Source organism: Selenomonas bovis DSM 23594 (genome assembly GCF_000381005.1).
Classification (GTDB): domain Bacteria; phylum Bacillota; class Negativicutes; order Selenomonadales; family Selenomonadaceae; genus Selenomonas_C; species Selenomonas_C bovis.
Map to the genome: position 1 here is coordinate 1 of NZ_KB908387.1, position 85,045 is coordinate 85,045.

General features: G+C 61.8%; 79 protein-coding genes, 4 tRNA genes, 1 other RNA gene and 1 pseudogene. 16 read left to right on the forward strand and 69 right to left on the reverse strand.

The window, feature by feature from the left end; genetic code table 11:
* Positions 1-152: IS3 family transposase (locus F599_RS15100; protein ID WP_156021943.1), on the forward strand; the 152-nt coding region annotated here is incomplete at its 5' end.
* Between the two features lie 87 nt (positions 153-239).
* Here the strand turns inward: F599_RS15100 and F599_RS0105695 are convergent.
* Both F599_RS0105695 and F599_RS13705 read right to left on the reverse strand, forming a co-directional pair.
* The gene (locus F599_RS0105695; RefSeq protein WP_020700513.1) at positions 240-1,181 is read right to left on the reverse strand and encodes a hypothetical protein; all 942 of its coding nucleotides are present in this window, start codon (positions 1,179-1,181) and stop codon (positions 240-242) included.
* Between the two features lie 219 nt (positions 1,182-1,400).
* Complete coding sequence (locus F599_RS13705; protein ID WP_019542564.1) at positions 1,401-1,781, reverse strand: hypothetical protein; 381 nt, start codon at positions 1,779-1,781, stop codon at positions 1,401-1,403.
* Positions 1,782-2,065: 284 nt separating this feature from the next.
* On the opposite strand from F599_RS13705, the gene F599_RS13710 reads away from it, so the two are divergent.
* Entirely contained in the window at positions 2,066-2,521 is a 456-nt protein-coding gene (locus tag F599_RS13710) for an AbrB family transcriptional regulator (protein ID WP_020700514.1), read from the forward strand.
* Between the two features lie 89 nt (positions 2,522-2,610).
* On the opposite strand, the gene F599_RS0105710 is transcribed toward F599_RS13710, so the two are convergent.
* The 36 genes from F599_RS0105710 to F599_RS0105885 form a co-directional block, all read right to left on the reverse strand.
* The gene (locus F599_RS0105710) at positions 2,611-3,042 is read right to left on the reverse strand and encodes a F0F1 ATP synthase subunit epsilon (RefSeq protein ID WP_019542566.1); all 432 of its coding nucleotides are present in this window, start codon (positions 3,040-3,042) and stop codon (positions 2,611-2,613) included.
* A 3-nt stretch (positions 3,043-3,045) separates the two neighbouring features.
* Positions 3,046-4,464, reverse strand: a complete 1,419-nt coding sequence (gene atpD / locus F599_RS0105715; RefSeq protein WP_019542567.1) for a F0F1 ATP synthase subunit beta — start codon at positions 4,462-4,464, stop codon at positions 3,046-3,048.
* 22 nt (positions 4,465-4,486) lie between these two features.
* Entirely contained in the window at positions 4,487-5,341 is an 855-nt protein-coding gene (gene atpG / locus F599_RS0105720; RefSeq protein WP_019542568.1) for an ATP synthase F1 subunit gamma, read from the reverse strand.
* Positions 5,342-5,356: 15 nt separating this feature from the next.
* Entirely contained in the window at positions 5,357-6,874 is a 1,518-nt protein-coding gene (atpA, locus tag F599_RS0105725) for a F0F1 ATP synthase subunit alpha (RefSeq protein WP_019542569.1), read from the reverse strand.
* 19 nt (positions 6,875-6,893) lie between these two features.
* Positions 6,894-7,436: an ATP synthase F1 subunit delta gene (gene atpH, locus F599_RS0105730; protein ID WP_019542570.1), complete on the reverse strand. Its 543-nt coding sequence runs from the start codon at positions 7,434-7,436 to the stop codon at positions 6,894-6,896.
* Complete coding sequence (gene atpF, locus F599_RS0105735; RefSeq protein ID WP_019542571.1) at positions 7,430-7,933, reverse strand: F0F1 ATP synthase subunit B; 504 nt, start codon at positions 7,931-7,933, stop codon at positions 7,430-7,432. Before atpF ends, atpH begins: the two co-directional genes overlap by 7 nt.
* Positions 7,934-7,966: 33 nt before the next feature.
* Positions 7,967-8,218, reverse strand: coding sequence for a F0F1 ATP synthase subunit C (gene atpE, locus F599_RS0105740; protein WP_019542572.1), 252 nt, complete (start codon positions 8,216-8,218; stop codon positions 7,967-7,969).
* Positions 8,219-8,250: 32 nt separating this feature from the next.
* Positions 8,251-8,925 (reverse strand): F0F1 ATP synthase subunit A, encoded by a 675-nt coding sequence (gene atpB / locus F599_RS0105745; protein ID WP_019542573.1) that lies wholly within the window; start codon positions 8,923-8,925, stop codon positions 8,251-8,253.
* 33 nt (positions 8,926-8,958) lie between these two features.
* Positions 8,959-9,330 (reverse strand): hypothetical protein, encoded by a 372-nt coding sequence (locus F599_RS0105750; RefSeq protein ID WP_019542574.1) that lies wholly within the window; start codon positions 9,328-9,330, stop codon positions 8,959-8,961.
* Positions 9,331-9,469: 139 nt separating this feature from the next.
* Positions 9,470-9,700: an AtpZ/AtpI family protein gene (locus F599_RS0105755; RefSeq protein WP_019542575.1), complete on the reverse strand. Its 231-nt coding sequence runs from the start codon at positions 9,698-9,700 to the stop codon at positions 9,470-9,472.
* 116 nt (positions 9,701-9,816) lie between these two features.
* Positions 9,817-10,980, reverse strand: a complete 1,164-nt coding sequence (gene wecB / locus F599_RS0105760) for a non-hydrolyzing UDP-N-acetylglucosamine 2-epimerase (RefSeq protein ID WP_019542576.1) — start codon at positions 10,978-10,980, stop codon at positions 9,817-9,819.
* A gap of 174 nt (positions 10,981-11,154) precedes the next feature.
* The gene (locus tag F599_RS0105765) at positions 11,155-12,207 is read right to left on the reverse strand and encodes a glycosyltransferase family 4 protein (RefSeq protein ID WP_019542577.1); all 1,053 of its coding nucleotides are present in this window, start codon (positions 12,205-12,207) and stop codon (positions 11,155-11,157) included.
* 252 nt (positions 12,208-12,459) lie between these two features.
* Positions 12,460-12,921, reverse strand: coding sequence for a deoxycytidylate deaminase (locus F599_RS0105770; protein WP_019542578.1), 462 nt, complete (start codon positions 12,919-12,921; stop codon positions 12,460-12,462).
* A complete protein-coding gene (locus tag F599_RS0105775; protein ID WP_019542579.1) occupies positions 12,918-13,376 on the reverse strand; it encodes a RuvC family protein in 459 nt (152 codons plus the stop codon). The genes F599_RS0105770 and F599_RS0105775 overlap by 4 nt, the downstream gene beginning before the upstream one ends.
* Positions 13,373-14,641 (reverse strand): DUF3084 domain-containing protein, encoded by a 1,269-nt coding sequence (locus F599_RS0105780; protein WP_019542580.1) that lies wholly within the window; start codon positions 14,639-14,641, stop codon positions 13,373-13,375. Before F599_RS0105780 ends, F599_RS0105775 begins: the two co-directional genes overlap by 4 nt.
* Positions 14,642-14,675: 34 nt before the next feature.
* Complete coding sequence (locus F599_RS0105785; RefSeq protein WP_026327848.1) at positions 14,676-15,770, reverse strand: LptF/LptG family permease; 1,095 nt, start codon at positions 15,768-15,770, stop codon at positions 14,676-14,678.
* Positions 15,771-15,784: 14 nt separating this feature from the next.
* Positions 15,785-16,504, reverse strand: coding sequence for an LPS export ABC transporter ATP-binding protein (gene lptB, locus F599_RS0105790; RefSeq protein WP_019542582.1), 720 nt, complete (start codon positions 16,502-16,504; stop codon positions 15,785-15,787).
* Positions 16,505-16,604: 100 nt separating this feature from the next.
* Positions 16,605-17,294: an LptA/OstA family protein gene (locus F599_RS0105795; protein ID WP_019542583.1), complete on the reverse strand. Its 690-nt coding sequence runs from the start codon at positions 17,292-17,294 to the stop codon at positions 16,605-16,607.
* A 1-nt stretch (position 17,295) separates the two neighbouring features.
* Positions 17,296-17,841, reverse strand: a complete 546-nt coding sequence (lptC, locus tag F599_RS0105800; protein ID WP_019542584.1) for an LPS export ABC transporter periplasmic protein LptC — start codon at positions 17,839-17,841, stop codon at positions 17,296-17,298.
* Complete coding sequence (locus F599_RS0105805) at positions 17,838-18,764, reverse strand: lysophospholipid acyltransferase family protein (RefSeq protein ID WP_019542585.1); 927 nt, start codon at positions 18,762-18,764, stop codon at positions 17,838-17,840. Before F599_RS0105805 ends, lptC begins: the two co-directional genes overlap by 4 nt.
* Positions 18,765-18,779: 15 nt before the next feature.
* Positions 18,780-19,367: a KdsC family phosphatase gene (locus F599_RS13715; RefSeq protein ID WP_019542586.1), complete on the reverse strand. Its 588-nt coding sequence runs from the start codon at positions 19,365-19,367 to the stop codon at positions 18,780-18,782.
* A 279-nt stretch (positions 19,368-19,646) separates the two neighbouring features.
* Positions 19,647-20,477 (reverse strand): 3-deoxy-8-phosphooctulonate synthase, encoded by an 831-nt coding sequence (kdsA, locus tag F599_RS0105815; protein WP_019542587.1) that lies wholly within the window; start codon positions 20,475-20,477, stop codon positions 19,647-19,649.
* Positions 20,478-20,500: 23 nt separating this feature from the next.
* Complete coding sequence (kdsB, locus tag F599_RS0105820) at positions 20,501-21,247, reverse strand: 3-deoxy-manno-octulosonate cytidylyltransferase (protein WP_020700515.1); 747 nt, start codon at positions 21,245-21,247, stop codon at positions 20,501-20,503.
* Positions 21,248-21,249: 2 nt separating this feature from the next.
* A complete protein-coding gene (lpxK, locus tag F599_RS0105825) occupies positions 21,250-23,769 on the reverse strand; it encodes a tetraacyldisaccharide 4'-kinase (protein ID WP_019542589.1) in 2,520 nt (839 codons plus the stop codon).
* Between the two features lie 17 nt (positions 23,770-23,786).
* A complete protein-coding gene (locus F599_RS0105830) occupies positions 23,787-25,517 on the reverse strand; it encodes an ABC transporter ATP-binding protein (RefSeq protein ID WP_019542590.1) in 1,731 nt (576 codons plus the stop codon).
* Entirely contained in the window at positions 25,514-26,668 is a 1,155-nt protein-coding gene (gene lpxB / locus F599_RS0105835; protein ID WP_026327849.1) for a lipid-A-disaccharide synthase, read from the reverse strand. Before lpxB ends, F599_RS0105830 begins: the two co-directional genes overlap by 4 nt.
* A 224-nt stretch (positions 26,669-26,892) precedes the next feature.
* The gene (locus F599_RS0105840) at positions 26,893-27,699 is read right to left on the reverse strand and encodes an LpxI family protein (protein ID WP_019542592.1); all 807 of its coding nucleotides are present in this window, start codon (positions 27,697-27,699) and stop codon (positions 26,893-26,895) included.
* 19 nt (positions 27,700-27,718) lie between these two features.
* Positions 27,719-28,528, reverse strand: a complete 810-nt coding sequence (gene lpxA, locus F599_RS0105845) for an acyl-ACP--UDP-N-acetylglucosamine O-acyltransferase (RefSeq protein WP_019542593.1) — start codon at positions 28,526-28,528, stop codon at positions 27,719-27,721.
* Positions 28,529-28,701: 173 nt separating this feature from the next.
* Positions 28,702-29,142, reverse strand: coding sequence for a 3-hydroxyacyl-ACP dehydratase FabZ (fabZ, locus tag F599_RS0105850; RefSeq protein WP_019542594.1), 441 nt, complete (start codon positions 29,140-29,142; stop codon positions 28,702-28,704).
* A 43-nt stretch (positions 29,143-29,185) separates the two neighbouring features.
* Complete coding sequence (gene lpxC, locus F599_RS0105855) at positions 29,186-30,016, reverse strand: UDP-3-O-acyl-N-acetylglucosamine deacetylase (protein ID WP_019542595.1); 831 nt, start codon at positions 30,014-30,016, stop codon at positions 29,186-29,188.
* Positions 30,017-30,319: 303 nt separating this feature from the next.
* Positions 30,320-30,973 carry a CBS domain-containing protein gene (locus F599_RS0105860; RefSeq protein ID WP_019542596.1) on the reverse strand — a complete coding sequence of 218 codons (654 nt, stop codon included), beginning with the start codon at positions 30,971-30,973 and terminating at the stop codon, positions 30,320-30,322.
* A gap of 111 nt (positions 30,974-31,084) precedes the next feature.
* Entirely contained in the window at positions 31,085-31,801 is a 717-nt protein-coding gene (locus F599_RS0105865) for an ABC transporter ATP-binding protein (protein WP_020700517.1), read from the reverse strand.
* Positions 31,802-31,806: 5 nt separating this feature from the next.
* Positions 31,807-32,577 (reverse strand): ABC transporter ATP-binding protein, encoded by a 771-nt coding sequence (locus tag F599_RS0105870; RefSeq protein WP_019542598.1) that lies wholly within the window; start codon positions 32,575-32,577, stop codon positions 31,807-31,809.
* Positions 32,570-33,526 carry a branched-chain amino acid ABC transporter permease gene (locus tag F599_RS0105875; RefSeq protein ID WP_019542599.1) on the reverse strand — a complete coding sequence of 319 codons (957 nt, stop codon included), beginning with the start codon at positions 33,524-33,526 and terminating at the stop codon, positions 32,570-32,572. The genes F599_RS0105870 and F599_RS0105875 overlap by 8 nt, the downstream gene beginning before the upstream one ends.
* 12 nt (positions 33,527-33,538) lie before the next feature.
* Positions 33,539-34,426 (reverse strand): branched-chain amino acid ABC transporter permease, encoded by an 888-nt coding sequence (locus tag F599_RS0105880; protein ID WP_019542600.1) that lies wholly within the window; start codon positions 34,424-34,426, stop codon positions 33,539-33,541.
* A 232-nt stretch (positions 34,427-34,658) separates the two neighbouring features.
* Positions 34,659-35,831 carry an ABC transporter substrate-binding protein gene (locus F599_RS0105885; RefSeq protein WP_019542601.1) on the reverse strand — a complete coding sequence of 391 codons (1,173 nt, stop codon included), beginning with the start codon at positions 35,829-35,831 and terminating at the stop codon, positions 34,659-34,661.
* A gap of 463 nt (positions 35,832-36,294) precedes the next feature.
* Between F599_RS0105885 and F599_RS0105895 the strand changes: the two genes are divergently transcribed.
* Together F599_RS0105895 and F599_RS13720 are read left to right on the forward strand one after the other, a co-directional pair.
* Positions 36,295-37,833 carry a tetratricopeptide repeat protein gene (locus F599_RS0105895; protein ID WP_026327850.1) on the forward strand — a complete coding sequence of 513 codons (1,539 nt, stop codon included), beginning with the start codon at positions 36,295-36,297 and terminating at the stop codon, positions 37,831-37,833.
* 42 nt (positions 37,834-37,875) lie between these two features.
* Positions 37,876-38,769 carry a PRC-barrel domain-containing protein gene (locus F599_RS13720; RefSeq protein WP_019542603.1) on the forward strand — a complete coding sequence of 298 codons (894 nt, stop codon included), beginning with the start codon at positions 37,876-37,878 and terminating at the stop codon, positions 38,767-38,769.
* 76 nt (positions 38,770-38,845) lie between these two features.
* Here F599_RS13720 and F599_RS0105910 read toward each other — a convergent pair whose 3' ends face one another.
* The 4 genes from F599_RS0105910 to F599_RS0105925 form a co-directional block, all read right to left on the reverse strand.
* Positions 38,846-39,250 (reverse strand): hypothetical protein, encoded by a 405-nt coding sequence (locus F599_RS0105910; RefSeq protein WP_019542604.1) that lies wholly within the window; start codon positions 39,248-39,250, stop codon positions 38,846-38,848.
* Positions 39,251-39,356: 106 nt separating this feature from the next.
* On the reverse strand, positions 39,357-40,355 hold the full coding sequence (gene nirJ2, locus F599_RS0105915) for a putative heme d1 biosynthesis radical SAM protein NirJ2 (protein WP_019542605.1): 999 nt from the start codon (positions 40,353-40,355) through the stop codon (positions 39,357-39,359).
* Entirely contained in the window at positions 40,352-41,527 is a 1,176-nt protein-coding gene (gene nirJ1, locus F599_RS0105920) for a putative heme d1 biosynthesis radical SAM protein NirJ1 (protein ID WP_019542606.1), read from the reverse strand. The genes nirJ2 and nirJ1 overlap by 4 nt, the downstream gene beginning before the upstream one ends.
* A gap of 23 nt (positions 41,528-41,550) precedes the next feature.
* Entirely contained in the window at positions 41,551-42,180 is a 630-nt protein-coding gene (locus F599_RS0105925; protein ID WP_026327851.1) for a TetR/AcrR family transcriptional regulator, read from the reverse strand.
* 169 nt (positions 42,181-42,349) lie between these two features.
* On the opposite strand from F599_RS0105925, the gene F599_RS0105930 reads away from it, so the two are divergent.
* Positions 42,350-42,427, forward strand: a tRNA-Arg gene (locus F599_RS0105930).
* A gap of 310 nt (positions 42,428-42,737) precedes the next feature.
* Here the strand turns inward: F599_RS0105930 and phnD are convergent.
* The 20 genes and pseudogenes from phnD to F599_RS0106030 form a co-directional block, all read right to left on the reverse strand.
* On the reverse strand, positions 42,738-44,678 hold the full coding sequence (gene phnD, locus F599_RS0105935; protein ID WP_019542608.1) for a phosphate/phosphite/phosphonate ABC transporter substrate-binding protein: 1,941 nt from the start codon (positions 44,676-44,678) through the stop codon (positions 42,738-42,740).
* Positions 44,679-44,894: 216 nt separating this feature from the next.
* Positions 44,895-44,999, reverse strand: a pseudogene (locus F599_RS16310) (SEC-C metal-binding domain-containing protein); the annotation flags it as partial.
* A gap of 1,172 nt (positions 45,000-46,171) precedes the next feature.
* Complete coding sequence (locus tag F599_RS0105945) at positions 46,172-47,518, reverse strand: N-acetylmuramoyl-L-alanine amidase (protein WP_019542610.1); 1,347 nt, start codon at positions 47,516-47,518, stop codon at positions 46,172-46,174.
* 233 nt (positions 47,519-47,751) lie between these two features.
* A tRNA-Ser gene (locus F599_RS0105950) sits at positions 47,752-47,840 on the reverse strand.
* Between the two features lie 87 nt (positions 47,841-47,927).
* Entirely contained in the window at positions 47,928-49,613 is a 1,686-nt protein-coding gene (locus F599_RS0105955; RefSeq protein WP_019542611.1) for a carbon starvation CstA family protein, read from the reverse strand.
* 325 nt (positions 49,614-49,938) lie between these two features.
* On the reverse strand, positions 49,939-51,042 hold the full coding sequence (locus F599_RS0105960) for an NADH:flavin oxidoreductase (protein WP_019542612.1): 1,104 nt from the start codon (positions 51,040-51,042) through the stop codon (positions 49,939-49,941).
* A gap of 212 nt (positions 51,043-51,254) precedes the next feature.
* A complete protein-coding gene (murA, locus tag F599_RS0105965) occupies positions 51,255-52,520 on the reverse strand; it encodes a UDP-N-acetylglucosamine 1-carboxyvinyltransferase (protein ID WP_019542613.1) in 1,266 nt (421 codons plus the stop codon).
* 225 nt (positions 52,521-52,745) lie between these two features.
* Entirely contained in the window at positions 52,746-54,881 is a 2,136-nt protein-coding gene (locus tag F599_RS0105970) for a SpoIVB peptidase S55 domain-containing protein (protein ID WP_019542614.1), read from the reverse strand.
* 142 nt (positions 54,882-55,023) lie between these two features.
* A complete protein-coding gene (locus F599_RS0105975; protein ID WP_026327852.1) occupies positions 55,024-56,565 on the reverse strand; it encodes a phosphodiester glycosidase family protein in 1,542 nt (513 codons plus the stop codon).
* A 195-nt stretch (positions 56,566-56,760) separates the two neighbouring features.
* Positions 56,761-57,204: a rod-binding protein gene (locus tag F599_RS0105980; protein WP_033369155.1), complete on the reverse strand. Its 444-nt coding sequence runs from the start codon at positions 57,202-57,204 to the stop codon at positions 56,761-56,763.
* Between the two features lie 32 nt (positions 57,205-57,236).
* Positions 57,237-58,358: a flagellar basal body P-ring protein FlgI gene (locus F599_RS0105985; protein WP_019542617.1), complete on the reverse strand. Its 1,122-nt coding sequence runs from the start codon at positions 58,356-58,358 to the stop codon at positions 57,237-57,239.
* Positions 58,359-58,398: 40 nt separating this feature from the next.
* Positions 58,399-58,989 (reverse strand): flagellar basal body L-ring protein FlgH, encoded by a 591-nt coding sequence (locus F599_RS0105990; RefSeq protein ID WP_026327854.1) that lies wholly within the window; start codon positions 58,987-58,989, stop codon positions 58,399-58,401.
* 76 nt (positions 58,990-59,065) lie between these two features.
* A complete protein-coding gene (flgA, locus tag F599_RS0105995) occupies positions 59,066-59,773 on the reverse strand; it encodes a flagellar basal body P-ring formation chaperone FlgA (protein WP_019542619.1) in 708 nt (235 codons plus the stop codon).
* Between the two features lie 69 nt (positions 59,774-59,842).
* Positions 59,843-60,634, reverse strand: coding sequence for a flagellar basal-body rod protein FlgG (gene flgG, locus F599_RS0106000; protein ID WP_019542620.1), 792 nt, complete (start codon positions 60,632-60,634; stop codon positions 59,843-59,845).
* Positions 60,635-60,756: 122 nt separating this feature from the next.
* Entirely contained in the window at positions 60,757-61,566 is an 810-nt protein-coding gene (locus F599_RS0106005; RefSeq protein WP_019542621.1) for a flagellar hook-basal body protein, read from the reverse strand.
* A 144-nt stretch (positions 61,567-61,710) separates the two neighbouring features.
* Positions 61,711-62,733 carry a rod shape-determining protein gene (gene mreB / locus F599_RS0106010; protein ID WP_019542622.1) on the reverse strand — a complete coding sequence of 341 codons (1,023 nt, stop codon included), beginning with the start codon at positions 62,731-62,733 and terminating at the stop codon, positions 61,711-61,713.
* Positions 62,734-63,149: 416 nt separating this feature from the next.
* On the reverse strand, positions 63,150-64,448 hold the full coding sequence (locus F599_RS0106015) for a fused HPr family phosphocarrier protein/2-hydroxyacid dehydrogenase (protein ID WP_019542623.1): 1,299 nt from the start codon (positions 64,446-64,448) through the stop codon (positions 63,150-63,152).
* A 269-nt stretch (positions 64,449-64,717) separates the two neighbouring features.
* Positions 64,718-64,794: transfer RNA gene (locus F599_RS0106020), tRNA-Arg, on the reverse strand.
* A 64-nt stretch (positions 64,795-64,858) separates the two neighbouring features.
* The gene (locus tag F599_RS0106025) at positions 64,859-66,193 is read right to left on the reverse strand and encodes an NCS2 family permease (RefSeq protein WP_019542624.1); all 1,335 of its coding nucleotides are present in this window, start codon (positions 66,191-66,193) and stop codon (positions 64,859-64,861) included.
* Between the two features lie 162 nt (positions 66,194-66,355).
* On the reverse strand, positions 66,356-67,015 hold the full coding sequence (locus F599_RS0106030) for a 3'-5' exonuclease (protein WP_019542625.1): 660 nt from the start codon (positions 67,013-67,015) through the stop codon (positions 66,356-66,358).
* Positions 67,016-67,528: 513 nt separating this feature from the next.
* Between F599_RS0106030 and F599_RS0106035 the strand changes: the two genes are divergently transcribed.
* A complete protein-coding gene (locus F599_RS0106035) occupies positions 67,529-68,170 on the forward strand; it encodes an HAD family hydrolase (RefSeq protein ID WP_019542626.1) in 642 nt (213 codons plus the stop codon).
* Between the two features lie 159 nt (positions 68,171-68,329).
* Here the strand turns inward: F599_RS0106035 and F599_RS0106040 are convergent, their stop codons facing one another.
* Positions 68,330-68,542, reverse strand: a complete 213-nt coding sequence (locus F599_RS0106040; protein ID WP_197018218.1) for a DUF951 domain-containing protein — start codon at positions 68,540-68,542, stop codon at positions 68,330-68,332.
* Between the two features lie 67 nt (positions 68,543-68,609).
* Positions 68,610-69,716 carry a redox-regulated ATPase YchF gene (ychF, locus tag F599_RS0106045; RefSeq protein WP_020700519.1) on the reverse strand — a complete coding sequence of 369 codons (1,107 nt, stop codon included), beginning with the start codon at positions 69,714-69,716 and terminating at the stop codon, positions 68,610-68,612.
* A gap of 295 nt (positions 69,717-70,011) precedes the next feature.
* On the opposite strand from ychF, the gene F599_RS0106050 reads away from it, so the two are divergent.
* From F599_RS0106050 to F599_RS0106095, 10 genes are all read left to right on the forward strand, one after another.
* Entirely contained in the window at positions 70,012-70,392 is a 381-nt protein-coding gene (locus F599_RS0106050; protein WP_019542628.1) for a response regulator, read from the forward strand.
* Positions 70,389-71,036 (forward strand): hypothetical protein, encoded by a 648-nt coding sequence (locus F599_RS0106055; RefSeq protein ID WP_019542629.1) that lies wholly within the window; start codon positions 70,389-70,391, stop codon positions 71,034-71,036. Before F599_RS0106050 ends, F599_RS0106055 begins: the two co-directional genes overlap by 4 nt.
* A 216-nt stretch (positions 71,037-71,252) precedes the next feature.
* Positions 71,253-71,344 (forward strand) — tRNA-Ser (locus F599_RS0106060).
* Between the two features lie 199 nt (positions 71,345-71,543).
* Positions 71,544-72,917, forward strand: a complete 1,374-nt coding sequence (locus tag F599_RS13725) for an MFS transporter (protein ID WP_019542630.1) — start codon at positions 71,544-71,546, stop codon at positions 72,915-72,917.
* Positions 72,918-73,077: 160 nt separating this feature from the next.
* Positions 73,078-73,177, forward strand: an RNA gene (gene ffs, locus F599_RS15105) — signal recognition particle sRNA small type.
* Positions 73,178-73,501: 324 nt separating this feature from the next.
* Entirely contained in the window at positions 73,502-75,415 is a 1,914-nt protein-coding gene (dnaX, locus tag F599_RS0106075; RefSeq protein WP_019542631.1) for a DNA polymerase III subunit gamma/tau, read from the forward strand.
* A 158-nt stretch (positions 75,416-75,573) separates the two neighbouring features.
* Positions 75,574-75,909, forward strand: a complete 336-nt coding sequence (locus F599_RS0106080) for a YbaB/EbfC family nucleoid-associated protein (protein WP_026327856.1) — start codon at positions 75,574-75,576, stop codon at positions 75,907-75,909.
* Positions 75,909-76,505, forward strand: a complete 597-nt coding sequence (recR, locus tag F599_RS0106085; protein ID WP_019542633.1) for a recombination mediator RecR — start codon at positions 75,909-75,911, stop codon at positions 76,503-76,505. Before F599_RS0106080 ends, recR begins: the two co-directional genes overlap by 1 nt.
* A complete protein-coding gene (locus F599_RS0106090) occupies positions 76,505-76,747 on the forward strand; it encodes a pro-sigmaK processing inhibitor BofA family protein (protein ID WP_019542634.1) in 243 nt (80 codons plus the stop codon). The genes recR and F599_RS0106090 overlap by 1 nt, the downstream gene beginning before the upstream one ends.
* A gap of 113 nt (positions 76,748-76,860) precedes the next feature.
* The gene (locus F599_RS0106095) at positions 76,861-78,198 is read left to right on the forward strand and encodes a glucosaminidase domain-containing protein (RefSeq protein WP_019542635.1); all 1,338 of its coding nucleotides are present in this window, start codon (positions 76,861-76,863) and stop codon (positions 78,196-78,198) included.
* Between the two features lie 103 nt (positions 78,199-78,301).
* Here the strand turns inward: F599_RS0106095 and F599_RS0106100 are convergent, their stop codons facing one another.
* From F599_RS0106100 to F599_RS15110, 5 genes are all read right to left on the reverse strand, one after another.
* Complete coding sequence (locus F599_RS0106100; protein WP_019542636.1) at positions 78,302-79,204, reverse strand: hypothetical protein; 903 nt, start codon at positions 79,202-79,204, stop codon at positions 78,302-78,304.
* Positions 79,205-79,218: 14 nt separating this feature from the next.
* Entirely contained in the window at positions 79,219-80,025 is an 807-nt protein-coding gene (locus F599_RS0106105) for a tetratricopeptide repeat protein (RefSeq protein WP_156021947.1), read from the reverse strand.
* Between the two features lie 20 nt (positions 80,026-80,045).
* Entirely contained in the window at positions 80,046-81,755 is a 1,710-nt protein-coding gene (locus F599_RS0106110; protein WP_081626341.1) for a M48 family metallopeptidase, read from the reverse strand.
* Between the two features lie 215 nt (positions 81,756-81,970).
* Positions 81,971-84,637 (reverse strand): calcium-binding protein, encoded by a 2,667-nt coding sequence (locus F599_RS0106115; RefSeq protein ID WP_156021948.1) that lies wholly within the window; start codon positions 84,635-84,637, stop codon positions 81,971-81,973.
* 259 nt (positions 84,638-84,896) lie between these two features.
* The coding region (locus F599_RS15110; RefSeq protein ID WP_156021949.1) for an IS3 family transposase at positions 84,897-85,045 on the reverse strand (149 nt) is incomplete at its 5' end.

Below are 85,045 nucleotides of genomic sequence, written 5' to 3' on the forward strand. Positions count from 1 at the left end.
AATGGTTAGATGGTCAGCATTTCAGGACGCGTTCTGAGGCAAAGTCTGCAATTTTCGAGTATATCTGGATTTTCTACAATCGCCAGCGAATCCATTCGGCTAATGGCTACCGTACACCAGAGGCATACTACAATGAACACCGAGTCGCCTAGAACATCTTCTCAAGGAGATTAGCCGTTATCTAGTCGCTACAGTTGCAACCCATAAGGATCCGGAAAGGTATGTAAAACCAAGCAATTTTAAGATTTAAAGAGCTTCCTTTCGTTTAAAGATTCTAATCGTCGGGGGACAGGCCAGAGCGCCACAGGAGCGGGCCTTTCCGCTCCCGCCTCGGGTGGTGCCTCAAAGAGGGAAAACTCCTCGACCTGCGCGTAGGGCTTGCCGAGCGGCACGGTATCCTTGAGACCGTCCATCTGCCAGACGTTCCAGACGATCCGCTCGATGACGGCCGCGAGGAGCTCGATCTCCGGCGCCTGTCCCCAGCGCTCCTGATGGTAGTCGCAGAACGTCAAGAGCAGATTCACACGCGCGATGAGGAGGCTGTCGCCTTGGTATTCGTAGCCGTAGCAGGCCTCATAGGCGCGGAGTGCCCATTTCGCCCATTCTCCGCGATTGGCAGCGTTCTCACTGACGATGCGGAGCTTGCGGTCGAGGAGGCCGATGCGCTTTTTGAGCGGCAGGATGCGCACACCGGTCGCGCTATCGTAGCGCGAGACGAGGTAGGGAGCTTCGCCGCAGGTGATCTCGAGGCGGCGCGAGTCGATATAGCGCTGCCAGAGCGGCATCTTGCGCCCCGACTGCGGCGGGAAGGCAACAGGTTCCTCGCTAACGCTCCAGGTATGATCCGCGTTTCCCGTATTGAATACGCCCTCCCTGCCGAACCACTCGCGGTCGAGATGGTTGTTCATCTCGTTGCAGAGCCAGGCGGGGGTGAATACCTCTGCCTTTTTCCGTGTGCGCGCAGCCTGATCCTCTTGCGTTTTCTCGATGCGCGGCCGGATGCATCCGGCATGGCGCAGGAGGGCGGCGCTCTTCATCTCATCGGTATCGAGGAAGCCGGGGCCGCAGTCCGCATAGGTGTCAGTCGCCCAGATGATGTTCCTTTTCGTCGTCATGTCCCTGAGCAGCCGATCGAGGAAGGAACTCACAGGGGACGCCTCGATATCAATCAAATCTTCCACTGGTTCGCTTTCCCTTCTGTTGTTTTCTCTTTTCCATGAACTATTCTGCCATCCTTACACGGTATATATTCGTACATCTTTTTTATTTTCGACAAGACCAAACTCTCATCCTGCTTTCAAGAATGAAATTTACGCTTACACAAGCCAGCCAAAAATCCCCGGCAACGGAAAACGCATTTGCTGTCGGGGAATGGCATCATAGTTCACAGTTTTTTCTTTTCAAAGCGCCGCGAGCTTGCGGAAATGTTCTTCGGACATACCTGCTTTCTTCGCGGCTTCCTTGAGCGTAAGCACACCCTCACGGACCAACTCCGCAAGTGTGGTCCAACGACCTTCCTTACGGCCTTTTTCCATACCTTTTTCCATACCTTTTTCCATACCGCGTTCTTCGCTTCTGCGCAGTTCCATGTAGTAGGTCATATACTCCACCTTCATTTCCTTATTTTCTTTCGCCACTTCCACGGCATCGGCAATGGTTTCCGTGAAGTTTCCTTTCGGCGCTTTCCCCTCGATATAGTCGAGAAAGGCGGCGAGGTCTCTGTCGATGCCTTCACGCCTTCCCTTGCTGTTCAGGAAGATTTTCGTCGTTTCGTCGCCCATCTCCAGCGTCGCGTCCTCCGCGCAGGTCTCGTGGAAAGTGTACTGGCTGAGATTCCTGTCGAAGGGGTCATTTCAATTATACGCTGACGAGAACATCGCTGACAAGGGATTTACAAAGGAACCACGGATGAATCTGCACGAGTGACACACGATATGCAAAATCAGATGTTTTCCCGGATTTTTCAGGGAATCGCGACCTTTCCGCCATTGCCCCCTAGTGTAGAATAATACAGGAAAGATCACTGGCTTATGTCTCATCCATTTCCCTTTTGCAAGGTATCCCCATGAACTATCTTCTGACGCTCCTCGTCGCCATCGTCGGCGGCATCGTCATGTCCCTCATCCACGCGCCGCTGCCCTGGACGCTCGGGCCCATCACGGCCGTCTCTCTTTGCTCCCTGCTACTGCGGCGCCGGTTCCGCTGGCCGCTCGGCGTGCGCAATACCGCGCTCATCCTGCTCGGCTACGCGATGGGACGGCCGTTTAACGCTGAGACGGGGCACGCCATCCTCACGCAGCTCCCCATCATGCTCACGGCCGTCACCATCATGCAGACGCTGCGCATGCTCTCCGTCGTGTTCTGCATCCCGTTCCTCGCGACGCATGTGCTGCCGAGCGAGGCGGGCACGCATGGCGCGGCGGCAGCTGCCGCTGCCTCCCCGGAGACCATCCTGCTCTTCATCATGCTTGCCTTCCCCTGCATCGCGAAATGGATCGTGCGCCGCAACCGTCGCGCGTGAAGGAAGAGTCGCTTCTATGATATCTTCCGCTGAAAAAGCGCTTGCCGCTGCAATGGTTCCACTGCAGCGGCAAGCGCTTTTTCTTTTTATCAGAGCTCAAAGTCCGTCTTTGTTGCCCGCAGGCGCGCAATGGCGCGGTGCAGGGCGAGCTCGGCACGTTTGAAGTCGATGTCGTCGGAGGCCGGCGGTCCCTGATGGAACTTCGCGATGCGCTCCTTGGCGCGGGCGTAGGCCTGCTTCGCGCGGTTGATGTCGATGTCAATCGGCTGCTCGGCGGCGCTCGCGAGGACGGTGATCTTCTCGGGCGTGACTTCCATGAAGCCGCCCGCGACGGCGATGAGCTGCTCGTCGCCGTCGCCGAGCTTCACGCGCATCGCGTGCGGCACGAGGCCGGTGACGAGCGGCGCGTGATGCGGCAGGATGCCGAGCTCGCCGCCCGTCGAGCGGACGATGAGCATCGCGATGTCCTGCGTGTAGACCACCTTGTCGGGTGAGACAATCTCCAGCTTGATGCTTGCCATGGATTATCCCTCCTCGGCTTTGATTTTCTTTGCTTTCTCCACTGCCTCGTCGATGGTGCCGACCATGTAGAAGGCGTTCTCGGGCAGGTCGTCGTATTTGCCTTCAAGGATCTCCTTGAAGCCGCGGATGGTTTCCTTGAGCGGCACGTACTTGCCGGGCGAGCCCGTGAAGACTTCGGCGACGAAGAACGGCTGCGAGAGGAAACGCTGGATCTTGCGCGCGCGGGAGACCGTGAGCTTGTCCTCGTCGGAGAGTTCCTCCATGCCGAGGATGGCGATGATGTCCTGCAGGTCCTTGTATTTCTGCAGGACGGCCTGCACGCCGCGCGCGACCTTGTAATGCTCCTCGCCGATGATGTGCGGGTCGAGGATGCGGCTCGTGGAGTCGAGCGGGTCGACGGCGGGATAGATGCCGAGCTCGGCGATCTGACGGGAGAGGACGGTCGTCGCATCGAGATGCGTGAACGTGCCCGCAGGCGCCGGGTCGGTGAGGTCATCCGCCGGGACGTAGACAGCCTGGACGGAGGTGATGGAGCCGTCCTTCGTCGAGGTGATGCGCTCCTGGAGCGCGCCGATGTCCGTGGAGAGCGTCGGCTGGTAGCCGACGGCCGACGGCATGCGGCCGAGCAGAGCCGAGACCTCGGAGCCCGCCTGGATGAAGCGGAAGATGTTATCGATGAAGAGCAGCACGTCCTGATGCTGGACATCGCGGAAATACTCCGCCATCGTGAGGCCCGTGAGCGCGACGCGCATACGGGCTCCTGGCGGCTCGTTCATCTGGCCGTAGACGAGCGCCGTCTTGTCGATGACGCCGGACTCGGTCATCTCGCCCCAGAGGTCGTTGCCCTCACGCGTACGCTCGCCGACGCCGGCGAATACGGAGTAGCCGCCGTGCTCGGTCGCGATGTTGTGGATGAGCTCCATGATGAGGACCGTCTTGCCGACGCCGGCGCCGCCGAAGAGGCCCGTCTTGCCGCCGCGGGAGTACGGGGCGATGAGGTCGACGACCTTGATGCCCGTCTCGAGGATGCTCGTCGACGTCTCCTGCTCGTCGAACTTCGGCGCGGGGCGGTGAATCGGCCAGAACTCCTTGTTGCCGACCGGCGCGGGGTTGTGGTCGACCGTCTGGCCGAGCACGTTGAACACGCGGCCGAGGCACTCGGTGCCGACCGGCACCATGATGGGATGACCCGTGTCCTCCGCCTCCATGCCGCGCGTGAGGCCGTCGGTGGAGCTCATGGCGATGCAGCGCGTGACGCTGTCGCCGAGATGCTGCATGACCTCGACGACGAGGTCGATCTTGATGTCCTCGCCTACCGTCCCCTTGATGGTGACGGCGTTGAGGATGGACGGCAGTTCGCCGGCCGGGAATTCAATATCTACGACAGGTCCGATGACCTGTACAATCTTACCTTTTGCCAATGGGAAACCTCCTAACCGTATACTACTTCAGGCCCTCGGCACCGGCGACGATCTCGTTGAGCTCCGTCGTGATACCGGCCTGACGTACCTTGTTGTAGTGCAGGTTGAGCTTCGCTATGAGGTCCTCGGCGTTGTCCGTCGCATTGCTCATCGCGTTCATGCGGGAACTCAGCTCACTCGCTGCGGACTGCAGGAGCGCCGCGTAGACCGTCGTGCAGAGGTACTGCGGCAGCAGGAACCCGAGCACCGTCGCCGCGTCCGGCTCATAGATGTACTCGGCGTGCGGCGCGCTTTCCTCGCTTTGCTCAACGGTGAGCGGCAGGAGTTTCCCTGCCTGCGGCTCGCAGCTGATGGCCGAAAGGAACTTCGTGTAGACCATCTGGATCTCGCTGTACTTCCCCGTGCGATAGAGGCGGATGAGCTCCGTGACAATGGTGCGGGCATGCTCGAACGCGGGGCGCTCGCTGATGCCCGTATAGCTCTTCACGATGCTGAAGCCGCGGTTCTTGAAATACGCCTCGCCCTTGCGGCCGACGACGAAGTAGTCCGTAGGCTTCCCGTCGTCAGCGAGCGCATGCGCCGCCTTGCAGGCATTCGAGGAATACGCGCCCGCGAGTCCCTTGTCCGCCGTGACGACGAACACGAGGCGGCCGCCGTCCGGATGACGCTCGAGCAGCGGATGCGAGAAATCAGCGCCCGCGTTCGCCGCGACCTCGCCGATGACCTCGGCGACCTTGCGCGCGTATGGCGCGTTGGCGTTCGCGGCTTCCTTGGCGTGACGCAGGCGGCTCGTCGCGACCATGTTCATAGCGCTCGTGATCTGCTTGGTGCTCGTGACGCTCTTGATGCGATGGCGGATGTCCTGTAAACTAGCCAAAAAGAATCACCTCGCTCATGCCATCTTGTACGGAACGGTTTCCTTGAACTCCTTGATGGCTGCCTGGATCTCGCCCTCGAGCGCATCGTCGAGCTTTTTCTGCTCGATGATCTTCTTGCTGACCTCCGGATGCGCCGTGCGCATGAACTTGAGGAAGCTCTCCTGGAACTCGACGACCTTGTCCACGGGGATGTCCGCGAGGAAGCCGTGCACGGCCGTGTAGAGCACGAGCACCTGCTCCTCGACGAGCAGCGGGCTGTACTGCGGCTGCTTGAGCGTCTCGACGACGCGTTCGCCGCGGTCGAGCTGGGCCTTCGTCGCCTTGTCGAGGTCGGAAGCGAACTGCGAGAACGCCGCGAGCTCGCGGTACTGGGCGAGGTCGAGGCGCATCGTGCCCGCGACCTGCTTCATCGCCTTGATCTGCGCCGAGCCGCCGACACGCGAGACGGAGAGGCCGACGTTGATGGCCGGGCGGATACCGGAGTTGAAGGCATCTGTCTCGAGCATGATCTGGCCATCGGTGATGGAGATGACGTTCGTCGGGATGTAGGCGGAGAGGTCGCCGGCCTGCGTCTCGATGATCGGCAGCGCCGTGATGGAGCCGCCGCCGAGCTCGTCGTTGAGCTTGGCCGCGCGCTCGAGCAGGCGGGAGTGCAGATAGAAGACATCGCCCGGATACGCCTCACGTCCTGGCGGGCGGCGCAGCAGCAGCGACATCGCGCGGTAGGCGGCGGCGTGCTTCGTGAGGTCATCGTAGACGCAGAGGCAGGCCTTGCCCTGGTACATGAAATGCTCCGCCATCGCGACGCCCGCGTACGGCGCGAGGTACTGCAGCGGCGCGCTGTCAGCAGCCGTCGCGGCGACGACGATGGTGTAGTCCATCGCGCCGTGCTCCTCGAACGTCTTGACGACGCGCGCGACCGTCGATGCCTTCTGGCCGATGGCGACGTAGACGCAGATGCAGTTCTGCCCCTTCTGGTTGAGGATCGTGTCGACGGCGATGGCCGTCTTGCCGATGCCGCGGTCGCCGATGATGAGCTCGCGCTGGCCGCGGCCGATCGGCACGAGCGCGTCGATGGCCTTGATGCCCGTCTGCAGCGGCTCCTTGACCGGCTTGCGGTCCGCGATGCCCGGCGCGTGGTACTCGACAGGACGCGTCTCCGTCGTCTTGATGGCACCCTTGCCGTCGATGGGACGGCCGAGCGCGTCGACGACGCGTCCGATCATGGCCTCGCCGACCGGCACCTGCATGATCTTGCCCGTGCGCTTTACCTCGTCGCCCTCTTTGATTTCCGTATCGCCGCCGAGGATAACAGCGCCGACATTGTCCTGCTCAAGGTTCAGGACCAGACCGTAAATATCATGACCGAAATCGAGCAGCTCGCCGCTCATGGCCTTCTCGAGGCCGTGAATATGTGCGATGCCGTCGCCGATTTCGATGACCGTTCCGACATCATCCACATTGAGGTCCACATCGTAGTTCTTGATCTGGTCCTTGATGATGGCGGTTATTTCTTCCGGATTCATTTTCATACCTTGCAGTCACCCCTCATCATTTGTATGCCATCAGCTCGTCCGCGAGCGCGGAGAGCTTGCCGGTGACGCTGCCGTCGATCCGCTTGTCGCCGATCCTGACGATGACGCCGCCGATGATTTTCGGGTCCTCGTGGAGCCTGAGCTTCACGGTCTTCCCCGTCACGGCTTCGAGCTTGTTCCCGAGCTTCTCCCGCTGTGCCTCGCTCATGCCGTGTGCTGTCGTCACATCGGCGATCACGATGCCGCGCGCCTCGTTCGAGAGCTTCTCGAAGTCCTCCACGATGGCTGGATAGAGTGCCATGCGCCGCTTGTCCGCGAGGAGCAGCAGGAAATGGTAGACGTTCACCGAAAGCTCTCCTTCAAAGAGCTGTTTCAAGAGCGCTTTCTTGTCACTGCGCTGGATCAGCGGGTTCGCGAAATAGCCCCAGATGCCAGGGACCGTCGAGAGATCATCGAGGACGCGGCGCAGCTGCTCCCCGTAGGGGACGAGCTGCTGCTCCTCCTGCGCGAGCTCGAAGATGGCACTCGAATACTTGCGTGCAAGCTGTAGATTTAGCATGACAGATCACCAATCTTGTCTTTGTCGAGCTTGTCGATGAAGTCGCCGACGAGCGCCTCGTTCTCCGAGGCCTCCATGTTCTTCTCGACGACCTTGCCGGCAGCGAGCAGTGAGAGCGCAACAATCTCCTTCTTGAGCTGGTCTGCCGCACGCTCGCGATCGCGCTGGATCTCGGCCTGAGCAGCCTTTTTCATCTGCTCGATTTCGCGCTTCGTATCCTGCAGGCTCGTCTCGCGGTTGGACGCGGCGACTTTCTCCGCCTTGTCCACGATGGCCTGCGCTTTCTCGCGCGCCTCGGCGAGCTGCGCCTGATAGTCCTTCTTGAGCGACTCGGCCTCAGCGACGTCCGAGTCCGCCTTCGCGAGGCTCTCGGCGATCTTGTCCTCGCGCGCCTTGATCATGCGCACGACCGGCTTGTAGCAGAGGGCGCGCAGGATAGCGACGAGGATCAGGAAGTTCAGAATCTGCGCGAAAAATGTCGCGTTAAGATCGATCAATTCCTATGCCTCCCTTCAAAGCACCAAATGAAATTATTTGATGAGCGGGTTCGCATAGAGCATGATGAACGCAACGACGATGGCGATGATAGCCATTGCCTCGATGAGGCCGACGGAAATCAGCGTGTTCGTGAAGAGCGTGCTCTTCGCCTCCGGCTGACGCGTGATGCCCTCGATGAAACGGCTCGTGACAAGACCGTCGCCGAGACCTGCGCCGACTGCGGCAAGACCTGCCGTGATTCCTGCACCAATGAGGGCTGCGGCTACCATAATTGCGTTTTCCATGAAAAATCCTCCTTAAAAATCAATACGAAAACTTATGATTCTTCTTCCTCTTTGACGGCATTGGCAAGGTATGCCATCGAGAGCATCGTAAAGATGACGGCCTGGACACCGCCGATGAAGATGCTGAAGGCCAGCCAGCAGACGGCCGGGATCGGCATCCAGATCGGCATGAGCTTCAAGAGAACGATGATCAGGATCTCACCTGCCAGGATATTGCCGAAAAGACGGCAGGAGAGCGTGATTGGTTTGGCGATCTCCTCGATGACATTGATGACCACGAAGACCGGGGTCGGCTGGAAGAAATGCGCGACATAGTGCATTCCCTTCTTGTAGAGCCCCAGGAAGTGGACCATGACAATGACGATGAGGGCGAGCGCCAGCGTGGTGTTCAAGTCGTTCGTCGGCGAAGACAACGTGGGAATGAGTCCGAGCCAGTTCGAGACCAGCAGGAACATGAAGAGCGAGACGATGAAGGGCGCCAGGAACCTGCCGCTCTTCCCCATCATCGCGTCGATCTGCCCGTGCAGCCAGTTCACGATGAGCTCCACCACCATCTGCCATCCCGACGGCACGAGCTTCAGGCTGCGTGTCGCGAGGAAGGCGATGAGGATGACGACGGCCATCGTGAGCCAGGTCATGCAGAGGGTCTCCCAGTTGAAGGTAAAGCCGGCAAACTGCACTGTTTCGCGAACACCGATTTCATGCATATACCTCAACCTCCTCCCAGTGATACATCTGGGCTATTTCCCACCAATATTCAACACGATGAGGTGGACGAGCGCGAGTCCGTAGCAGAGCACGAAGCCAAACGCCGCCATGAGGAAGACCTCGGAGGATACCGAGGCGGCGGCGAGCAGCACGAGTGCGAGTACGGCAAGGCGCAGCGCCATGCCCCAAAGCATCTGTCTGCGGGCGGTCCCAGGCGCGGCGGCAAGATGCCAGAGGCGCCAGGCCATGTTCCAGACAAAGACCAGCGCCGCCGCGAAGCCGAGCAGGAGCGCGAACGTGAGGCCGCCCTCTCCCCTTGCCAGGAGGAGCGTCCCCACGCCGAGCGCCGCGAGCAGGAGGCTCAGGGCGAGACGCCGGAGGAATACCGATAAGAGTTCTTTCATGCAACTTCCCAATCTTTATGTTTCGACAAGGATAGGGAAAAAACCTTTTCGCCCTACCTTTCTTTTTCTTGATGTTTGCATAAATATAACTTATGGGCAGAGCGCGTGCCGACGGCTAGAACACACCGCCATGCAACGGCTAGACGAGGCCGCCGCGCTTCAGCTGCCGGTAGAGCGTGTACATCGCCCCCGGGAAGCCGACGAGAATGCCAACGAGCCGCCCCGCGTGGCCGAGGCCGAACGCTTTGTCCGCCTCGTAGCCGAGGAAGACGCAGATGCCGACGAAGACGACGAAGTAGATACCGACGCCGCCGAGCATGGAAAAGGCTTTAAGCGCCTGCCTGAGCCCATCGTCGCGATCCTTATCCATAGCGTCTCCCTCCCTCATCTCCGCGCGTCAAGTCTCACGCGCGACTGTCACACACGATCAGCCTGCCACTGCGCGGCCGTCCCGGCGGTCAGCCGCACGCCAGCAGCGCGCGGCAGTCATTTTGCGACGAAGCGGTCCGGCCGCGCGTCCGCGAGCCCGTAGTGATAGAGGATCGCCTGGATGATGCGCCGCGAGGCCTCGCCGTCTCCGTACGGGTTGCAGCTCTCCGCCATGCGGCGGTACTCCGCCTCGTCTGTGAGCAGGCGGCGCGCCTCGCTGTAGACGCGCTCGCGGTCGGTGCCGATGAGCTTTACCGTGCCGGCCGCGACGGCCTCGGGGCGCTCCGTCGTATCGCGCAGCACGAGGACGGGCTTGCCGAGCGCCGGCGCCTCCTCCTGCACGCCGCCCGAATCCGTGAGGATGAGGTAGGCGCGATGCATGAGGTTCGCGAACGGCTCGTAGTCGAGCGGCTCGATGAGATGCACCTGCGCGAGTCCGCCGAGCTCCTGCCGCACGACCTCGCGCACCTTCGGGTTCTTGTGCACGGGGAAGACGATCTCCACGTCGGGGAACTCCTCCGTGAGCTGCTTGAGCGCCTTGTAGACATGGCGCATGGGCTCGCCGAGATTCTCGCGGCGATGCGTCGTCACGAGGATCACGCGTTTCTTCGCGAAGTCGATGCGCTCGAGCAGGGCGTCCTCGAAATGGAAATCATCCTGCACCGTATGATGCAGCGCGTCGATGACCGTGTTGCCCGTGACGAAGATGGAGTCCTCCGGCACATTCTCTTCGCGCAGATTCTGCTCGGAAGTCGCCGTCGGCGCAAAATTGAGATCCGCGATGCAGCCCGTAAGCCGGCGGTTCATCTCCTCCGGGAACGGCGAGTACTTGTTGTGCGTGCGCAGCCCTGCCTCGACATGTCCGACCGTCGTCTGGTGGTAGTAGGCGGCAAGCGCGCCCGCGAACGTCGTCGTCGTATCACCGTGCACGAGGACGATGTCGGGCTGCTCCTTCGTGAGCACGCCGTCGAGCCCGTTCATGGCGCGCGTCGTGATATCGAAGAGCGTCTGCCCCTTCGCCATGAGATTGAGGTCGTAGTCCGGCGCGATATGGAAGAGGTGCAGGACCTGGTCGAGCATCTCGCGATGCTGCGCCGTGACCGCGACGACCGGCGTGATGGTATCCGGGTGTTTCTGGAGCTCGAGCACGATGGGCGCCATCTTGATGGCCTCCGGCCGCGTGCCGAAGACCGTCATCACTTTGATTTTTTTCTTTTCCATGGAAAATCTCCTTCTGCGGAACTACGGGTGCCGCGCGGGGCGCGCAAACTTTCGCGCGCGGGCCGCGCCGCAGCCGCGGGAACCGCTACGCGCGGCACGGCGGCACAAGACGTGCGCAACGCGCCGCAGCAGCGTTCCCTATGAAAAAGAGCAGGCGATGCCTGCTCAGATCAATCAATGTTCATGTACGGAATCTTTCATATGGAAGATACCGATTTTTTTCGCGCCGAGGAGCACGACAGCGACCACCACGCAGACGATGAGGATGGCGAACTGTCCGCTGACCTCCGTGAGTGCGACGGCCGAGAGGCCGAGCAGCGCACTGATGACGTACATGAGGAGCACTGCCTGACGCTGCGTGAACCCGAGGTCGAGCAAGCGGTGGTGCAGATGCCCCTTGTCCGGCTTGAAAATCGGTACGCCGCCGCGATAGCGACGCACGATGGCGAACGTCGTATCGAGGATGGGCAGGCCGAGCGCGAGGATGGGCACGATGAGCGCGATTGTCGCGGCGGACTTCACCGCACCGATGACGCTGATGCCCGCGAGCATGTAGCCGAGGAACATGCTGCCGGAGTCGCCCATGAAGATGCGGGCGGGGTTGAAGTTGTAGTAGAGGAACCCAAGCGCCGCGCCCGCGATGGCCGCCGTGAAGACGGCGACGAACATGATGCCCTGCTGGAGCGCGACGAGGAAGATCGTGACCGAGGCGATTGTCGCGACGCCGGCCGCGAGACCGTCGAGCCCGTCGATGAGATTCACGGTATTCGTGAGCCCGACGATCCAGAAGAGCGTCGCCGGAATCGCGAGCCACTCGAGGAACAGATAGTCGCCGAACGGATCCGTGATGAAATCGATGCGCACGTCGAAGCCGATGACGAGCACCGCCGCCGCGACGATCTGCCCGACGAGTTTGACCTTCGCGGGCAGGTTCGTGTAGTCATCGACGAGGCCGAGCGCCACGATGAGCGTGCCGCCCACCATGAGGCCCTCGAGCTCGAAGGAAACCTCCGGGTCGATGGGCACATAGCTCAGCACCACGAGCATCGACGCGAGAAACGCGAGGTAGATGCCCAACCCGCCGATGCGCGGCACCGGCCGCTTGTGAACCTTACGTGCATCCGGCGCGTCCATCGCGCCCGTCTTTTTCGCTAAAAAAATAACGCCTGGTGTCACGAGCAGCGCCACTCCGGCGGCTATGACAAACGCCAAAACGTAATCCGGCATAAATTCGTCGCACCCCTTCAGAAACCGGGACCATAGGACACGCCTTCAAACGGTGTCCCCTCAGGAATTGCCCTTTGCCCCCCTGCTTGCCGACCTCTCATTGTCGGCAAGCAGGCAGGACAACACGCCGCTGCCCCCGCAGTCGGCCGCGAAAGCGCGCTGCCGCACGAAGCCGCAGCGCGCCCTGGAAACAGCGATTCCTCATTTCCCTATAAACATGCATGTTCATTTTACAACAGCCGCCAACACGTGTCAATCATGGATGTCCGCAGGCGCGCAAGTCACGACGCTGCCGTCCGTCTCATAGTAGACGACGCGCGCGAGCTTCGCGTTGCGCAGCATGCGGCGGCAGAGCAGGCAGGGCTTGCCGCTCGCGAGCGTGCCGTCCGCGTTGATGCCGACGATGTAGATCGTCGCGCCCTCCATCTGCGCGGGATCCGCGTTGAGCATGGCGTTCTGCTCGGCGTGCACCGCCACGCAGAGCTCGTAGTTCTGCCCCTTCGGCACATGCAGTCGCTCGCGCTCGCAGATGCCCGTGTCGATGCAGTTCGCCTCGCCGCGCGGCGCGCCGTTGTAGCCCGTGCTGACGATGATATGATCCTTCACGATGATGGCGCCGTAGCGGCGGCGCAGACAGGTCGCCCGCCGCCCGACAGCGCGCGCGATATCCAGGAAATACGTCGTCCAGTCCGGACGCTGCTGTCTCTCTCTCATAGCTTCGTTCCCCTCTCCTCCTGCGCTTCCCGCGCGAGGAAGCGCGTGCCGAGTATCACGGCGACAAAATCATCGACGGGCACCGGCGGCACCTGCATCGACGTCGGCAGCAGGCGGCGCAGCCCGCGCGGCGGATGCGCGCGCCAGTATTCCCAGCGCGCGAGATCCGTCGTGCGATACTCGTCGACGACCGCGACAGGGAGCGCCGGAAAGGCGCGCGCAAGGCGCGCGCGCGCCTCCTTGCTCGTCGTGCCGTTGCCCATAACAAGCAGCGCTGGTGAAAGCGCTGTGAACGCCTCTTTGACCTCCCGCTCGAGTGCGCGCGTCTCGATGACGCGCTGCAAGAGCACGCGCGGCGCGCCGCCCGCCGCCCGCTCGAGCACGGCAAAGCCGCATTTCTCTCGTCCTGGATCGAGCGCGGCAATCCTGCGCCTATCCTTTTCTCCCTGCATCATGGCGTCTCTGCGTCCTCCTGGAGTTTCTCGACTTTCACGACGAGGCGCAGCGGACCGAGCGCGTCCGTCGCCTCCTTGGCGTAGGCGGAGAGCACTGCCTTGCCGCGGATCGGCAGCAGGCGGTTCACGACATCATAGAACTCATCGGCGCTGATGACGCCGACGGTCCCACGGATGGGATCCTGTAGCACGCCCTTCATCGTCGCCGCCTCATTGACCTCCTGCAGGAACGACATGAGCGTCTGCTCCGCCGCGCCCTTCTGCGAGCCGTCGAGCGTATAGGCACGCGCGATGATGAACTCCTTCGGCTGGTAGATGACGCTGTTCTTGTAGAGCTCGAGCGACGCGCGGATCTCCTCGCCGCGGATCTGGTTGCCCGAGGCGACGACGCGCACGACCATGTCCTGCTTTGCCGCCGCGATGGTCTTGACCGCGGCATCGAACTCTGGACGATAGATCCAGATGTCCTGCTCCTCCTTGTTCTCGCCGAGTCGCACCGTGACGTTGCGACTCGCGAGCTGGGCAAGCGTCGTGAGATCCGTGCGCACCTCGCTTTCGGGGCGGCTGCCGCGGATGACGCCGCTCGCGATGACCTCGCCCGCGCGGAACACGATATCGCCCTCGCGAATGGAGATGAGGCCCTTCCTGAGTGCTTCCGTCTGCGACTCAAGCGCCTTCTTCTCTCCCGTGAGCTGCGTGTTCGTCTGCGTGAGCTTGTCGTTGTCGCCGAGCAAGAGGTTGTTCCTCGCCGTGATGGCCTGGTTCTCGCCGAGCAAAGATGCGTTCGTCTGCGCGAGGTCATCGTTCCTCGCCATGAGCGCGGCCTTCGCCTGCTCAAGGAGCAGGTTGCCCTGCTGCAGGCGCGCCTGCTCCGCCTCGAGCTCCGACTGGCGCGACTCGAGCCGTTCTACTTCCTGCTGTGAGTCGACGAGCGCCGCGTCTGCGTCCGCCTTCTGCTGCTGCGCGCTCAGAAGATCGTCCTGCGTTTCGCTGAGTCTCGCGCGCGTCTCCTGCATCGTGCGGTTGAGCCTCTCCATACCGAAGAGGGCCGTGCGCACATCCTTCGAGACGGCGGCCATGACGCCGAGCGTCGTCGTCGTGATGAGGATGCCTGTGACGATCGTGACGATGATGGAGGTATGTCGGGGGCGCAATCCGAAGAGCGAGAGTTTCTTCTTGCCGACCTTCGAGCCGAGACGGTCGCCGATAAAGGCAATCGCGCCCCCCGTGATGACGAGGACGAGGATGAGCAGCACTCCGTACATTTCTATGCCTCCAATCAATCACAACAACAGATGGCTATCGCGAGGCCTTGCGGATGAGGAACAGCCCCGCGATGAGGCCGACGATATTCGGTATCCAGACCGCAAGCATCGGGGAAAGCGCGCCGCTCCTGCCGATGGCATTGGCCATCGTCATGAGGGCATAGTAGAAAAAGATGATGATGACGCTCATCGCAAAGCCCGCCGACGAGCTGTTGCGCGTCGGCTGCAGGCCGAGCGGCACGCCGATGAGCGCGAAGATGAGGCTCGCCATCGGCACTGTGATGCGCTGGTAGAGCTCCGTCTCGAGTTTGTTCGTATCGACGTACTGCGTCTTCATGATGCGGATCTGCGCCTTGAGCTCCTTCATCGTGAGTTCTTCGGGATTCTTCTGCTCGCGCACGATCTGGCGCGGGCTCGCGCTGATTGGGAGCACCTGCGTGTTGAAACGCAGCGTATGCTCGCTCTCACCGTCGGAGATATCGTAGAGCATGCCGTTGTGCATGATCCATTCCTTCCCCTCATATTCCGCGTACTCCGCATTCTCGACGTGGCTGACCTTGCCCGCGTCGTTGAATTCCTGCAGCGTGACATTCTGCAGGCTCTGGCTGTCCGCATCGTAGCGGCGCGCGTAGAGCAGGCGTTGGATTTGGCCGTCCTTGATGTCCTTGAGGACGATGTGGTCCTGCGACTTCGCGCCCGTATTGCCCTGGATCTCATAATAGACGACATTGCGGTAGGCGGTGTTCGCCCACGGCACGACATGCTCATTGAAGAGGATCGCCGCGATGCTCACGAAGAAGCCGAGGATGATGGCCGGCGTCGCGATGCGGAAGAAGCCGATGCCGCACGACTTCATCGCCGTGATCTCGCTCGAGCTCGACAGGCGTCCGAACGTCAGGAGCGTCGCGAGCAGCATCGACATTGGGAACGTCCACATGATGACGTTCGGCAGGCCGAAAATGAATACCTTGATGACGGCGCTCAGCGAGGCACCGTAGTCCGTGATGTACTTGGCGATCTTAAAGAGCGTCCCCGAGCCGATGAAGACGGCAGAAAACGCGCAGATGCCGAAGAGGAACGCCTTGCATACCTCGCGAAAAATATACTTGTCCAATATCCTTAAATGCATCGTCCTGCTCCCCGTTACAGCGTAAAGTTATCGCCGAGATAGAATTTCCTCGCCACCGGACTTTCCGCAATCGTCTCGCTGTCGCCCTCGAGAAGGATCTTCCCCTCGTTGAGGATGTAGGCGCGGTCGACGATGTGCAGCGTCTCGCGCACATTGTGGTCCGTGATGAGGATGCCCATGCCGCGCTCCCTGAGATACTGCACGATCTCCTGGATGTCTGCGACGGCGAGCGGGTCGACGCCCGCGAACGGCTCGTCGAGCAGGATGAACTGCGGCTCGAGCGCGAGGCAGCGCGCGATTTCCACGCGCCGCCGCTCGCCGCCGGAGAGCTCCGTGCCCTTGCGCTCGCGCACATGCGCGATGTGGAACTCATCGAGGAGTTCCTCGTATTTGTCCTTCTGCTCCGCCTTGGAGAGGTGCGTCGTCTCGAGAATGGCCATGATGTTCTCTTCGACCGTGAGCTTGCGGAAGATGGACGCTTCCTGCGTGAGGTAGCTGATGCCGAGCGCCGCGCGCTTGTGCATCGGCATCTGGCTGATGTTCACATCCGAGAGGTACACCTCGCCGGACGTCGGGCGCTCGAGGCCCACGATCATGTAGAACGTCGTCGTCTTGCCCGCACCGTTCGGCCCGAGCAGCCCGACGATCTCCCCCTTCTCCACGCGCAGGGAGACGCGGTTCACGACCGTGCGCTTCTTGAATGTCTTCACAAGATTTTTCGCTTCGATATGCAACGCAATCCTCCATCCCGACAGGAAGCTCTCCCGCCGCCCCTAGGCGGCAGGAACGCTACCAAGACGCGCACCGCCGCCGCGCGGCGATGCCTACATTCCGTTATTGTACCGTAGCCTGGCCGTCCTTGGCAAGATAAATCGTGATGCGGTTCGAGCGCATCGTGTTGTTGTCCTGCACAGCCCAGGCGTTGCCCTCCGCGACGACGCGGCCCTGGTCCTGGCCGAAATACTCCATGCGGTCACCGCCCGCCTCCATATTGCGCGCGGGACTCACGAGATGGGCGCTGCCCGTGCCGAGGTAATGATCGTCCTTCAGCCAGCCCTCCATGCGCGCTGCCGTGAATGTGCCGTCCTGGTTCGAGACGATGCCTCCCTGCTCCATGAGTACATAGTCATTCTGCTGCGGGAAATAATCGACCTGCTCGCCCGTGAAGCTCCGGTCATTCTCCGTGCCGTGTACACCGCCGATGGCCTTCATGTGCTCAGGGCCGTCGGAGATGACCTCCTGGCAGGTCATGCGCATCGCGCCGCGCACTGCGATGACGCCGCCCGTGACCGTGCCCTGCTTCGTCTTGGCGTTGTAGACGGCCTTCTGTCCCGCGATGCGCGTGTCTCCCTGCCGCATCAGAACGTTGTCCGTTGCCTGGATCACGCCCGTCTTCATATCATACTCGACCGTATCCGCGTCGAGCTCCGTCGGCTCATTTCCCGCGCCGGCCGCGAGCGCGTGGCCCGCCAGCAGCAGCGTGCAGCCGAGGGCCGCCGCAAGGGCGATCTGCTTTTTCCTCATATCACTTGGCTCCTTTCACGATGTGCGCCTTGCCGATGGCCTTGAAATGGCTGAACCCATTCGTGCTCTCGATGCGGTCGGCGCGCGCCTGCATGTCGTCCTGCTTGATATAGGCATCCTCTGCCGCCGTGAGCTTGCCCTCGGCCTCTGTCCAGAGGAGCTTGCCGCAGGTGAGCGCCGCGCCGTCCGTCGTCTCGATCGTGACATCGCCGTCCACCTGGATGTCCTTCGTCTTGTTGTCATAGGTGCCGTGCGCCGCCGTGACGCTCACGACGCGGCCGTCCTCCTCGTAGAACTTGCCGGAAAGACCCGTGAGCTCGACGTTCTTCGTATCGACATCGACCGTCATCGACTCGCTTGTAAGCTCCCAGATTTTCTTGCCGTCCTTCTCTTCGCTGATGGTATTGTTGTCGTACGTCATGACCTTCGGGCCATCCTCCACCGGCGCCTTCTGCGGCGGCTGCGGCGCCGTGCGCACCGCCCAAATGACGACGCAGACGAAAAGGAGGACGCCAAGCGCCGCCCATAGTTTCCCTTTTCTGCTCATGGTTCCTCCTCTTTCCTGCCGTGCGCCTCGGCCGCCGTGTGGTGCTTGTTCTTCTTCGCCTGCTCCGGCGGCGTATTCCAGCGCTTCTGGAACCAGAGCCACTGCGTCGGATTCTCGCGGATGATGCGATCGACGATGCGCGTCATGCGCACGGTGAACGCGCGCAGGTCGGCATCGGAATTGCCGGTGTCCTCATAGCGCAGCGCCTCGCCGATGACGACCTTGTGGCGGCCGTCCGGCTGGCGCAGGATGAACGCGGGCACGACAGGCGCGTGGAACTTGCGCGAGAAGACCGCGGGGCCCATCGGCGTCGAAGCCGTGCGCCCGAGGAACTCCGTGAAGCAGCCGCCCGGGCCCGCGTCCTGGTCGGCGAGAAAGCCGAGGATCTTGCCGCTCTTGAGCGCGCGCGCCGCCGCGAGCAGCTCGCTCGTGCCGCGCGAGAAGATCTCGACGTGGATCGTCGCGCGCAGATCGTCGAGCACGCGCGTGTACTGGATGTTCGGCTGCGGCTTCGCGATGGCCGTGACGGGCAGGCCGTTGAGCGTGAACGCGGCGGAGAGCCATTCCCAGGTGCCGATGTGCCCCGTGAGCACGACGACACCCCTCTTCTCCGCAAGCGCTGCCTGCATGCGCTCGAGGTGCTCGACCTCGATGTACTCGCGGAAGTTCCGTTCATTGAGATGCGGCATGTAGAGAATCTCGAGCACGTTCTTCGCGAGATTGACGAACGAGGCCCGCACGGTCCGCCGCGCCTCCGCCTCGGGCAGCTCGAGCGAACGCATCATCTGCGAGACGGCGCGCTCCCGCTCCTTCTTGACGAGCAGATAGTAAAGGTTGCCGAGCACATGCCCGATGGCCATGAGCAGGCGATAAGGCGTATGGCAGACGAGCCAGCTCAATGCCATCAGCGAACGATAAATCATGGATGTCCCTCCTGATCACTGCCCCAGGCGCGCGGTATCCTGAGGCGATGCGATTTCATAGAATGGTGCGATGCACTCCTCCCAGCGCCCCTGCGCCTTGAGGATGAATTCGAGGATGTCGCGCACGGCACCGTGCCCGCCGGCAAAGCGCGAAACGTAGGCCGCGGCCGCGCGCACCTCGCTGACGGCATCCGCGACGGCGGCGGGGAACCCCACCTGTAGCAGCAGCGGCAGATCGATGAGATCGTCACCGACGTAGGCGATCTCATCATCTCCGAGCGATAGCTTCTCCTTGAGCTCGCGGTACGCGACGCGCTTATCGAGCTTGCCCTGGAACACCTCTCCGATATGGAGCTCCGCCGCGCGGCGCGTGACCTGCTCCGAGGCACGGCCCGTGATGATTGCCGTCTGGAGCCCCGCGCGGTGCGCGAGCGTGATGCCCATGCCGTCGCGCACATGGAACGGCTTGAAGAGCTCGCCGCGCTGCCCCACATAGATGCCTCCGTCCGTAAGCACGCCATCCACATCGAAGATGACGAGCTTCACGCGTGCGGCGCGCTCCCTAGGCGCGGGGCCGTTCGTCTGGCTCGCAAAGGAAATCATCTTGCTCCCCCTCCTCCGGGCTGTTGTTCACAAAATTTTCTCAAAGAATCGCTGATAAAATGAAGTGCTCCGGATTTACGTGGATGCGCTGCACTCTTCGGAGACAAACCGCAGGCGTAGCGGCAGAACGCTCCATCGCGTTTTGCGCTGAGGATTGTCGAGAGCGAGAGAACCGTGCCGACGCGCGAAGACAGAGTGCTGAATCATCAGTGATATTCCTGAAAACGGCTCGTGCACCGTCTCGCAAGCTCGCGAACAGACACACTGCACAGCGGTTCCTCAGACCGGATGATGCTGCTGCACGATCTCGTGGATGGCCAGCGCTTCCTTGAGCAGATCCTCGAGCTTGTCGAGATAGACCATGTTCGCGCCGTCTGAGAGCGCCTCCTCCGGGTTGTCGTGCACCTCGAGGAAGAGCGCGTCGATGCCGACGCCGACAGCTGCGCGCACGAGATACTCCACATACTCGCGGTTGCCCGAGGACGACGTGCCATTGCCGCCTGGCAGCTGCACGCTGTGCGTGCCATCGAAGACGACCGGATAGCCGAAACTGCGCATGATGGGCAGGCTCCGCATGTCGACGACGAGGTTGTGGTAGCCGAACGAGGCGCCGCGTTCCGTCAGCATGAGCTGGTCGCAGCCGCTCTCGTGCAGCTTGTCGACGACGTTGCGCATATCATCCGGCGCGAGGAACTGGCCTTTCTTCACGTTGACGACGCGCCCCGTCTGCGCCGCCGCGTGCAGGAGGTCCGTCTGGCGGCAGAGGAACGCCGGAATCTGCAGGATATCCGCGACCTCCGCAGCCGGCGCCGCCTGGTAGCTCTCGTGGATGTCTGTCACGATGGGCACGCCAAGCTCCTCCTTGATGGTCTTGAGCCAGGCGATGCCCTTCGTAAGTCCTGGGCCGCGGAAGCTGTGGAACGAGGAGCGGTTCGCCTTGTCAAAGGACGCCTTGAATACATAGTTGATGCCAAGGCGGCCGCAGATCTCCTTGACGGTGCGGCCGATGAGCAGCGAGCGCTCCAGGCTCTCGAGCACGCACGGCCCGGCGAGCAGAGCGAGCGGCGCCGCGCCGCCGATAGTGAAATTCCCAACCTTTACCTGATTCATGTCAGATGCTCCCTTCTTTCTGTTCAGACGTTCTCCTGCGCGCGACGATAGATTTCATTCACGCGCGCGAGATCCTCCTCCGTATCGACGCCGACGAACGTGCGGTCCGTCTCGATGACCTTGATGCGGTAGCCGTTCTCGAGCGCGCGCAGCTGCTCGAGGCTCTCCGCGCGCTCGAGCGGCGTCGGCGCGAGCTTGGCGAACTTCAGCAGGAAGTCGCGCCGGTAAGCGTAGATGCCGATGTGCTTGTAAACGGGAATGCCGAGATGATGGCGCGGATACGGCAGCAGCGAGCGCGAGAAATAGAGCGCGTAGCCATCCTGATCCGTGACGACCTTGACGTTGTTCGGATTTTGCTGCTCCGCCTCGTCGTCGATGCGCGTCTTCACCGTCGCCATCGCGAGCGTCTCATCGCCGTCGAACGCGGCGACGAGCGCGTCAATGAGCGCGGGGTCGATGAGCGGCTCATCGCCCTGCACGTTGACGATGATGCCGTAGTCCGGCATGGCCGCCGCAACCTCGGCGAGGCGGTCCGTCCCCGTCGGATGGTCGCGGCGCGTCATGATGGCCTGGCCGCCGTGCGCGAGGACGACGGTCTCGATGCGCTTATCGTCCGTCGCGACGATCGTCGCCGCCGTGCGCTGGGCTTTTTTCGCGCGGTCGTAGACGCGGCAGATCATCGGCTGCCCGGCGATGTCCTTGAGCGGCTTGCCGGGCAGGCGCGTCGAGGCGTAGCGCGCCGGTATGACACAAAGGGCTTTCTCTTCCATGTTCATCCTTCTTTCTCAGCGCGCGCCGTGGAGAGCTTCCCCCCGCGGGCCGCTGCCAGCTTCTTTTCGAGCAGCGCGTGGAACGCCGCGTGACCAGACTGGAACGTGACCTCCACGCAGATGACGTAGACGGGAATCGGCCATTTCGCCCGCACGACGGCAGGCGGGATCTTCACGGCGTCCTTCTCGGTGATGACGATGGCCTCCGCTCCCTTTGCCTCCGCCTGCTCGAGCACATCGCTCATCTCGCGCTCCGCGTAGTCGTGATGGTCCGGGTAACGCAGGCTCTCGATGATGACGGCCCCGAGATCGGAGAGCGTCTGCTCGAAGGATGCGGGATTGCCGATGGCCGAGACGGCGACGACGCGCTTGCCCCCCATCTCGCGGACATCGATGCCCTCGCTGCCGATATTCTCATACCACTCGTCGAGCGGGATGAAGCAGCGCGGCTGGTGGATGCTCTCGATGATGAGCGCATGGTCGTTGTACTTCCGCACGGTCTCGCGGATATAGTCACGAGAGCCGGCCGCCGCCTGGTCGACCTTCGTGAGCAGACAGACATCGGCGCGCCTCACGTGCGAGATGGGCTCGCGCAGCGTGCCGCGCGGCAGGATATAGCCGTTGCCGAACACGTTGACCGCGTCGACGAGCAGGATATCCATATCGCGCGCGAGCTGCCAGTGCTGGTAGCCGTCATCGAGGATGGCTACCTCCGCACCGAAATGGTCGATAGCATACTGCCCCGTGATCGCGCGCTCCGCACCGATGAGCACAGGCACGTTCGGCAGATGCTTCGCAAGCATGTATGCCTCGTCGCCGGCCTCCGCGGCGTCCATGTGGAGGCGCTTGCCGTCTGAGACGACACCGACGTCGCCATGCCATTTCGCGCGGTAGCCGCGGTTGAGGATCACGACGCGGTAGCCCATATCGCGGATGTCGCGGGCAAGGCGCTGCGCCGTCGGCGTCTTGCCCGTGCCGCCGACCGTCACGTTGCCGAGGCTGATGACGAAGCAGTCGAGCTTCTTGCGCCGGAAAATCCCCAGCTCATAGCCCGCGAGCTTGCAGTTGACGAGCTGGCGATAGATGAGGGAAAAGACGTAGAGCACCGCGAGCAGCAGGTGCAGGAATACACCGTGCACCTCTTTGCTGTGCACGAGGTCGATGAAGTACGTCTGGAGATTCGCGATTTTCTGCGTCGAGCGCACGTGCGGCAGATTCTCTGCCGCGCTCTCGTACTTGTCGAGCATCTCGTGCAGCAGCACGGCCGACTTGCGCGAGGCCCCCTTGTTCTCCTGCACGATGGCGAGCGTCTCCTGCTCCATGCGGCGGCGGTGCGCGGGATCGTCAAAGAGGCGCACAACGGCCTCCGCGAGCTCTTTGCCGCTTTTCACCGTGATGCAGGCGTCCCGGTTCTTGAAAAGAGCGTAAGTGTCCTTGAAATTGAACATGTGGTGGCCGACGATGATGGCCTTGCCATGCGCCGCTGGTTCGAGGATGTTGTGCCCGCCGTGCGGCACGAGACTGCCGCCCACATAGACGACATCGCCGATGCTGTACACACGGCCGAGCTCGCCGATCGTATCGAGGATGACGATGTCGACATCTTGCTGCGGCGTCTTCTGCAGCCCCGTGCGCGTCGCGACCGTAAATCCCGCCTTCCTGCAGATGTGCGTGACCTCCATCGTGCGCAGCAGTTCGCGCGGCGCGATGACGAGCTTCGCGTCCGGATGGCGCTCGCGTACGGCGGCGAACGCCCGTAGTACGGGCTCCTCCTCGCCGCGATGTGTCGAGCCCGCGAGGAAGATGCCCTCATTCTTTGTCAGGCACATCTCACGCAGGATCTGCTGTTTCTCCTCCGCGCTCACGTCCGTATACGTCTGGTCGAACTTCGTGTTGCCCGTCACGGTCACGAGCTCCGGCGGCGCGCCGAGACGCTTGATATAGTCCGCATCGATGGGCGACTGCATCGCGAATTTCTTCACCGTACCGATCATGTCGCGCAGGATGCTGTGCAGATGCTTGTAGCGCTTGACACTCTTGTCGCTGATACGTCCGTTGACCATCATGACCGGCACATGCAGCTCCCGCGCCGTCTTGAGGAAGTTCGGCCAGAGCTCCGTCTCGACGGGCAGGTAGACACGCGGCCGGATACGGCGCAGCACATGACCCGCGAGCCAAGGCAGGTCGAGCGGGAAATAAATGATGGCATCGGCGTCCTTGATGATGCGGTTCGCCATCTCATAGCCGCTCGTCGTCACGACGGAGACGAGGATAGGGCTTTTCGGGAATTCCTTGCGGAACTCCTTGATGAGCGGGCTCGTCGCGACGATCTCGCCGACGGATGCCGCGTGCACCCAAATGCAGTCCTTCTTTTCCACCTTGTCGAGCGCATGCTTCGGGAAAAAGCCGAGACTCTGCCGGATGCGTTCCACAAATCCCTTTTCCCGCACCGCGCGCACCATGAACACCGGGATGATGAGTACACCGATGAGGATGGCCGCGATATTGTAGAGTAATTGCATTTCCTTTCCCCTTCCGCCTACGCCTGCGCGTTCTTGAACTGGATACTGTAGAGATAGCTGTATAGCCCGCCCTTTTTGAGGAGCTCCTCATGCGTGCCGCGTTCCTTCACCTGGCCGCCGTCGATGACGAAGATCTGATCGGCGTCGAAGATTGTCGAGAGGCGGTGCGCGATGACGAACGAGGTGCGCCCCTCCATGAGCTTGTCGAGCGCCGCCTGGACGATTTTCTCACTCTCCGTATCGAGGGCGCTCGTCGCCTCGTCGAGGATGAGGATACGCGGATTTTTGAGGATGGCACGTGCGATGGAAATGCGCTGGCGCTGTCCGCCGGAGAGGTTGAGTCCGCGCTCGCCGACTGCTGTCTCATACCCCTGCGGCAGCGCGCGGATGAAAGCATCCGCGTTCGCGGCGCGCGCTGCGGCCTCGACCTCTTCGTCCGTCGCGTCAAGCCTGCCATAGCGGATATTCTCGCGCACCGTCGCGGAAAAGAGCATCGTCTCCTGCGGCACGATGCCGATCTGGCCGCGCAGGGAGGCGATGGTCACATCGCGGATGTCGTGCCCGTCGATGAGGATCGCGCCTTCCGTCACGTCGTAGAAGCGCGGGATGAGGTTCGCAATCGTCGACTTGCCAGCGCCGGACGGACCGACGAACGCGACCATCTGTCCGGGCTTCGCCTCGAGCGACACATCGACGAGTGCCGGCACGCCCTTCTTGTACTCGAACGAGACATGGCGCAGCTCCACATGGCCGTCTGTTGCGGGGAGTGCCGCAGCCTCTGGTCTGTCCTTGATGGTCTCCGGCAGGTCGAGCACATGGAACACGCGGTCGACCGCGGCCATCGCGCGCTGCAGGCTGCCGTAGACACGAGAGAGGCGCTTCACGGGGTTCGCGAGATTCACGGCGTAGGTGAGGAACGCCACGAGCGAGCCAGCCGTGAGCACGCCGTTGACGACCTCGTAACCGCCGAACCAGACGATGAACGTCACGGAGAGCGCCGCGAGGAACTCGACCGTCGGCGTCAGGAGGCTCGTGAGGCGCACATTCTGCATCGCCGCCTGGAAGTTCAGCTCGTTCTGGCGGCAGAAGCGATCGATCTCATAATCCTCGCGCACGAAGGACTTTACGACGCGGATGGAGGAGACGCTCTCCTGCAGCAGCGAGGTGATATCCGCCATGCGCTCCTGGATGAGCGTGCCATTGCGCTTGAGCTTGCGTCCAAAGATCTTCATCGCCTGCCCGACGAGCGGAATGACGACGAGTGTGAGCAGCGTGAGCTTCCAGTCGAGCATGAGCATCATGACGATGGAACCGATGAGGATGGAGCCCTCCGTGACCATCTCGATGAGGTTATCCACGAGCGCGGCCTGGATGGCCGCCACATCGTTCGTGATATAGCTCATTGTCTCGCCTGTCTGGTGCTTGTCGAAATACGCCATCGGCATGCGCTGGAACTTGCGGAACATGACCTCGCGCACATCGATGATGACCTTCTGCCCGATATAGGAGACGAGATAGCTCTGCCCATAGTAGAAGATGCCGCGCACGAGGAAGACCACGACGATGCCGATGGAGATGAGGTTGAGCATCATCATGTCCTTGTCGGTGAGCACCTTGTCGATCATATCCTTGATAATCCAGGGCAGATAGAGATTCGCAGCCGCCGCCATGATGATGCAGATGACGGCCAGCCCGAGCCTCTTGAGATACGGCCGGATATAGGCAAGCAGCCGTTTGTAATTCTTCATTTCGTTCCCCCGTGATCCGCGTGGCGGCGCGCCGCCGCGAGTATTTTCTCTGCAACACGTCCTGCTGCGCCCGGCGGTCCCAGACGACGGCAGGCCTCAGCGAGTCGTGCACAGGTCACCTGCCTGCGCGGCTCGCCGCGATAGAGCGAGAGCGCCTCCTGCGCGATGCGCTCCGGCGTCACCTCGTCCTGTAAGAGCTCCGTCTCAGCGCTCTCGCCAAGCAGGATGTTCGGCAGGCTGAAATGCTTGACATGCACGAGCAGCCGACCGATGAAATAGGAAAGCGGCGACAGGCGATAGAGCACGACGGCCGGCAGTCCCATGAGCGCGGCCTCCATGACGACCGTCCCCGATGTCGCGATTGCGACATCCATGAGCCCCATGAGCGCGTAGCGCGCTTCATGCGTGAGCATCACGGGGACGCCCGCGGCATCCACGGCCGTGCGCAGGGCGTGCTCGTCCACGCCGTCCGCCACAGGCAGGTAGAATCGCGTGCCCGGGCGCTCCCTCAGCAATCGCTTCGCCGCGCCGAGCATATCGGGGAGCAGGAGCTCGATCTCCTGGCGGCGGCTGCCCGGCAGGAGCAGCACGCCATGCGCGTCCTCCGGCAGGGCGAAATGCTGCCGCGCCTCCTGCTCGGGAATCTCCGCGCGCACCGTATCGACGAGCGGATTGCCGACAAAGGAAATCTTTGCTCCCGCCGCTTCGTAGACGGGCAGCTCATGCGGAAAGATGGCCACGAACTCCTCCGCAAGCTTCGCACATGCTTTCGCGCGCCCCTTGCGCCAAGCCCAGGCAGAGGGCGGGATATATGAGAAGACAGGGATGCCGAGCTTCTTCGCACGCGCCGCGAGCCGCCAGTTGAAATCCGGGTAATCGATGAGGACGAGCAGATCCGGACGCTCCTTGCGCATGAAGTCCGTCAGCCTCTCTAGGAGACGGCGGATGCGCCCGAGGTTCTTCAAGACCTCCCAGACCCCCATGACGTTATAGCTCGCGAAGTCCGCCGTGAGCGTCACGCCTGCCTGCGCCATCTTCCGACCGCCGAACCCCACGAGCTCCGTCTCCGGCGCCTGCGCGAGAATGGCCTGCGCCAGCCGGGCACCGTGGAGGTCGCCAGAGACCTCTCCTGCGGAAAGCATGATTTTCACGCGCATTCTCCCCCTCGTCATGTCAGTACTTCTTATTATACTATATTGCGCGGCTGATTCAAATGGAAAATGCAGCCGTGCAGGCGTCTGTGCCAAGGGCATCATGTCGTCAACCCCGCGTCCGGAGGTTCCTGACGGCAGCGCTGTACGCCGCGCTTCCATACACAAAAAAACTGCTGCACTCCGTACGGCGTGCAGCAATCCCTGTCTCTATCTCTTGTCACTCAGCCCATCGAAACGATGGTGATGCCGTTCGCATCCGCGAGCGCTGCAACGTGCTCCCGGTCCACGACGAGCGTCCTGTCTGCCTCGATGGCGAGTGCCTTCGCCCCGACCGCAATCATGCCGCGCAGCGTATCCTCGCCGACCGTCGGCACATCAAAGCGGCTGTCCTGCTGTGGTTTTGCGACCTTGACGACGACCGCCCCGCCGCGCGCGAGCTTGCCGCCGCGCGCGATGCACGCGTCCGTGCCCTCGATGGCCTCGAGCGCCATGACGGCGAGATCTTTGACGACGACCGTCTGCCCGATGTCGAGGCGCCCGAGCTCCTTAGCGACGCGGAACCCGTACTCCATATCGCGCCGCTGCGCCTCGGTCGGTTCAAGCTTCGTAAGCGTGCCATGGTGCGGCATGAGTGTATGGAGGAGTGCCGTCTGGTCAAAGACCTCCATGCCTTCCTTCCGAAGCTCGCGCACAAACGCGAGCATGATCGTATCATCCTTGCGGTCCGGCAGGGACATGAGAACCTTCATCATGCGGAAGTCCGGCAGAACCTTTTTCGCGAACAGCAGTTCCTTCGTGACCTTGCCGATCATCGTGACATTCTTGACCTCATGCTTCTTGAGGAACTTGAAAATCTTGTCGAGCTTCGCGATGCTGATGGCCTCGCACACCGCCGTGCAGCTGTCGAGCTCCTCATCGCACTGCGGCAAGAGCTTCACGCAGCAGACCTCATAGCCCTTGGCGCGCGCTGCCTTCGCAACCTCGACCGGCAGCCTGCCGACACCCGCGAGCAGTCCGACTTTCTCCATCTATTTCCCTCCGCTCATCTCAGTCGTTGTGACGTTCTCTGCAGATACCGCGTTCTGCATCGCGCAGGAACCGCAGGAAATGCTCGATCTCGTCGCACGAGTCGACCTCCTGCTCGATGACGGCGATTGCCTGCGCAAGCGAGAGACCCGAACGGTAGAGAATCTTATATGCCTGCTTGATGCGTCGGCGCGATTCGAGCGGGATGCCGGCGCGCGAGATGCCGACGCTGTTGAGGCCGACTGCCTTCGCGGGGTGTCCATCGACGATCGTATACGGCACGACATCCTGCGTGAGCTTGCTCATGCCGCCTACCATCGCGTTGCGGCCGATCTTGACGAACTGATGCACGCCCGCCATGCCGCCGATGACCGCGCGATCCTCGACGATGGCGTGTCCGGCGAGGCTCGCGAGGTTCGACATGATGACGTTGTTGCCGACGACGCAGTTATGCGCGACATGCGTGAGCGCCATGAGCAGGCAATCATTGCCGATGCGCGTCTCCTCGCCCTCGCCCGTCGCGCGGTGCACCGTCGCGCCCTCGCGGATCGTCGTGCGGTCGCCGATGAAGACGTAGCTCTTCTCACCCTTGAACTTAAGGTCCTGAGGTTCCTCGCCGATCGAGGCTCCCTGGAAGATCTTGCAATCTTTGCCGATCTGCGTCCAGCCCGTGATGACGACATGCGGGCCGATCTTCGTTCCCTCGCCGATCTCTACATTCTCGCCGATCACCGAGTACGGACCGATTTCCACATTCTTTGCAATGCGCGCACCCGGAGCAATGACCGCTGTATCATGTATGAACGCCAGTACTTTATTCTCTGTACCCATCTGCTCCAACTCCTAACTATCCTCATCCCGGCCGGGCCGGGGCTCTTTGCTCTGTCTTTTCAATATACTCCCAAATATACTTTCCATAATGGTACACGATATGACAGCAAATCCAGGCGTTTTTCGAGTTGAACAAAGATTATGATCGATTTCTAGCTTTTCACAAGCTATTTTCAGAGATTATCTCCCTTTCTCAATGCGAATTTGAAATCCGCTGAGGCGACGAGCTTGTCACCCACGTAGCCATCCGCATGCAGCAGGCCGAAATCGCCGCGCACACGCACGATATGCGCCTTCGTCACGAGCGTATCGCCAGGAATCACGGGATGCTTGAACTTCACGTTCTCCATGCCGCCGAAAAGCGCGATCTTGCCGCGGTGCTCCTCAGGGTAGAGCATGGCGACGCCGCCTACCTGTGCCATCGCCTCGAGGATCAGCACGCCCGGCATGATGGGATGGCCCGGAAAATGGCCGCGGAACTGCGGCTCGTTCATCGTGATGTTCTTGATGCCCGTTGCCGATTTGAACGGCTCGATCTCTATAATGCGGTCTACCAGCAGCATCGGCGGACGATGCGGCAGGATCTTCATGATTTCGTTGATGTCAAGTTCCATTTGATTTCCCTCTTCTCGCTTTCAGCAATGAGATATCCATACATCAATGGCGCGCGGCTAAAATGCGCTTCGCGAGCGCCGTGTTGAGCGCGTGCCCGGAGGCCGCCGCAATGATGTGGCCGCGAATTATCCCCGCGAGGCGCAGATCGCCGATGACGTCAAGGATCTTATGGCGCACGAGCTCATCCGCGTAGTGCAGCGGGTTGAGCCAGCGCTCGTCGTTGTAGACGATGACCGTCTCGAGCGTGCCGCCGAGTCCGAGTCCCATCGCGCGGAGCTTCTTGATCTCCTCCTCATAGGCGATGGTGCGGGCGGGCGCGATCTCCTTCTCATACGTCTCTGGCGTGATCTCGAAATTCTCGTACTGGATGCCGATGAGCTTATGCGGATTCACCGAGGTGAAACTCACGCGAAACCCATCGTAGGGCACGGCCATGACAAAGCGCTGCCTCTCGTCGTCGTCTATACGGTAAACTTTGTCGATGACGACCTCCTCGCGCGGTGTCCCCTGGGCCTCGACGCCTGCCTCGCCGATGAGGCGGAAAAAAGCCAGAGAAGCGCCGTCCGCGACCGGCGGCTCCTCTGAGTCGAGCTCTACATAGCAGTTGTCAATGCGCCGCGCGTGCAGCGCGCTCATGAGGTGCTCGACGGTAAAGACGCGCACGCCGTGCTCCTCGAGCGTCGTCGCGCGCAGCGTCGATGTGACATGATCCGCCGTCGCGCGGATCGTCGGCCGTCCCGCGACATCCGTGCGGACGAAGACGATGCCCGTCCCCACAGGCGCGGGCGCAAGACGCATGTGCACATCGCGCCCCGAATGCAGGCCGATCCCCGTGTAGCTCACGGCAGCTGCCAAAGTTGTCTGCTCCTGCAAATGAATACCTCCTCACGGGGTCTCCCGCCCCGCAGAAATTTCCGCTCATTGATAGCTCTTTTTATCATACTACGAAAAGCGGCGCGTGGTCAACCAAGCGGCAAATGATTTTGTGTCTGCGCGGCGCTGCGGACGCAAAGCGCAGGGTGCGCCATCCACAAGAAAAAGCTTTGCACAGCGTTACGCAGCGCAAAGCTGCATGTACAAACGTCCACTTCGTGGACATGGTGCATCCCCTTACAGTAAAAAACGGGCCAGTTCCCGCGCAGGGAACCGGCCCGCAAGTCTGTGAGCGATGTCATCTCAGCCGATCTTCGCCGTATGGATGACCTTGTAACCCTTGTCCTCGATGGCCTTCGTGAGCGCCGCGATCTTTGCGTCGTCCGTGACGGAGGTGCGCACGACGATCTCGTAGCGGCCCGTCGGCTGGCGGCAGGTCACGAGGCTGTCGATGGAGTAGCCGCTGTCCGCGAATACGCCCGCGATGACAGCGACGACGCCGACCTTGTCCTCCGTGTCGATCGTGAAGCGCGTGCGGCCCTCCTCGAGCGCCATAACATCGACGAATGTCTTGAAGATATCCGTCTCTGTGATGATGCCGACGACGGCGCCGACGCTCGAGACGACGGGCAGACCGCCGACCTTCTCCTTGTACATGAGGAGCGCCGCCTCCTCGATCGTCGCGTCCTCGCCGACGCTGATGACGTTCACCTGCATGATGTCGCTCACCTTGAGCTTCGAGAGCAGCGTCGTCACCTCGTAGCGCGAGAGCGTCGTCGCCGGCGACGGCGAGACGCGCATGATGTCCTTGTCGTTGAGGAAGCCGACGAGCTTGCCGTCCTCGACGACGGGCAGGCGGCGGAAATGACCTTTCTTCATGAGGCGTGCCGCCGTATCGATGCCGGTATCCGGCGTGACGACGGTCGGATTCTTCGTCATGCGGTTTGCTACGAACATAGTATCCCAACCTTTCCCTGCGGAGCCGCGCCCCCATCAGACGGCGACGGGCTCCGGTCTTTTGAAGCGCGGGAGCGCCTCCCGCGCGGAGCGAATGTGCCAAAGGGCGGCTCAGCCGCCGAGATAAGCCTTCTTGACCTCCTCGCTCGCGGCGAGCTCCGCCGCGGGGCCGGAGAGCGTGATACGCCCTGTCTCGAGCACGTAGGCGCGGCTCGCGATCGAGAGCGCCATGTTCGCGTTCTGCTCGACGAGCAGGACCGTCGTGCCGCTCTTGTTGATGTTCACGATGATGTTGAAAATCTCGCGGATGAGCAGCGGCGCGAGCCCCATCGACGGCTCATCGAGCAGGAGGAGCTTCGGCCGGCTCATGAGCGCGCGCCCCATCGCGAGCATCTGCTGCTCGCCGCCTGAGAGCGTGCCCGCGACCTGGTCGCGCCGCTCCTCGAGACGCGGGAAGAGCTCGAACACATGCCTTAGATCCGCCGCGATGCCGTCCTTGTCCTTGCGCGTGAACGCGCCGAGGTCGAGGTTCTCCATGACGGTCATCTCCGCGAAGATGCGCCGTCCCTCCGGTACCTGGGAGATGCCGCGCTTCACGATCTCGTGCGCCGGCACGCCCGCGATATTCTGTCCCTGGAACTCGATGGCGCCCGTCTTCGGCTTCAGGAGGCCGGAAATCGTGCGCAACGTCGTCGACTTGCCCGCGCCGTTCGCGCCGATGAGCGTGACGATCTCGCCCTCGTCCACCTCGAGAGAGATGCCCTTGAGCGCGTGGATCGCGCCGTAATATACATTGATATCATCTATTTTCAGCATTGGCTTTGCCATATCGTTCATCCTTCCCCGCCGAGATACGCGCGGATGACCTCCGGGTTCTTCTTGATTTCCTCCGGCGTGCCCTCCGCGATGGTGCTGCCGTACTCGAGCACATAGATGCGCTCGCAGATGCCCATGACGAGGCTCATGTCGTGCTCGATGAGCAGGATGGTCAGGCCGAACTCCTTGCGGATCCAGCGGATCATGTCCATGAGCTCCTTCGTCTCCTGCGGGTTCATGCCCGCCGCAGGCTCGTCGAGCAGCAGGAGCTTCGGCTTCGTCGCGAGCGCGCGCGCGATCTCGAGGCGGCGCTGCGCGCCGTACGGGAGGTTCTTCGCCTTCTCATTCTCCTGCCCGTCGAGATGGAAGATCCGGAGCAGCCGGCGGCTCTCCTCCTCCACGCGCTCCTCCTCGCTGAAATAGCGGCCCATGCGCAGCACGGCCTCGAGCATGCCGTACTTCACATGACTGTGGAACGCGATCTTCACGTTGTCGAGCACGGAGAGCTCGGAGAAGAGGCGGATGTTCTGGAACGTGCGCGCGATGCCGCGCTGCGTGATCTGGTACGGCTTGAGCCCGACGATGGAATCGCCAGCGAACGTGATCTGCCCCGTCGTCGGCTGATAGACGCCCGTGAAGAGGTTGAACGCCGTCGTCTTGCCCGCACCATTCGGCCCGATGAGGCCGACGAGCTCGCCGGGATTGATATAGAAATTGAAATCCGAGACAGCCTTGAGGCCGCCGAAGACCTCAGACACATTCTCCGCCTTGAGCAGTGCATCACTCATGCTTGCGGCCCCCTTTCTTCAGCAGCTTGCGGAACGGCCCGTAGTCCGTGATCTCCATGTAGCCAAAGAGTCCCTGCGGACGGTAGAACATCAGGAGGATCAGCGCGAGCGCGTAGATGATCATGCGGAACTCCGGCCACGACGCGAGCGCCGCCGAGATGAACGTCACGACGAACGCACCTGCGATGGAGCCCGTAATCGAGCCGAGGCCGCCGAGCACGACCATGATGAGGTAGTTGAACGACTGCATGAACGTGAAGGAGTTCGGGCTGATGAGGTAGAAGCTGTGCGCGAACAGGCCGCCCGCGACGCCCGCGAACGCCGCGCCGATGGTGAACGCCATGACCTTGTACTTCGTCGTATTGACGCCCATCGACTCCGCCGCGACCTCGTTCTCGCGGATCGCGAGGCAGGCGCGCCCGTCCGTCGAGTTGACGAAATTCTTGATGAAAAAGAGCGAAAACAGCATGATGAAGAACACCCAGGCGAACGTCGTGTGGTGCGGGATGCCCTTGAAGCCAGCCGCGCCGCCGACGTAGTCGATGTTCATGATAGAGATGCGGATGATCTCCGACATGCCGAGCGTCGCGATTGCGAGGTAGTCGCCGCGCAGGCGCAGCGTCGGGATGCCGACGAGGAAGCCGAGGAAGCCCGCGGCCGCGCCGCCTGCGAGCAGCGCGACGGCGAACGGCAGGTGGAAGAACGTCGTGAGCACGACGCCGACATACGCGCCGACCGCCATGAAGCCCGCATGGCCGAGGGAGAACTGCCCCGTGTAGCCGTTGATGAGGTTGAGGCTCACCGCCATGATGACGTTGATGCCGATGATGATGGAATTGAGCTGCCAGAACGAGCTCATGATGCGCTCCGTGATGAGCGTCTGAAGGACCGCAAAGATGACCAGGCCCAGGCCCAGCATGATGAGGTCATTCTTTCTCAGGTATTTCATACGATGACCTCCTTAGACCTTTTCCTTCGTATCCTTGCCGAAGATGCCCGCCGGCCGCACGAGCAGCACGAGGATGAGGATGGCGAATGCGGCCGCGTCGCGGAATGTCGATGAGATGAACCCCGAGACGAGCGCCTCGACGATGCCGAGGATGAGCCCGCCGACGACAGCGCCCGGCAGGATGCCGATGCCGCCGAGTACAGCCGCGACAAACGCCTTCATGCCCGGCATGATGCCCATGAGCGGGTCGATGGAGTTATAGTAGACGCCGACGAGCACACCCGCGACCGCCGCGAGCGCCGAGCCGATACCGAACGTGAGCGAGATGATGCGGTCGGAGTCGATGCCCATGAGCTGCGCCGTCTCCGTATCGAACGACGCCGCGCGCATCGCCTTGCCCGTCTTCGTCTTCTGCACGATGTAGGTGAGCACGACCATGAGGACCGCCGTGATGCCGAGGATCAGCATCTGCTGGCCGTTGATGACGATGCCCGCGATGTTCACCGCGACATCGCCGAACATCGCCGGGAACGTGCGCGGCGTCGGCGAGACGAAATACATCGTCGTGTACTCGAGGAAGAACGACACGCCGATGGCCGTGATGAGCACCGAGATGCGCGGCGCATGACGCAGAGGCTTATAGGCGAGCCGCTCGACGACCATGCCGAGGAAGCCCGTCACGACGAGCGAGATGAGCAACGACGGCACGATGGAGAGATGCGCCTGCGTGATGGCGAAGAAGCCGATGTAGGCGCCCACCATATAGATATCGCCGTGGGCGAAGTTGATGAGCTTGATGATGCCGTAGATCATCGTATAGCCCAGCGCAATCAATGCATAGATGCTCCCCAGCGAGATGCCGTTGACAAGCTGCTGCATGACCTGCTGCAATAGTTCCATAAAGATACCTCCCGTAGAGGCGCCCAGGCGGTGCGCCTGGATTGCCTCGCCGCGGGATGGAGACACTCCGTCCCGCGTTCCTGGAAATCGAGCCTGCAAAACCATTGGCCGCAACCGCAGGCTCCTGCGGAATCACGGCTGCGGCGCAGTTCCTTACGGAAGTGCTGTTTCATTCAGCGCTTCCTTACATAAAGAAAGGGGGCCAAAGCCCCCTCGGAAGTGATTTTCCTACTCAGTCAGCGTCCGGCATGATCTTAGCAACCATGACGCGGTCGCCGCCCTTGTTCTCCAGGATGACCGCCTGCTTGATCGGGTTGTGGTTCTTGTCCATCGTGATGGTACCCGTACCGACCTTCAGGTCCTTCGTCTCCTCGAGCGCCTTGCGGATGGCCTCAGGATCATCGCTGCCAGCGCGCTTGATCGCGTCGACGAGCATCTTGCCCGCATCGTAGCCGAGGGCCGCGAAGACGTTCGGCGCATGGCCGTATTCCTTCGTGAACGCATCGACGAAGCCCTTCACGGACTCATCTTTGTCAGAGTAATGCGTGCTGAAATACGTGTTGTTCAGCGCATCCGCACCGGCGATGTCCGCGACCTTTGGATCATCCCAGCCGTCCGTGCCGAGGATCGGGCAGGTGATGCCGAGCTCGCGCGCCTGCTTCACGATCTTGCCGACCTCCTCATAGTAGGCCGGAACGAAGATGACATCCGCGTTCGCCGCCTTGAGCGTCGTCAGCGTCGCCTTGAAATCCGTATCCTTCGCGACGAAGGCCTGCTGGTCGAGCACCTTGCCGCCCGCGGCCTCGAACTTCTCCTTGAACACCTTGCCGAGGCTCTTGGAGTAATCCGTGCTGTTATCTACATAAATAACTGCCGTCTTGGCCTTGAGGTTCTCTGCGGCGAACTTCGCCATGACGGAGCCCTGCTGCGGATCTATGAAGCAGCTGCGGAAGATGTACGGCTTCACCTGGCCGCTCTCCACCGTGACGTCCGGACTCGTCGCATCCGGCGCGATGACCGGCACCTTGTTGTCCGTCGCTACCTGCGACTCAGCGATGACATTCGCCGTGACCGCCGGGCCGACGATGACCTTGACCTTGTCGTCCGAGATGAGCTTCGTCGCCGCGTTGACGGCCTCCGACGCCTCCGACTTGTTGTCGGCATCGACGATCGTGATCTTCTTGCCATTGACGCCGCCCGCGTCATTGACTTCCTTGATCGCGAGCTTCAGACCGTCGAGCGTCGCCGCGCCGTAGTTCGCGACATTGCCCGTCATCTCGAAGTTCGCGCCAATCTTGATCTCGTCGCTCTTCGCCTCATTACCGCAGCCCGCGAGTACGCCGCCCACGAACAGCGCGCCGAGCAGGCCGGCTGCCAGTCTCAGATGCTTCCTGCTGAAATTCATAAGAACCCTTCCTTTCCTCTCTGACGAGAGTCCCCGGCAGCTCTTTCCGTTTCCCAGCCGCCGATGAACTTGATGAACCCATTATAAGTTACGCATTTACATGCGTCAAGAGAAAAACTGTAGGAATACACGAATATACGATATATTTGTCCAGTAAAAAAGGACATCGCCACATCCGCCAACGCCGAAAGATAGCAGATGCCGCTTTTTCCGCGCCCATGCGCCGTTCCCCAAAAGCTCCGCCATACACACCTGTTCTGCACAGGCGCCCTCCACCGCCGTCTCCTCGCCGCCGCTGCCACCAACATGAACGAGATTTCCTCATAAAAAACATCCCCCCAGGAAGGAAAATCCTCTTCGGCGTCGAAAATTAGAAAGTAGCGTATCGAGCCGCGCAGCGTCGAGCATCACCTGCGCAAGGGAAGCGGCTTCCGCCGTCATCATATCGGAAAGGAGCGATCGCATGGCGTATCTTCTCATGACAGCTGGCATCATGGCGCTCGGGCTCTTTCTCGCCAGTCGGCTCGCGAACGCCTGCGGCTTCCTCGTCAAGGGCAGGGCGCTCGCCCTCGCGGGGCTCCTCGCCTGCGGCATCGCTGTGGTGCTCCCCATCCTCGCGCCCTTTCTCACGCGCGACTACTATTGGAAGCTCGGCGGCCTCGTCCTCATCGCTGCGCTGCTCGTGACGGCGTACAACGCGCGCCTCGTGAAAAAGGATCTGGCAGCGGCCGAGCAGGCCGCTGCGGAAACACCTGCCTCCACAACGCCGCCGGAGCAGACGCCGGAACAGATGCCAGAGGCCGCGCGGCAGGCAGAAGAACAGGCAGGCGAAGCGCGGCCGGACATACCGACGCCTCCCGCACGGCCAGCGGCTGCCGCAAACAAGGAAAGCGACAACGCAGCGCCTGCACTGGACGCACCGGCACCGCCGCAGGCTGCGCCCCCCGTGGCGGCTACGGCACCGCCAGCACCCGCTCCGGGCCCCGCCCCAGCGGACGCACGCGCAGACACTACCGCAGCGCAAACGCCACAGGAAGAGGCACTGCCCGCGACAGACGCCGCAGCGCAGCCACCACAGGAAAAGGCACTGCCCGCGACAGACGCCGCAGCGCAGCCGCCACAGGAAACGGCACTGCCCACGACAGACGCCGCAGCGCAGCCGCCACAGGAAACGGCACTGCCCACGACAGACGCCGCAGCGCAGCCGCCACAGGAAACGGCACTGCCCGCGACAGACGCCGCAGCGCAGCCGCCGCAGGAAACGGCACTGTCCGCGGCAGAGCCACCACAGGAAGAGGCTGCGTCCACGGCAGACACGGCACGTCAGGCACCACAGGCGGAGGCTCCGCCTGTCCCCATCGCGCCTGCAACCTTCATCAAGGAGGACAGCCGTCCTCCGCAGGATGCGGCACCGCCGCCACCCCCCGGGACAGAGGAACACGCTTCCGCGCGCCATGCGCCAGCGGCACAGATGCCGGAAGGACACACGCCAGAGAAGCGGCCGCCAGAGACAGCGGCACAGGCATCGGAAAAACACGCGCCGGAGAAACGTCTGACAGAGGACCAGGCGCCGGAGGCGCCCTGGGCCAAAGACATCGTCGCGCTCACAACGCTTGACGCCTTCCTCGACTACGCCTACGCCGCGCAGCAGCGCGGCGACATCCCGCGCGCGCTCGCCGCGTACCGCGAGGCGCTCAAGAGATACTCCGGCGATCCCTATGTTCCCTATCTCTTCATCGACCTCGGCAACCTTTGCAAGCAGCAGGCGCGCTACGCCGACTGCATCGAGGTCTACCGACGGGGCCTCCGGCTCCCCATCATCGCAGAGAACGAAGCCATGGCAGAGGAATTCCGCAAGAACATCCGCTACCTGCGCATCGTTTATCATATTTTAGAAAAGCATCAAGCGCTCACGACGCCTTTCGGCAGCATCCCGCAGACCTACCGTGCGGAAATCGAGACTGCCTACCAGGCAGCGCAGGCGCAGCATCACGGCAGCTGACGGCCCCGTGCCCCTGCCAGAACCACCATTGGAGGAATACGAATGAAGAAAAGTGTAGAAATCCTCGGCCTTCCCATCATCAGCATCACCGAGGGCCGCGAACTCGGCATGAGCAAGACGCTCCTCATCGACGCGAAGAACGGCACCGTGGCAGCCATCACCATCGAGGATGAAGACTGGTACCGCGGCGTCAAGCTCATCCCCTACGAATCCGTCATCGCTATCGGCGACGACGCCGTGACCGTCACGAACAGCGAGAATATCCTCACACTCGACGATGCCGGCGACTACGAACAGCTGCTCGACGACAACATCCGCATCATCGGCACGAAGGCCATCACGAAATCCGGCTCCATCCAGGGCAAGATCTCTGAGCTCTACATCGGCGACGACGGCAAGATCGAGAAATGCGAGATCACGGCCCCCGACGGCACGACGAGCGATGTGACTGCAGACCAGATTTCCATCTTCGGCAAGCAGGTCACCGTCATCGACCCGAGCAGCGAAAAAAAAAATGAGCCGGTAGCCGCACCTGCTCCTGCGGCAGCGGCACCAGCCAAAGAGGCACCTGCACCGGAAGCTCCCGCCAAAGAACCCGCAGCCCCCAAGGCAGAGGTGAAACCTGATCTGCCAAAGGCCGCAGCGGAAAAACCGGCAGCCAAACCCGCACCGGCTCCCGCAGCCCCCAAGACTCCGGAAAAGCCCGCCGCGCCCGCACCGAAACCAGCACCGAAAGCTGACCCGAAACAGGCGGCCGCCGACAAGGCCACCGAGGAGCGCCATCGCCGCTTCCTGCTTGGCAAGAAAGCGACGCGCACCATCAAGATGGACAACGGCATCGTCATTGTCGAGGAAGGCCAGGACATCACGGAGGAAGTTCTGCAGAAGGCCAAGCTCGCGAACAAGTTCATCGAGCTTTCCATGAACGTCCAGTAAATCGCAACAATAAAGACAAAAAGAAGGCAGTCATCGAAACGGATTTCGATGACTGCCTTCTCGTATTCTCTATCTTTCAGGGCCGCAGGTTCAGTGACCGCATCGCCTGCGTGCGCACGCGCTCGACGAAGTTCCGAGGGCGCAGAATCGCGTGGATGGAGCGGTAGAGGCGCGCGTACTCGTTGAGCGCGTCGTTGACGCGATACATGCGGAAGAAGGCGCCGAGGCCGATGTGGTGGAGCGTCTTGTCGAGGTCGCCTTTCCTCTGCCAGGCGCTCTCATTCTTCGCCTGGTCGTCCGCGTCCTCGCTCGCGGGAAACGCCTCCCGCGCCTCCCGCACCGTGAGCTCCTCGAGCGTCTTGCTCGTGCGCTCCATCAGGAGGATGTACGGCGCGAGATTGTGGCGCCAGTTCGTCGGCTGACGGCGGAGCGCTTTCTCCACGCCCTGCACCGCCTGCCGCTGCAGTTCTTTCCGATCCATAGATGGCCCCCCTCATCACTTCACTTTCCTTTTATTTTATGCCAAAACAGGCAGAGGAGCAAGGCTCACCCGCTCCTCTGCCTGTTACTTTCTTGCTATCGCCGCGTCACTCGCCGCGTCGGCCGTGGTAGAGGCACCAGGGCTCCTCCGCCATGTAGTCGCCGCCGTGGTAGCACGCGGCGCGCGCGCGGCAGCCGCCACAGACGCCCTTGTAGCCGCAGCTGCCGCAGCCGCCGCTGTAATCGAGCGTGCGCAGGCGCTCGAGGACGGGGCTTTTCGCCCAGATCTCATCGAACGGCGTCTCTCGCACGTCGCCGAGCTCCATCTTGAGGTAGGCGCAGGGCTGCACCTTGCCGCGCGGGCTGATGATGCAGTAGCTGAGGCCCGCGAGACAGCCGCGGTGGAAGCGCGACTTCAGCCCGAGCTGATCGGCGATGCGCAGGAACTGCGGCGCACAGGTCGGCTTGAGCTCGATGGGGACCTCCTGCTGCTTCTTCATGATGCGCGTCAGGACGTCCTCGTACTGCTCGGCGCGCAGGCTCTCCTCCTCGATGGTCGCAGCGCGCCCCGTCGGCACGAGGAAGAAAAAATGATGCGCCTTCGCGCCGATCTCCACGGCGAAGTCCGTCATTGCCTCGAGCTCGCCCTCGTTCCAGTCCATGACCGTCGTGTGGATCTGGAACGGCAGGCCGACCGCCGCGCAGTTCTTCATGCCATCGACCGCGCCCTGCCAGCCGCCCGGGAAGCTGCGGAACTTGTCGTGCTTCGCCGCGTCGAGCGAGTCGAGCGAGATGCCCATCGCGCGCGCGCCCGCGGCCTTGAGCTTTTCCGCCATCTCGCGCGTGATGAGCGTGCCGTTCGTGCCGAACACGGGGAAAAGGCCGAGCGACGAGGCATACGACACCAGCTCCAGGATGTCCGGCCGCATGAGCGGCTCACCGCCTGAGAAAATCATGATCTTGAAGCCAGCGCGCGCGATCTCCGTCAGGAGCTTCTTCGCCTCCGCCGTCGAGAGCTCTTCCTCCGCCTTGCAGCCCGCGTCGCGGTAGCAGTGCGCGCAGTACATGTTGCAGGCGTTCGTCACATTCCACGATATGATGTTCATAAGCCGATCTCCTCATCTGTCAGATAGCAGGCCGGATCCGAAGCCCAGAAGTCTCCCGTGACGGCCTCCGCCCGCGTGCGGAAATTGCCGTTGCAGGCCGAGAGCCATTTGCATTTCGCGCAGCGTCCCGTAAGCAGCGGCTTCCGGTCCTTGAGTCCCGCCATGATGGGGTTCGTCGTATCCTGCCAGATATCGCCGAACGCGCGCTCGCGCACGTTACCGAACGTGTGGTGCTGCGTGAACTGGTCGGGATGCACATAGCCCTGCGGATCCACCTCGCCGAACGCGATGCCCGAGCGGTTGCCGCCGTTCATCGCGAGGTATTTCTTAATCTGCGCCGCCGTCTCCGTCTCGCCGTCCGCGAGCGCCTTGAGGTACATGTAAATGCCGTCGCAGTGGTTGTCCACCGTGAGGATCTCCTTCTCGAGACCGCGCGCCTCGAAGTCCTTCGTGCGGCGGATGATCGTGTCCATCGCGCGACGCGAGTCCTCGGGGCTCACATCCTGGTCGACCATCGCCTCGCCGCGGCCGCTGTAAACGAGATGGTAGAAGCAGACGCGATTGATCTGCTCCGCCTCGATGAAATCGAAGATGCGGTCGAGCTCCTGGATGTTGTGGTGGTTGATGGTGAAGCGCAGGCCGACGCGCTGGCCGACCGCCACGCAGTTCTCGATGCCCTGCATCGCCTTTTCATACGCGCCCGCGACGCCGCGAAACGTATCGTTCACATCGCGCAGGCCGTCGAGCGAGATGCCGACATAGCCGACGCCGATCTCCTTGATGCGCCGCGCGACCTCGCGCGTGATGAGCGTCCCGTTCGTCGAAAGCGTCGGCCGCACGCCCGCCGCCGCCGCATACGCCGCAAGCTCGAAGAAATCGGGCCGGATGAGCGGCTCGCCGCCGGAAAAGAGCAGCACGGGCACATGGAACGCCGCGAGATCGTCGATGAACTTCTTCGCCTCCGCCGTCGAAAGCTCGTCCTGATACTTCCGCGCGTCGGACTTCATATAGCAATGCATGCACTTGAGGTTGCACGTCTTCGTCGAATTCCAGACGACGACCGGGCCGACGCCCTCCGCGGCGCCGCTCTTCATGCTGTGCGCGCTCTTCGTATAGCGCAGACTGTCGCCGAAATACTCCCGCGCGAACAGCAACTTCGTCACACTGATCATAAGCTCTACCTACTCCCTTTCCATCACGCGCGGATGCCGCCCAAAAGCAGCTGCAGCTTCCCCTCGAAATTCTCGCGGAACGAGAGCCCGAGATGGCTGAACGCCGCCGACTGGAACGCCGCGTGCAGCATCTCCGCGATGAGCGGTGCCGGCACATCGGCGCGCAGCTCTCCCGATGCCTGCCCCTCCTCGATGATGGCGAGGAAGAGCTCTCGGAACCCCGGCCCATGGCTGTACGGCAAGCAGCTCTCCTGCCCGTGCTTCCCGCTGCCTTGGGCCTTGCCGTGCACGAGGGCCGCATGACTGCCCGCGAAGAAGAGCGCGAGCACGAACCTGTTCTCATCGAGGAGACGCGCCGTCTCCTGGCAGCCCTCCGTGAGGCGCACGAGCGCCGGCTTGCCCGCTGCCTTCATCTCATCGAGGAACGACGTCACCTCGCCCATGAGGCCGACAAGCAGGCTCATGAGGATCTCCTCCTTCGAGGAAAAATAATTGTAGAACGTGCCGACGCCGAGATCCGCGCGCTCCATGATATCGGCAATCGACGCGTCCTTGTAGCCCTGCCGCACGAACTCCTGCTTGGCCGCCGTGAGGATTGCCTGCCTCGAGGCAATCTTCTTGCGCTCCCGGCGTCCGAGTTTCTTCTCTTCCATCGTAAATTCCTCTTTCTCGTTTTTCATTCCTGAACCATGTTCATTATTTTACCCCCTTCCGCCGGCTTTTTCTAGTCTTGACAAAAAATTTTATTGAAAACACAAAATCACCATTGACAAAAGGCGTACACGGCATTATACTATTTTATGTTGATTGCGAAAGCATCACGGCCCAGTAGCTCAGCTGGATTAGAGTATTTGACTACGAATCAAAGGGTCGGGGGTTCGAATCCCTCCTGGGTCACCATTTGCAACTAGCGCCTGCCTCGGCAGGCGTTTTTTTGTTTGCCTGTATCGCCACGTTCTGCTTTGTACAAGGACGCCGTCCGCTTTGCTGCTTGCATTCCCCGCGCAAATGCCAGTGCCGCGAAGCACGCGAAAAGGGGAGCCATCCACACCGATGGCTCCCCTTTTCGCGCTTTGCTCATACGATTCCCAGACCGCACATCCGCATCGCGAGAAATGCGACAGACAAAGCAGCGCACGTCATCCTTGTCACGGACACCGTGCGCCGTCTCCGAGGTCGTTAAGAATCACTGATTCATTCGGCGCTTCCTTTATTTCACGGCTGCCGCCTTGCGAACGACATCGTAGGCCGCATCTTTCGTCTCCACGAAGCCATTGATCTTCGCCTCGCGCATGGCACCTGCGCAGGCCGCATCCGTGTCCTTCGTGCGCTCGAACTCCTCGCGCAGGCGGCGGACCAATGCGGGGTCCACCCCCGGCGCCGCCGCGATGACATCCGTCGGGATCGGCGGCGTGCGGAAGATGATGTCGAGCTGCGCGTCCGCGTGCGCCGCGGCGAACGCCGTCGAGTAGGTTGCGCCGCCGTCGACAGCACCCTCCTCAACGGCCTTGATGACATTGTTGTGACTGCCGAGAAAGACCGTCGAACCGAAGAAATGCGCCGGATCCTTGCCCGCCTCGACGAGCGCGGCCTTCGGGTAGACGTAGCCGGACGCGGACTTCTCGTCGACAAAGCCGAACTTCTTGCCCGCGAGATCGTCGAGCGCGGCGAGGCCGCTGCCCTTTTTCGTGACGATGTAGCCTGTGTAGCTCGTCTGATGGTTGACCTCCGGCGTCACGAGCGGCTGGAGCTTCGCCTTCTCCGCCGCAGAAACATAGGCGAACGGCGAGAACCAGCCGACATCCGCGAGGCCATTTTTAAGCGCCTCGCCGAGCGCCTCGTAGTCCGCGACGATGATCGTGCGCGCCTTCTTCCCCGCGCGCGCGGCGACGTCCTTGAGGATGGGGACGTAAGTTTTCTTGATGGTCTCCGGCGCCGTGAACGGATTGACCGCGAAGACGATCTCATCCGGCTGTTTGAACTTCATAGCCGCGCGCTGCACCTCGTCCGCCACATGCAGCAGAGACTTCGCATAGCCGTGGATTTCCTCGAGGTTCCGGCGCTGCCCCTGGATGCTCGACGTCGCCTCCTGCGTATTGCCCGCGATGGAAACGGTCGCCTGACCGACATGTTCGACGACGCGCGCCATCTGATCTGTCGTCTCGCGCTGGCTGTCCGACATCTGCGTGAGCTCATCCACGATCTGCTCAAGATGGCTGACGTTACGCGAGAGCCCCTGCATCGCGGCGGCGGAATCGTGCGCCTGCCCCTCGACAGCGCCGAGCTGCTCGCTGCCTGCACGCATCCTCTCCGTGACGGCCGCCGTCTTCGCCGTGATCTCCTGGACGATCTCCTCGATCTCCTGCGTCGTCTCGTCACTCTCGCTTGCGAGCTTGCCGACCTCACCCGCGACGACGGCGAAGCCGCGCCCGTGCTCGCCAGCACGCGCCGCTTCGATGGAGGCGTTGAGTGCAAGCAGATTCGTCTGCGCGGCGATACCGCGGATCTTGCCGACGAACGCCTTGATTTTCTCCGAGGCCGCGTTGAGTTCGTCAATCTCCTCGACGCCCTGCTGCACGGAGGACGCGACCGTCTGGATGTCCTGGCTGACCTGCGCGATGACCTGCTGGCAGCGGCCCGCGATCTCCGTCGAGCTCTTGCATTCCGCGAGGCTCGAGGTCGCAACGTCGGAGACTTTGCTCGCCGAGGCCGCGATCTCCTCCACACCGGCGGATGCTTCCTCGAGATTGCTTGCGTTCGTCTCGCTCTCCTCGCTGATGCCGGCCGCGAGCTTCTCGACCTGCGCGATGACCGCGCGATACTGGTCGATGCCCCAGATGAGCTGCTGGGAAGCAAATGCCATTTCCTCCGCGATGCTGAGGAAATCGACGTCCGATGGCTGCGTGCGCGCTGCGGGCAGCACTTTTTGCGCTTCCGCCCTCACCGGCGCCTCGGCCACGGATGACGCCGCAGGCAGCGTCTCCTCGCGGCGTCCCAGGCATGCGGTAGCGGCGGCCGCCGCGAGCACTCCCGCGAGCACAGCGGCACTGACGGCGCTCCCTGGCACACCGATGCTGCCAGACAGCGCGGCGCCGACCCCCGCGCCAATGGCAGCGCCTGCCGTGGAACATCCGATAATCTTCTCTTTCATTTCATCCACCTCACAAGAAATCCCTCTCCCACTTTTCGCTCTCCCGCTCCTTTTGTGATCTGCCGATGCACTCAGCACCCCTTATCTTCTTCCTTTATTCGCGGTAAAACGGCAGATTCCTGCTTTTCCTCTGCGAATTGCTGTGATGTTATGGCTTATAGGAACCACTGCGGCGCGCAAAGAAAAACGCGACGCCCTCAGGCACCGCGTGCTGCTTCAGTCTTCGTCCTTGCGCAGGCAGCAGTTCTTGTATTTCTTGCCGCTGCCGCAGGGGCACGGATCGTTGCGTCCGACCTTCGCCTTGTGCGCCTGCGCCTCCGCGAAGGAAACGAGCTTGCCCTGACCGGCCGGCTGTGGCCGCACGAGGCTGTCCGGCGTATGCCCCTTGAGCGCCCAGAGCCGCGTCGCGTTGTTGTAAGCACCCACGAGCAGCAGCGCGTCTTTGAGCGCAGCCCCTTCGAGGTAGCCAAGCTCGGTGAGGAATTCGCGCACCATGTCGATCCGCTCGCCGTTCTGCAACATGATGTAGATCTCGCCGACGACGTCCGCCGCTTTCAGCACATCGAGGCCGCCCTTCTGCATCATGTACTGCGCGAGCGCCTTATATTCAGGCGTCGCCTCGATGTAGTCCGGCGCGCCCGCGTCATAGACCTGGCTGTAGCTGAGCTTGGCATAGTCGATGCTGCTGCGCTTCATCTGCTCATCGATCAGATGTTCTTCATCGAGCAACGTGTAGTATTTCATGCCGTGCGGCAGCGCAATGAGCGTATCCTGCCAGCACGAGGCGTTGAGCATCACGCCGACGAAATCGAGGAAGGGCAGCTCCTCCCGCTGCGCGGGCTCGAGATAGGCGAGCGTCATCGTGTGCAGCTGGTCGTAGTTCAGGTAACCATAGTAGAAGAGCAGGCCAGACGCCAGGCGCGCCGTCTCTGTGTTGAGCTCCGCCATGCTGCGGTAAGTGCCAGCGTCCATGGCGCGCAGCTTCTGCTCGATCTCCTCGGGCAGGAACCAGGCGAGCTTGCCGTCCTCTCCCACGCCGCAGGAAATCATCCCGATGCCGCGCAGATAGTCGAGCCGCAGATCGTCATCGCGCAGCTCCGCCGAGCAGCCGCCTCTCTCCAGCAGATGCTGGAAGAGACCGTACTCCTCGTCGAGCACGGTCGTCAGCCAGCGCTCGGCAAAGCGAGGGACCTCCTCTGCCAGGCTCTCGACGAGCGCCGCCTTCTTGAGCGAGCTCGCGCCCTTGAGGCCGAGGTTATAGCGGACGTCGTCGAGCTCCGCCTTCGTCATCTCCGCAAGCGTCTCTTTGAGCGTGCGCTGCTTCGGCAACTTCCTGCGGTAAAGGCGCTTGTGCCGTTCCTCCATATTCGCTTGCGCCATCTGCTCCAGGTCGCCGTCAACCAGGCTCTCCTGCTTTTCCTTTGCCATATCTGCTGCATACATCCTTTCTTTCCTAGTGGTCACGCCCGCACACAGCGGGCGACTCGTGCCTCTCAGCCGAAGAAATCCGCGATGCCGTCCGCGATGCCCTGTGCCGCCTTCTGCACGCCATCCTCGCTGTTCATGAGCTTCTCCTCCGTCGGATTGGAGATGAACGCCACCTCGACGAGCGTCGCCGGCATATCCGTATGCTTCACGACATAGAAATTACAGCTCTGCGTACCGCGGCTCGGCGTGCCGATCTGATCGATGACACCCGCGCGCACCTTGTCAGCGAGGTCTCGCGACTTCTTCGAGCCGAGGGCATAGTAATAGCCCGTCGTCCCCTTGGCCGCGCCATTCGTAAAGGAATCCATGTGAATGGAAATGAAGATATCGGAATTGTGCCGGTTCGCCACGTCACAGCGCGCCTGCAATTCCTCGATATCCGAGGCGGCTGCGCCTTTGGGAGAGACCTCCGTATCCGTCGTGCGCGTCATGTAGACGGTCGCACCCTCCGACGTGAGGAGCTTCTGCAATGCGAGCGCCACGCGCAGCGTCACGCTCTTCTCCGTCACACCCGTCGGACCGATGGCGCCGGAGTCGTTGCCGCCGTGTCCCGCGTCGATCGTGATAGAATGTCCGGCAAGTCCCGTGATGGCGGCAATGCCGGCATCCGTGCTGCTTTCCGTCGCTGGCTGCTCGCCCGGCGTATCGGCAGCCGTTTCCTGCGCCGCCTGCTCTGCGTCCTGCGGCGTCTGCGGCTCCTCCGGTTTCGTCTCGACCGGCTTCGTCTCGGCGGGCTTTGTCTCGACAGGCTTCGTCTCGGCGGGCTTTGTCTCGACAGGCTTCGTCTGCGGCGTCTGCGGCTTCGTCTGCGGCGTCTGCGGCTTCGTCTGCGGCGTCTGCGGCTTCGTCGGTTTCGTCTGCGGCGCGACAGGCTTCGTCGTCTTGACATCCGGCAGCGCGATCGTCGCGCCTGAACTGTCCGGCCCCACGCGGCCGAAATCGAGCACCACGCGCCCAGGAACCGGGCCGCCCGTGAGCGGGAATATCTTGTAATTGTCCTTGCCGACCGTCGTCTCCACGACCACGCGCACCGTCCTCGGATCAAACTGCGCCACGCGCGCCCGCGACACGAACGAGCTGCTCACGGAAAGCTCCCGCTTCACCTGCGGGGAGAGCCAGGCGCCCTTGATATCGACAACGACGCGGCCCGGATCCTTGAGTACCATCGTCCGGTACGTGACAGGCGCCTTGGCATCGACGACGATGCGCGTCTTGTCCTGCGAGTTGCTCACGCGCACGCCCGTGATCTCAGTCAGCCCCTCCACGCGCTCGCCGAACGGCGACGCCTCCGCCGAAAAGGGCAGCCCGAGCAGTACGAGCAACGCCAAGAGCAACAGGCACACCTTTCTCATCCGAAAACCTCCCCATAGAGTAGAAAGCATACCGCCGCAAGCTGCCACGCATGGCAGGCTGCGAACCATAATCCGGAGCACCTCATTTAATCAGCGCTTCCTTGATATTATCGCCGTTTCAAGCAGAAAAATCAAGTGGCGTGGCGTGCAGACCACCGCCGCAGTCCGCATGCCCAGGGACAGGTAATGACATAAAAAATCCCCCGCAGCTACCTGCAGGGGATCGATTTCCATGGCAGAGAGGGTGGGATTCGAACCCACGGTGGCTATTCACCACACTTGATTTCGAGTCAAGCACCTTCGACCACTCGGACACCTCTCCGTGTTCTCGTACCAGAACGAGTTATATTATAACACGGCGAGACATACATGTAAAGTTTTTTCTATATGGCCACAAAGGCGGTATATCTCACTCTTCTGTCGCAGGGACACCCTCGGCCTTGCCGGTCACGAGCTCCCTGCCGCAGTGCTTGACGACGAGGACAGCGAGCGTCATGAGCGCGAGCGCGAGGACGAGCTGGAGACCGTCGACGCCGATGACGAAGTTGCCGGCCATGAGCTTCGCGACAATGCCATAGACGCTCATGACGAGCGCCGTCATCGTGACGCAGAACATGAAGACCATCGGCACGTAGAGCATCCAGCCCTTACGCCCCGTGACTTTGAGGAACACGGCAAGCGCGATGAGCACGAGCGCGGAGAGCAGCTGGTTCGCCGCGCCGAAGAGCGGCCAGATGTTCATATAGCCAGCGAGGCAGAGCCCGTAGGCGAGTACGAGCGTGAGGATGGTCGAGACGTATTTGTCCATGAGGAAGCGCGTCGCGGCGCTCGTCTGCTCCCCTGCCGAGGGCTTGAGCATTTCCTGCAGGGACATGCGGCCGATGCGCGCGACGGAGTCGATCGTCGTCATGCCGAGCGCCGAGACGCACATCGTGATGAAGCAGGCGGAGAAGCCCGCCGGAAAACCGAAGATCTGCGTGAAAAAGGTGCTGATGCCGCCCGCGAAGATCTGGAACGGCGTACCCTTCGCCATGACGCCGTTCTGCGCAGCCGCGCAGGCGATGACGAGCGCGACGACGCCGAGCAGGCACTCGCAGAGCATCGCGCCGTAGCCGACGGGCAGCATGTCGCGCTCGTTCGCGATGGCCTTGGAGGACGTGCCGGACGAGACGAGGCTGTGGAAGCCGGAGACCGCGCCGCAGGCAATCGTGATGAAGAGGATCGGGAAGAGCGGCTTGCCGTTCACCTCGAAGCCGACGAACGCCGGCATGTTGACGGACGGATTCGCCGCGAGCACGCCGATGACGCCGCCGGCCACCATGCCGAGGAGCAGGAACGAGCTGAGGTAGTCGCGCGGCTCCATGAGCAGCCACATCGGCAGGACCGCCGCGATGAAGCAATAGCCGAAGACGATGTAGCGCCACGTCGTCACATCGAAGTAGAGCGGGAACTGCATGCCGACGGCGAACATGCCTGCGACAAGCACAACCGCCACGAGGAACTTCAGTGCGCCGGAGGGCTTCACCTTGCTGATGAAGACGCCGAACGCCATCGCAACGACGATGTAGAGCATCGAGATCGTCGCGGCCTGCGCGCCCGGCGTGTTGAGCGTGCCGCCCGCGGCGAAGCCGTTGAACGTCTTGGCGATGATGTCGGCGAACGCTGCGATGACGAGCAGCGTAAAGAGCCAGCAGAAAAGCAGGAACAGGCGGCGGCCCGTCTCACCGACGTACTGCTCGATGAGCATGCCCATCGACTTGCCCTCGCTCTTGACCGAGGCGTAGAGCGCCGTGAAATCCTGTACGCAGCCGAAGAACGCGCCGCCGATGAGGATCCAGAGCAGCGCCGGCGCCCAGCCAAACATCGCCGCGATAATCGGGCCCGTCACAGGACCCGCGCCCGTAATGGACGAGAACTGGTGCGCGAACACCGTGAACCGCGACGCGGGCGCGTAGTCCTCGCCGTCATTCTTGCGGACCGCCGGCGTCTTCGCGTGCGGATCAATCCCCCAGGTCCGCGCGAGCCAGCGCCCGTAAAGCAGGTATGCCCCCGCGAACCACACGAGCGCGATACCGATCAGCATCAAGCCTGACATGATATATCCTTCCTTCCATATCTATGAGTGCAATCACACGCAATCTCCAGGAGGTGTTCCTACTCCGTGGATATTGTGTACCTGATATTATATCCCTGCCCTATATATGTGTCAACATGTAAATCATATTTTTTCGCTGATTTCAATCCGCGCCGCTTCTGTAAAGGAAATCCCCCCCCTAAACGCGCTATGAACGCGTCAAAATGCGACATACTATCTGTATTTTTACATAATATAAAAATCCCCTGATGACGTACACTCTGGTGCAGCATCAGGGGAATGATCTTTGTCAATGCGGTATGCCGTGCGGGAAACATCCGCACCTTTACGCGTCTTGCGCCGCCGCTTTCTGCGCGCGCGCCTTTGCACGCGCCTCTTTCCACTGCCAGACGCAGCGGTAGCCAGGATGCATCTCCGGCAGCACGAAGCAGCGGCAGCAGGAAACACAGATCGAGGGCGCGCCGCCAGCGAGCTCTTTGCGGAGGAAATCCGGCTCGGCGATGAGCGCGCGGCCGAGCGAGACGAGCTCAAAGCCCGCGGCGAGCACGCGCTCCATGTCCGCAAGCGAGCGCACGCCGCCGACGAGGCTCATCGCCTGCCCCGGCACCGCTGCCTTGAGCCGCGCGCCCTCCTCGAGATAGTAGAGCGTCGCGTCCCGCGGCTGGTTGATGAAATCGACGCCCGAGAGCTCAACGAGCTCGACGCCGAGGCGCTGGAACTCCCGCAGCATGTAGAGCATCGCCGCGTGGTAGCCTGTGTGATCCTCGTGCTTCGTATCGAGGTTGATCTTGACGAGGATGGGGAACGCGGCGCCGCAGGCCGCCTGGATGCCCTCGATGATCTCGCGCACGATGCGGAAGCGGTTCTCCTGGCTGCCGCCGTAGTCATCCGTGCGCTGGTTGAACGTCGGATCGAGGAAGCGAGAGAGCAGGTAGGAGTGCGCGGCATGGAGCTGGACGCCGTCGCAGCCAGCAGTCTTGAGCCGCACAGCGGCCGCGATGAAGCTATGCTCTATCTCCTTGATCTCCTCATGCGTGAGCGCGCGGGCCTCGCGCCCTTTCTTGAGCGGACGCGCGACGACATCCGCAAGGTCATCATAGCCGATGGCGCGCGGCCCCGCGTGGGAAATCTGCGGAATGAGCACGGCGCCCGCTGCATGGGCGATTTTCGCTGCGCGCCGGAACTGCGCCGCATAAGAATCGTCATAAATATTCACCTGCGTGGCATTCGCGCGCCCGCGCGGATCGACGCAGCAGTGCCCCGTGATGATGGTGCCGATACCCCCCTGTGCAAGCTCGGCGTACATCGCGTACTCCGCCTCTGTCATCCTGCCATCCTCATCCGCGAGGAAGCTGTGGACGGCCGAGCGGACGACGCGGTTTTTCAGCGTCAGGTGCTTCAGCTGTACTGGGGTTTCAATGATGCTCATAGACTTTCTCTCCTCTTTGACCCGCTGCGCAGGCATGCGCGCCCGCCTTGCAATCGGATGCTACACAAAGCTACATGCACAAACCTCCACTTCGTGGACATTGTGCATCGCCCTTACAGTAAATCCAACCAATCGCGCTGCGCCTGCGGCTTGCGTTCCTGGGGATTTACATAGGAAAAGCCTTCCCCGCGCAATGCGGGCAAGGCTTTTCCTCAGCGGTCCACACGCTCGATGGCAGCGCCGAGACCGACGAGTTTGCCGACGAGGTTGTCGTAGCCGCGGTCGATATGGTGGATATAGCCGACCTGTGTCTCGCCCTCCGCGACGAGCCCCGCGAGCACCATGGCCGCGCCCGCGCGCAGGTCGGTCGCCTTGACCTGGCAACCCGTGAGCTTCTCGACGCCCTCGACGACAGAGGTGCGCCCGTCGATACGGATGTTCGCACCCATGCGCTTGAGTTCATCGACGTGCATGAAGCGGTTTTCAAAGACCGTCTCCGTCACGAAGCCCGTTCCCTCAGAGACGGCGAGCATCGCCATGAACTGTGCCTGCATGTCCGTCGGGAAACCCGGGTACGGCATCGTCTTGATGTCGACAGCCTTCGTCTTCTGCGTGCAGCGCACACGGATACCGCTCACATCTTCCTCGATCTCAACGCCCGCTTCCTTGAGCTTGGCGATGACTGGCTTGAGATGCTCGCTGATGGCGTTCTCGACGTAGATATCCCCCCGCGTCATCGCCGCCGCGACCATGTACGTCCCCGCCTCGATGCGGTCGGGAATGATAGTGTAGTCGCGGCCGACAAGTTTCTTCGCACCGTCGATCTTGATGACGTTCGTGCCCGCGCCGCGGATCTTCGCGCCCATGACGTTGAGGTAGTTCGCGAGATCGACGATTTCCGGTTCCTGCGCCGGATTCTCGAGGATGGTCTGTCCCTCGGCCATCGAGGCGGCCATGATGATGTTCTCCGTCGCACCAACGCTCGGGAAATCGAGATAAATCTTCGTCCCCTTGAGCCCCTCCGGCGCCGTCGCCTCGATGAAGCCGTGGCCGATTTCGATGTGCGCGCCGAGCATCTCGAAGCCCTTGAGATGCAGGTCGATGGGACGCGTGCCGATGGCGCAGCCGCCCGGCAGCGAAATCTTTGCCTTGCCGCAGCGAGCAAGCAGCGGCCCCATGATGAGGAACGATGCGCGCATCTTCCGCACGAGGTCATACGGTGCCTCGCAACTGCCGATGGTTGAGGCATCGACATGGAGCTGATGGCGCTCGGCGTCGAACTCCGCCTGAACGCCGAGCTTCCTGAGTACCTCCGTGATCGTCGTCACGTCCTCGAGCGCCGGCACCTCATCGAGCAGGCTCGGCGTATCCTGGCCGAGCAAGGTCGCCGCGATGATGGGCAGGACGGCGTTCTTCGCGCCGCTGATCTTGACGTGTCCCTCGAGCCGCCGTCCGCCGTGTATAATCAACTTTTCCATTTAAGCAGTCGTTCCCCCTAGAAAATCGAAGCAATCTTTCCTTATATTATCATCAACCCCTCCGTATGGCAAGAGGGCACGCGTCAGAAGCGCTGCGGATTTCCCGCACAGCGACGGTTGCGGCCCGTCTCCTGGCAGCGGCTGCCATTATACGCAGTCATCAGCAGGGTCGGCACGCTCGAAATGAGCGATTGCAGGCACAGGAGGACGCGTCGCCGCCAATGGTCAGGCCTTTGCCGTATGGTCGACCTTGAGTGTCACGTGGGCGACGTTGTCGATGATATAGTTTGTCTCGAACTTCGTCTGGCCTTCTGCCTTCGCCGCCTTGTGGAGGAAATCCACCTTGCGCGGTGCCGACTTCGCGGCTGCAGCAGCACGCTTTGCTGCTGCAGCTGCCTCGCGCAGAACCTTTTTCTGCTCCTTTTCCGTGAGCGGCTGCGCAGCTGCACCAGGTGCGATGATAATCTCGTTGTTCCTGCCAGTCTCCGCGAGCGCCTTGAGCTTGTCTGCTGTCGTTTGCGCCTTGTCCGCCTCGGACTGGACGGCGACTCCCGTCGTCTGCTGGAGCAGCATGAGCGGCGTCACGGGGACCATGCCGCCGCCGCGCACATCGAGGTTCAACGTGCCATCCGGCTGGTTTTCCGGCACCGTATAGGGGATGAGCAGCGTCTCCTTGTCCTTGCGGTACGGCTTGATCGTCGTCTTGATCTGGACGGTCTCGCCTGGCCGCGCCGTCGTCTTATCAGGGATGGCCGAGACGATGGTCGCCGTCTTGCGGCCCGCCTCGACATCGACATCGACCTGCACATCGACGATGTCCGCCTCCTTGTCCGCATCCGCGCAGATGATGCCCATGGCCTGCAAGAGCTCGCCCACAGCGACCTGGCCGACATCCGTCGTATTGTAGAACATGTTCTTGCGCACGAGCTTCCCGTCCGCTGCCGCGTTCGTCCGCACCGTGAACGAGAGCTGCGCCGTGCTCTCGCCGAGCGAGTCGCTCGTCTTGCTCATCGCCGCGTAGGCAAGCCCCGCGGAAAGCTGCGCGAGGTAGTCCTCATCGTAGGCGATGCGCGCGCCGTAAGTATCCTCACGCCCGAGCGAGGCATCCTTGACATGGATCTTCACAGGAACGACGGACGGGAACTCGCCGAGGCGTCCGGCTACCCCCGTCTCGCGATCTTGGTTGATACGGCCGATGATATTGCCGACATTGGCGATCTTCATGCCATTGCTCTGCCCCGCGATCGTGCCGACGACCGTCGCATCCGTCATGAAATAGTTCACGTTCCCCTTGTGCAGGAACGGATGGCCGAACGCGAGGACCTTGTTGCCATCCACGGCTGTCACCGTGCCCGTCGCGCCGACCGTGAAATCACCGCAGACGACGGCGACGCCGACCGCGCTCCCGGGCGCGAGGCTCGCGTCATAGTCCGTGCCGGCATTCGAGGCACCGCCGACCGCCGTGAGCTGCGTTGCACCGAGCCCGAGGCTCTTGCTGAGGAACTTCATACCCGCGGCATCGAACCCCGCCGCGAAGATCTGCCCTTTCGGCACGCGTGCCGGCTGCGTGGCCCTGCCCTTTAGCTGCGCGGCATTCTGCGCGACGGCGTCGGCAGCAATCGCGGTATGCGATGCCGGCAACGACGCGAGCGCCGCTGCGATGACATCCTCGAATGCCTCCTCGTTATGCACGCGCTCCGACTCCGCCGTCTCCTCAGCAGCCTCCTCGCGCTCATCCTGCGCGTCTTCCTTCTCCGCGGCCGCCTTGCCCTGTTTCTCCTTCTGCTTCTTCTCTTCCTCAGCCTGTCGCTTCGCCTTGTCCGCTGCGTATTTCTTGAGGTCGAAGGTATGCAGGCGCGTCTTGTTCTTCACATCCGGCATCGACCAGAGCGGCAGCATCTCCTCGATGGGCGTGATGAAAAACGTGTAGGGCGTCATTTCCTTGAGTCCTGCCGCCACAGCGCCGACGAGCTTGCCATCCACATAGACGGGACTGCCGCTCATGCCCTGCAGGATGCCGCCCGCCTGCTCTGCGACAGGCCCCGACGCCTTCGCCATGATCATCGGCGTCGATCCCTTGCCGTTATCCAGCGTGCCGATGATGTCCACGTGGAAATCGCGAATCTCCCGCGTGGCGTCGACGACCGTATACGCCGTCCCCGACATGCCAGGCGTGATCTCCGCCGTCCGCCACGTCGCAGGCATCGCGAGCGCCGTAATCTCCAGGCTTCCGCAGAGGAGCGCGGCCACCGCGGCCGCCGCCTTCTTCATATACTTATGCAAAAAATTCACCCCATCCGATTGCGGGCACTTCTCGTACGCGAGATGCCCTTCATGAAAACCGGATGCGGCGAACCGCATCCGGCCTATCCCATCGCCGAGGACAGCCGAGATGCAACCGTCCTCAAGTCTTGTTCATTATAGCATACTCCGCCGCCTGCGGCAGATTTATTTTTCCGTCAGCAGCCCCGCCACAGATGGCAGCAGGCACCGCCCGCAAAGCTCACTTGTGAAGCACGACGATGGCTGAGCCGACACCGCGCTCACGCCCATCGGAGGGGGAGTTCAGTACCCGGCCGCCAGCGACGAGTTCCGACGAACCGCCACCGTCAAGGTTGAGCGCATCCTTCGCTCCGAATGCCTTCAGTAGCTGCGCCCACTCCGTGAGTGTGCAGCCATGAGAGGACTGCTGCCTGCCATCCACGACGGCGAGCAGATACGTGCCGCGCGTCGTCGTCGCAATCGCGCTACGCGGCTCGCGATGGCGGTCGATCTCCCCGAGCTGCTCCGCCGCCGTCGTCACATGGATGACGCCGTCCTTCAAGAGGCACGGCCCTACGCTCACGACCTCTGTCGCCCTGTCCCAAGGCGCGCCGAGCGTCTCATCGATTGTGACGGCATCCCCCACCTGCACCTGGGAATAAATATCCGCCGCCGCGCCGTGCAACGAGATAACGCAGCCATCTGCGGGAATGGCGGAGTTCCCTGCAGCGATGGCGGTCACGCGGCCATTCACCACTGTGAGTTCCCGTCCGTATTCGTTCGTCCGCGTACGCGGCCCGTAGTAGCGGTTGTAGATGACGAGGCTGTCCGTGCCGCGCTCCACGTCGACGCCGCCCACATACTGCGTGACGCCGCCGATCGTCACGGAGCCGTTGTACGTCACCGTGCCGAAATACGCTTGGCCATTCGGCAGGATGCCCATCGCGCTGCGCGGAATATACGTCGTCCCGACCACCTCGCCGTTCGTCTTCGTCACGCCGATGAGGTCGCCGTTCCAGTTGAAAAAGGAGGCGTTGATGGCCGCGACGGCATTCACACTGTCAGAGATAGCGCTCGTTGTCGCAAGCCCCGGAATCTTGCCGCCCCCCAGCGCGACCTTGAGACGGTAGACCGCGGGATCGACATCGAGGAAATACGCCGTGACCCAGCCATCGTCCTGCCAGACATGATAGTCAAAGCGCATGAGACCAGCCGCGAGCTGGACGGCCTCCGTTCCCTCGGGGAGACCGAGTGCCGCGGCGGCAGCCTTGGCAGCCGCGGCAGCTTTCGTCGCAGCCGCAGCTTTCGCCGCAGCCGCCGTCTTCTCCGCCGCAGCAGCCTCACCGGCCGCCTTGCCCGCCGCCGGCTTCCGTGCGGTACCTGCTGCGACGGGATCCGTGAGGTCGAGGAAGAGACGCGGCGGATTCTTGAGCTGGCCTATGCTTGCCTTGCAAGCAGTTGCCAACGATACTACGACGCGCACCTCGCTGTCCGAGGCCGACCAGCGCACACCTTTCACGCGCTTGCCCGTGACCATCGGCTGCTTGAGGCTGCGGCCCGCCCGGACGCCCTTGAGCACGACGGTCACGCGCTTGCCGTCCGCTGCTTTATCGAGCTCATAGTCGGACGCCTCCGAGAGGTCCAGCACCACGCGGTCGCGCGCCGCCTCCGAATGGAAACGCACGCCGCTGAGCTGCGGCGCCGCGAGCGCCGCCCCTTGCAAGGCTGCGAGCAGCACAAGCGTCAAAATGAAATACCGCAATCGTCTCCAGAAAAAAACCATCAATACGTCTGCCTCCCAAAGCAAACCAGAATGCTCTCTACCAAGGAAGCGCTGGATGATCCCATGCTCCCGAAAAATCAGTTCCATCCCCGGCCTCGCAAGCAGCGGGCATGCGGCACGCACCCCTGCCAAGAAGAGACGGCGCGCGAGACTCCGAGGGCTATCTGCGCGCCGTTCACTGCTGCTCCTTGCGCCTCATTTCCGTGCAGGCACGGCAAGCGCCGCCTGCGCTTCGGCCTTCGCCTCGACCTGCGGCCGGAGCTGCTTGTAGAGCAGATCGCCGAGCCCGATGCCGCCGGCCTCCGCCATCTGCTTCGTCATCTCGCTGTCGCGCATATCCTCGAAAATCTTCGTCGCGTTGTCCTCGCCGAAGAGACCGCCCTCGTGCACCGTCGAGCGCATCTGACGGTACATCATGTTGAGGAACATCGCCTCGAAGCCCTCACAGGCCTTCTTGAGCGCCTTGTCCTCTGCGCGAGCGGCCTGCGTGCCGTCGCCGGACGCCGCCGCGTTTCGCGCGTCCTGCGCGCTGCGCTTCGCCTCCTCGAGCATGCGGTCGAACGAGGCGGACGACGCCTGCGCCTGGGCCGATGCCGCGGATGTATTATGCTGCAGCATCGCTATTGGCTGAATCTGCATGAACTCACTTCCCTGTCTTTTAGAAATTCCTATCAAATGAGCTCGAGCTCCGCGTGGAGCGCGCCGCTCGCCTTCATCGCCTGCAGGATGGAAATCGTGTCGCGCGGCGTCGCGCCGACGGCATTGAGCGCACCGACGATATCGCTGACGTTCGCCGTCGCCGGCAGGACGATCGTGCTGCCAGAGCTGTCCTTGACCTTGACATCCGTATTGTTCGCAACGATCGTGCTGCCGTAGGAGAGCGGATCCGGCTGGCTCACATCCGCGCGCTTCTGCACGCGGATGGAGAGGCCGCCCTGCGTGATGGCACACTCATCCACGGATACGTTGCCGCCCATGACGATGGTGCCCGTGCGCTCGTTCATCACGACTTTCGCGACCGTATCCGGCACGACGGGCAGCTCCTCGAGGCTCGCTACAAAGCCGACGACGTTGCCGCGGTAGTAGGCCGGGATCGAGATATCAATGCGCCCCGGATTCGTCGCGCGCGCGATGCCGCCGAACTGCGCGTTGATGCTTGAAACCATGCGCGCGGCCGTCGTGAAATCCGGCTGCGAAAGCGAGAGCGAGATCGTGCCGTCCTGCCCGATCTCATCCTCCACGCTGCGCTCGACGATCGCGCCGTTCGGCATGAGGCCCGTCGTGGGGAAGTTCTTCTGCGCCTTGTTGCCACCGCGGCCCACGACGAATCCGCCCGTCGAAACGGCCCCCTGCGCGACCGCGTAGACCTCGCCGTTGCCCGCGCGCAGCGGCGTCTGAACGAGCGTGCCGCCCTGGATGCTGTCCGCATCACCGAGGGAGGAGACCGTCACGTCGATGGTGTCACCCTCGCGCACGAAGGGCGGCAGCGTCGCCGTCACCATGACAGCCGCTACATTATCTGGCTTGAGCGAACTCGTATCGATGGCGACGCCGAAGCTCTTGAGCATGTTGCCGATACTCTGCACCGTCTCCTTTGCCTTGTTCGAGTCGCCCGTGCCCGCGAGACCGACGACGAGGCCGTAGCCGACGAGCTGATTGCTGCGCACCCCCTGCACTTTCGCGATGTCCTTGATGCGCGTCACCGAGGCATCGGCCGAAGCCGAAAGAGGCGTGAGCGACGCCGCGCACACCGCGACAAGCGCCGCCGCACAGAACTTTTTCCATGAAACCATCTGAAGAGACCTCCCTGCTCCCCACGGGGAGCCAACTGCATCAGAAAAGGATATTGAATATCTGCGTGAGGATGCCCTGCCGCTGCTTGGCGTTCAGGGGGCCTTTACCGTCAAAGCGCACCGTCGCGTCCGCGATCTTCGTCGAGGGAATCGTATTGTTCGCTGTCACGTCATCCTGGCGGCAGACGCCGCGGAACGTGATTTTGTGCTCGTCGCGGTTCTGCCAGATAGACTGCGTACCCTCGACGACCATGTTGCCGTTCGGCATGACCTGCGTGACCGTCACCGTGACATTGCCCGCGACTTTATTCGTATCGGATTTTGAGCCCTGTGCTGAGAACGAGTCCGAGCCGTTCGCGCTCGCGGCCTTGAGGAAATCAAAGATGCCCACGCCCGCCGAGAGCGAGGTTTTCCCGCTCTTCTTGTTGGAACTGCTCTTTGATGTCGTCGTCGTCGTCGTCTCGCTGATGACGATGGTCAGGATATCGCCGACGTTGCGCGCCTTGCGGTCCGCAAAGATATTGTAGGATGTCCCATCGTCACTCCAGAGCGAGCGCGCCTCCACGGGCTGCAGCGCAAGCGCTACGCAGACAGCCAAAAGGCCCGCCGCCATCCATTTCTTCATTGCCATCCCTCTTTTCTCCCATCTTGCCGCTATCCGGCTTTCCTTCTGCGGCTGAGCGCAAGCTCCGCCGCGCGCCCATCGCTCAGCCATCGCCGCCAAGCTGCACCGTATGTGCGTCCACGACCGTCCCGAGCAATACCTTCGCCGAGCGCGCGTTGCGCACGCGGATGTGCTCGCCGATGCGGCCGCGCTGCAGCGCGACGCCCTCAGCCTTCACCTCGATGCCGTGATAGCGCGTCACGAGCGTCACGGGATCGCCCGCCTCGAGCACGCGCGCCGCCTGCAGCACAGTCGCGACGAGGGGCTTTCCCGACGAGAGGAACCGCGTGGGCACGCGGCCGCTCACCTCAGCAACCTCTTTCAGGTAGACGGTGTCCGCGTCCTCGACCGTGACTTCCGCGAGGCGCACATCCTCCGCACCGATTGTCTGCTCGGGACGCAGGTCATGCACGGCCACGAGCACCGTATCATAGACCTGCACGCGGAAATAGAGTACGGCACGGCGATAGAACTTCCCATCTACATAGACGAGCACATGCACCGGCGTCAGACCGCCGTAGCGTATCGCGCCCGGTACCTTGACCTCGCAGATGAGCGCGCCCGCGGGCGCATGCATTGCCGCTGCGGCGCGCGTGAGTGTCAGCGTATGGCGGCGCGTCTCGCCGCGCGCCGCGAGCTCCTGCTCGAGCTTCTCCTGCGCATACGCGGCGAACTGCGCCGCCGTCACCGTCTGCGGGAACCGTTCCGCCTGCGTGCCGCCGCCATAGGCAGACGCAGCCGCGGGAAACATACAGAAGAAGCCACCCCATACAGAAAGAAGTATGCAGATGGCCAGGGCTCCCCTGTTCAATTTCATGGCTCAGCGCTTGAGGCCGTTCGCAATCTCGAGCATCGAGTCCGACGTCGTGACCGCCTTGGAATTCGACTCGTAGGCGCGCTGCGAAACAATCATGTTGACCATTTCCTCGACAATCTGCACGCTGCTCATCTCGAGCGTGCCCTGCGTGAGCGTTCCCGCGCCGTCAACGCCCGGCTCGCTTTCGATGGCTTCGCCTGACGCCTCGGAAACCACGAAGAGGTTCTTGCCGATGGCCGTAAGGCCCGACGGATTCACGAAGCGCGCGAGCTGGATCTGCCCGACCTCCTGCTGCGTGCCGCCTGCCGGCGTATCAGAGACGCGGCCGTCGCCCGAAATCGTGATCGAGTCGCTCGGCGCGTTATCATCGATCGTGATATTATCCGCGAGCGGATAGCCATCCGTCGTAACGAGACGACGTTGAGAATCAAGCTTGAACGAGCCGTCGCGCGTATACGCCGTCGTGCCGTCCGGCATCGTGATACGGAAAAACCCCTCGCCCTGGATGCCGACATCCGTCGGATTATCTGTCGTCTGCAGCGCGCCCTGCGTGAAGATGCGGTTCGTCGCCGCCACGCGCGTGCCGAGACCGACCTGGAGGCCCGTCGGGTACTGGCTGTCCGCGCCGGACGCCGCGCCCGCGTCGCGGATGTTCTGGTAGATGAGGTCCTGGAACTCCGCGCGAACCTTCTTACCGCCATACGTATTGACATTCGCGATGTTGTGCGCGATGACATCCATATTCGTCTGCTGCCCCTTCATGCCAGAGGCCGCTGACCAAAGTGCTCGCATCATATCTCCGATTCCTCCCAAATCATTACAGGCGGCAGCGCCGCCACCATACGCATTCTCTTCTTATACTATCGGAAAAAAGGCTGTGGAACTTAAGGAACCACTGATTCATTCAGCACTCCGTCTCAGAGCTTGCCGACCTCGTTGACCGACTTGTCGAGCATCGCGTCCTGCGTCGTGACGGACTTCGATCCCGCCTCGTAGATGCGGTAGTTGTTGATGAGCTCCACCATCTCCGAGACGACGTTCGCGTTCGAGCGCTCGAGCATGCCCTGCTCGATGGTTCCCGCCGCTGGCTGCGGCTGCGCGCCTGCCTGCGGATAGTAGAGGTTATCTCCCTGCTTGAGCACCGCGCGGCGGTCGTTGAACTGCACGAACGCGAGCTGGCCGAGCTGCTGCACCGCACCCTGCACGCGCGCCGTGATCTCTCCCTTGGCGCCGATGCTCACGCTCTCCGCATCCGCGGGAATCACGATGGGCTGTCCATTCGTGCCGAGCACCGCCTGACCGCGCACGTTCTCGAGCACGCCCGTCTGCGAGCGGAAAAAGGCCCCGTCGCGCGTATAGCGCACGCCCTGCGGCGTCTGTATCTCGAAATAGCCCTCGCCTGAAATCGCCACATCGTAGGGATTGCCCGTCGACTCGAAAATTCCCTGGCCGTGATCCGTCGCGATCTCCGCAATCTCCGAACCGAGGCCGAGCGTGCCGACGACCGGCGGATTGCCGCCGAGCGAGAAGCCCTTGAAGCTCGTCACATCGCTCCGCATATCCTTGTCGTTGATGCGGCGGATGAGCATCGGCTCGAACTCACTGCTCACCGCGACGTCGCGCTTGTAGCCCGTCGTATTCACATTCGCGAGATTGTTCGCGATCGTATCCGTCCGCTGCGTCTCCTGAATCATGCCGGCTCCCGCCGTATAAAGACCACGCCACATGTGCTATCCCTCCCAAGTCACCTTGCCAGCGCTGCTGCAAGCCACATCCCATAGACTCGCCGCATATTATATTATTCGCCGTCGCCCCCGCGGATTCCTTATCCGCGAGAAAACCAGCGCAGTTCCTGCGCCCTGTCGCCGGTCTCAGTGGCGCATCTTGAGATTCGTCGCCTTGCCGTCGAACTTCGCGAACGTATCGAGCGCCTTGCCGCAGCCGAGCGCCACGCAGGAGAGCGGATCGTCTGCGAGCGCCGTCGGGATCTCCGTCTCGCGGCGGATGAGCTCATCGAGCCCATAGAGCATCGCGCCGCCGCCCGTGAGGATGATGCCGCGGTCCATGATATCCGCCGAGAGCTCCGGCGGCGTCTCCTCAAGTACCTTCTTCACCTGCTCGACAATGCGCGTCACCGACTGGTTCATCGCCTCCGCTGCCTGCGCCGTCGTGATTGTGAGATTCTTCGGCAAGCCCGTGAGCATATCGCGCCCGCGGATATCCATCTCCTCCTTGCGCGCTTCCGCGAAAGCCGCGCCAATGTTCATCTTGATATCCTCCGCCGTGCGCTCGCCAATCATCATGTTGAACTCACGCTTCACATAGGCGATGATGTCCGCATCGAACTTATCACCGGCGATGCGCAGGCTCGCGCTCGTCACGATGCCGCCGAGCGAGATCACGGCGATATCCGTCGTACCGCCGCCGATATCAACGACCATCGAGCCGCACGGCTCCACGATGTCGAGCCCCGCGCCGAGCGCAGCCGCGAGCGGTTCCTCGATGAGCTGCGTATGGCGTGCGCCCGCCTGCTCGGCAGCTTCCTGCACCGCGCGCTGCTCCACCATCGTGCAGCCGGACGGGATGCAGATCATGATGCGCGGCCGGAACACGAAGCTATGGCCGACCACCTTCTCGATAAAATGGCGCAGCATGCTCTCCGTGATATCGTAGTCAGCAATCACGCCCTCCTTGAGCGGACGGATCGCGACGATATTGCCCGGCGTACGGCCGATCATGCGGCGCGCCTCCTCGCCGATCGCGAGCACCTGATTCGTATCCTTGTCGACCGCGACCACGGACGGCTCTCGCAGCACGATGCCTTTATTCTTCACATAAATCAGCACATTCGCCGTGCCGAGATCGATTCCGATATCCATAGACATGCCAAACATCTTCGAGATTCCCCTTTTTCTATCTTGGCTTCCTGGGGGACCGCTGCATATGCCAACGTTTCCTCACAGGGAGCATCACCCTTCTTGAACAGCGACATGTACGACTAAACACATCGTATTTACTAATATAATATAAAATTCCCGCGAATACAATAGGTCTCCACGTGAATATCCGCGCTGCGCGCATCACCCCGCAGCAAGCGCAAGGCATTCCTCGCCTCGCGGACGCCCGCGCAACAAACTACATGCACAAACGTCCACTTCGTGGACATTGTGCGCCCGCCCTTGCAGTAAATCCAGCCAATCGAGCTGCGCCTGCGGCTTGCGCTCTTGGGGATTTACACAGTAAAAGCTGCCAGGCGGTTACGCCTTCGCCTGGCAGCTTTTCCATAGGGACGATACCTATGAACCTATCCTTATTTCACCTCAGCGGCGCCGAGCGGGCAGCCCTCGTTGAAATTGCGGGCGTTCTCCATCGTCACCGCCGCGATGGCCTGCAGCGCCTCGCGCGTGAAGAATGCCTGATGGCTCGTGAGGATGACCTGCGGGAACATGAGCAGGCGGCCCGTGATGTCCTCCGTCGGGACGTCGAAGCTGTGGTCCGTGTAGACGTTCGCATCCTCGCCCTCGTAGACGTCGAGCGCGACCGCGTGGAACTTGCCCTTCTTGAGCGCAGCGATGAGCGCCTCCGTATCGATGAGGCCGCCGCGCGCGGCATTCGTGAGCATGACGTCGTCCTTCATGAGGGAGATGGCCTTCTCGTCGATGAGATGGTACGTGCCGCCCTCGCCCATGATGAGCGGCGCGTGGATGGAGATGAGGTCGGAGCGGCTCAGAACCTCCTCTTTCGAAGCGTAGGTGAGCAGGCCCTCCTCCTCGAGCTTCTTGTTCGGATACGCGTCCCAGCCGATGACCGTCATGCCGTAGCCCTTGCAGATGCGCGCCATGCACTGGCCGATGCGCCCCGTGCCGAGGATGCCGGCGACCTTGTTGTGGAGATCGACGCCGAGCAGGCCCGTGAGATCGAAGTTGTTGTCGCGCACCTTGTTGTACGCCTTGTGCAGGCGGCGGTTCGCGGCCTGGAGCGTCGCCATTGCATGCTCCGCCACCGCGTACGGGGAGTAGGCCGGCACGCGCAGCACCGTGATGCCGTATTCGGCCGCTGCCTTCTTGTCGACGTTGTTGAAGCCGGCGCAGCGCAGGAGGATCAGGCGGACGCCGCCGTCGTGCAGCTGCTCGATGACCTCGCGCGGCGCCTCATCATTGACGAAGATGCACACGGCGTCATAGCCATTGGCGAGATGCGCCGTCTCGCTCGTCAGACGGCTCGTGAAATACTTGAGCTCGACGTTGTACGTGCCCTCGCCCTTGTCCTTCGCAAGCTCGCTGAAATAGAGGCGGTCGTAGTCCTTCGTGCCGAAAAACGCGACCTTGAGAACGGGAACCTTCTTCTCCTTCGGCCCCATCGCCTCAAAAACCGCCTGAATCTTCTGCGCAGCCTCCTCCTCGTCGGGGCCGTCTACAGTAACCGTGACCGTCGCGCCTTTCGCGGCGTGGAGGTTCAGGATTTCCAGCACGTTGTTGCCCTGGGCCGTCTCATGATCGGTCTCGAGCGTCACTGCCGCTCGCAGGCTGCTGCATGCCTGTGCAATCTGCGCCGCAGGGCGCGCATGAATACCGAGTGAGCATTTCACGACGACTTGGAATTTTTTCATTAATAGGATCCTCCCATAAAAACAATGCATTTCATCTATTGTATTGCAAATAAGATTATACGACGCCGAGCGTGTGAAATCAATAACATATTGCAAGCACGCTGCACTTTTTTGAAAGACTATTACCGAGATTGACGCAGCTGCAAACAAAGCCTGCCACATCAACAAAAACAGCGCGGAAAACGAATTCCGCGCTATCCTAAGAAAGCCATCCAGTGGATTGTAACCTATGTCGGCAACGTCGCAATCCGCTGCGAGTTAGCGTATGATGGTGCGATTGGTGCGATTCGAACGCACGACCTGCCGCTTAGGAGGCGGACGCTCTATCCAACTGAGCTACAACCGCAAAGAACATTATTTATTCTACCAAAAGCAACGATGATTTTCAAGGAAAACTTGCGCTCCGCCCGTCAGGAACGCATGACGAGGTTGATGACGAAAGCGAGAGAGACGAGCCACATGATCCAGCTGACTTCCTTGTACTTGCCGACGGCGGTCTTCATGAACGCGTAGCTCACGAAACCGAACGCGAAGCCGTTGGCAATCGAGCCTGTGAGCGGCATCATGACGATGGTGAGGAAGGCCGGCAGGGCATCGGAGAAGTCCGCGAAGTTGATCTTGCCGACTTCCTGCATCATGAGGGCGCCGACGAGGATGAGCGGCGGCGCCGTCGCGAAGCCCGGCACGAGGCCGACGAGCGGCGCAAAGAGCAGCGCGATGAGGAAGCAGATGGAGACCGTCACGGCCGTGAGGCCCGTCTTGCCGCCCGCTGCGATGCCCGCGGCGCTCTCGATATAGCTCGTGACCGTCGAAGTGCCGAATACTGAGGAGCAGATCGTGCCCACAGCGTCCGTCGTGAGGGCGCGGTCGAGGTTCTCGATCTCGCCGTTCGGCTTCACGAGCTTCGCCTTCGACGTGAGGCCGATGAGTGTGCCCATGTTATCGAAGAGTTCGACGACCGTGAACGTGAAGATGATGGAGACGATGCCGTAGTTCCACGCGCCGACGATGTCGAGCTTGCCGAACGTCTCGCCCATGTGCGGCATGCTCGTGCTCACGATATCAGAGATGCCATGCGGCACCGGCGAGTAGCCGAGGCACATGGAGAGCAGCGTCGTCGCGACGATGCCGATGAGGATGGAGCCCTGTACCTTGCGCGCCATAAGCGCGCCCGTGAGCACGAGGCCGAAGAGCGAGAGCAGCGTCGTCGGCTGCGTCACATGGCCGAGGCCGATGAACGTCGCCTTGTCCGGCACGATGAGGCCCGTGCCCTTGAGGCCGATGAAAGCGATGAAGAGGCCGATGCCCACGCCGATGGCTACGCGCAGATTCTGCGGCACGGCGTTGATGATGGCCTGGCGGATGTGACTGACCGTGAGGATCAGGAACAGGACGCCCGAGAAGAACACCGCACCGAGCGCGACTGTCCAGTGCAGGCCAAGCGTGCCGCACACATAGTAGGCGAAAAAGGCGTTGAGGCCCATACCCGGCGCGAGCGCGACCGGATAGTTGGCAACGACGCCCATGACCATCGTCGAGAGCGCCGCGATCCAGATGGTCGAGGCAATGGCCGCATCTTTCGGGATGCCCGCCTCGGAAAGAATATTCGGATTGACGAAGATGATATAGGCGAGCGCGATGAACGTCGTGAGTCCCGCCAGGATCTCCGTCTTGACCGTCGTCTGCTTCTCCGCGAGCTTGAAATAGCGCGCGAGGAAGCCGGACGAAGTCGTTTGTGACTTCATATCGAATCCTCCTTCTTCTAGGCAATACGATTGCCCGCTTAGAATACCACATCAACAGGCGGAATGCAACCAACAGCGGCGCTCCGGTACGGCGCGCCGCCCTTCCCAGGGAAAGCGAAGAGCCGGAGCGTAGCACTCCGGCTCTTTGCCGTGCAGGGGGGGTCATAGCTCCTTGGAGAGCGCCGCGAGCTCCGGGCAGAGATCGCCGATGGAGCTCGTGAGATCCTCCTTCGGCTGGAGGATGTCGAGCACCGGCTGCATCGTCTTGCGGAACTTCGCGTCGTCCTGCATGAGCACGAGGATGGCGCTCGTATTGATGGCGTCGTCGAGCGCCGTGTGCTGCGTCCCCTCGAAATTGCGGTCCATCGCGCCGAGCGCGTGCTTGAGCGCGAGGCTGTTGTGCAGGCCGAGCCTGTCGTCGAACGCCTGCTGCAGGTCCACCCAGCGGCTGTCGAGCCACGCGAGGTCGAACGCGGGGAGCTTCTTCCGGCATTCGCTCCTGAGCTGCTTGATATCCGACATGCTCCACGAGTAGATTTTCGTCGGCGCCGCGCCCACCCAGTCGACGAACGCCTGGAACTGCTTCTCGAAGATCTCGCCGCCGTCCACCTTTTCCTGCGTGATGCCGGTGAGGGCCGTGATCTGCTTGCGGATCGGCCCATACTGCGGCCTCACATAGCACTGGAACGTGCTCTCCTGCGCGAACGACGCGTCGAGCCGCACGGCGCCGAACTCTATGACCTCATCGCGGAGCGTGCGCCGCACCTCGCGGTAATCACGGCTCACGGGATTCATCTCGAGATCCACTACAACGTAATTCATTTGCTCCTCCTGCGCTTTCCAACGGAACCACCGTGACAGCCTTACCCTCCATGCAGGGGAAAGGCGCATCCTTCTCTCAGTGGTTCCTGAAATCTTATAATTTCTATTGTACTATGTAAATCCCCAAGAGCGCAAGCCGCAGGCGCAGCGCGATTGGCTGGATTTACTGCAAGGACGGGCGCACAATGTCCACAAAGTGGACGTTTGTGCGTTGAGTTTACTATGTAAACCCCCAAGAGCGCAAGCCGCAGGCGCAGCGCGATTGGCTGGATTTACTGCAAGGGCGGGCGCACAATGTCCACGAAGTGGACGTTTGTGCGTTGAGCTTACTATGAAATTCCAGGAACGCAAACCACGGCGCGCAGGCCGAACAGAAGAAATCACGCTGTCCGTGTCCCGCCATCATGCGAGAGATGCCCTCCCTATGCTATAATAGAAGGCGTCGTACCAAAGGCGCCATGCGCCCATGCGCAAACCTTGTGCGCCCCTGCATAACCAATGAGGAGATTTCACATGAGCTATTCGCTGTATCTGTTCGATTTCGATTACACCCTGGTCAACTCTGAGGAGGGCATCCTCAAATGTTTCCGCCTGACACTCGACGCCTATGCGCGGCCGCAGGTGCCGGACGATGTCATCCGCAAGACCATCGGCCTGCCGATGGAGGAGGCCGTGCGCCGCATCACGGGCTACGAGGACGCCGCCCAGATCGACGCGTTCATCGAGGATTACCGCCATCTCGCCGACCGCTACATGACGCCCGGCACGCATTTCTTCCCCGACACGCTTGACGTGCTGCGCGCCCTGCGCGCGCGCGACGCGCGCATCGGCATCATCTCCTCGAAGACGCGCAGCCGCATCCAGGAGAAATTCGACGAGACGGGCACGAGCGACCTCATCGACCGCATCATCGGCATCGAGGATGTCAAGACGCCGAAGCCCGCGCCCGAGGGCATCGAGGCCGCGCTGCGCGCCTTCGGCGCCGCGCGTCAGCAGACGCTCTACGTCGGCGACAGTGTCGTCGACGCGGGCGCCGCGCAGCAGGCCGCCGTCCCTTTCGCCGCCGTGCTCACGGGCGCGACGCCCGCCGCCGCGTTCGACGCCTATCCGCACGTGGCCATCTGCCAGAATCTGCGCGGCCTGCTGACGCTCTGAGCACCGCACCCGCCCGCACCGCAACAGCGCATAAATATCACAGATGGAGAAAACGAGGCTGCCACCGGAGTGCATCACACACTCCGGCGACAGCCTCGTCATTTCTAATAGATACCGCAGCCGCATCCAGGCGCACAGCGCGCAGCAGCCGCGCCCCGCTCAATCCTTCTCTGCCGACGCCTCACCCGCCGCCTCGTAGGGCAGGGGCTCTCGCGAGAGCTCGACATGGCCGAGCAGCTGGCGCGCCATGCGCTCGAACTTCGTGCGCGGCAGGAGCACATAATGGCCGCAGCCCTGGCACTTGAGCCGGAAATCCATGCCCGTGCGCACGATGAGCCACTCATTCGCGCCGCAGGGATGCGGCTTTTTCATGCGCACGATGTCGCCGAGCTCATAGGATTTCTTCTCCACAGCGCTTCCTCCTGTCACCAGCGATGCCTCAGACGTTGAACCGGAAGTTGACGACATCGCCGTCCTGCATAACGTAGTCCTTGCCCTCGACGCGGACCTGGCCCTTCTCGCGCGCGGCGGCGACGGAGCCCGCCGCGACGAGGTCGTCGTAGTTCACGATCTCGGCGCGGATGAAACCGCGCTCGAAATCCGTGTGGATCTTGCCCGCCGCCTTCGGCGCCGTCGTGCCCTTGACGATCGTCCAGGCGCGGCACTCGTCAGGGCCGGCCGTGAGGAACGTCTGAAGGCCGAGCAGGTCGAACGCCGCCTTGATGAGGCGGTCGAGGCCGCTCTCCGTCTCGCCGAGATCCTCGAGGAACGCCTTGGCCTCCTCAGGATCGAGCTCGGCGATCTCCGACTCGACCTTCGCGGAGATCGCGACGACCTCCGCGCCCTCCTTGGCGGCGAACTCCTTGACCTTCTGCACGAACGGATTCTCGTCGTAGGCCGTCGCGACCTCGTCCTCCGCGACATTCGCAACGTAGAGCGTCGGCTTCAGCGTGAGGAGGTTCATCTCCTTGATGAGCGCGAGATCGTCCTCTGATAGCTCGACCTGGCGCGCGGGACGGCCCTCGTCGAGCGCCGCCTTGATGCGGCGCAGGATCTCATCCTCGACCTTGGCCTCCTTGTTGCCGGACTTCGCGATCTTCGCGAGACGCATAATGCGTTTCTCGACGATCTCGAGGTCGGCGAGGCAGAGCTCCGTCTGGATGATGTCGATGTCGCGCAGGGGATCGATGCCGCCCTCGACGTGCGTGATATTCGGATCCTCAAAGCAGCGCACGACATGCGCGACGGCGTCGACCTGGCGGATATGCTCGAGGAACTTGTTGCCGAGTCCCTCGCCCTTGCTCGCGCCCTTGACGAGGCCCGCGATGTCGACGAAGCGCACGGAGGCCGGCGTCGTCTTCTTCGACTGGTACATCTCATGCAGCACGCCGAGCCGCGAATCCGGCACGGCCACGACGCCGACATTCGGCTCGATCGTGCAGAACGGGAAATTCGCCGCCTCGGCCCCCGCCTTCGTGATGGCGTTAAACAGCGTGCTCTTGCCGACATTCGGCAGACCTACGATACCGACTTCTAAATTGCTCAATGTGATTCCACCTTTATACTTTCTGTGCCCCTCCTGGAAACACCGCGCATCTCTCGGGGACACTCCTTTTCATCAGCGCTTTTTATATTTTAGTAGAAACCAGACGATTTGGCAAGAGAAGCGGCCACGCTGCAGCCGCGCAAACGAAAGTCTCACAAGCGCTACGACTTTTTCTCTTTCCGCGGCAGGATTTCGCGCCGCCGCGGCGAATACATGAGTATCAGCCATGGGAAAATCTCGGGGAAATTGCCGCGACCGGCCCTCCCCCTGTACCCTGCGAATGGAGGCGGACATATTGGATAAAAAACTCAGACTCCTCGTCTCGGACGACTCGAAGCTGCTGCGCAAGAAGCTGCGCGCGGAGCTCGAAGCGCTCGACTGCGAGGTCATCGAAGCAGAAAACGGCAAAGAAGCCATCATGAAGGATCTCAAGGACAAGCCGGACGGCATCATCCTCGATATCGTGATGCCCGAGGTCGGCGGCATCGAGGCACTCCAGGTCATCAAGGAGGTCAGCCCGGACATCCCCGTCGTCATGCTCTCCTCTGCGGGCACGCCGCAGAAAATCATGAAGACGCTCAAGATGGGCGCCATCGACTTCATCCAGAAGCCCTATACGAGCGAGCAAATCAAGAAGGCGGTGGACAACATCCGCAGGAAGGCCGGCAAAAAATGAGCTGCATCGAATATTCCCAGCGTCTCCTCAACGCCGGCCTGCTGACCCCCAAGGAGCTCCCCGCCATTCTCAGCGGCGAGGTCAGCGAGCAGGCGCTGCGCGAGCGCTTCGGCAAACAGCCGCCGGACACGCATCCGGCGCGCAGCGCCGTGCTGCAGGCGGCCAAGGGCCTCCGGGACATCGAGCAGGAAGTGACGGCCTACGCGGACTATGCCGAGCTCTTCACAGCCTCGCTGTATCGCTTCCTGAAGCTCTCCTCGCTCGTCATACCGCAGTGCCTCGACGCCTCTGTCCTCGAGGACGCGCCGCACACCTGGGCAGTCGCCCAGCACATCACGGGCGACGTGAGCATCGTCAACGGCATCATCGCGCGCGATGAGGTATTTCTCGCGCTCGCGCGGCGCTACGGCGGCGACGCGGTCGAGGATCTCAAGGGCGACGCGACGGATGCGCTCGAGGAGTTCCTCAACGTCGTCAACGGCCTCTACATCGTGGAGCTCGCCAACCGCAAGATCGAGCCGGATCTCGACTTCCCGCTCGCCAACGAGGATGTGATCCCGCGCGGCAGCCATCAGCTCCTGCTCCGCATCTATACGGAGGCCGGCGACTTCGTGCTCGTTCTCTCGACGGATGCGTTTCTCTGAGCTGCCTCGACCCGCAGCGCGCGGCAGTGCGGCTTCCTCCCGCGTCTTTGCGGGGGGGGGGGCTCTGCTTTTCGCAGCAGTTCTTGAGGAATCACGAACGACTTTGTCCTTTCCTCGAAATTTCCCTTGACAACCCTGCGAGGCGCGGTTATAATAGTCACTGTTGTGAGCGCACGTCGCTCGAAAATTTCATATCTGCCGTTGGGTAGAGCATTTGGAGAGTTGTCCGAGTGGTTGAAGGAGCACGCCTGGAAAGCGTGTATACGGGGAAACTTGTATCGAGAGTTCGAATCTCTCACTCTCCGCCATTTAGAACACAGCGCGCTATCGTGAGGGAATGTCCTCAGATAGCGCGTTTTTATATTATGTAAATCCCCAAGAACGCAAGCCGCAGGCGCAGCGTGATTGGTGGGATTGACTGTAAGGGCGATGCGCAATGTCCACGAAGCGGACGTTTGTGCATGTAGCTTTGTATGCATCCTCAGTTCCAATCAGGAGGGAACCGCCATGTCCGAAGAGAAGAAGATCCTGGCCGCCATCATGGCGGCGTCCTTCATCACGCCGTTTTCCTCGAGCGCGCTGACGCTCTCGCTGCCGGACATCGGCCGCGAGTTCGCCGCGCCGCCGCAGCTGCTCGCCTGGATCCTCACGGGCTATCTGCTCGCGAACGTCGTCTGCCTGCTGCCGCTCGGCCGCGTCGCCGACCGCCTCGGCAAGCGGCGCGTCTTCCTCTCGGGCATGTGGCTCTCGGGGCTGACAGCACTCGCGGGCGCGTTTTCCACCGGCATCGGCACCATGCTCCTCTGGCGATCCCTGCAGGGCGTCGGTACCTCGATGCTCTTCGCGACGAACATGTCGCTCCTCACGCTCGTCGTGCCGAAGGAGCGGCGCGGACGCGCCATCGGCTGGAACGTCGCCGTCGTCTACACGGGGCTCGCGCTCGGCCCGGTGCTCGGCGGCCTCATGAACTACTACCTCGGCTGGCGCAGCATCTTCCTCTTCCTCGCGGCGGCCTCGCTCGTCGCCGCCGCGCTCTCCGAGCGCGTCATCCAGCGGGAATGGCGCGCCGCTGCCCCGCCGCCCGCCGACGCTCCCGGCGCGCTGCTCTACGCCCTCGGCATGACGGGCGTCATGTTCGGCCTCTCCGAGCTCATGGGCTCGCCACTCGCGCTGCCAGCGCTGCTCCTCGGCCTCGTCTTTTTCGCGCTCTTCCTGCGCCGCGAGCTTGCCCTGGGCGAGAGCGCCCTGCTGCCGCTCCACCTCTTCCGCACGAACCGTGCGTTCACGCTCTCGAGCCTCACGGCCATGCTCAACTACAGCGCGACGTTCGCGCTCACCTTCCTCCTCTCCCTCTACCTCCAGAACCTCCTCGGCTTCACCTCGCGCGAGGCGGGAACGGTGCTCCTCGTGCAGCCCGTCGTCATGGCGCTGCTCTCGCCGCAGGCCGGGCGCCTCTCCGACAAGTACTCCGCCGCCCTGCTCACCTCCGCCGGCATGGGCATCATCGCCGTGGGGCTCGTGCTCCTCATCCCCGTCCTCTCTCGCGCGAGCCTGCCACTGCTCGCGCTGCTCCTCGTCCTCATCGGCGCGGGCTTCGCGCTCTTCGGCGCGCCGAACAACAACGCCATCATGAGCGCTGTCCCGCCGCGCTATTACAGCCTCGCCTCCTCCATGCTCGGCACCGTGCGCCTCGTCGGCCAGGTGCTCTCCTGCGCCATCGTGACGCTCCTGCTCTCCCTCCGCTGGGACGCCCCGGCAGAGGCATCGCTCCTGCATAGCATCGAGCTCTCCTTCGTCGTCTTCGCCGTCCTCTGCGTCCTCGGCATCGCACCGTCGCTCGCGCGGCGCAGCGCCAAGAGCGAGCCGCGCGATGGTCGCTGATGGCTGCTGACCCCCTCCGGGCCTGCCGGATGGCCGCCCGCCTGCCTGATGGTACCTGCCTCTCCGTGCGGAGGCAAGGGGCTGTCCGCGCGGAGAAATTGACGCCGGTGCGGAAACATGGTATAATATCTCACGTTCCGTTGGAAGGTCGGGCCGCAGCGCCTGGGTCTCGCGCAATGGGGCCTCACGAACCACGTCAGGTCCGGAAGGAAGCAGCGTTAAGAGAGATACCTCATGTGCCGCGAGGTCGCCTGGGGGCTGTGGTCCGACGTTCCAAGGGAAAGACGAGCCTTCTCCACAGGGAGAAGGCTTTTCTTGTATCGCACGAGAGGGCTTTCCCTCAAGGAACCGCTGATTAAATGAGGTGCTCCGGATTTATGCGGATGCGCCATACTCTTCGGAGACAAACCGCAGGCGTAGCCGAAGCTACGCTGAGGATGGTCGAGGGCGAGAGGACAGTGCAGACGCATGAAGACGGAGTGCCGAATTAATCAGTGGTTCCTCATCACCGCGCCCCTGTCTCCGCGCCGCACGCAAGGATCGCGGAGGCAGAAACGACTATAGAACCGCAGGAGGAATGACGCATGGCGTATATCGCACTCTATCGGAAATGGCGGCCGAAGACCTTCGCCGACCTCGTCGGGCAGGAGCATGTCTCCAAGACGCTCTCGCAGGCCATCGTCTCGGGGCGCATCGGCCACGCCTACCTCTTCGCGGGCCCGCGCGGCACGGGCAAGACGAGCACGGCAAAGATCCTCGCCAAGGCGCTCAACTGCGCGCACGGGCCGACGCCAGAGCCTTGCGGCACCTGCGACAACTGCCGCAAGATCACCGACGGCTCCTCGATGGACGTCTTCGAGATCGACGCGGCGTCGAACCGCGGCATCGATGAGATCCGCGGCCTGCGCGAGACGGTGAAATTCGCGCCCGCCGAAGGCCGCTACAAGGTCTACATCATCGACGAGGTGCACATGCTCACAGCGGAGGCGTTCAACGCGCTCCTCAAGACGCTCGAGGAGCCGCCCGCCCACGTCGTCTTCATCCTCGCGACGACCGAGGCGCACAAGGTGCCCGCCACCATCCAGTCCCGCTGCCAGCGCTACGATTTCCGCCGCATCACCGTCAGCGAGATCAAAGGGCGGTTGCGCACCATCTGCGACGCGATGCAGACGGAGGCAGCGGACGACGCGCTCGAGCTCATCGCGCTGCAGGCGGACGGTGGCCTGCGCGACGCGCTCTCCATCCTCGACCAGTGCATCTCCCTCGCCGACGGCCCCGTGACCGCCGCGCTCGTGCAGGAGATGCTCGGCCTCGTCGGCCACAGCTGGATCTACCGCATGACGGACGCCATCGCTGCGCACGACGCGCAGAGCGTCCTGAGCATCGTCGCCGAGCTCCTCGCGGGCGGCAAAGATCTCAAGCAGATGATGGCGGAGCTCGCGCTCCACCTGCGCAGCCTCATGATCTATCAGGCCGCCGGCACCGTCGAAGGGCTCGACCTCTACGCCGAACCGGAGGACGTGCTGAAAAAACAGGCCGCCCTCTTCCCCGGCGAAACCATCATGGCCATGCTCGCGCGCCTGCACGAGGGCGTGAGCACCCTGCGCTGGTCGCCGCAGCCGCGCATCACCGTCGAGGTCACGCTACTCGCGCTCTGCCGCGGCCGTCTAGGCGGCAGCAGCGCGGCAGCGGACGCCTCCCCGGCAGCCGCCGCAAGCGCCGCGGAGAGCGCAGGCGACGCGCAGCGCATCGCGCGGCTCGAGGCGCAGATCGCGCGCCTCAGCGCCGCCCTCGCGGCAGTGCCGCAGGCCGCCGCACCGCAGGCACAACCTACAGCCGCGCCCGCACCGCAGCGGTCAGCGGCGAGCGCTCCCGCCGCCCCGGCAGCCGCCCGGCCCACGGGACCGCCTGCCCGCGCCGCAGCGCCCGCGCCTCTGTCTGCCGCGCCGCAGGCCCAGGCGAACGCCGAGGATGCCGCCGCCTGGCAGAAGGTCATCGACACCTTCCGCAGCCAGCACAAGCAATCGACGCTCGCCTGCATCACCCAGGGGCGCATCCGGGGCTTCACAGGCGGCCAGTGCTTCCTCGAGTTCCCGACCGAGACGCTCGCGCAGCTCACCCTGCGCATCTACAAAAAACAGGTCGAGGAAGTCCTCGCGTCCGTCTTCGGCCACCCCATGCAGCTCGTCTGCTCCGCGGCGGAGGCAGCCGCGCCCGCGCCGCCGCCTCCGCCGCCAAAGAAACGAGAGCGCCCCGCGCTGCCGCCGCTCCCCCACGAGGAGAAGCCCGTCGAAGTCGACATCAGCGCGCTGCCCGCGGACGAGCAGAAAAGCCTCCAGAACGCCGTGAGCATCCTCGGCGACAACTTCATCGAGCCGCCGGAGATGCCGCCGCAAACAGCAACGCAAGCGGCGCCGCAGGAGCCATCCTCGGCGCCGCCAGAGCAGGAGCCACAGCAGCCGCAAAAACAGCCGCCGCAGGAACCGCCGCATGATTGACGAACGAATGTATTTTTGATAGGCTAAAGGAAGTAATGCCGAACACCTGCCAGATGGCAGATACCGCTGCGGGATGCCAGCGCACCCGCTTTCCCGGAGCCGCAGGACGCCCATGAGCGCCCTGCGAGGCTCCCAGAGACAGAAAGAGAGGAACCCGAATGTTTGGTGGAATGGGCAACATGGGCAACATGGCCGGCATGATGAAGAAAGTCCAGAAGATGCAAAGCGAAATGAAAAAGATGCAGGACGAGCTCAAGCGCAAGACCGTCGACGTCACAGCCGGCGGCGGCGCCGTCAAGGTCGTCATGAACGGCGAGAAGCAGGTGCAGTCCCTCACGATCGACCCTGCCGCCGTCGATCCGGAAGACGTCGAGATGCTGCAGGACCTCCTCTCCGCCGCCTTCAACGAGGCGACGAAGAAGGTCGACGAGATGATGGCCGCCGAGATGGGCAAGCTCACGAGCGGGCTCGGCCTCCCGCCGGGAATGCTCTGATGCAGTACATCGCACCCCTCGCCAACCTCATCGAGCACTTTCGCGCACTGCCGGGCATTGGCCAGAAAACGGCAGTGCGCCTTGCGTATCACGTGCTCGACATGGACGCCGCCGCCGCGAAATCCCTCGCGGGCGCCATTCTCGAGGCGAAAGAGAAAATCGGCTACTGCAGCACCTGCTTCAACCTCAGCGACCGCAACCCCTGCGCCATCTGCGACGACGAAAAGCGCGACCACTCCGTCATCTGCGTCGTCGAGCAGCCGCAGGACGTCGCCGCCATGGAGCGCATGCACGAATACAAGGGCGTCTACCACGTCCTGCACGGCGCGCTCTCCCCGCTCGAGGGCGTCGGCCCCGACGACCTGCGCATCAAGGAGCTGCTCACGCGCCTCTACGACACGAACGTCAAGGAGATCATCATGGCGACCAATCCGAACGTCGAGGGCGAGGCGACCGCCATGTACATCGCGAAGCTCCTGAAGCCCAGCGGCATCAAGGTCACGCGCATCGCGCACGGCCTGCCCATCGGCGGCGACCTCGAGTACGCCGATGAGGTCACGCTCGCAAAAGCCATGGAAAACAGGAGGGAAATCTGATGTTTGAAATGATCATCGCCTTCGCCGTCGGCATCATCATCCTCTGCCTCATCGCGAAGATCATCTCGCTGCCCGTGAAGCTGCTCTGGAAATTCATCACGAACAGCCTCATTGGCGCCGTCATGCTCTGGGTGGTCAACCTCTTCGGCGCGGGCATCCCCATCGACATCGTGCGCGCCCTCATCGCCGGCATCTTCGGCATCCCAGGCGTGCTCCTCATCCTCATCTACCAGCATCTCTGATGCCCGCAGCCGCACGCAAAGGCACGGCAAAGCCCCTCCGGAAGAAGAGGGGCTTTCTTTTTGACCGTGCCCGCCGCGCGCCACACCACTGTCATCGATAAGGAGGAATCCCCTTGCACTACCAGCGTCATCTCACCCTCGCACCCCTCGCGCTCGCCGCCTGCCTGTTCGCCGCGCCCGTCTGCACGGCCGCGCCCGTGCGGGCGGCGGCAGCTGAGCCAACCGCTGCACTCCCCGCTGACATCGCCCAGCGCCCCATCGCAGGGAACGTCACCATCGCACGCCCCGACTTCGGCAGAGAGCTCCCCGCCGAGGTGAACAAAAAGCTCATCAACGAAGTCACGTTCCGCCTCGCGCCCGCCTACGACCTGCCACTCCTGCCCGACGAGGCCGCGCCGGAGACCGTGACCATCTTCGGCCCCGCTGAGGCCACGCAGGAGCAGATGGCCGCCTTCATCCGTCGGCGCAACCCGCAGCCGAAACTCGCCTGCACCGTCGAGGAGATTGTCCGCTACTACTACGCGGAAGCCGGCCGCGAGGGCATCCGCCCCGACGTCGCGCTCTGCCAGGCACTCAAGGAGACAGGCTTCTTCGCCTACGGCGGCGACGTCCTGCCCGCGCAGAACAACTTCTGCGGCCTCGGCACGACGGGCGGCGGCGTGCGAGGCGCTAAGTTCGCCACGCCCGAGCTCGGCGTGCGCGCCCACATCCAGCACCTCCTCGCCTACGCCTCCCGCGAGCTCCCCGCCGCCCCCATCATCGACCCGCGCTACGAGCTCATCGTCCGCGAGCACCCGGACATCCACGGACAAATCACGCACTGGACGCAGCTCAACGGCGTCTGGGCGGTCCCCGGCAAGACCTACGGGCAGGACATCCTGCGCCTCTGGGCAGCCGCGAAAGCCCCCGATGGCAGCGACGCCTCCCTCGCCGCCGCCATGGCGAAAGTCAAAAACGCCCCGGACGACGCCTCCGCCTACCTCTACCGCGGCATCGTCTACGAGAAACGCGTCGACCTCACCGCCGCACAAAGCGACTTCACCGCCGCCCACACGCTCGCCCCGCACGAGCTCGCCGCCCTCTACGACCTCGCGCTCACAGCCACGGCGACCGGCGACCGAAAGCAGGCGCTCGCCCTCTACGACACGTTGCGCGAAGAATTTCCAGACTTCGCCCCCGCTGCCTACAACCGCGGCCTCCTCGCCCTCGCGATGAACCGACCGAAAGACGCCATCGATGACTTCCGCCGCGCACTCAACGCGAACCCGCAGAGCGCCGCCGCCGAAAACGCCATCGCCGTCGCCCGCATCGCCCAGCACGACTACGACGCCGCCTGGCGCACCCTGCACCGCGCCGCCCAGATCAACAACGCCGACTTCGACGTCCTCGCCAACCAGATCCTCCTTGCCGCCTGCGTGAAGCAGGAAGCGACGAAAGCGAAAAAGAAATAACCAGGAACAAAAAACGACGCAGGGCGTCTGCAGCATATCTCTGTGCTGCAGACGCCCTGCGTCGTTTAATGTTTGCTGAAAGCACGCATCCCGCGTCTAGCGATTACTTGCGCAGCTGCGTGTAGAAAATCAACATGCCATCAGTAATGAATTTCGTAATCGTACTACCAGGCCCAGAAAACGATCCATCCGGTCCTCTATTATAGATTCCTGTCTCTGCTCCAGGATCACGATACTTCACCGTGTCGATCTGCGTCAGTGTGACAAACCGTCGCTTCGCGTATGGTGAATCGTCCAATGGATCATACATAGTGAAATAATCCGTATCAGGATTGTAGTCAAAGGAAATCCAATCTCCCTCATCATCCTCAGGGACCATCTTCCAACGCGGCCGGTAAACATCCTGCGCATGCTCCTTGGCAATGGCATTCTTCTCGAGAAGGAACGGCTGCGTCTGCCCGCCATCCGGCGTCGTCGACTGATAGAGCTCGTGAAGCTCTCCGCGCTCGTATTCATCCGTCGCGCGGAAAATCTGCAGCGCCCGCGCGACATAGGCGGGGAGCGAAGCACCGGATGCATTGCGGAAGACATGCTCTGCGTTCCCATCGGAATACGTGCTGATACCGCCCGTCTTCCCCTGCTGCAGTTCCTCCACCTCGATTTCATGATCGCTGTTGTAATGCAGCCGTTCCGTCCCCTGCGTACCATAGAGCGTGAACTCGTCCTTCACATCGTCATAGTCGAACGAGACATTCCACTGAGACTGCGCATAGTCCTCGATGCGGTAGTCTCCCCGCGTATACGGATTCAGATACACCACGCCCGGCGTATACTTCTTCATGATGTAGCGCTGTCCCTCGCTGTAGTAGGTCAGCACCTCCTGCTCCGGCTCACTGCGCACAACCTCCGCCCGCACGGGCGCAGATTCCCAAGCGAGGAATACCGACAAGGCAAGCACCACGCCGCCAATCATGACGGCAAGGCATTGCCTGCAATCGCTTTTCATGTCGTTCCTCCTCTTCAGCCGAATTTGACCAGTAATTTATGCTGCATTTCCCCGCTGATGGCGCGGCACCTGTCATTGGGCATCCAGAACGAGTAAAACACGCTCTTCCCCGGCGGGACCTCGACGGCGAGATTCCCAAGCACCTGCGCGTCGCTCCAAGCGACATTCCCCTTGACATCCGTCGCGCGCAGGGCGATATCCGCCTGCGTGACCGTGATTGGGGCATCGCTGATGTTCTCGAGCATCCCCTCGACGGAGACACCGCCGTCCTCGACCGTGACGCTCGTCTCCTGGAACTTCACCGCGCGGGCGATGAAATCAGGATTCTGCGCGAGCTCCTGCATGATCGAGAGATACTCCGGATCCTTTGCATAGCGCGTACCGTGCACCTTTTGCGACGCCTCAGCAGCGAGCTGGTAATCCGCCGTATGATAGGCGCACACGACCTGGATGAACGGCGCCATACCTGCGACACCGGGGCGAAGGGTATCACGCGCCGTCTGATGATAGAGTGCCGTCTTGGCATCATGTTCTGCCTGTGCGTATTTGCCGAGCTTCAGATAGCAATAGCCGCGCTCGAGGTAGCCGCCGCGGCGCTCATTGAGATGGATTGCCTTCGTGTAGAGCTCTGCAGCGCGCGCATAGTCCCCCTGGCCCCGGAGCGCATCGGCCTCATCGCGGAGCCGCACCGACTGCGCATCATCCGCCGCCGTCACCTGCCGATACCGCTTATCGCTCGCCTGTGCCGTCGGCTGATTCCACATCAGGACGGGGAGTGCGAGGAAACTCCCTGCGAGCAGCAAGGAAGCCGCTCGTCTCATTGCACATCTCATCGCACGCCTCATTGCAACTGCGCGAGATACTCGCTCGGGATATCCTTTGCCTGCGGAGCTGCCTCATGGTAGGCGCGGAATTCCTGCAGCGCACTTTCCTTCGCACCCTGCTCGTCGAAAATCTCACCAGCAATGCGATAAGCAGTCGTTGCAGAAGCCGAAGCGGAGAGCGCCCGATTGCAATCGGCGAGCGCCTCATCGAGATTGCCCATCGCACGGTAGACGGCGGCGCGGTTGACGTAGTTCTCACCGACATCCGGCGCCATCGTGACCGCCTCATTTGCGAGCTGCATCGCTTCCTGATAGCTTCCGCGGCTCGCGAGCACTGCCGCCATGCCGCTCTTCGCTACGGAATTCTTCGGATCGAGCTTACCTGCCCGCGTGAACTCCTTCTCCGCAAGGTCTGCGAGACCGAGCTGCATGTACTTCTCGCCGTTGTTCACCTTATCGGCGGAGTTCTCCGTGCGCTTCGCTTGACGCTCCCGCTCCGCACGCATATCCTCGATGTGCTTCTTCTCCTCCTTAGGATACGTCATACGCGCGTTCGTCTTCGCATCCTGCACATAGGCCGCCTCGACGAGGCTCTGGAAACGGCTCGCCGCCTCGCTGTCCGCCTTGAGCGCATCCTTGAGAGGGCGATAGGCGGGATCGTTCGTGAGAAAATCGATTGTCCCGTCGGAGAGCTTGCGGAAATTCCAATCCGTGATGTGCGCATTGTCATGGAAGCCCTTCGCGATGCCGCCGGCAATGAGATACGCCATCTCCTCAGCATCCATGCCGCCATCCTCCTCGGCGATGAGCAGGCGTTCCTTATCGAAATAAACATCGTTCGCGTTCTGCACACTCGGATGGCCAAGCCCGTAGTCCGTCATGAGCGCCGCCATCGCGTTGATGCGGGCGCGCGTGCTTGGATGGTCCGACGGACTGAAGAAGTCCGCGAAATCTCCCTGATACGTCGTCACATGGCTCATGCGCGCCATCGCAGCAGGCATCCCTCCCGGATTGAAACCCGCGCTCGCCATCGTGAAGAAGCCGCTGCGATCCGCGCGTTTCTCCGTCGCGACAGGGACATTCTTCATCGCCACATAATTGATGAGCTGTGCGGGGAGCACATCGCCGATTCCAAACGAGGGAATCGCATTATAGGCGAGGTTTCCCACGAGATTCGCCAGCACGCCCTTTTTCGCATCATTGGCGAGATGCTGGTTGTAGCCGTGCGCCATCTCGTGCCCGAGCACGCCAGCGACTTCGTCCGGCTGGTAATTCATCTCCTTGATGGCACCATCGTAGACGATGATGACATCTGCTGCATCGCAGCTCGCATTGAACTCATCATTCGGAACGACCTTCCAGCGGAACGGCAGGGAATTGTTGCGCAGCACAAAATCGCCGCGCCCGATCATCTTCTTCATGACGACATCCACCATGGAAACCGCCTTCTCATCGACCGCGCGTTTCGCCGTGGAATCCTTTGCAGCACGAGAGAGATACAGCTGATTCTGCACGACGGGATTGTTCCCGAGTGCAAGGAAATACGACCGTGCGCTCTCCGCTCTTGCGACGCCGCCGATGACATCACCGAGCAAACCGCTCCAGTCTCCGAAACTCGCCTCCGCCGTCGGCATGGCAAACGGCGAAGCAATCGCCATGCCTCCCGCCAGCACTGCTGCAAGCACCTGTTTCCTGAGTCTTGACGTTTTCCATCCTTTGTTCGTCATAACGGAATCCCCCTATGTTCCTCTACTCTGCCCCCGCGCGCCGCGTCTCTGCTGATCACCGAAGACAAGGAAAAATTAACTGTTTTTAATATAGCAGTCACAACCAAGGCCGTCAAGTCAGAAGGTGCTTCTTCTCATTGTTTTCTCTGTGGAGTTTTATCCATTCTGATAAGAACTTATCGTCCTACTGATTTCCTATCCTCATCAAAAAGACATTACGAACGCATCGATGTCTCAGAAGCTACAACCAATTGATTTCCCATGTTTCCGGCCTGCCCCACGCCTCCCGCCATGCCAACGGGCGTGACCATGTCCAAGGAAGCGTATGGACTTTTTGCCACGCAGGCATCGACCTGATCCGCGGAAAAGATACTCCCGTCTGCAAACTGCACTTGCTCCACACGTTCGCTTTTCCCCCTTTCCCAGTCCCAAATGGTGAGATGCTCCTTCGTATCTTTCAGTTCCGCAATCAAATGCCTCCCTTCTATATGCCACAGGATATCATCTACTTGGATACCGTCTTTGAACCGCACCGTGTCTGTGCCCTCGTCCTGCCGATTCCAGGTGACCGCCCAATCGTCAATGATGTCATTTCCGTCCCCTCTGCCCCACAGATAAACATCATCGCCAAAACCGCCATTCAAATAGTCGTTTCCCTTGCCGCCATCGAGGATATCATTACCTCCATGCCCGTAGAGCCTATCTTCCCCGTCACCGCCGAACAAGACATCATCGCTGAGATCGCCGCCATGGAACTCCTCATCTTTTTCAGTTCCCTTGCGTGTACGAGACAACGCATCGATTTCTCCTGCCGTAAGTTTCGTCCCGTCATCAAATTCCACAAAATCCAATTGCGCCAGGGATGTATCATACCAGTCTTTGAGTCTTAGTGTCTCTTCCGTAACCCGATTCCTGACAACGAGGTCGTTTCGTTCTACCTGCCATGAGATATTGTCCTTCTCCACGCCCTGTATCCGCAGGCTGTCATGACCACTCTCTTTATAACCGCTCCATTCGCGTACAGCATTGTAGATGGTATCATTTCCATAACCTTTTCCCCAGAAATAGGTATCATCACCATAACCGCCGGTCAGTTCATCATTTCCCGCACCGCCGTCCAGGATATTATTCCCCGTGCCGCCAAAGAGTTTATCATCTCCACCATTGCCATAGAGACGATTTTGCAATATGTCGCCGCCGCGGAGTTCCTCCCCTTCCTCCGTTCCCTGCGTCTCTTCCGTCATCTCATTGATCTGCTTGCTCGTCAGCACCGTTCCGTCCGCAAAGCGGATTTCCTGGAGCGGATTGACCGCGTCGGCATACCATTGTTCCATGGTCAATGTTTCGCCTGTGCTCCGAATCTTAGCGCGCAGGTCATTGCCATGAACGCTCCACTCGATCTCAGATGGTTGCACATCCTTTATCGTAAGCACATCGTAGCCATTGGCTGCATAGCCATTCCACCAGGTACGCTTCGCATCACAGACCACATCATTTCCATATCCTATGCCCCAAAGATAGGTATCATCCCCTTCGCCACCCACGAGATAGTCATTCCCTACCCCGCCATCCAGGAGATCGTCACCATCTCCTCCTTCTAAACGATCATCGCCCTCACCGCCGAGCAGATGGTCGTTGCCACCGCGTCCATACAGACGGTCGTTCCCGCCCTTTCCATCGATTTCATTCTCCCAGTCGCTGCCGAAAAGTTCATCATCGCCATCTGTAATATGGAAGTCTTCCGCACGTCGTATCAGTTCCTCTTTGCTCCAATACGTTCCATCTGCGAAAGAAATCCCATCCAGTTGATCCTCCGTGCTGCGGAACCAGTCCCGAAGTTTGATTTTCTCATGCGTGTCGGTATACTCGATGTAGGCGTCATTGTCTTTCCTAGTAAAAACGATTTTCTCCGCCGTAATGCCCGCGCCAAAGCGCAAGACAGACACGCCTTTCACTCCTGTTTTTCTCACATTGTTCAAATCCGAGACATTGATGATGGTGTCGTTTCCGTCCCCCTGGTTCCATACGTAGGTGACTTTCCCATGCCCAGCATTCTTGCCCCAGCGTCCTACGGTATCGCCGCGCACACCGTAGAGTTCATCGTCTCCCTTACCACCAGCGAGAATGACATCGTCACCATGAGCGTAGAGTTTATCATTTCCTCCTTTTCCGAGGATCAAGACCTCTGTCCCCTGCCCAGTAAGCGAGTCCCCTTGCTCTTGCCCTTCGATCACCGCGCGCCCTGCACGATCAAGCGCTTCGCCAAAGCGAGCATCGATTGCATACATCTCAGCCTCAAATGCCTTGTACTCATCTCCCAGCATCACCCCGAGCGACAGCATCGTATTGGCAAATGCCTCCAATCCCTGTGCTGCGCCGCTGCGGTCTTCCTGTGCCAAGAACTTCGCCTTGACATCAGTGAAATCCCAATAGGCGCTTTCCGGCTTGCCGTCAGCATCGAACCGGAATTTTAGGGAAACCTCTGCCAAATATTCTTTCGCTGCTCCATTTGCATCCAGCCAGCCTTGATAGTATTTTGCGACATTTTCGTATATTGTATCAATAATAGGCCCATTCCAAGCATTCGGGTCCCCATGCGCTGTCTCTTCATAGCGTTGTCCATAGAATTTCTCGAGTACGGCAAGTTTCCTCGCATCGACATACGCGCCGCGGCTTTTCGCATCCACACTCGTAACACCCGCAAGAGCGAAGATGACTGCATCCAGATGGTCCGCCGTATTTTCCTTTTTGTAGAGAGCGAGCGCTTCTTTCAGTTTTCCATCCGTTTCTTTCGTGAGGACCTGCCAACTATCCTCTATCGTTCCAGACCCCGGCAGATAGATTTCCTTGCGGATTTCTTCCGGCACCTCGACCTCGTTCATGTTCACGCTCGCCTGACGATTCGTCACGATCTGGAAGTCGCTGATCTCGCCCGTACCTCCGTCTGCCCATGTAAACGCACTGCTCGATATCTTGCGATTGCCATGCGCGTCCACCTGGCCTGTCCCCCGACGATTAGAATCTTTAAACGAAAGGAAGCTCTTTAAATCTTAAAATTGCTTGGTTTTACATACCTTTCCGGATCCTTATGGGTTGCAACTGTAGCGACTAGATAACGGCTAATCTCCTCGAGAAGATGTTCTAGGCGACTCGGTATTCATTGTAGTATGCCTCTGGTGTACGGTAGCCATTAGCCGAATGGATTCGCTGGCGATTGTAGAAAATCCAGATATACTCGAAAATTGCAGACTTTGCCTCAGAACGCGTCCTGAAATGCTGACCATCTAACC

Coding starts and splice junctions, on each gene's coding strand:
- F599_RS13705 (WP_019542564.1), bottom strand. CDS start 1,781: ATGGGCGACGAAACGACGAAAATCTTCCTGAACAGCAAGGGAAGGCGT.
- F599_RS13710 (WP_020700514.1), top strand. CDS start 2,066: ATGAACTATCTTCTGACGCTCCTCGTCGCCATCGTCGGCGGCATCGTC.
- F599_RS0105710 (WP_019542566.1), bottom strand. CDS start 3,042: ATGGCAAGCATCAAGCTGGAGATTGTCTCACCCGACAAGGTGGTCTAC.
- atpA (WP_019542569.1), bottom strand. CDS start 6,874: ATGAAAATGAATCCGGAAGAAATAACCGCCATCATCAAGGACCAGATC.
- atpH (WP_019542570.1), bottom strand. CDS start 7,436: ATGCTAAATCTACAGCTTGCACGCAAGTATTCGAGTGCCATCTTCGAG.
- atpE (WP_019542572.1), bottom strand. CDS start 8,218: ATGGAAAACGCAATTATGGTAGCCGCAGCCCTCATTGGTGCAGGAATC.
- atpB (WP_019542573.1), bottom strand. CDS start 8,925: ATGCATGAAATCGGTGTTCGCGAAACAGTGCAGTTTGCCGGCTTTACC.
- F599_RS0105750 (WP_019542574.1), bottom strand. CDS start 9,330: ATGAAAGAACTCTTATCGGTATTCCTCCGGCGTCTCGCCCTGAGCCTC.
- F599_RS0105755 (WP_019542575.1), bottom strand. CDS start 9,700: ATGGATAAGGATCGCGACGATGGGCTCAGGCAGGCGCTTAAAGCCTTT.
- wecB (WP_019542576.1), bottom strand. CDS start 10,980: ATGGAAAAGAAAAAAATCAAAGTGATGACGGTCTTCGGCACGCGGCCG.
- F599_RS0105765 (WP_019542577.1), bottom strand. CDS start 12,207: ATGCCGGATTACGTTTTGGCGTTTGTCATAGCCGCCGGAGTGGCGCTG.
- F599_RS0105770 (WP_019542578.1), bottom strand. CDS start 12,921: ATGAGAGAGAGACAGCAGCGTCCGGACTGGACGACGTATTTCCTGGAT.
- F599_RS0105775 (WP_019542579.1), bottom strand. CDS start 13,376: ATGATGCAGGGAGAAAAGGATAGGCGCAGGATTGCCGCGCTCGATCCA.
- F599_RS0105780 (WP_019542580.1), bottom strand. CDS start 14,641: ATGTACGGAGTGCTGCTCATCCTCGTCCTCGTCATCACGGGGGGCGCG.
- F599_RS0105785 (WP_026327848.1), bottom strand. CDS start 15,770: ATGCATTTAAGGATATTGGACAAGTATATTTTTCGCGAGGTATGCAAG.
- F599_RS0105795 (WP_019542583.1), bottom strand. CDS start 17,294: ATGAGGAAAAAGCAGATCGCCCTTGCGGCGGCCCTCGGCTGCACGCTG.
- lptC (WP_019542584.1), bottom strand. CDS start 17,841: ATGAGCAGAAAAGGGAAACTATGGGCGGCGCTTGGCGTCCTCCTTTTC.
- F599_RS0105805 (WP_019542585.1), bottom strand. CDS start 18,764: ATGATTTATCGTTCGCTGATGGCATTGAGCTGGCTCGTCTGCCATACG.
- F599_RS13715 (WP_019542586.1), bottom strand. CDS start 19,367: ATGATTTCCTTTGCGAGCCAGACGAACGGCCCCGCGCCTAGGGAGCGC.
- kdsA (WP_019542587.1), bottom strand. CDS start 20,477: ATGAATCAGGTAAAGGTTGGGAATTTCACTATCGGCGGCGCGGCGCCG.
- kdsB (WP_020700515.1), bottom strand. CDS start 21,247: ATGGAAGAGAAAGCCCTTTGTGTCATACCGGCGCGCTACGCCTCGACG.
- lpxK (WP_019542589.1), bottom strand. CDS start 23,769: ATGCAATTACTCTACAATATCGCGGCCATCCTCATCGGTGTACTCATC.
- F599_RS0105830 (WP_019542590.1), bottom strand. CDS start 25,517: ATGAAGAATTACAAACGGCTGCTTGCCTATATCCGGCCGTATCTCAAG.
- F599_RS0105840 (WP_019542592.1), bottom strand. CDS start 27,699: ATGGAGAAAGTCGGACTGCTCGCGGGTGTCGGCAGGCTGCCGGTCGAG.
- lpxA (WP_019542593.1), bottom strand. CDS start 28,528: ATGGGTACAGAGAATAAAGTACTGGCGTTCATACATGATACAGCGGTC.
- fabZ (WP_019542594.1), bottom strand. CDS start 29,142: ATGGAACTTGACATCAACGAAATCATGAAGATCCTGCCGCATCGTCCG.
- F599_RS0105860 (WP_019542596.1), bottom strand. CDS start 30,973: ATGTTCGTAGCAAACCGCATGACGAAGAATCCGACCGTCGTCACGCCG.
- F599_RS0105865 (WP_020700517.1), bottom strand. CDS start 31,801: ATGGCAAAGCCAATGCTGAAAATAGATGATATCAATGTATATTACGGC.
- F599_RS0105870 (WP_019542598.1), bottom strand. CDS start 32,577: ATGAGTGATGCACTGCTCAAGGCGGAGAATGTGTCTGAGGTCTTCGGC.
- F599_RS0105875 (WP_019542599.1), bottom strand. CDS start 33,526: ATGAAATACCTGAGAAAGAATGACCTCATCATGCTGGGCCTGGGCCTG.
- F599_RS0105880 (WP_019542600.1), bottom strand. CDS start 34,426: ATGGAACTATTGCAGCAGGTCATGCAGCAGCTTGTCAACGGCATCTCG.
- F599_RS0105885 (WP_019542601.1), bottom strand. CDS start 35,831: ATGAATTTCAGCAGGAAGCATCTGAGACTGGCAGCCGGCCTGCTCGGC.
- F599_RS0105895 (WP_026327850.1), top strand. CDS start 36,295: ATGGCGTATCTTCTCATGACAGCTGGCATCATGGCGCTCGGGCTCTTT.
- F599_RS13720 (WP_019542603.1), top strand. CDS start 37,876: ATGAAGAAAAGTGTAGAAATCCTCGGCCTTCCCATCATCAGCATCACC.
- F599_RS0105910 (WP_019542604.1), bottom strand. CDS start 39,250: ATGGATCGGAAAGAACTGCAGCGGCAGGCGGTGCAGGGCGTGGAGAAA.
- nirJ2 (WP_019542605.1), bottom strand. CDS start 40,355: ATGAACATCATATCGTGGAATGTGACGAACGCCTGCAACATGTACTGC.
- nirJ1 (WP_019542606.1), bottom strand. CDS start 41,527: ATGATCAGTGTGACGAAGTTGCTGTTCGCGCGGGAGTATTTCGGCGAC.
- F599_RS0105925 (WP_026327851.1), bottom strand. CDS start 42,180: ATGGAAGAGAAGAAACTCGGACGCCGGGAGCGCAAGAAGATTGCCTCG.
- phnD (WP_019542608.1), bottom strand. CDS start 44,678: ATGAAAGAGAAGATTATCGGATGTTCCACGGCAGGCGCTGCCATTGGC.
- F599_RS0105945 (WP_019542610.1), bottom strand. CDS start 47,518: ATGAGAAAGGTGTGCCTGTTGCTCTTGGCGTTGCTCGTACTGCTCGGG.
- F599_RS0105955 (WP_019542611.1), bottom strand. CDS start 49,613: ATGTCAGGCTTGATGCTGATCGGTATCGCGCTCGTGTGGTTCGCGGGG.
- F599_RS0105960 (WP_019542612.1), bottom strand. CDS start 51,042: ATGAGCATCATTGAAACCCCAGTACAGCTGAAGCACCTGACGCTGAAA.
- murA (WP_019542613.1), bottom strand. CDS start 52,520: ATGGAAAAGTTGATTATACACGGCGGACGGCGGCTCGAGGGACACGTC.
- F599_RS0105970 (WP_019542614.1), bottom strand. CDS start 54,881: ATGCGGTTCGCCGCATCCGGTTTTCATGAAGGGCATCTCGCGTACGAG.
- F599_RS0105975 (WP_026327852.1), bottom strand. CDS start 56,565: ATGGTTTTTTTCTGGAGACGATTGCGGTATTTCATTTTGACGCTTGTG.
- F599_RS0105980 (WP_033369155.1), bottom strand. CDS start 57,204: ATGCAGATTCAGCCAATAGCGATGCTGCAGCATAATACATCCGCGGCA.
- F599_RS0105985 (WP_019542617.1), bottom strand. CDS start 58,358: ATGGTTTCATGGAAAAAGTTCTGTGCGGCGGCGCTTGTCGCGGTGTGC.
- F599_RS0105990 (WP_026327854.1), bottom strand. CDS start 58,989: ATGGCAATGAAGAAATGGATGGCGGCGGGCCTTTTGGCTGTCTGCGTA.
- flgA (WP_019542619.1), bottom strand. CDS start 59,773: ATGTTTCCCGCGGCTGCGTCTGCCTATGGCGGCGGCACGCAGGCGGAA.
- flgG (WP_019542620.1), bottom strand. CDS start 60,634: ATGATGCGAGCACTTTGGTCAGCGGCCTCTGGCATGAAGGGGCAGCAG.
- F599_RS0106005 (WP_019542621.1), bottom strand. CDS start 61,566: ATGTGGCGTGGTCTTTATACGGCGGGAGCCGGCATGATTCAGGAGACG.
- mreB (WP_019542622.1), bottom strand. CDS start 62,733: ATGTTTGGCATGTCTATGGATATCGGAATCGATCTCGGCACGGCGAAT.
- F599_RS0106015 (WP_019542623.1), bottom strand. CDS start 64,448: ATGAAAAAATTCCAAGTCGTCGTGAAATGCTCACTCGGTATTCATGCG.
- F599_RS0106025 (WP_019542624.1), bottom strand. CDS start 66,193: ATGAAGTCACAAACGACTTCGTCCGGCTTCCTCGCGCGCTATTTCAAG.
- F599_RS0106030 (WP_019542625.1), bottom strand. CDS start 67,015: ATGAATTACGTTGTAGTGGATCTCGAGATGAATCCCGTGAGCCGTGAT.
- F599_RS0106035 (WP_019542626.1), top strand. CDS start 67,529: ATGAGCTATTCGCTGTATCTGTTCGATTTCGATTACACCCTGGTCAAC.
- F599_RS0106040 (WP_197018218.1), bottom strand. CDS start 68,542: ATGAAAAAGCCGCATCCCTGCGGCGCGAATGAGTGGCTCATCGTGCGC.
- F599_RS0106055 (WP_019542629.1), top strand. CDS start 70,389: ATGAGCTGCATCGAATATTCCCAGCGTCTCCTCAACGCCGGCCTGCTG.
- F599_RS13725 (WP_019542630.1), top strand. CDS start 71,544: ATGTCCGAAGAGAAGAAGATCCTGGCCGCCATCATGGCGGCGTCCTTC.
- dnaX (WP_019542631.1), top strand. CDS start 73,502: ATGGCGTATATCGCACTCTATCGGAAATGGCGGCCGAAGACCTTCGCC.
- F599_RS0106080 (WP_026327856.1), top strand. CDS start 75,574: ATGTTTGGTGGAATGGGCAACATGGGCAACATGGCCGGCATGATGAAG.
- recR (WP_019542633.1), top strand. CDS start 75,909: ATGCAGTACATCGCACCCCTCGCCAACCTCATCGAGCACTTTCGCGCA.
- F599_RS0106090 (WP_019542634.1), top strand. CDS start 76,505: ATGTTTGAAATGATCATCGCCTTCGCCGTCGGCATCATCATCCTCTGC.
- F599_RS0106100 (WP_019542636.1), bottom strand. CDS start 79,204: ATGAAAAGCGATTGCAGGCAATGCCTTGCCGTCATGATTGGCGGCGTG.
- F599_RS0106105 (WP_156021947.1), bottom strand. CDS start 80,025: ATGAGACGAGCGGCTTCCTTGCTGCTCGCAGGGAGTTTCCTCGCACTC.
- F599_RS0106110 (WP_081626341.1), bottom strand. CDS start 81,755: ATGACGAACAAAGGATGGAAAACGTCAAGACTCAGGAAACAGGTGCTT.
- F599_RS0106115 (WP_156021948.1), bottom strand. CDS start 84,637: ATGAACGAGGTCGAGGTGCCGGAAGAAATCCGCAAGGAAATCTATCTG.